Raw genomic sequence first — 110193 nt, forward strand, 5'->3', positions numbered from 1 at the left:
CCCGAGCGGATGGCCGAGACGTTGGTCACGACCACGCCCATGGCTTCCTGCAGCTGGACGATGGCGCGGTTGAAGTCCTCCTTCAGGCGCGCGGCCTTGGGAGCGACCTCGGCGGTGAAGCGGTGGGTCAGGTTGCCGCCGGCCATGGCCGCCAGGCCCTCSCCCAGGGCGGTGATGGCGACGCGGTCTTCCTCCGCCTCGCGGGCCTTCTCGGCCTCGTTGCGGGCGCGTTCGGCGTCGGCGGCGGCGCGGGCGGCGACGGCCTCGTTCTCCAGGCGCACCTTCTCGATGGCGGCGTCGCGGAAGGCGATGATCGCGCGGCCCATCTCGCCGAACTCGTCCTTGCGGGCGACGCAGGGCACTTCGAAGCTGGTGTCGCCGCCGATCAGGCGACGCATGTAGGCGATCATGTTGCCGACCGGGCCGTTGATGCCGCGGGTCAGCACCCATCCGGCGCCGAGGGCGATCAGGATGGCGGCGGCGAGGCCGATGAAGACCGCGATCATCGCCGCGGAGGCCGTGCTGGCCTGGGCTTCACGTGTGGCGTCCAGGCGCTTCATGGTGTCGGCCTTGATGGCCTCCAGCGGCTCCTCGACGGCGCCGATGTATTCGTCGGCGGCGCCCGACTGGCCGATCATGGCCACGGCCTGGTCCCGGGTGGCCGGGTTGGCGGCCAGGGCAGTGCCGGCCACAACGACCTTCTCGTGCCAGACGTCGATGGCGGCCTCGACCTGGTCGACGCGAGCCTGGTCCTCCTGCGGCGCGTCCTTGCGCAGCTCGTCCAGCGCCGCCTTGAAGTCGGTCTGGTGAGCCTTCAGGCGCTCCAGGTAGTAGGGGTCGTTGGAGACCAGGAAGCCGCGGTAGCTGTTCTCCTGGCGAGCGAGCTTGAGGTCGAGCGTGGCCAGGGTCCGCACGTCGCGGTTGGCCTCGCTGCGCGCCTCGCCGGCCTTATTGAGGGCGTCGAGCTTGTAGAAGACGACCCCGCCCATGGCGGCGATGGCCACGAGCACGGCGGCGAATGCGACGGCCAGCTTACGGCCGATGGGCATGTCAGAGAGCTTCACGGGCATTTCCTTTGCAGTCCGGGCCGCAGATCAGAACGAGAGGGAGAGGGAGCCGACGAGACGGCCTTCGTAGGCCTCGCCGTAGGAGTGGCCGTCGGTGTCGTACCAGCGCACGTCCAGCGCCACGCGATCGGTCAGCTTGTGCTTCACGCCCGCATTCCAGGCGACATATTCGGCGCCGCCGTCGGCGCTGCGGTCGGCGATCGCCGCCGAGGCCTTGGTCGCCTTGCTCAGCGCGACCGTGCCCTGGGCTTCGATCCACCAGGCCTCACGGGTCGCCCCGTTGCCGTCCGGCGTGTAGTTGACGCGCAGGCGGGTCGAGACCGGGCCGATCTTGCGTGAGGCGTCGGCCTGGTACTCCCAGTAGTTGGAATCGGTGCCGGGGCGCGCGCCGGGCAGGTCGCGGTTCTGGACCGAGAAATCGAAGTTGAAGCCGGCCGCCTCAGGGCGCCAGCCGGCGGTGACGATGACTTCGGCGTCCGCGCCGTTGGACAGCTTTGCGGTGGAGGCGAAGGCGCTAGCGTAGAAGCCGTTGGCCTCGACTTCGACCGTGCCGTTGACGCTGGGATCGCCGTTGCTCTTGCCGATGCCCTTGCCGACATATTCGGAAGCGACGCCGACCTGGCCGCTGAATTCCTGGGCGTTCGCGGCGGAGGCGATGGAGGCCGAAGCGAAGAGGGCGGCGGCGAGGAGGATGGCTTTCGCCGGGGAGAAGGTACGCATTCTGCGAGACTGAATCCGGGGGGTGGATGATGATCCCGAACGTCGGTCGCCGGCTGATATTATTTATGAATCCGGGACTACGTAGGATTACCTATCGAGCTAGGCCGCAACCCGGACGGGACGATCGGCCTCGGCCACGGCGGCCGTCGACGACCGGCTCCAGGCCACCGCCTCGACCAGACGCATCAGAGATTCACGGCAGAGGGGCTTGGCCAGCCAGCCGTGAATTTCGGCCTCGGCCATGACCGCGCGGGCCTCGGCCGTGGCGGCGGATATGGTGAAGATGAAGGCGTCGGCGACACGCGCGTGCTCCCTCAGCCGACGCACCACCTCGGCGCCGCCCATATCGGGAAGCTCGGCCTCGACCAGGATCAGATCCGGGGTCTGGCTGCCCAGCAGTTCGACGGCCGTCGCGCCGTCTTCGGCCAGGACAACGCTGTGTCCCGCCGTCCGGACCAGGGTCGCCACCACGGATCGTGTGGCGGCGCAGGCGTCTATCAGGAGGATGTTCAAGGGGAGGGTCATCGGCTTTCTGCTCGATGGCCATCCTCGAACCCGAAGTCCGAAAACAGGGTAATGCAACGGCTACGTACTAATTCTTAGGTAGAAATCCCTATCGGTCCATTCAGCGCCACAAATCGGCGTTACGGCGCGGCCGCCTCAAAAGAGGTTATCGCCGCTCCCAGCCGAAACCACGCTTTGCCGTTATCTTTCAAATCCTTGTCGCCCAGCATCACCGGAAGGGGATGGAGGGGCTATCTGATCGCAGTGCTGGCGGTCGGCTGCGCCCTGCTGGCCCGGCAGGCGCTGGAGCTGGTCGGACACTTCTACTACCTGCCCTTCATCCCTGCGGTGATGGCCACCGCCATGCTCGCCCGCCGCGGCGCGACCGCCGCGGCCGTCGCCCTGTCGATCGCCGCCAATGTCGCCCTGGTGCCGCGCGAGAGCCATGCCGACACCGTCGCCAACGCCCTGCTCTTCACCGTCGTCGCCTGGTTCGTCGCCGAAATGTGCTGGCGCCAGCGCGCCGCCGGGGCCCGGGCCCGGGCCCTGTCGCGCAGCCTGGCCCAGCGCAACCAGATGCTCGACGCCATCCTCGCATCCGCCCCCATCGTCACCGTCGACGCGACCGGCGGCGTCCGCTTCATGAGCGAGAGCGCCCGCCTCATCCTCGGCGCTCCGTCCGGGCGGGGCCCCGATGCGTCCGACCGACCGATGGCCGACTTCGTCCCCGGCTTCAACCTGGCGGAGGCCGGCGAGGACGGCGGCGACAGGATCTGGACCGGCCGGCGGCCCGATGGGACCAGCTATCCCCTGCGCATCCAGCTGGGCGTCATGCCGGACAATCCCGACGGCGACCACGCCACCCTCAGCCTCACCGACCTGACCCAGGCCCAGGCCGCCGACGCCCGGGCCCGCGAACTGCACACCCAACTGAACCGGGTCTGGCGTCTCAACTCGCTGGGCGAGATGGCCGCGTCCCTGGCGCATGAACTGAACCAGCCGCTCAGCGCCGCCGCCACCTATCTGCACGCCAGCCAATCGGAGATGGAGCGAGCCGGACTTATGGGCCAGAGCGTCGCCCGCTCGATCGACCTGGCCAAGTCCCAACTGCTGCGCGCCGGGGCCATCATCAAACGGATGCGCGAGCTGCTCGCCCACGAGAGCCGCAGCCTCGGCGTCGAGAGCGTCGGGGCCATGCTCGCCGACATGCACGGCGTCCTCGGCATGCTTCAGCGCGAGGGCAAGGTGATCATCGAGATCGACATCGATGAAGCGGACGACCACGTCCGCGCCGAACGCATCCAGTTCCAGCAAGCCGTCCTCAACCTCGTGCGCAACGCCGTCGAGGCCCTGAAAGGCCAGGCGGACGGCCGCGTTCGCATCACCGGCCGGCCCGTCTCCGACGACCTGTTCGAGATGTGCGTCGAGGACAGCGGCCCCGGCATCGACGCCGGCGAGCTCGACACCATCTTCCGCCCCCTGATGACGACAAAGGCGTCCGGCATGGGCCTCGGCCTGTCGGTGACGCGCACCATCGTCGAGAGCCACGGCGGAACTCTGAACGTCGCACGCAGCGAACTCGGCGGCGCGGCATTCTCCTTCTCTCTGATGCGCGAGGGAGCGCTCGAGGACGTATGAACGAACAGACCGTATTCGTGATCGACGACGACGACGCCGTCCGGGATTCCTTGCTGACCCTGCTGCGCGGCGAAGGCATCCGCGCGCGCGGCTTCACCAGCGGCGCCGACTTCTTCGCCCGTCTGCCCGATACGGAGTCGGCCTGCGTCGTCACCGACGTGCGGATGCCCGACATGGACGGCGCCGAAGTGGTCCGCCGCCTGGCCGAGGAGAAGGGTCATGCCTGGCCCGTCATCGTCCTGACCGGCCACGCCGAGGTGCCACTGGCGGTGCAGATGATGAAGGCCGGCGTGCTCGACTTCATCGAGAAGCCGTTCGACCCGCGGCGTCTGATGGAAACCATCATGGGCTGCCTCAACGCCCTCAGCGGTCGTCAGGCGGCCCAGGACGCCGCTCGGCGCACCGAAGACCGCCTCGCCGCCCTCACGCCGCGCGAAGCCCAGGTCTTCGAAGCCCTGGTCGAGGGCAAGTCCAACAAGCAGATCGCCCTGGACCTTGAGATCAGCCCCCGCACCGTCGAAATCTTCCGCGCCAAGGTCATGACCAAGATGCAGGCGGAAAGCCTGTCGGCCCTGGTGCGCATGGGACTGGCGCGACAGTAGACCCAGACCTCCGCACAGCAAAAAGCCCCGGCGAACCGGGGCTTCTTGGCGGAGAAAATGGTGGACGCGACAGGGATTGAACCTGTGACCCCTACGATGTCAACGTAGTGCTCTCCCGCTGAGCTACGCGTCCGCCGTGGCGGCCCTGGGGAAGCCCCGGGGCGGGAAGGCGCGGTCTATAACCCGGTGGGCTCGCCGACCGCAAGGGCGAAAAAGCATTGCGGCGAAAGCGCCACGTTTCGGCCGTTGCTTAGGCCGCCGCCACCATCCGTTCGACCTCGCCGACGAGATCGCGCAGGTGGACCGGCTTGGCCAGGACCTTGGCCTGGGGGCTGGCCGCAGCGGCGCTGAGGGCCACAGCGGCGAAGCCGGTGATGAACATGATGCGGATGCCGGGCTGGCGGGCTGCGGCCACGCGGGCCACTTCGATGCCGTCGGCGCCGGGCATGACGATGTCGGTCAGCAGCAGGTCCCACGGGCCCTGATCGAGCGAGTCGATGGCGTCGTCGCCGTTTTCACAGTCGACGACGGAGTGGCCGGCGCGTTCCAACGCCCGGGTCAGAAAGCCCCGTAGCGAGTGATCGTCCTCGGCAAGAAGAATGCGCGCCATATTCGGAAGTGTCCGCCCGTCCCGTGATTGGTCCTGACGCTACGCCCGCACTGGTAAACCCGCCATGAAAGTCCCCGGCCGCGCGAACCGTCGCCGGCGCACGACCTGTGGATCAACGCCCGAAACAGGGTAAGGCTTCACCATGGCCGAGGGCGTCGATCACAGGGAGGCGGAGACGGGACCGGCCTACCGGCGGGTGCGCCCCGCCCAGGCGGGACGCTTCGTTTTCGCGTCGCCGCATTCCGGCGACCTCTATCCCGACGACATGCAGGCCGCGCAAGGGTTGGCCGAGACCAGTCTGCGCAGCGCCGAGGACGCCCTCGTCGACCGGCTGATCGCCCCGGGAGCGAACCTGGGCGCCGTGTTGGTGCTGGGCCGGGCGGGCCGGGCCTATGTCGATCTCAATCGGGATCCGCGCGACCTCGACCCCCTGCTGATCGACGGACTGGACGGCCAGCCCGGCTCGGCGCGCAGCCAGGCCGGGTATGGCGTCATCCCCCGCCTGTGCGGCGACGGCCAGCCGCTCTACGACCGCCGCCTGCCGTTGGCCGAAGCGCAGGCCCGGATCGCGGCCCGCCACGCGCCGTATCACCGGGCCCTGGCGGAGGAGATGGAGGCCGCGCGCGCGCGGGCCGGCGAGGCGGTGCTGGTCGACTGGCATTCCATGCCGGCGCGGGCGACGCAGGGCGTCGGCGGGGCGCGCGGTCCGGACGTGGTGCTGGGCGACCGACACGGTTCGTCCTGCTCGGCGGAGCTGACGCGGCGGTTGCGGCGGTCGTTCGAGGCGCTGGGCTGGCGGGTGGCGCTGAACCGTCCGTACGCCGGCGGCTGGACCACCCAGTCATGGGGGCGACCGGAGGACGGCTTCCACGCCGTGCAGGTCGAACTGAACCGCGCCCTGTACCTGGATGAGGCGACCCTGCAGCCGGGCGCGGGCTGGTCGCGCTGCGCACGCGGCGTGGAACGGGTCATCGCCGACCTGCTGGCCGAGCCGGCCTGATCCCTCGGCCGGGACCAAAAAAAAGCCGCGCCCGAAGGCGCGGCATTTAAAGTCTTTAGGGAGGAAACGCCCAGGAAGGGCATGACGCCGCGAGGCGTCGAAGATCAAGCTAGTGTGCGGTGCACAACGCGTCAACAGGATATTTCGCACCTGCGTTCACGCCGTGTAACGGCACATCGCACCGGTCCGCCGTCGCCGTAACCGTTTTCAGAGGAAATTTTCGCCCCGCGGTGTGCGCGCCTGCACAAAAGCTTCACCGACCGGGGAGATGCGGCTCCAGCAACCGGCGCGCGCTGCGCACGGCGCGGGCCGCCGGCGAGGCCGCCTGACGCCAGACCAGCAGGCAGAAGGCGGCGATCACGCCCCCGGCCAGCCACAGCGGGCCGAACAGCCAGGCCCCGGCGGCAAGGGCGAAATAATACCCCCTCACCCCCTGGCTGAAGGCGCTGAGCGCCGGATTGAGCAGGCCGGCCGCGGCTTCGCCCAGCGCCACCCGGTCGGCCTCGACATGCAGCTCGGGCGCGGCGCCGATCAGGGCCAGGGCGTAGTTCATCTGCCGGATCGACCAGATGAAATCGAGCAGGCCGCGGGCCAGGCAGACCAGCACCAGCGCCAATTTGGCCTCCAGCAGCTTCATCGACACCGTCTCGGCGCCGACATCGGCGATGCCGCGGATCGCCTGCTCGCCGCCGAACAGGATGCTCGCCACGGCGGCGATCAGCAGCATGTTGGTCGAGGCGAAGAAGCCGCCGGAATTGATGGTGTGGCCCATCAGCTGGCTGTCGACCAGGCGGATCTCGCGATGAGCCATGGCCGTCATCCAGACCCGACGGACCACCAGCATGTCGTCGTTTATCGAGCCGCTGCGCTTGGCCAGCACCGCCAGCAGGGGGCCATAACCGAGCCAGCAGATGAAAAAGAGCGTCAGCGCAACGCCGTCGAGAATCGTCATGACCGCTCCCGTTTCAACAGCGGGAATCGTGGCCCCGACGGCCCCTAAGGGCAAGAGCCGCCTTGCTTCGGGCGCCGTGCGAGCCTATCACGCCGCCCTCCCCGTACCGCAGTGCACCATCAGAGCTCGTTATGAATATCGACGCCATCCCCGCCGGCCCGAACCCGCCCTGGGACGTCAACGTGGTCATCGAGATCCCGCAGGGCGGCCTGCCGGTGAAGTACGAGATGGACAAGGCCTCCGGCGCCCTGTTCGTCGACCGCTTCCTGCACACCGCCATGTACTATCCGGGCAACTACGGCTTCATCCCGCACACCCTGTCGGACGACGGCGACCCGTGCGACGTGATCGTGCTGAACCCGACGCCGGTGGTGCCGGGCTGCATCATCCGCTCGCGCCCGATCGGCGTGCTGAAGATGGAAGACGAGGCCGGCGGCGACGAGAAGATCCTCGCCGTGCCGGTCGACAAGCTGAATCCCTACTACACCGACATCGCCAGCTACCGGCAGCTGCCTGCCATCCTGGTCGAGCAGATCGAGCACTTCTTCACCCGCTACAAGGATCTGGAGAAGGGCAAGTCGGTCACGGTGAAGGGCTGGGGCGACGCCGGCGAGGCCGCCGAGCTGATCGCCGCGGGCATGCGCGCCCACCAGGAAAAGCTGAAGGCCAAGGCCGCCAACGCCGCCTGATTCAAGGTCGAAGCGCGGACCTGGCGAGGCCGGGTCCGCGACTTCAAGACTCCCTGCTTTACGCAGCGTCCGCCTAAGTCGATTTTCGACGGACGGACCGCCGAGCTTTCGCCTAATCGGCGGACATGCCTTCGGTCACGCTTCGCAACCATTTGATTGATCGGCTGTCTCCGGAAGACCGGGACGCGCTGATCACGGCTTCCACACCCTTCGAATTCGATCTCGGCCATGTCTTCGCCGAGGCCGGCGACACAGTCGCCTACGTCTATTTCGTCCAAAGCGGGATCATTTCCGCCGTCGCCGGGACCCAGGACGGACGCACCGTCGAGACGTTCATGATCGGCCGCGAGGGCGTGACCACACCCGTCGCCCTCGGCTTTCCGGTCCAGACCTATTCCCGCCTGGTCGGTCAGTCGGCCGGCGAGGCCCGACGCGTCGAGATCGGCAGGCTGCGCCAACTGTGCGACGAGCGCCCCGGCCTGCGGGCGGTGCTGGCGTTGTACGCAGCGGGCCTGCAGGGCGAATTGGAGCAATCGGGGGCCTGCAACGCCCTGCACCGCGCCGACCAGCGCTTCGCCAAATGGCTGTTGCGCTGCCACGATCGCCTCGACGGCGACACCCTGCAGCTGACCCAGGAATACCTCGCCAGCCTGCTCGGCGCGCAGCGGACCACGGTCAATGAGGCCGCCCAGGGCCTGCAGAAGTCCGGGGCCATCACCTATTCGCGCGGCAAGGTGACCATCGTCGACCGCGGCGCGCTCGAGCGGGCCGCCTGCGAATGTTACACGACCGGCCCGCGGCCGCAGTCGGCCTGAGGGCTCAGTCCCGCTGGACGCACATGGCCACGCCCATGCCGCCCCCGATGCACAGGGTGGCCAGGCCCCTCTTGGCGTCGCGGCGCTTCATCTCGTGCAGCAGGGTGGTCAGGATGCGCGCGCCCGAGGCCCCGATCGGGTGACCGATGGCGATGGCGCCGCCGTTGACGTTGACCTTCTCCGGGTCGAGGCCGAGCTCCTTGACCACGCAAAGCGACTGAGCGGCGAAGGCCTCGTTGGACTCGATCAGGTCGAGGTCGGCGACGGTCCAGCCCGCCTTCTCCAGCGCCTTCTTCGAGGCCGGGATCGGGCCCGTGCCCATCACCGACGGATCGACGCCGGCCGTGGCCGAGGAGACGATGCGGGCGAGCGGAGTCAGGCCGCGAGCCCGGGCTTCGTCGGCGCTCATCAGCACCAGGGCGGCCGCGCCGTCGTTGAGGCCCGAGGCGTTAGCGGCCGTGACCGAACCCTCCTTGGTGAAGGCCGGACGCAGCTTCTCCATGGCCTCGATCGTGGCGCCGTGGCGGATGTATTCGTCGGTATCGACGACCACGTCGCCCTTCTTCGAGGGGATGGTCACCGGCGCGATCTCGTCGACGAAGCGACCGGCTTTCTGGGCCGCCTCGGCCTTGTGCTGGCTGGCGACGGCGAAGGCGTCCTGGTCGGCGCGGCCGATCTGGAACTGCTCGGCGATATTCTCGGCCGTCTGGCCCATGTGATAGCCGTTGAAGGCGTCCCACAGGCCGTCCTTGATCATGGTGTCGGTCAGGCTGACGTCACCCATCTTGGAGCCGGTGCGCAACTGCTGGGCGTGCGGCGCCTGGCTCATGCTCTCCTGGCCGCCGGCCACCACGATCTTCGCATCGCCGAGGGCGATTTGCTGAGCGCCGATGGCCACGGCGCGCAGGCCCGAGCCACAGATCTGGTTGAGGCTCCAGGCGGCCGCCTCCTTGGGCACCCCGGCGCCGATGGCCGCCTGGCGGGCCGGGCCCTGGCCGGCGGCGGCCTGAAGCACATGGCCGAGGATGACTTCGTCGACATCGGCGGCGGCGACGCCGGCGCGCTCCAGTGCGGCCTTGATCGCCACTTCGCCCAGCTTGGACGCCGGCAGGGAAGACAGGGCGCCCAGGAACGACCCCACAGGGGTGCGGGCGGCGGAAACGATGACGACGTCGGTCATGGGAGAGGCTCGCGATCCAGGTCAGTCTCGGGGAGAGCCCGTACCTAATCCCCCCGACGGCTCGCCGCCAGCCTGTGTCCGTTGCGCCGCAGCATCGGGCATTCTTCGCCCAACCTTTGCCGTATCTGGAACGCTCACTGGCGCCGACCTGTTTTTCCCGGGAACGATAGCGGTGTCCGGGGTTTTTGGAGCCATGCTCGTGCGGATGAAGAAAGCGTTTGGTCGGATTTGCGTACCCGACGAGCTCGACATGGCCGAGCACTACCGAACCTTCGCTGAGAAACAGGCCGATTTGATCGTCCACGTCGTCGGCCTCACCCTGGCCGCCGTGGGCGGGGTCGTGCTGGCGGTGTTGGCGGCGATCTATTCGGGAGTCGGCGCCGTGGTCGCCACCGCCGTCTACGCCCTGTGCCTGGTGGCCATGCTGACCGTCTCGACCATCTACAACCAGATCCGCCCCTGCGCCGCGCGGCCGATCCTGCGCCGCATGGACGAGGCGGCCATCTTCCTGATGATCGCCGGCAGCTACACGCCCTTCACAACCCAGCGCTTCGAAGGCGCCTGGGCGCTCGGCTTCACCCTGCTGGTCTGGAGCGTGGGCCTGGCCGGGGTGGTCGCCAAGCTGTTCGCGCCCCGCATCTCGGACGCCTTCTGGGCCGGGGTCTATGTGCTGTTCGGCTGGCTGGCGGTGATCGCCCTGAAACCGATGATGGACACCGTCCACCCTGTGGCCCTGGGCCTGCTGGTCGCGGGCGGCCTGATCTACACGGCCGGGGTTCTGGTCTTCATCAGCCCGAAGGTGAAATTCCGCCGGGCGATCTGGCACGGATTCGTCGTTACTGGCGCGACTGTGCATTGGACGGCGGTGCTTGTGGGCGTCGTGCTGGCCCCCGCGGCGGTCGGCTAGACATCGCTGCGTGGGCAGCGCAGCATGGTCCCGCGTTGCAACAGGATCGGGGACCACGCGTGGCCGACAAGAAGCCCGGAGCCGGCGAGACCGTCGTCATCAAGAAGTACGCCAACCGGCGCCTCTACAATACCGCCACCTCGGCCTATGTGACCCTGGAGGACCTGGCCCGGATGGTGCGTGAGGGCACCGAGTTCGTGGTCTTCGACGCCAAGACCAATGAGGATCTCACCCGTCAGATCCTGACCCAGATCATCTTCGAGGAAGAGAGCCGCGGCGAGGCCCTGCTGCCGGTGCAGTTCCTGCGTCAGCTGATCGGCTTCTACGGCGGCCAGATGCAGGGTGTCCTGCCCAGCTATCTCGAGATGTCGCTCGACAATTTCTCGCGTCAGCAGGAGCAGATCCGCGGCCAGTTCTCCAAGGCCTTCGGGGCGGCGCCCGGCGCCGGCCTGATGGAGGAGGCGGTCAAGCGCAACATGGTCATGTTCGCCGAGGCGATGAAGATGTGGCCGGGCTTCTCGGCTCCCGGCGGCCTCGTCGCCGCCCAGGCCTCGCGTCCCGCCCCCGAGACCGCCCCGACGGCCGCCGATCCGCTGGCCGAAATGCGCCGCCAGATGGACGAGATGCGCGCCCAGCTCGACAAGCTGTCGCAGCCGCCGAAGGCCGGCTGAGAGCGATGACCGACGAGGTCGGCCCCGTCGGACCCGTCCAGCGCCGCGACGAACGGCGCGAAGGCGAGCGCCGCGCGGCCCAGCGCCGGACTCCGCCCGTCTCGACCTCTCGCGCCCTCGTACCGACCGAGTTCAAGGCCGAAGCTGCCGAGCCCCCGGCAAGACCTGCCCCCACCGCCGGCGCCGACGCCGCCGCGGCCGCCTTTGCGGCCCAGGTCATGGGCCAGACCGGCCAACGCCGCGGCCTGAAGGGCGGCCCGCCCGTCCTGGACGCGGCCCGCGCCACCTACCTCGGCACCGCCTATTCCGGCGCCGCCGAACGTCGTCCCAAACCGGGCAAGGCGACCGACACCGACGTCTAGGAAAGCGGCACGGTCCTTGCTGACGGAGGTCTCAAACGCCTCCGATCGGGACCGCCATGTTGAACCTCCTCGCCCGCACCGTCGACGTCACCGTCGTGGCCCTGATCTTCGTCGCGTTCAGCTGATCGGGCAGCTGACTTGCGCATGACGGCGCGCGCCGCTAAGCACGCCGCCGTCATCGGGGAGTAGCCGCCCGCGCCTATCAGCGGGGCCCGCGTCAACACACTTCCTCTCCCGGAGAGGATGGCGCGAGAAGGAGTCGGGTCCATCGGACCGGGCGCCACGGCAAGACCGCTGGCATTCACAGGGGATTTCCACGCGGGGCCCGGCTGTGAACGCCACAGGTCTGTCCGCCGAGGCCCCGCGCACGAAGACGTCTTGGAAGCCTTTCTGATTTCTGCCGGCCTCGTCTCCATCGCGGAGATCGGGGACAAGACCATGTTGCTGGCCATCGTCCTGGCCGCCGCCTGGCGCCGCCCCCTGCCCATCATCCTCGGCATCCTCGCCGCCACCCTGGCCAACCACGCCTTCGCCGCAGGGGCCGGCACGGTGCTGGGCCACTTCATGCATGGCGAGTGGGTGCGCTGGGTGGTCGGGATCGCCTTCCTCGGCTTCGCCGTCTGGGCCCTGATCCCCGACAAGTTCGACGAGGTGCCGGACGTCACCGAGAAGACCTTCGCCGGCGTCTTCTGGACCACCACCGCCGCCTTCTTCGTCATCGAGATGGGCGACAAGACCCAGGTCGCCACCGCCATGCTGGCCGCCCAGTTCCAGAACATCCTGCTGGTCGTCGCCGGCTCGACCCTGGGTATGATGATCGTGAACGTACCGGCCGTGCTGCTCGGCGAGGCGGCGGCCAAGCGGCTGCCGCTGAAGTGGATCAGGATGGCGGCGGCGGCGGGTTTCGCGGCGACGGGGCTGTGGGTGCTGCTGGCGGGGTAGGCGGTCGAGTTCACCTCCCCATGAGCGTAGGCGAATGGGGAGGACAGGCGCGGCACGCGCCAGGAGGGGGCGGCTCGGCGCTTGCCGATTAGCCTTCCCGTCGTTCCCTCACCACCGAGAGGATGAACTCCAGCACGCCCTCGATTTCATCCCGGACCTGCCAGGCCCGCAGCCGCACGACGCGGATGCCCTGGGTTCTGCCGAGCCACGCCGTCCGCCGCCGGTCGTGCGCCATCTGATCGGGGTTGTCATGAACTGCGCCGTCGACCTCGATCGCGAGCCGGGCGTCGGCGCAGTAGAAGTCGAGGATGTAAGGCCCGACCGGATGCTGCCGGCGAAACTTCAACCTATTCAGCCGGCCCGCGCGAAGTCGCTCCCAGAGGCGCACCTCAGGCGGGGACATGTCGCGGCGAAAGGCCTTGGCGCGGGTGCAGCTCAGACCATCTGGCATAACGTCAGTATTTCAGAGATCGCCCGGCGCCGTCGAGCCGCCCCCTCCTGATCGCTGCGCGGTCTGTCCTCCCCATTCGCCTACGCTCATGGGGAGGTGAAGCGAGATCTAAACCTCAAACACCCGATACGGCGTATCCCCCAAGGTCCGCAGCACCGGCAGGGCGACATTGTAGACCGGCACCCCCTTGTGCGTGCGGCCTTCGGGCGCGCCGCGGTGGGCGTGGCCGTGAACCACCAGGCTGACGTTGTCGTAGCGGTCGATGGTTTCGCCCAGGCGCGAGGAGCCCAGGAAGGCGTGGATCTCGGGCGGTTCGCCCATCACCGTGTCGACCACCGGCGAATAGTGAAGCACCACCACGCTGCGCTCGGTGCGCAGGGTGCGGATCGAGTTTTCGATGGCGTTGGCGTCTTCGATCGCCTCCTGCACGAAGGCCTTGATCGAGGCCTCGCCGAAGGGGCTGAGCATGTAACGGCCGAAGCCGCCGACGAACCCCTTGCCGCCGGCGAAGCCGACTCCCTCGATCTCATAGGCTTCGCCCGAGAGCATCTTCACGCCCGCCTCGCACAGCGCGTGGTGGACCGCTTCGGGGTGGCCGCACTCGTGCTCGTGGTTGCCCAGCACCCCGACGATCGGGATGCGGCAGTCGGCGATGTCCTCGAGCAGGATCTCGACCTCGCGGCGGGTGCCGTGGTTGGTCAGGTCCCCGCACAGGCACAGGACGTCGGCGTCCTCGTGCACAGCCTGGAACAGCTCCCGGTGCGGACGGACGTGGGCCTCGGCCACGTGCAGGTCGCCCACGGCGGCGACGCGCAACAGCTTCTTGGGTCCCGGTTCGAGCCCCGGTTGCGGCGTCTGCGGATCGGCGTGGTCGCCGCCGTTGGTCGGCGGCGCTTCAGTGGATGGGCTCATGGCGTTCCTCCAGCCCCTTGCCCACGATATCGCCGAAGCCCCATTCGGTGATGTCGGCGATATAGTCGCGCGGACTGAACAGTCGGCCGCGGCAGACCTTCACGCGCGGCGCCGGCAGGTCGACCTGGGCCAGCAGCCGCTGGGTCAGCTCGGTCATCAGCCAGGTCGGGACCTTGTCCCGCTCGGTCGGGTAGGCGAACCGGAAATTCAGCAGGTGCGACAGCAGCACCTCCCAGTAGAGGTCCATCTGATCGAGCAGGGATTTCCAGTCGATCGCCTCGGACTGCTTGAGGATGACGTGGTTCACGTCGGCGCCGTCGAAGCGGTAACGGTCCTGGATGAAGACCTTGGACAGGATCAGGGCGGTCGGCGGCGTGATCGCCACACTGTGCCCATAAACCTCGATCCGGTCCTCGCCGAACCAGCTGTCATTCACCGCGATGGTGCCGTTCGACATGGCGAAGATCACATCGAAGAAATAGTGATCGTCCTTCCAGACCTTGGCGATCCAGCGCTCATCCTCGACATCGGTGCGGTACCCGCGCGCCTGGAAGTAGGCGAGGATGCGCGGGTAGTCGCCCGGCTTGCAGAAGACGTCCAGGTCCTTCGTCGGACGCCGGATACCCGTGTAGGCGGTGACCGCATAGGTTCCCGAGAGCAGGAACGGGATTCCGCTCTCCTTCAGCAGGCCCAAGGCCTCGTCATAGAAGGCGACCGCTTCTTCCGGCGGATGAAAGCTGGGATCGGAGACTGTGTCCGACATGGTTCCGACCCTTGTTTGAGAGGGTGCTGAAACGGTCGCGGTTGCGGGGCGGTTCCTCCGCTCTCAGTCGGGCCGTGGTCCCGATTTGTTTACAGGTCTCGAGCTATGCTCAAATTTCAGTACTGGCCGGAGGGGACCGGTTGAAAGGTCGTTGGCGTCTGTTCAGGCATGACGCGGGTCGCACAGCCGGCCCGCCCGCCTGGGCCTATGTAGCTTTGTTTGTCGCCTGCCAGCTGCTCGGTCACTGGAGCGTGGCGACCTATGGCTCGGTCACCGTCTGGCTTTCCAACGGCGTGATGACCGCGGCCCTGCTGCAGCTGCACCGCCGCCAGGCCATTCCGGTCATCGCCGCCTGCTTCATCATCAACCTGGGCAGCAACGTCGTGCGCGGCGACCCGGGCGTCTTCCTCTGGCTGAACGCCCTGCTCAACCTGGTCGAGGCCTTCGTCGCCGCGGTGCTGGCGCGGCGCGTCTGCGGCGCGGCGCTGGACATGCGCCGCCCGAAGCGCCTGGCCAATTTCGCCCTGCTGGCGGCGGCGCCCGCCGTCGCCTTGTCGACGATCATCGCCCACGTCATCGCCTTCGCCCTCAGCCCGCGGCCGCCGGCCATGGTGCTGTTCCGGCTGCTCAACTACTTCACCATCGAGCAACTCGGCCTGTTGCTTATGACGCCGATCCTGCTGCTGCTGGCGCGGGGCCATCGCTTCCAAGGCACGGCCCAGGCCCGCCTGCCGGAGGCCATCGGCCTGATCCTTCTGATGCTCGGAGCGACCTTCATCGTCTTCTGGCAGAACGACGCCCCGCTCATGTTTGCGGCCGTTCTACCCATGGTCCTGATAGGCCTGCGCCTGTCTCCGACCTGGGCCGCCGCAGCCCTGCTGGGCATGGCCTTCGTCAGCGGCGCCGCGACGCTGCTGGGCCACGGGCCGGTGCATTTGACCCGGCTGCCGCCCGTACCCGAGCTGGTCGACGTTCCGCCCATGGTCCGTCGCCTCGGCGTCTACAACCTGTTCCTGCTGGCCATGGTCGCCACCGTCCTGCCGATGAGCACAGTGATGACCGAGCGCCGCCGCCTCGTGGCTCGCCTGCGCGCCCGCACCCTGGCCGCCCAGGAGGCGCGCCGCACCGCCGAGCACGCCGCCGCCGCTCGTTCGCGCTTCCTGGCCATGATGAGCCATGAGATGCGCACCCCGCTGAACGGCGTCGCCGGCTTCGCCGATCTGCTGGCCGCCCGACCCGGCCTGGACGCCGAGGCCGTTCGCCAGGCGCGACAGATCCGCGAATCCTCCGACGGCCTGCTGATGCTGGTCGAGGACATCCTCGATTTCGCGCGTGGCGACTGCATCGTCTCGCCAGAGCCGCTCGACCTGTCCGCGGTGGCCCGCGAGGCCGCCACGCCCAGCCGCGCCGCCGCCGACGCCCAGGGGCTGAGCCTGACCATCGACGATCGCCTGCCGTCACGCTCGCGCTTCGTCGCCGACCGCCGCGCCCTGCGCCAGGCCCTGCACCCGCTGATCGCCAATGCGGTGAAATTCACCAGCCGGGGCGGAGTCGACGTCCGCCTCGAGCGCGCCGCCGACGGCGTCGTCATCCGCGTCTCCGATACTGGTTGCGGCATCGACCCGTCACGCCACCCCGCCCTGTTCGAGGCCTTCTATCAGGGCGACGACTCCGTCAGCCGCAACCACGACGGAGCCGGACTGGGCCTGGCCCTGGCTGCGCGCCATGTTCGTCGCCTGGGCGGCCGGATCGAGGTGGAAAGCGCACCGGGCGAGGGCTCGACGTTCATCCTCAGCCTGCCCCTGCCCCGGACCGCCGACGCCGAGCCCGAGATTGTCCGCGAGGCCGTCGCCCTGGTCGAGGGCGACGATCAAGGCTTGGCCCGGACGCCCACCATCCTGGTCGTCGACGACCACCCGGTGAATCGCGAAGTCGCCCGCATCATGCTGCAGGCCTTCGGCCTGGAGGTGGTCGAAGCCGCCGACGGCAAGGAAGCGGTCGCCCTGGCGTCCGAGCAGGCCTTCGATCTGGTGTTGATGGACGTGCGCATGCCGCGCATGGACGGCTTGGAGGCGACGCGCCACATCCGGCGGCTGGCCGACGCCGCCGGTCGCGTGCCGATCGTGGCCATGACCGCCGACGCCATGCCCGAGGACGTCGCCCGCTGTCTCGCCGCCGGCATGAACGCTCACATGGCCAAGCCGATCAGCCAGGCGACCCTCTGCTCGGTGGTCTCGCGCGCCCTGTCCGGCGACCTGCCGGTCACGGCGGAGACGGCCGCCGCCTAGGCCTGACCGGTATCGGCGGATCAGGCTCCGGCAGGGCCGATCTCGCTCTAGCCGACGTAGTTCCCTTCGAAGGGAAAGCGCTCGGCCCAGAAAGCCTTCAGCTCCGGCAGGGCGTCGACGCGGCGCATCACCTGACCTATGCGCGGCGCGACCTCGTGGAAGCGCCGGCGGTGGGGATTGAACCGGCTGACCGTCGCTACATACAGGTCCAGCACCGTCGGCTCGTCACCCAGAAGAAAGCGGCCCGGCGTGATCTGGCTTTCCATCTTCGCCCAGCAGTCGGCGATGCGTTCCGAGGTCCGCCGGCCGATCTCCGCCTGGGCCTTCGGATCGTCGCCGGCCAGGCGCGACGGCGTGTCCCGGACCCAGTACATGGCGTAGATCGCCGCTGGCACGAAGGCCATCCAGCGCAGGAACTGCGCCCGAAGCGGATCGCCCGGTTCGGGGCCCAGAGCGGCTTCCGGGTGTCGCTCGGCCAGCCAGATGAGGATGGCGGCGCTTTCGGTCATCACCTCGCCGTCGGGCAGGACCAAGGCTGGGATCTGCCGCATCGGATTGACCTCCGCGACCTTGTCGCGCTCGGCCTCGCCTTCCCAGGTCGCAGCCTCGACGACGCGATAGGGGACGCCGATCAGGGTCAGGGCCGCCTCGACCGGGACCGAGCCCGATCCGGCGGCGCCGTAGACGGTGTAGGACATGACGGTCTCCACTGCTGGCGGGCCGACGCTATCGCACCCGCGTCCGCCCCGCGCCCAAGACCTGTCGCGCCCGCCATAGGCGGAGCTTGGGCTTGCCCACAGGCGCGTCCCCAGCCGATTGCGCCCCGCCTACCACATGTAGCGCTCCGCTGAAAAAGTGATCGCAATATAGCCGCATTTCGGCTTGGCGCCGGAGCCTCCCGGCCGCATGTTGGAAGCCACTTCCGGATTCGTCGACAGAGCTCCCAGATGAACGCGCACGCCCCGATCTCGCCGATCCTCGGAGCCTCCACTCCCGGGCTGCTGACGCCCTCGGCGGCCTACAAGCCGTTCCGGTACCCGTGGGCCTTCGACATGTGGAAGAAGCAGCAGCAAGTCCACTGGATGCCCGAGGAAGTGCCGCTGGGCGAGGACATGAAGGACTGGGCGGTCAATCTGACCGACAGCGAGCGCAACCTGCTGACGCAGATCTTCCGCTTCTTCACCCAGGCCGACATCGAGGTCCAGGACAACTACATGGAGCGCTACGGTCGGGTGTTCAAACCGACCGAGGTCAAGATGATGCTGGCGAGCTTCGCCAACATGGAGACCATCCACATCGCGGCCTACGCCCTGCTGCTCGAGACCATCGGCATGCCCGAGGCCGAGTTCGGCGCCTTCATGGAATACGAGGCCATGCGGGACAAGCACGACTACATGGGGCAGTTCGGGGTGGATTCGAACGCCGACATCTGCCGGACCCTGGCCATGTTCGGCGGCTTCGCCGAGGGACTTCAGCTGTTCGCCTCGTTCGCGATGCTGATGAATTTCCCGCGCCAGAACAAGATGAAGGGCATGGGCCAGATCGTCAGTTGGTCGGTGCGCGACGAGAGCCTGCACTGCGAGGGCATCATCAAGCTGTACCACGCCTTCAACAAGGAGACCGGCGCGGTCACCAAGGCTGTGGCCGACGACATCATCGACTGCTGCAAGACCGTGGTGACGATGGAGGACAAATTCATCGACCTGGCCTTCGAGCAGGGCCCGGTGAACGGCATGACCCCGGCCGACATCAAGGCCTACATCCGCTTCATCGCCGACTGGCGCCTGCGCCAGCTGCAGCTGCCCGAGGTCTACGGCATCAAGGAAAACCCGCTGCCCTGGCTGCAGTCGCTGCTGTCTGGCGTCGAGCACGCCAACTTCTTCGAGGCTCGGGCCACTGAATACTCCAAGGCCGCGACCAAGGGCTCCTGGCACGGCGCCGAAGGCGTCTGGGGCAGCTTCGACGCCCTGATGAAGAAGCGCAACGACGAGGCGGCCGGGGCCTGAGCCCCGACCGCGCCCGGTCGTCCTACTGGGCGGCCGGGGTCGCCGGCAGGGTCGCGTCGCACGAATAGGCGGCGCAGTATTCCGTGCGAATCCGCTCGGCCATCCCCTCGTAGACCGCCAGATCCGCGCCCGTCGCCGGGCCCTTATCCGGCGACAGCTGTTCGCCCATCATTTCGCGGTCGTGCTTGGTCATGGACATGACCATGGTGGTGACCAGGATGTCGAACCGGCGTTCAGGGCGAAGGGCGCGCTGCACCAGGGCGTCGACGGCCTTGCGACGCTCCGTCTCGTCGACCGAGATGGCGGCCTGGCCGGCGATGACGCCGCGCAGATAGGCGTTGTCGTAAGGCTGCATGCCCGGGCCGACCGACGGAGCGGGCGGCGCCGGCGGGGTGAAGTCGATCACGAACTCGAACGGCGCCGGGGCCGGCCGGCCGTCCATCAGCTGCGGTTTGACGGCGTATTCGTTGACCAGCCGACGCACGCCGTTTTCGAACTGCAGCCCGGCCGGAGCGACCGCCAGGGTCTCGCAGTTCTGGAGCTTGCCCTCCATCGTATACTCGCAGCGCACCTTCACCTTGCCGGGAATGCGCGCGAGGCGGGCGAAGGTCGGATAGGCGTCGGCCATGGCCTGGGCGCTCGGCTGCTTGTTCAAGGCCGCCGGGGTGATCTCCGGTCCGGAATCGCAGCCGGCGAGACCCGCCAGGGCGACGACGGCGAGCAGTGGCCCGGTGAACTTGTTCAACATTGGTAGTCCCCAAATCGCTCCGCTTCCCGGACGCCGCGTCCGCGCGTAGAGCCTCGCCATATCGCCCCGCCCGGCGTCGGGTGGCAAGCCGCCGGGACCACCGGCCCCCTGATGCGTTGGAGCCCGGTCATGTCCGCCACCCCCACGCCCTTCAATGTCGCCCTGGTTGGATTCGGCTACGCCGGCCGCACCTTTCACGCGCCGTTGATCGACGCCTGCCCTGGCCTGGTCCTGCACAGCATAGTCTCCAGCCGCCCGGACGAGGTCCGCGCCGCCTGGCCCGAGGCGCGCCCCGCGAGGTTCGAGGAGGCCCTGGGCGATCCGGCCATCGCCCTGGTCGTCCTGGCCACCCCGAACGCCCTGCACGCGCCCCAGGCCGTTGCAGCCCTGAACGCCGGCAAGGCGGTCGTCATCGACAAGCCCTTCGCCCTGTCCCTCGCCGAGGCGGAAGCGGTGGCCGCCGTCGCGCGGGACCGAGGCCGTCTGTTGTCCGTCTTCCACAACCGGCGCTGGGACGCCGACTTTCTGGCGCTGCAGGCGGAAATCGCCGCCGGGACGCTGGGGCCGATCCGCACCTTTGAAAGCCATTTCGACCGCTTCCGACCCGAGGTGCGCGATCGCTGGCGGGAGCGCGACGAGCCCGGCGGCGGCATCTGGAACGACCTCGGCCCGCACCTGATCGATCAGGCCCTGGTGCTGTTCGGCCGCCCTCTCGGCGTGACCTGCGACCTCGCCGTCCTGCGCGACGGCGGCCAGGCGACCGACTGGGCCCACGCCGTACTGCGCTACGTCGACAGGCGCGTGATCCTGCACGCCGACATGACCACGCCCGCGCCCGACCTGCGCTTCGCCGTCCACGGCGCGCGGGCCAGTTGGCTGAAGTCGGGTCTGGACGTGCAGGAGGACCAGCTGAAGGGCGGACGACCGGTCGGCGGAGAGGGCTGGGGCGTCGATCCCCTGCCCGCGACGATCGTCGAGGGCGAGACCGGCGCGCGCCGCCCGTCGCCGGGCCCTGCGGGCGACTACCGCGCCTTCTACGACGGCGTCGCCGCCGCTCTCGCCGGAACCGGCGCCAACCCAGTCCCGCCCGAGGAGGCGCTGGCGGTCATGGAGGTGCTGGAAGCCGGTCTGGAGAGCCATGACCGCGGCGCCGAGATCGTGCTCGAACCAGCCCCCTGAACCCTGCCGCCCCGCCTCTCCCCCGGCGCTACATGCGCGACATCGGGACCGCTATATTTCGCCAAGACATGCGCGACATTTCCGGCGTCGACATGCGCGACATTCGTCGAGACATGCACGACATCGACGACATCGTTCCGAGCGGGGTCAGGTCCCGGGCTGAACGTAGGGGATCCGGCCGAAGAAGCGGCGTTCGTCGCCGCGCGGATCGTCGGCCATCTGCGGCGGCAGGTCGAACAGCATCGTCTCGCGCCGCGCCAGGGAATAGGGCGTCCAGCGCGGCAGGCCGGCGTGGTTGGGGTCGCCGGTGCGGGCGAAGGCCAGCAGGGCGTCGCTCATCCGGTCGGCCATGGCCTGGGCGTCGGCGCCGACCGCGCCCGAGCCCTCGGCCCTGACATTGTCCAGCATCAGCGGGATGTCGGAGGTGTGGTAGGCGCCGGTGCGGCCGTTGGGCAGGCGGCTGGCCCAGTCCAGCTGATAGACCCAGGCGGGCGAGCCCTGCGCCGCCCGCGCCTCCGCCTCGATCACCGCCGCTCGCCAGGAACGCGCCGCCGTCGTGGCGCGGATCAACACTTGATCGGGGTTCATCTCCGGGTGTTCGCGGCGATACCAGCCGCCGACCTCCGCGGGATCGATGTCGATGCGCATCTGCGCCGGAGTCAGTCGCCCGGGCAGGGCCTCCCAGGTCAGACCGGCGTTGGCCGGGTCATTGCCGAGGAAGGCCAGGGTCTCTTCGCGAGTGTTGCCGATCATCATCGGGATGGCCGCCGACTGCGCCGGGGCGTCGGGCCAGAACGGGTGGCGCGGCAGGCTGCGCCCATCGAGCACCGGACCGAAATAGAGCGAGCCGCCGAGGATCGCGTCGGTCGCGCCCGCCGCCTCGAGCAGGCGCTCGACCGGCATGGTCCGCACCTCGTCCGCGCGCGACGGGGTGAGACCGAGGGCCGCCAGCCAGGCCTCGGCGCGCCTTGCTGCATTCAGCGGACCGGACGCGGTCACCTGCTGGCCGCTCATTGTCACAGCCCTGTGAAACAGGCCCGAAGCCATCGGCATGGCCATCAGGGTGGCGATCTTGGCTCCGCCGCCGGACTGGCCGACCAATGTCACATTGACGGGATCACCGCCGAAAGCAGCAATGTTGTCGCGCACCCACTCCAGCGACAGGATGAGGTCCAGCTGACCGAGGTTGCCGCTGTCCTCGAACCCGGCCGCAAGTCTCGCCAGCGAGGCATAGCCCAGCGGCCCGAGCCGATGATTGACCGTGACGACGACGACGTCGCCCCGGGCCGAGAGTCGCGCCCCGTCTGTCAGCGGGCTCGATCCCGAGCCGGTCGAATAGGCCCCGCCGTGAATGTAGACGACCACCGGCCGGCGCCCGATCTGAGCGGGCGTCCAGACGTTCAGCCTCAGGCAGTCCTCGGACTGATTGGGTTCGCCCCCGCGCTGCGGACAGGCCGGACCGAAGGCGTCCGCCTCGAGCACCCCGCTCCACGGCGCGGGCGGGAGCGGCGGCTGGAAGCGCCGCGGCCCGGTGTCGGCGCCGTAGGGAATTCCCAGAGCACGCAGGACGGGACTTCGGCCCTCCGCCTGGGCGCGCGCCACATCCCATTGAAGCCGGACGCGACCTGAGCGGGTCTCGACCACCACGGCCCCGTATTTCTCACGGGCTCGCACAAGCGTCGACGAGGCCACAGCCGCGGCCGCCGCCAGCGTCAATCCGCGCCGGGTCAGTGTTCCGCCTGCCACGCCATGTCCCCCAAGGTCCGCAGACTGCGTCGAGATCAGCCTTGCGGCGCGCCCGTCACGCAAACCCGGCCGGACCGCTGGCAGGCGGCGACCTGGGCTTCCCAAGCGGCCTTGTCGCGTTCGTACTGGGCCTTGGCGGCGTCGGCGGCGGCCTTGTTCGCTTCCCACTGGGCCTGTTCGGTGGCGAGGCGGGCGGTCTCTTCACGCCAGCGGGTGTTGCTGATTTCGAATGCGGCCTGGCTGGCGGCCTCGGTCTCGGCGGCGGCGTCGTTCCGCGACGCGATGCGCTGGTTCAGGCTGGCCGTGGCGGCGAGCTCGGCCGGGTCCTGCTCTTCGTCCGTACCCTGGGGCGCCGCCTGGGTCATCTCCGCGACGGCCGGAGTCGAAGCCGTGGCGTGACCGTGCGCGGTCTGGGGCGCGGCGCTCTGGGGCGTGGCGATCTGGGCGAAGGCCGTCGGCGCGAGGGCGAGAAACGATACGGCGGCGATCAGAGTCAGTCGGGACATGCAGGGCTCCAACGATAGATCCGCGAAGCTTCGCGGTAGAATGCGATCAGATAACGGCGGTTGAGTGCGACAACACAAATTCAGTTCGGCAGCCGCAGTTCGAAGGTCGTACCGCGCGGCCCGGTGTCGACCAGCGCCAGCGCCCCGCCATGGCTGGCGGCAAGTTCACGCGAGATGGTCAGGCCCAGCCCGGTCCCTTCGGAGGCCCGACCACTGACGAAGGGCTCGAACAGTTTTTCCGACAGTCGCGGCGGGATCCCGGGCCCGTCGTCGGAGATGCGGATCACTGCGTCTCCGTTTTCATGGTCGGCGACGACCTTCACCTGGCCGGGTCGGCCGGAGCGGGTGGCGTCGCCCTCGATCGCCTCACGGGCGTTGCGCATCAGATTGACCAGGATGCGGTGCAGTTGCTCAGGGTCGGCGTGGACCGTGAAGCGGGCCGGGATCGCCTTGGCCAGCCGCACCCCTTCCGGCGACAGGCCCGCATCCTCGGCCGCCGACTGCAGCGCCGGCGTCAGGGCGACGCGCACGCGCTGCGGCTCCGGCTCCTCGCTGCGGCCGTACTCCAGCACATTGCGCGACAGGGCGGCGGCGCGGCTCAGGGCCCGCTCCAGCCGCGGCAGCGCCTTGGCCACCTGCGGATCGGGCGAGTCCGCCAGACGCTCGGACGCAATCTGGGCCGAGGTCAGCATGTTGCGCAGGTCGTGGTTGATCTTGGCCACCGCCTCGCCGAGCGCCACCAGCCGGGCGCGCGAACGCAGCGACAGGCGCACTTCTTCCTGCATCCGCGCCAGTTCGCGCTCGACGCGGCCGATCTCGTCCTGGCGATGGCTGGGCGGATCGCCCTCGGCCTCGGGATCGGCGGCGAAACGCTCGATCGAGCGGGTCACCCGCCGCAGCGGCTGCAGCACCAGCAGGGCCAGGCCGCCGTACAGCAGGGCCCCGGCGACCAGCGACACCAACAGCGAGGTCAGCAGACTGTTGAGCAGGAAGGCCCTCAGCTCCAGCTTCAACGGCTCGGCCGGGGCCAGGACCTCGATGAAGTCGCCGGAGCGATAGCGCGGCCGCGCCTGCACCCGGATGGCGCGGTCGGGGTGGCCGACCAAGGTCCGCCACGGGTCGGCCAGACGGGCGATCGTACGCGCGCGGCGCATATCGATCAGGTCCGGCGTGCGGGGCAGGTTCGGGGCCTGCAGCAGCAGACGCCGCACGCCCTGGTCGCCGACCACCACCGCCTGCACGCCGCCGATGGCCAGCAGCTGTTCGGCGACGTCGTCCTCGACCGCCGAATACGGCAGGGCCTCGACCCCGACGGAGGCGAGCTCGGCCGACTGCAGCCGGTCCAGCAGCCAGCGCTCATGGAAGTTGGCGGCGCTGGGCGCGATGATCAGGATCTCGACCACCACGGCGAAGGCGAAGGTCAGCAGCAGCAGTCGCCAGGACAGGGCGTCGGGGGCGTGAAAACGCAGGCGTTCGCGCCACTCGGCAGGCAAGCGCAAGCGCCGCTTCGCCGCCTCCACCCATGTCGTCGCCGCGCTCATGGGCCACTTAACGCAAAGCTTGGGGAAATCGCTGCGTCACTCACGCGCCTTTCCGCCGATTCAGCGCCCCCTGCAGGGCCTTCATGGCGAACGGCAGGACCACGGCGAGGACGAAGACCCCCGTCATCGGAGCCCAGAACTGGCTGAACAGGGACTGCAGGTCCGGATCCGGGTCGGTCAGCAGCAGGTCGTTCAGCTGCGCGCCGATCCAGCAATAGATGATGTGGGCGGGCAGCAGGCCGATCACCGTGGCGATGGTGTAGGGCGCCAGGCGCACCGCCATCAGGCCCGCCGCGACATTGATCATGTGGAAGGGCACCACCACGGCCAGCCGCGAAGCGAGCACATACCAGAAGGTGTCCTTGTCGATGGCGACGCATACGGCCTGCATCAGGCCCTGATTGCGCTCCGCCCGGCGGCGCAGGGCCTCGCCCATGGCCGAGCGTGCCACGCCGTAGACAATGAGGGCTCCCAGGGTGGCGGCGATCGAGGTCGCCACGCCGCCGACCCACGGGCCGAACAGATAGCCGGCGGTCACCGTCACCAGGAAGACGCCCGGCACCACGCTTGCCGTCAGGAGGGTGAAGACCGCCATCAGGATCAGCAGACTGAGCAGATAGTTGTCGGCGGTGAAGGCGCGGAACTGCTCGCCATGGTCCTTGAGCGTGTCCAGGGACAGATACCGGTTCCAGCCCATGCCGAAGACCAGCGCGATCAGCCCCGCCATGACCATCAGGGGCAGGAAGCGTTTCAGCCGGTCCATCATCACTCCGTGGAAAGCTCCGTCGGCGTTGACTCCGCTGAGCCCTCCGCTTATACGCCCGCCCTCCTGCGGCGGACGTGTCCGTCGCCTCACCAGTAGTTTTTCAGGAGCCGACCGTGAAGCGGACCTATCAGCCGTCGCGACTCGTGCGCAAGCGCCGTCACGGCTTCCGTTCGCGGATGGCCACGACGAACGGGCAGAAGATCGTTGCGCGTCGCCGCGCCAAGGGCCGCAAGCGCCTGACGGCCTAACCCGTCCGGCCCTGCGCCAGCGCATGGCCGAACCGTTCAAAATCGAACGCCTGACCTCGCGGCCCCAGTTTCTGGCGGCCGCGAAAGGCGTTTCCGAGGCCCGCGGCGCGGTGGTCGTTCAGCGCCTCGATCGCAAGGACGACGACACCGCCGTCCGCCTCGGCTTCACCGCCACTCGGAAGATCGGCGGCGCGGTCGTGCGCAACCGCGCCAAGCGCCGTCTGCGCGAGGCCGCCCGCGCGCTTGCGCCGCAGTTCGCCCTACCGGGCAGCGACTATGTCTTCATCGCCCGGATGGGCACGGTGGACCGTCCCTGGGACCGTCTGCTTGACGATGTGAAATCGGCGCTTACAAGGCTCGCGACCCCGCGGCCGGCGCCCCAAGTCGCGCCCCGAGCCCCCAACGCGCCCGCCGGCCAGGATTCCTGACTCCATGCAGCCCCAAGACAACAGCCGCAACACCGTCATCTTCATGGTGATCGCGGCGATCTTCCTGATCGGCTACAGCTTCTTCGTGTGGCAGCCGCAGGAGCAGCGCCGCGCCGCTGAAGCCAAGCGGACCGTCGCGGAGCAGAAGCTGCAGACCGCCCCGGCCGCCCCGAGCGCCCCGGTCTTCACCACCGACCGCCGCGTCGCCCTCGCCGCCGGCGGAGCGCGCGTGCCGATCCGCACCGAGACCATGACCGGCTCGCTGTCGCTGAACGGCGGTCGCATCGACGACCTGTTCCTGACCCGCTACCGCGAGACCATCGACAAGGATTCGCCCGCGGTCGAGCTGTTCCGCCCCGAGGGCATGCGTCATGCCTACTTCGCCCAGTTCGGCTGGAGCGGCCAGAACGTGCCCGGCGGCGTGCCCGGCCCGAACACCCCGTGGCGCCTGACCCAGGGGGCCACCCTGACCCCGACCGCCCCGATCACCCTGGTCTGGGACAACGGCGCCGGCCTGCGCTTCACGCGCCGCATCAGCGTCGACGAACAGTATATGTTCACGGTCTCGGACACGGTGGCCAACCTCAGCACCCAGGCGATCACCATCGCGCCGGGCGCCATCGTCCAGCGCCAGGGCGTGCCGGATGACCTGGGCCGCAATCAGATCCTGCACGAAGGCGCCATCGGCACCTTCGGCGACGGCACGGCCTTCTCGACCCAGCAGCTGAAGTACAAGGCCTGGGCCAAGAAGGAGGTCCAGGAGCACGAGTCGACCGGCGGCTGGCTCGGCATCACCGACAAATACTGGATGGCCGCCCTGATCCCGGCCCAGGACGAGAAGATCCAGGCCGAGTTCCGTGTCCGCGACCAGGACCACTACGACATCCACTCGGCGACGATGATCGGCGAAGCCCGCACCATCCAGCCGAACACCCAGATCACCGAGACCCAGAGCCTGTTCGCCGGCGCCAAGCGCAACGAGATCCTGCGCGGCTACGAGCGCAGCCACGGCATCCCGCGCTTCATCTACGCCATCGACTGGGGCTTCCTGTTCTTCCTGACCCGACCGATCTTCATGGTCGTCGAGTTTTTCTACGGCATCCTGGGCAATTTCGGCCTGGCCATCCTGGCCCTGACCCTGACCGTCCGCCTGATCATGTTCCCGCTCGCCAACAAGAGCTACGAGAGCATGTCGAAGATGCGGAACCTCCAGCCCAAGATGGAGGATATCAAGAAGAAGCACCCGGAGGACCCGCAGAAGCAGCAGGTCGAGATCATGGCGCTGTACCAGCGCGAGAAGATCAATCCGCTCGCCGGCTGCCTGCCGCTGCTGCTCCAGATCCCGGTCTTCTACGCCGTCTACAAGATGCTGTTCGTGACCATCGAAATGCGTCACGCGCCCTTCTTCGGATGGATCCGCGACCTGTCCGCGCCGGACCCGACGACGATCTGGAACCTGTTCGGCCTGCTCCCCTGGGATCCGTCGTCGGTTCCGATGATCGGCGGCTACCTGACCGGCACCTTCGCCCTGAGCGTCCTGGCCATCTTCTACGGCCTGACCATGTGGCTGCAGATGGCGATGAGCCCGCAGGCGCCGGATCCGATGCAGCGCCGCCTGTTCCAGTTCATGCCGATCGTCTTCACCTTCATCATGGCCACCTTCCCGGCCGGCCTGCTGATCTACTGGGCCTGGTCGAACATCCTGACCATTTTCCAGCAGTACATCATCATGCACCGCTTCAAGGCCGAGAACCCGATCGACACCTTCCTGGCCCGGTTCCAGAAGGCGAAGGCGTAGTTGGACGAGTTCACCCCCGAGGACCTGGAATCGGCGCGTATCCTCTTCGCGCGCCCGGCCACCTTCATCATGGGCTGCGCCAAGATCGAGCAACTGCCTGAGCCGGACCTCCCGGAAATCGCCTTCGCCGGGCGTTCGAACGTCGGCAAGTCCAGCCTGATCAACGGGCTGGTGGGCATGCACAAGCTGGCCCGCGCCTCGAACGAGCCGGGTCGCACCCGCGAGGTCAATTTCTTCGACCTCGACGGCAAGATGCGACTGGTCGACCTGCCCGGCTACGGCTGGGCCAAGGCGTCCAAGTCGACGGTCAAGAAGTTCCAGGACCTCGGCCGCGACTACCTGCGCGGCCGGGTGACCCTGAAGCGGGTCTATCTGCTGATCGACGCCCGCCACGGGCTCAAGAAGGTCGATGACGAGGCGCTCGACGCGCTCGACCTGGCCGCCGTCAGCTATCAGATCATCCTGACCAAGGCTGACAAGCTGAAGAAGGGCGAGGGCGAGAAGGTCGCCGCCGCCACCCTCAAGGCCATCTCCAAGCGCCCCGCCGCCTTCCCGGCGGTGATCCTGACCTCGGCCGAGAAGGGCGAGGGCCTGCCGGAGCTGCGGGCGGAGATCATGCGGACGACGGGCGTCGAGCTTTAATCCCCGCGAAAGCGGGGACCCAGTCCTGTCCAGCTTGGCGCTTGCGTTTCAGGACGACTGGCCGCGTGATGCCTCCTCCAGCTTTCATGAGCGGGAGGGAAAAATTGCAGCGGCGCCTCGTCCAGACCGACGGCATCACCCAGTCCATCCTCGAGGCCGGTTCGGGCCCGCTCGTCCTGCTGATCCACGGCTTCCCCGAGCTCGGCGTCAGCTGGCGGGCGCAAGTGGAGGCGCTGGCGGCGGCGGGGTATCGCGCTGTTGCTCCGGACATGCGCGGCTACGGCGGGACCGACAGGCCCGACGCCCGAGAGGCCTACGGCATGCTCAACCTGGTCGGCGACATGGTCGATCTGGTCCGGGCCCTGGGCGAGACCTCGTGCGTGGTGGTCGGCCACGACTGGGGCGCGCCGGTGGCCTGGCACTGCGCCCTGCTGCGCCCCGACGTGTTCCGCGCCGTCATGGGGCTGTCGGTGCCGTTCCAGCCGCGCCGCCCCAAGGGTCCGCCGACGGCGGCCATGGCGGTGCTGGCCAAGCGCGGCGGCCTGGGCGAGTTCTACATGAACCGCTTCCAGTCGGACGACGCGCACCTGGAGTTCGACGCCGACCCGGCGACGGCCCTGCGCAAGATGTTCTACGCCTATGACGGGGCCACGCCTGAGGGGCGCCAGTCGACCGGCTTCATGCCCGAGGGCGTCAGCCTGACCGCCTCCATCGCCGACGACGCGAACCTGCCGCCGTGGCTGAGCGAGGCGCATTTCTCGGAGTACGTCGAGGCCTTCACACGCGGCGGCTTCCGGGCGCCGCTGGACTGGTACCGCAACCTCGACCGCAATTGGGCGCAGACGGCCTTCCTGCAGGACGCCCGCATCCGGACCCCCGGCGCCTTTGTGGTCGGCGAGCGCGACCCGGTCCGCCACTACGCCGGCGCGCACGAGGCCGGCCTGCGCGACTGGGTTCCCGACCTGCGCGTACAGGTGGTCATCCCCGGCGCCGGCCACTGGCTTCAACAGGAGCGCCCCGCGGAAGTGAACCGCCTCCTGCTCCACTTCCTGGGGACGCTCTAGGCCGCGCCCCTAGAGCCCCTCGGCCGCCCGGGCCGTGATCTCGAGACTATGCAGGCGTGGCTCCAGGTCGAAGATCATGCCGGTGACCATGACCTCGTCGACGCCGGTCAGGGCGATGAACTCCTTCAGCTTCGCGCGCACTGTCGCCTCGCCTCCGATGGCCGCATAGGTCAGCCGGCTCTCGACCGCGGCCAGCTGGCGGGCGTCGAGCACGGCGTTGATGTCGTCGACCGGCGCCTTCAGCCGCCCCGGCTTGCCGGTGACCACCGCCGCAAACGCCTGCTGCATGGAGGTCGACAGGTATTGCGCCTCGGCGTCGGTCTCTGCGGCGAACACGTTGAAGGCGGCCATGGCGTAGGGCTGGGCCAGCTGGGCGGAGGGCCGGAAGCCGGCGCGGTAGGTCTGCAGCGCTTGCAGCAGCAGTTCGGGTGCGAAATGGCTGGCGAAGGCGAAGGGCAGGCCCAAATGGGCCGCCAGCTCGGCGCTGAACAGGCTGGAGCCGAGCAGCCAGAGCGGCACCTTCGACCCGGCGCCCGGCCAGGCGGTGACCCTTTGGCCCTCGACCGGATCGGCCAGGAAAGCCTGCAACTCCATCACGTCGCGCGGAAACTGGTCGGCCGCCTCGAAATAGCGGCGCAGCGCGCGCGCCGTCTCGCCGTCGGTGCCCGGCGCCCGGCCCAGGCCCAGGTCGATGCGGCCGGGGAAGAGCGCCTCCAGGGTCCCGAACTGCTCGGCCACCACCAGGGGCGCGTGGTTGGGCAGCATGACCCCGCCCGAACCGACCCGGATGGTCTCGGTCGCGCCCGCCACGTGGGCCAGCGCGACCGCCGTAGCGGCGCTGGCGATGCCGGGCATGTTGTGGTGCTCGGCCATCCAGAAGCGGGTGAATCCCAGCCGCTCGGCGGCCTTGGCCAGTTCGGCGGATTCCAGCAGGGCGCGACGCATGTCGCCGCCCTCAACGACAGGCGACAGGTCGAGCACGGAAAAGAAGGTCATGTCGGTCTAGATCGGCGGGCCTAGGCCGAATTCAAGGATTCCACCTGATTGTCCGTCGTCCAAATAGGGCGGACATTGGTCGTCGGTACCTAGGAGATCGTCATGCCACGGTTTGCATCTGTCGGGCTCGCAATCGCCGCTGTCCTCGCCACCACCGTGCCGGTGGCTGCACAGCACGCGCGCCCGGCCTCCGTCACCGGCCCCCGTCCGCCGGCCATTCGCATCGACCAGCCGCAGGCCCGCGGCGGCGTCGGCTTCCGCAACGACTACGACAACTGGATCGCCACCTCGGACGGCAGCAACATTCCGCCGCAGACCCTCGAGCGGGTCGACCTGGCCAACCGGGTCAGCACCCTGATCGAGCTGGGTCGGTGTCGCGACGCGCGTCAGATGGCTAACGAGGCCGGCGAGCTGCAGATGGCCCTCAGTGTGCGGCAGCTGTGTCGTCCGGGAGCCCGGCCGCAGTACTGACGGGCCGCATACGGCGGGTTACAGTCGAGCTCGCCAAGAGGTTGCATAACGGCGCTTTATGACGGACACTTCGGTTTCACCGAGGAGAACGTCCATGAGCCGTCTCGCGTCCATCGCCCTGATCGCCGCCGTCGCCATCGCCATCCCCGCCACGGTCGGAGCCACCCCCCAGTCGGGCCCCACCCACAACACGAATGGGAACCCGATCTCCTACCCTTCGACGCGCGCGCCGCATGCCGGCATGCGCGGCGAATACGAAACCTTCATCGACGGGTCCACGGGATCGAACCTGGGCGCGCAATCGCTCGACCGCATCGATCGCGCCAACCGTATCAGCACCCTGATCGAACTGCGGCGCTGCGATGAGGCGCTCGCCCTGGCCCGCGACGCCGGCGACCGCCAGATGGCGCTGCGAACCCGCCAGATCTGCCGCCCCACCGGCGACGGCTTCTGATCCGTCGGCTCAGACCGGATGGGTCGGTTCCGGCTTGGCCGGAGCCTCGGCCGCCGGCGCCGGCTCCGGCGTCGACGGCACGTCCGGCAGGGGGATGAACTCGACGTCGTCCCCCATCGGCAGAGCCATGCGCCCGGCCTTCCAGTCCGCCTTGGCCGCGTCGATCCGCTCCTGGCTGGAGGCGACGAAATTCCACCAGATCAGGCGGGGCCCGACCGGCTCGCCGCCCAAGACCATCACGGTCGACGGCTTGATCGCCCGCACGGTCGGCTCGGCCGTCGGCTCCAGCACGATCATCTGGCCCTCGTGGAAGGTGCGGTCGCCGACCTCGATCTCGCCCTTGGCGACATAGAGGGCCCGCTCGCTGTAGCCGCCCGCGACCCCTTTGCCGGGGGGCGGCGCCGTGCGCACCCCCTCAGCCAGCTCCCAGTGGACGTAGAACAGCGGCGACGAGATCGACACGCCGGCTTTGGCTCCATAGGCCTCGCCGGCCACCAGCCGTGCGAACAGGCCGCCGTTTTCATAGGCCGGCTGATCCGCCTCGCCGTGGTGGTGGAAGGCCGGGTCGGCGTCCTCGGACTCGTTCGGCAGGGCCACCCAGGCCTGCATGCCGTGCATCGGCCCGCCCTGGCCGCGCTTCAGCGGGTCGGTCCGCTCGGAGTGGACGATGCCCTTGCCGGCGGTCATCCAGTTGACCTCGCCGGGGCGGATAGCCTGGGTCACGCCGGTGTTGTCCCGGTGCATGATTTCGCCCTCGAACAGATAGGTCAGGGTCGAAAGGCCGATGTGCGGGTGCGGGCGGACGTTGATCGCCTCTGCTCCGGCGGCGAACTCGGCCGGGCCCATCTGGTCAAGGAAGATGAAGGGCCCGACCATGCGGCGGGCGTGGAACGGCAGGATGCGGCCGACGTCAAAGCCTCCGAGATCCTTGCGGCGGGCGTCGATGACCATCTCGATCATGGCTGGGGCTCCAGGGGAATCAGGAATCGGCTGACGACGGCGGGCGCCGGCGTCTCGGAGGTGGGGCGACCCGCGCGGTCGAAATCGGTCCACTGGCTGCGCGAAACGAAGATCAGCTGGTCGCCGCCCTCGATGTATCCAGTGGTGGGTTCGCTGAGAGCGCCGCCCTCCAGCAGGGCTTCGCGCCGCGACACCTCGCTCCAGTCGGGCGCGAGGCGCAGGCGCAGAACCCGCGGCGTCTGGGTCCCGTTCTGGATGGCGATCAGGCCATCGGTCTCCCAGCCCATCAGGCCGTCGATGCCGCGCAGCTCGACCCCCTCGGGGCCGGCCAGGGGAGCGAACGCGCCGGTGCTGAAATCGCGCAAGGCCAGGCCCTCGGCCAGGTCGATACGGTGCAGGCCGGTCCCATAGTTGGCGAACACCAGCCAGCGGCCGTCCGGCGACACGACCATGCCCTGGGGCGAGCCGCGCTCAGGCAACTGGACCAGGGGCTGCAGGCGAGACTGGCCGGGCCGCAGCACGAGGATCTGCCGCGTTCCGCCGTCGGCGACGTAGACGGCCCCGTCGGGACCGAGGGCGATGTCGCCGAACACATGGCCCTCGCCGTCTGCGCCGAAGGTCCCGATCAGCTCGCCGCTGTTGATCTCGATCTGCAGCAGCTCGGCCGGCCGGTCTTCGCGGTCGTCGTTCGGCGAGGGGGAGGACGTCACCCAGATCGAGCTTCGGCCCATCTCGGAGACCAGCCCGAACATGGCCTGTCGGTCGGTCGGACCGAACGGAACCAGGGCGGCGTTCTCGGCGACGGTGAACAGGCCCGCGCGATGGACCGACGAGACGACCAGAATGCCGGAGGCGACCCGGCCGGCGGATTCGATCAGCCAGGGCTCGGCGGGGGTCGAGGCGACGGCGTCGAGCGACTGGGCGCAGACGGCAGGAGTCCAAGCGGTCGCGGCGCAGGCCAGCGTCGCCACTCCCGCCATCGTCGCCGTCCAGCCGTGCATGCGCGCCCTCCTAGGAGAGCGCCACTATCCGACGTGCGGGGTCACAATGCCAAGTGGCAGACTGGTCACATTCTTCACGCCTCGGGTGACGATGTGGCTCTCGCAGTCCGAAACGATGCCCAGGCTGAGCAGTTTCTCGCGCAGGAATTTGTCGAAGGCGTGCATGTCGGAGGTGATGATGCGCAGCACATAGTCCTCGCGACCGGTGATGGTGGCGCACTGCACCACCTCAGGCCAGTTGGCGACGGCGGCGTCGAAGATCTCGAGATTCTCGGTCGACGGCAGGCTCAGCTTGACGATGGCGTAGACCTCGAAGTCCAGGCCGAGCTTGGTGGCGTCCAGCAGGGTGACGCGCTTGCGGATGAGCCCGGTATCCTCCAGTCTCTTGATCCGGCGCCAGCACGGCGAGGCTGACAGGCCCACCCGATCGGCGACCTCCGCCACCGAGAGCCCGGCGTCCTGTTGCAGGATGTCGAGGATGCGGGCATCGACGGGATCGAGTTCGTCGGCCAAGGCGTTTCTCCTGTTCTTATTATTGCGCAATAAAATACCGCAAAAACCGCAAAGGCAAGGTCGAAATCGAGCGAGCCTTCGCACGCAGCCCGTGCTAGATCGCGGGCTGAGGAAACACGGTCGGAACAACCGAACGGCAGGACGGAATGAAGAAGCCCAACACGCAACCGTTGTCGCTGCGCGTGCCCGAGCCTTCGGGCCGTCCGGGCGACGCCCCGGACTTCAGCCATCTCCAATTCGACCCCGCCGGGTCGGTGGATCGCCCGGCCGTCTCGACGACGCCGTTCGAGATGCGCGACCACGCCTTCAAGCTGGTCCGGGTCCTCGATGACGACGGCAAGGCCGTCGGCCCGTGGAACCCGATGCTGGACGCCGAGACCCTGCGTCGCGGCCTCAAGGCGATGATCCTGACGCGCGCCTTCGACGACCGGATGCACCGCGCCCACCGCCAGGGAAAGACCAGCTTCTATATGAAGTGCACCGGCGAGGAGGCCATCGCGGTCGCCCAGGGCATGATCCTCAACCGCGAGGACATGGGCTTCCCGACTTATCGCCAGCAGGGTTTGCTGATCGCGCGCGGCTATCCGCTCGTCGAGATGATGAACCAGATCTATTCGAACGCCTCGGACCCGATCAAAGGCCGCCAGCTGCCGATCATGTACTCGTCCAAGGAGTACGGCTTCTTCACCATCTCGGGGAACCTCGGCACCCAGGTGCCCCAGGCCGTCGGCTGGGCCATGGCCAGCGCCTACAAGGGCGACGACAAGATCGCCATCAGCTGGATCGGCGACGGCGCCACGGCCGAAGGCGACTTCCACAACGCCCTGACCTTCGCCGCCGTCTACCGCGCCCCGGTGATCCTGAACGTCGTCAACAACCAGTGGGCCATCTCGTCCTTCATGGGCATCGCCGGCGGGCTCGAGACCACCTTCGCCTCCAAGGCCATCGGCTACGGCCTGCCGGCCCTGCGCGTCGACGGCAACGACTTCCTCGCCGTCTGGGCCGCGACCCAGTGGGCCGAGGAGCGCGCCCGCACCAACCAGGGCGCCACCGTCATCGAGCTGTTCACCTACCGCGGCGCCCCGCACTCGACCTCGGACGACCCGAGCCGCTATCGCCCCGGCGACGAGCACGAGAAGTGGCCGCTGGGCGATCCGATCGCCCGCCTGAAGCAGCACCTGATCGCCCTGGGCGAATGGTCCGACGAGCAGCAGACGGCCGCCGAGGCCGAGGCCGTCGAACAGGTCCGCGCCGCCGGCAAGGAGTCCGAGGCCATCGGCACCCTGGGCCAGTCGCGCCCGTCGGTGAAGACGATGTTCGAGGAGGTCTTCGCGACCGAGGACTGGCGCCTGGTCGAACAGCGCCGCGAAGTGGGGGTCTGATCATGAGCGAGCAAAGCACCTTCACCGACGCCGACCGCAACGACGGCATCGAGCCGGACGCCGTGGACGCCAAGCACCCGCCGAAGTCGGAAGCGCCGACCAACGGCGTGCAGCCGATGAACATGATCCAGGCGCTGAACTCGGCCATCGACGTCAAGATGTCCGAGGACCCGAACGTCCTGTCGTTCGGCGAGGACGCGGGCTATTTCGGCGGCGTCTTCCGGGTCACCGACCACCTGCAGAAGAAGCACGGCCTGACCCGCAGCTTCGACGCCCCGATCTCGGAGTGCGGCATCGTCGCCGCCGCCATCGGCATGGGCGCCTACGGCCTGCGCCCGGTCGTCGAGATCCAGTTCGCCGACTACATCTACCCGGCCTACGACCAGATCGTCTCGGAAGCGGCCAAGCTGCGCTACCGCTCGGGCGGCCAGTTCACCTCGCCGATCACGGTGCGCAGCCCCTACGGCGGCGGCATCTTCGGCGGCCAGACGCACAGCCAGTCGCCGGAAAGCCTGTTCACCCACATCGCCGGCCTGAAGGTCGTCATCCCGTCCAACCCCTATGACGCCAAGGGCCTGCTGACCGCGGCCATCGAGGACGACGACCCGGTCATCTTCTTCGAGCCCAAGCGCCTCTACAACGGCCCGTTCGACGGCTGGCACGAGAAGCCGGTGTCGCCCTGGAAGGCCCAGGAGCTGGCCCAGGTCCCGACCGGGAAATACGCCCTGCCGATCGGCAAGGCGCGCATCATGAAGGAAGGCGCCGACGTCACCATCCTGGCCTGGGGCACCATGGTCTGGGTGTCGCTGGCGGGCGCCGAGCACGCCGGTGTCGACGCCGAGGTCATCGACCTGCGCACCCTGGTGCCGCTCGACATCGAGGCCATCGAGGCCTCGGTGAAGAAGACCGGTCGCTGCGTCATCGTCCACGAGGCGCCCAAGACCTCGGGCTACGGCGCCGAGCTGAGCGCCCTGGTCCAGGAGCGCTGCTTCTATCATCTGGAGGCGCCGATCGCGCGCGTGACCGGCTGGGACACGCCCTATCCGCACGCCTTCGAGTGGGAATATTTCCCGGGGCCCGAGCGGGTCGCCACGGCCCTCAAGGCTGTCATGAGCGGGGGTCGCTGAGATGGGTCGTTTCGTCTTCAAACTGCCCGACGTGGGTGAAGGCACCGCCGAGGCCGAGCTCGTCGGCTGGCACGTCCAGGTCGGCGACGTCGTCGCCGAGGACCAGATCGTCGCCGACGTCATGACCGACAAGGCCACCGTCGAGATCACCGCCCCCGTCTCCGGCAAGGTCATCGCCATCCACGGCGAGCCCGGCCAGATGGTCCCCGTCCGCGGCCCCCTGGTCGAGTTCGAGGTCGAAGGCGCGGGCAATGCGTCCGACGCACCCGCCCCCACGCTCCAGGCTGCGCCCAAGGTCGACGCCGCCCCGGCTCCGGTCGAGACCCCCAAGGCCGTCCCGGCGCCCGCCGCGGCGGCTCCGGCCGCCGCCGGCGCCAACTACGTCTTCAAGCTCCCCGACGTCGGCGAAGGGACGGCCGAGGCCGAGCTCGTCGGCTGGCACGTCAAGGTCGGCGACGCCGTCTCCGAGGACCAGATCCTCGCCGACATCATGACCGACAAGGCCACCGTCGAGATCACCTCGCCGGTGTCCGGCGTCGTCGTCGCCCTGCATGGCGAGGCGGGCCAGCAGGTCCCCGTCGGCGGCCCCCTGGTCAGCTTCCAGGTCGAGGGCAAGGGCAATCAGGCCGCCCCCGCTTTTGTCGCTGCGCCCGCGTCCAAGACCGAGGCCGCCCCGGCGCCGGTCGCCAAGGCCTCCGCTCCGGCGCCCGCGCCGAAAGCCGCCGCCGCCGCCGCCAAGCCGCGCGCCCTCTCCGACCGCAACCAACGCCCCCTCGCCTCCCCGGCCGTGCGCAACCGCGCCCGCGACCTCGGGATCGAGCTGCAGTTCGTGCCCGGCTCCGGCCCGGCCGGCCGCATCGAGCACGCGGACCTGGACACCTATGTCGCCTCCGGCGGACGTGGATCGTCCGCAGGCGGATCGTCGGGCTCCTCGACCTACGCCCAGGCCGAAGGGACCACCGAGGTCCGCATCATCGGCCTGCGCCGCAAGATCGCGGAGAAGATGGCCGAGAGCGTCCGTCGCATCCCGCACATCACCTATGTGGAAGAGATCGACGTCACGGCGCTGGAGGAGCTGCGCGCTCACCTGAACGCCCAGAACAAGGGCTCGGACAAGCCCAAGCTCAACGTCCTGCCCTTCATCGCCCGCGCCATCGTCGTGGCCCTGCGCGACCAGCCGCAGATCAACGCCTGGTACGACGACGAGGCCGGCGTCCTGACCCAGCACGCCCCGGTCCACCTGGGCATCGCCGCCCAGACGCCGAACGGCCTGATGGTCCCGGTCGTCCGCCACGCCGAGGCCCGCGATCCCTACGACACGGCTGCCGAGATCGCCCGCGTCTCGTCAGCGGCCAAGTCCGGCAAGGCGTCGCGCGAGGAGCTCTCCGGCTCGACCATCACCATCACCTCGCTGGGCACCCTGGGCGGCATCACCCACACCCCCATCATCAACCACCCCGAGGTCGCCATCGTCGGCCCCAACAAGATCCAGGAACGGGTCGTGGTGAAGGACGGCCAGATGGTCGTGCGCAAGATGATGAACCTGTCCTCGTCCTTCGATCACCGCATCGTCGACGGGCATGACGCCGCCGTCTTCGTCCAGCGCATCAAGGGCCTGCTGGAGAACCCGGCGACGTTGTGGATGTGACCTTCACTTCCCTTCTCCCCTAGGGAGAAGGTGGCCCGAAGGGCCGGATGAGGGGTTACGGCGCCAAGACCTCCTGGCGCCGGTCCCCCACTCCCTCCCACCCGCTTCGCGGGCGGGCCCCTCCCTCTCCCGACGGGAGAGGGGACAGACCGTGAGCAAGACATGACCCAGACCCTGAAAACCAAAGTCCTGATCATCGGCGCCGGCACCGGCGGCTATGTCGCCGGCATCCGTTGCGGCCAGCTCGGCCTGGACACCGTGCTGGTGGACGGCGGCGACGGCCTGGGCGGCACCTGCCTGAACGTCGGCTGCATTCCGTCCAAGGCGATCATCCACGCCGCGGGCAAGTACGAGACCGTCGCCAAGGCGGCCGACGGAGGGACGCTGGGCATCACCACCGCCACGCCTGCCATCGACCTGTCGCAGACGGTCGCGTGGAAGGACGGCATCGTCAAAAAGCTGAACAACGGCGTCGCCGCCCTGCTCAAGAAGGCCAAGGTCAAGGTCATCAAGGGCTGGGCCGAGTTCTCCGACGCCAAGACCTGCACGGTGAAGACCGCCGACGGCGACATCGTCATCTCGGCCGAGCACGTCATCCTCGCCACCGGCTCGGAGCCGGTCGAGCTGCCGTTCCTGAAGTTCGGCGGCGACGTCATCTCCTCGACCGAGGCCCTGTCGCTGGACGCGGTCCCCGGCAAGCTGGTCGTGGTCGGCGGCGGCTATATCGGGCTGGAGCTCGGCATCGCCTTCCGCAAGCTCGGCGCCGAGGTGGCCATCGTCGAAATGGCCGATCGCCTGCTGCCGCTCTACGACAAGGCCCTGACCGATCCGGTCGCCAAATGGCTCGAGAAGCACGGCGTCGAACTGCACCTCGGCGCCAAGGCCGGGTCGTTCGAGAACGGGGCCCTGAACGTCACCGGCGCCGACGGCCAGGCCATGAAGATCAAGGCCGACAAGGTCCTCGTCACCGTCGGCCGCAAGCCGCGCACCCAGGGCTGGGGCCTGGAGAACATGGGCGTGGCCATGGCCGGTCCGTTCGTGAAGATCGACGACCGCTGCGCCACCTCGATGAAGAACGTCTGGGCCGTCGGCGACCTGACCGGCGAACCGATGTTGGCGCACAAGGGCTCGGCCCAGGGCGAGGTCGTGGCCGAGATTATCGCCGGCCATGACCGTCGCTTCGATCCCGTCACCATCGCCGCGGTCTGCTTCACCGAGCCCGAGATCGTCTCCGCCGGCCTCGGCCCGCAGGACGTCGCCGGCCGCGACGACGTCATCCAGGCGGTCTTCCCGCTGATGGCCATCGGCCGCGCCCTGGCCATCGAGGCCGGCGAGGACGGCGGCTTCGTGCGCGTCATCGCGTCGAAGACCGACCATCGCCTGCTCGGCGTCCAGGCCGTCGGCCAGCACGTCTCGGAGATGTCCAACAGCTTCGCCCAGATGCTGGAGATGGGCGCGGTGCTGGAAGACGTCGCCGGCGTCATCCACGTCCACCCGACCCTCGGCGAAGCCTTCCACGAGGCGACGCTGCGGGCGCTGGGGCATGCGATTCACATCTAGGGGCGAGGGGCGAGGGTCGAGGGTCGAGGGAGGAACGAGCCTGTGACGGCGCCCGCCGGGGCGCGATGGGGGCGGGCTTCGGCATCTTCTTACTCGCCCCTCGACCCTCAACCCTCGCCCCTGCCTTCCGTCGTCGAACCGTCATCATCCGACACGCCGGACCGTCACAAACCTCTGGTCTAAGCGCCTCACCTTGGCATTTGTCCGGAAACTGATGATGACCCGCATCCTTCTCGCCGCCGCCTCCGCCGCCGCCCTGCTGGGCCTCGGCGCCTGCGGCGACAACGCCGGCGCGCCCGGCTCCCAGGCCCCGCGCGCGGGCATCTACGCCGCCGGCTCCTCGACGGTCTTCCCCTTCGCCACCCGCGTAGCCGAGAATTTCGCCCGCACCGCCGGCGGCGCGGCGCCGCGCGTCGAGTCGCTGGGCACCGGCGGCGGCATCCAGCAGTTCTGCTCGGGCGTCGGCCCGTCGACCCCGGACATCGCCAACGCCTCGCGGCCGATGAAGAAGGCGGAGTTCGAGCTGTGCCAGAAGAACGGCGTCACCGACATCGTCGAGATCAAGATCGGCTATGACGGCATCGTCGTCGCCACGGCCCGCTCCGGCGGCAGCTTCAACCTGCGCCTGCAGGACCTCTACCTCGGGCTGGCCAAGGAGGTCCCGGGGGCCGGCGGCGCCTTCGTCGCCAACCCGGCCACGACCTGGAACCAGGTCAACCCGGCCCTGCCGAACCAGCGCATCCAGGTCTACGGCCCGCCGCCGACCTCGGGCACCCGCGACGCCTTCCTGGAGCTGGGCATGGCCCCCGGCGCCGCCCTGATCCCGGCGCTCAAGGCCCTCAAGGACAGCGACGGCGACCGCTTCGAGTCGCTGGCCCACACCCTGCGCGAGGACAACAGCTGGATCGACTCCGGCGAGAACGACAACGCCATCGTCCAGACCCTGACCCGCACCCCGGGCTCGTTGGGCGTGTTCGGCTTCTCCTTCCTCGAGCAGAACATGGACACGGTGAAGGCCGAGACCATCGACGGCGTCGCCCCCTCGGTCGACACCATCGCCGACGGCTCCTATCCGCTGGCCCGCAGCCTCTACATCTACGTCAAGAAGCAGCACGTGGGCGTGACCCCGGGCCTCGAGCAGTTCGTCATGGAGTTCATGTCGGACGCCTCGGCCGGCCGCGGCGGCTACCTGCAGGACCGCGGCCTGGTGCCGCTGCCCGCTGACCAGCTGACCGCCCAGCGCGCCATCGCCCAGAACCTGACCCTGATGACGGCGCCGGCGAAGTAAGGGACGAGGTTTTAGGTTCTAGGGACTAGGGTTCTGAATACGAAGAAGGCCCCGGAGCGATCCGGGGCCTTTTTCGTGCGTCGGTCATCGTCTCCTCCCCGTCGGCGTCGCCGATGGGGAGGGGGACCGCGAAGCGGTGGAGGGGCGAAAGGGCCGCACAGCTGTGAGGTGGAAAGCGCCCCTCCGTCACGGCGCGTATTCGCGCCGCGCCACCTCCCCATTCGCGAAGCGAACGGGGAGGAGACGAACAGGTCTTAAGCCGCCGCCTTCCGGCGCAGCCGCGCGATCCGGCGCAGCCGCCGCCAGAAGCGGCCGCGATCCGGCTCGGGATAGGGCTGCAGGTTCTCGACGAACTGCTCGGCGGAGGCGCGCCAGCTGAATTTCTCGGCATAGGCGCGGACCGCCTTGCGGTCGCATTTCAGCGCCTCGAGGCAGGCGGTCTTCAGGTCCTTGTCGATGGCCCCGGCGTTGGAGCCCGGGATGATGTCGATCGGGCCGTGGGCCGGATAGGCGGCCACCGGCGTGCCCGTGGCCATGGCCTCCAGGATCACCAGGCCGAAGGTGTCGGTCCAGCTCGGGAAGACGAAGACGTCGGCGTCCTTGAAGCAGCGCGCCAACTCCTCGCCGAAGCGGGCGCCGAGGAATTTGGCCTCAGGATATTTGAGCTCCAGCTCGGCCCGGGCCGGGCCGTCGCCGACGACGATCTTGGTGCCCGGCAGGTCCTGCTCGAGGAAGGATTCGATGTTCTTCTCGACCGCCACCCGGCCTACGTTCAGCCAGAACGGCCGCGGCCAGTTCTCGCCGCCCAGCTCGTCATAGATGCCCGGCAGGTCCGGGTTGAACTGTTCCGTGTCGACGCCGCGCGACCACGGCGAGACATTGCGGAAGCCGCGCTCCAGCAGTTCGTCGCGCAGGGTCGGGGTGGCGACCATCAGCCGTCCCGACGGCTTGTGGAACCACTTCATATAGGCGTAGCCGACCTGCACCGGGACGGGGAAGCGGGCCGAAATATATTCCGGGAATTTCGTATGATAGCTGGTCGTGAAGGGCAGCTTCCATTCCACGCAGATGCGCCGCGTGGCGATGCCGATGGGCCCCTCGGTGGCGATGTGCACGGCCTCGGGCTCGATCGCCCGCAGACGCTCGCGGATCTCTTCCTCGGCCCCCAGCGCCAGCCGGATCTCCGGATAGGTCGGGGCGGGAATGGTCTTGAACTGGCTCGGCTCGATGACCTCGACCTCGTGACCCATGGCGCGGCATTCCGCGATGGTCCGGGTCAGGGTGCGGACGACTCCGTTGACCTGGGGCTCCCAGGCGTCGGTTGCCAGAACGATGCGCATGTGGGCCGAAAGGCTCCGCCGTTGGTCGGGGAACCGATCTAGCGGTTTGCGAGTGAGTTGGCGAGATGCGCCTACAGCGGCAACGCCGTCGTCGCCTTCACCTCTTCGAGAACGGCATAGGTTCGCGTCTCGCGCACACCCGGCATCTTCACCAGCACATCCCCGAGGAAGGCGCGGTAGGCGTCCATGTCGCCGACGCGAGCCTTGATCAGATAGTCGAAGCCGCCGGCCACCATGTGGCACTCCAGCACCTCGGGCTGGCGGCGCACGGCCTCGGCGAAGGCCTCGAAGACGTCGCCCGTGGTGCGGTCCAGGTGGACCTCGACGAAGATCAGCAGGCCGCGCCCGACCTTGGCCGGGTCGATCAGGGCGGCGTAGCCGGTGATCACCCGCCGCTCGCGCAGCCGGCGGATGCGCTCGAAACAAGCGGCGGCGGACAGGTTGCAGCGCCGGGCCAGCTCGGCGTTCGACAGGCGGCCGTCCTCCTGCAGGGCGCGGAGCAGGCGGCGGTCGACGGCGTCCAGAGTTTCCATCGGTGAAGCCTCATTCTCACCGAACGATCTTCGGCGCTGCAGGGGATCATACGATACACATTCGGCAAGGTCCGCCATATATGCCCGGGGCAATCAGGATCGAACGCCCATGACGAACGCCTTCTCCCCATCGAGCGTCGCCCACTGGGACACGCTGGACGAAGGCAAGTTCGCCGACGAAACGGCCACGGTTCAGGGCCTGCTGGCCCGCATTCCCCTCGATTCCGCCGAGCGCGGCGCCGTCCTGGCCTCGGCCACCGACCTGGTCGAACGGGCCCGGGCCAGCGTCAAGAAACAGGGTGTGGTCGAGAGCTTCCTGCAGGAGTTTTCGCTCGGCACCCGCGAGGGTCTGGCGCTGATGTGCCTGGCCGAGGCCCTGCTGCGGACCCCGGACGAAGAGACCCGCGACAAGCTGATCGCCGAGAAGATCGGCTCAGCCGACTGGGCCTCGCACCTGGGCCAGTCCGACAGCCTGTTCGTCAACGCCTCGACCTGGGGCCTGATGCTGACCGGCAAGCTGGTCGACGTCGATGAGGAGGCCCGCACCGACCTGCCCGGCTTCCTCAAGCGCATCGTCGGCCGCCTGGGCGAACCGGTCATCCGCGAGGCCGTCGCCGCCGCCGTGCGCATCATGGGCGAGCAGTTCGTGGTCGGCCGCACCATCGAGGCGGCCCTCAAGCGCTCCAACAAGGAAGGCTGGCTCTGCTCGTTCGACATGCTCGGCGAGGGCGCCCGCACCGCCCACGACGCCGAGCGTTACGAGAAGATCTACGCCGACGCCATCGAGGCCGTCGGCAAGACGGCCAAGGGCCAGGGTCCCGAGGTCGGCCACGGCGTCTCGGTCAAGCTGTCGGCCCTGTCGCCGCGCTACGAGGCCACCCACGAGGCGCGCGTCTGGGACGAGCTCTATCCCCGCGTCCTGCGCCTCGCGAAGATCGCGGCCAAATACGACATCAACTTCACCATGGATGCCGAAGAGGCCGACCGCCTCGCCCTGTCGCTGAAGCTGCTGGACCGCCTGGCCCGCGAGCCGGACCTGGGCGAGTGGAAGGGCCTCGGCCTGGCCGTCCAGGCCTACCAGAAGCGCTGCCCCGAGGTGATCCGCCGCGTCGCCGACCTGGCCAGGGACTCGGGTCGCCGCCTGATGGTCCGCCTGGTCAAGGGCGCCTACTGGGACACCGAGGTCAAACGGGCCCAGGTCTTCGGCCGCACCGACTATCCGGTCTTCACCACCAAGGCCGCCACCGATCTCAACTACCTGGTCTGCGCCCGCCTGATGATCGAGGCCGCGCCGCACGTCTATTCGCAGTTCGCGACCCACAACGCCCACTCCCTGGCCGCCGTGCACAAGATGGCGACCGACCGCGGCGTGAAGATCGAGTTCCAGCGCCTGCACGGCATGGGCGAGGCCCTCTACGATTCCGCCAAGGCCGCCTTCGGCCCGGTGACGGTGCGCGCCTACGCCCCCGTCGGCGGCCATGAGGACCTGCTGCCCTACCTGGTCCGCCGCCTGCTCGAGAACGGCGCCAACTCCTCCTTCGTCCACGCCCTGCTGGACGAGCGCGTCCCGGCCGCCGCCGTCGCCGCCGACCCCATCTCCGCCGTCGAGGCCCACCCCGACCGCCACGCCAAGATCCCGACCCCGAAGGACATGTACATGGACCGCCAGAACTCGCTCGGCCGCGACTACTCCCAGGCCGCCGACCGCGAACGCCATGTGCTCGCGCTGGAGAAGGTCGACAGCGAGAAGCTGACCGCCGGCCCGATCATCGGCGGCAAGCTGCGCGCCGGGACCCACGCCCAGGACGTCACCAACCCCTTCGACACGACCCAGGTGCTGGGCCACGTCTCGGAAGCGACCGAGGCCGACATCGACGCGGCGATCGACGCCGCCGCCCGCGCCCAGGTCGCCTGGGACCGCAAGGGCGGCGCCGGCCGCGCTCCGGTGCTGCGCGCCATGGCCGACGCGCTGGAAGCCGACATGGACCGCCTGGTCGCCCTGCTGTCGCGGGAAGCCGGCAAGACCCTCAACGACGCCGTCGCCGAGATCCGCGAGGCGGCCGACTTCTGCCGCTACTACGCCATGCTGGCCGAGCGCGACTTCGGCGGCCGTTCGGAGCTCAAGGGCCCGGTCGGCGAGATCAATCAGCTGGTCCTGCACGGCCGCGGCGTCTTCGCCTGCATCAGCCCGTGGAACTTCCCCTTGGCCATCTTCACCGGCCAGATCGCCGCCGCCCTGGCCGCCGGCAACGCCGTCCTGGCCAAGCCCGCCGAACAGACCCCGCTGATCGCCGCCGAAGCCGTGCGCCTCTACTACAAGGCCGGCCTCGACGCCGACCTGCTGGCCCTCGTCCCCGGCCGAGGCGAGACCGTCGGCGCCCGCCTGGTCTCGCACCCGGGCATCGACGGCGTCGCCTTCACCGGCGGCACCGACACGGCCACCGCCATCAACAAGGCCCTGGCCGCCCGCCCGGGCGCCATCATCCCCTTCATCGCCGAGACCGGCGGCCTGAACGGCATGTTCGTCGACACCACCGCCCTCAAGGAGCAGGTCATCGACGACGTCATCCTGTCGGCCTTCGGCTCCTCGGGCCAGCGCTGCTCGGCCCTGCGCCTGCTCTACGTCCCCAACGACTCGGCGGACGCCCTGATCGAGGGCCTCAAGGGCGCCCTGGCCGCCCAGGTGGTGGGCGACCCCGCCGACCCGGCCACCGACATCGGCCCGGTCATCGACGCCGACGCCAAGGCCATGCTGGAGGCCCACCTGACCCGCCTCGGCGGCGACGCCAAGATCGTCGCCCGCGCCCAGCTGCCGGCCGGCGCCGAAAAGGGCCACCTGTTCGCCCCGACCATCGCCGAGATCCCGACCCCGGACTATCTTGAGCGCGAAGTCTTCGGCCCGATCCTGCACGTCTGCCGCTACGAGCCGTCCAAGCTCAAGGAGACGGCGGCCAAGCTGGCCCAGCGCGGCTACGGCCTGACCCTGGGCGTGCACAGCCGCATCGAGGCCTTCGCCGAGGAGGTCGTCCGCCTGGTCCCGGCCGGCAACGTCTACATCAACCGTTCGATCATCGGCGCGGTCGTCGGCGTCCAGCCCTTCGGCGGCGAGGGCCTCAGCGGCACCGGCCCCAAGGCCGGCGGCCCCTACAGCCTGATCCGCTACGCCTCCGAAAAGGCCATCAGCAACAACATCTCCGCCCAGGGCGGCGACCCGGCGCTGCTGAACCTGTAAGTCTGGGCTTTCCGGTCTCCAGGGAGGGTGGCGTCCTCGCCGCTCTCCCCTTTGTGAAGCGGCCCTCGGAACGGGGCAGTCTCCTCTCGGTTCAGGTCTCCCCAACCGAAGGAGACCCCGAATGCACACCGACAACGATCGCGCCGTGAAGGTCCTTAACAGCCTGATCGAGACGACGATGGACAGCGCCCACGGCTACCGCAGCGCCGCCGAGGGGGCGGACAATCCTGAGTTCAAGGCGATGTTCAGCGACCGCGCTGGCAAGCGGGAGGCGCTGTGCCGCCGCCTGCAGCAGGAGGTCCGGACCTTCGGCGGCGAGCCCGAGGACGATCAGTCGCTGCTGGGTCGGATCCACAACAAATTCGCCGAAATCCGCGGCGAGGTGATGGGTCGCGACGACAAGGGCGTCATCGACGAGGTCGAGCGCGGCGAGGACGTCATCAAGGCCAAGTTCGAAAAGGCGGCCCAGGACGCCGACCTGCCCGAACCGGCCCGCCAGTTGGTCACCGCCGCCTACGCCGAGGTCAAGGCGGACCACGACACGATCAGCCAACTCAAGCACCGCATGCACTGACGCCGGAACCGGCTCCGCCGATGCGGCGGGGCCGGTCTGGATCTTGCGCGTCGAACGCGCGGCAGCCCGTCGGTTCCGTCCACGCGCCGAATCGAGCGCGGCGCCGCTCTGACTTGAGCTGCTCTCGGAACCTCCGCGCTTCCTGACGCTTTTCGCAGCCGCTTCATTGGAAGGGCTGTAACCATGACCGACACGACCATCGCAGGCGTCCATCGCCCGCATACCCTCATCTCCTGGCAGGCGATCCTGATCGGCGCGCTCGTCGCCGCGGCGGTCGGCGCCATGCTGAACCTGCTCGGCGTCGCCCTCGGGGCGGCCTCGTTCAACCCGTATGACCTGGACTCCAACGACCTCGGCGACTTCTCGGCCGCGGCCGGGATGTGGATGGCCCTGGCCAACGCCATCGCCCTGTTCGTCGGCGCTGCCGTCGCCAGCCGCGCCGCCAAGCACTCGGATCATCACAAGGGCGGCCTGACCGGCGTCGGCGTCTGGGCCGTCGCCTTCATGATCGCCCTGGTCATCGCCTCGGCCAGCGCGGCCGGCGGCGCGGCCGCGGTCGCGGGCGGCGAAGCCGCTGATCCGACCGACTCGAGCATCATCGTCAGCGACACCGGCGCCCGCAGCCGCGTCATCGCCGGCGAGCTGGCCCCCATCGCCCCGGCCCCGGTCGTGCGCGAGGCGGCCGACGACGCCGCTGACGCCACCGCCACCCTGGCGCTGTGGGGCTTCCTGACCATGCTGATCGGCGCCGTCGCGGCGATCGCCGGCGGCCTGTACGGCGCGCGCGGCCATCGCTGGATGGCCAAGGCCGGCCTGGAGCAGCGCCACGAGGTGCGCGACCACGACCACGTCGGCGACGTCTACCACCCGGCCGCCGGCGAACCGGTCGCCGCCACCCCGCACAAGGTCTATCCGACCCCGCGGACCTGATCGACAAGGCGGGGCGCCCGTGCGGCGCCCCGCCGGCCGACTTAGCGAATAGGACGGCATCCCTGGCCAGCGTCTTCGAGCACTGACATCAGCGCCCCGGAGCGGGTCACCACGCGCCCGACCTTCATCGGTCGTTCACCGGGACTGAGGCGCAATGGGCCCATGTCCCGTTTCCAGTCCGCCGACGTCGTCGAGTGCATTGACGACACCCCCGTCCACCCCGAGTCCCGGGCCATGCCCCGGCTCGGCGAACGCTACACCGTCACCCGCACCCGCGCGGTCGGCGGCGGCTGGAGCGTACGACTGCTAGAGCTCCACCCCACCTGCCACCTGGGCGGCCCTTGCCGCTGCGGCGACTGCGGCTGGGACTCCTCGCGCTTCCGCAAATGCGAGCCGGACGAGGTGATCGGGCGGACGGCCGAGAAGGGCGTGGCCGAGCCGGTCTGAACCGACCCCGCTCCGCACGCGACCCTTCGCCCCTTGCGAACCTCCCGCCGGGGCGGACGTTCTCCCTGCCATGCCCCACCCCGTCCGTCCGCCGCTGACCCGCGAGCCCCTGGCCAAGCGCCTCGGCCGCCCCGTGCAGCGGGCCATCGCCGGGCGGGTCGTGGCCATGTTCAACGATCCCGCCAAGGGCGAGCGGCCGGTGGCGCGGCGGCCCGATGGACTATTCGGACCGCAATCGGTGGCCTGGCGGGTACACGGGGACGTCACCGGCATGCTGGTCGGCGGGGTCTCGGGTCTGCTGCTGCAGATGCTGCACGCGGCGGTGCTGGCCGGGGTCTGGGACCACTCCAATTTCCGCGCCGATATGCACGGCCGGCTGCGGCGCACCGCGCGCTTCATCGCCGTCACCACCTACGGCGGCCCGGACGAGGCCCAGGCGACCATCGACCGGGTGCGGCGCATCCATGAACAGGTCGTCGGCGTCCTGCCCGACGGGACGCCCTACCAGGCCGCCGATCCGAGCCTGCTGGCCTGGGTGCACGTCACCGAGGCGACCAGCTTCCTGGCCGGCTGGCGGCGCTACGCCGAGCCCGGCATGAGCCGCGCCGACCAGGACCGCTATTTCGCCGAGATGGCCGTCGTCGGCGAGGCGCTGGGGGCCGACCCCCTGCCCCGCACCCTGGCCGAGGCGCGGGCCCTGATCGAGGCGATGCGCGGCGAACTGCGCGTCGACGAGCGGACACGCGAGGTGGCCCGGCTGATCCTCGAACAGCCCTCGTCCTCCCCCGCAGCGGCGGCGGCGCGGCGCCTGACCCTGCAGGCCGGCATCGACCTGCTGCCCGCCTGGGCGCGGTGGATGCACGGGCTCGACAATCCGCTGGTCGCGCGGCCGCTGGTGCGGGCCGGGACCTTCGGCATGGCCGGCGCGGTCCGCTGGGCCTTCGAGACGCCGTATCGAGCCTAGGCGCCTGCACCGATTTCCCGCTCATCCCCGCGAAGGTGGGGATGAGCGGGTGATTTGAGCGCTAGCTTCTCGGCCAACCGCCGGCGCGGCTGAGCGCGCTCGGCGCCGGGCGGCCGATGCGCTCGCCGATCCAGCGGGCGGTCTCGATCAGGCCGTCGAGGTCGTAGCCGGTCTCGAAGCCGGCGCGCTCGAGCATGTAGACGAGGTCCTCGGTGGCGATGTTGCCGGTGGCGCCGGGGGCGAAGGGGCATCCGCCGATGCCGCCGACCGAGGCGTCCAGCACATCGACCCCGGCCTCGACGCCGGCATAGGCGTTGGCCAGGCCGGTGTTGCGGGTGTCGTGGAAATGCAGGCGCAGGACCGCCTCCGGCGCGGCCTTTCGGGCGGCTTCGACCTTGCGGGTGACGCTCCACGGATCGCCGACGCCGATGGTGTCGGCCAGGGCGATCTCCTCGACGCCGAGTTGGGCGATGCGGCCGACCAGATCGCTGACCTGATCCACCGAGACCTCGCCGTCGAAGGGGCAGCCCCAGACGCAGCTGAGTGTGGCGGACAGGGACGGCGTCGCGCCGGGCGCGCCCTCGGCGTTGGCCCGCCCGGCCAGGATGTCGGCCAGCATCTGGACCTGCTGCTCGACGTTCAGGCCCTGGTTCTTGAGGCCGAAGCCGTCGGTGGCGGACATGGCGATGTTGACCTCGTCCACCGCCGTCCCGAGCGCACGATCGTACCCCTTGCCGTTCAGCACGAGGCCGATGCGGCTGCGCCCGGCCTCGGCGGGAAGGGCGGCCATGACCTCCTCTGCGCCGGCCATCTGGGGCACGTATTTCGGGTGGACGAAGCTGACCGCCTCGATGCGCCGCGCGCCGGCGGCTTCGAGCCGGCGGACCAGGTCGACGCGGACGGCGGGCTCGAGGACCGTCTTCTCGTTCTGCAGCCCGTCGCGGGGACCGACCTCGACGATGGTGATGCGGCGGCTCACCGGGCGGGCTCCGACGGCTGCGCCGAGCCGGCGGGGGCGTAGATCGTCAGGCGCACGTCGTCGCCCTGCGAATAGTTGTGGCCCGTGACCACGCCGACCGAGCGGCCGGTGACGCCGAGCGCGGCCGAGGCCTCGCGGAAGGCGTCGGCGTCGCGATCCTCAACGATGACCGGGCGGCCCTCGGCAAGCGCCTGGGCGGCTTCCTGGGCATTGGCCAGCTCGGTTTCGCGGCCGGTCAGGAAGACGAAGCTGGGCTCATGGAAGCCGGTGATGGCCACGGGGCCGGGGCGGCCCTGGCGGGGATGCAGGTCGGCGTCGAGCAGGGCCTTCTCCAGCCGCGGAGCGATCGCCAGCGGGCGCAGCTGGCGCAGGGTGCCGGCCAGGGCGCCGTGGGCCACGACGCCCAGGCAGATGGCCGTCAGCACCGCGGTCACAGCCGCGCGGTGCAGCAGCAGGAAGGCCCCGATCAGGGCGGCCAGGACGGCGAAGACGATGGCGATCGCGCCCCAGGTCTGGGCCGTCGACTTGCCGTACTCGGTCAGCAGGACCACCACGAGGGCCGCCAGGGCGACGCCGACCAGGACCGACAGGATCGCGCCGAAGACACGCGAGAATTTGCCGATCGGCTGGGTCAGGGCCGCCGCGGCCAGGAGGGCGATCGCGCCGTAGGTCGGCAGGGTGTAGTGGGCCAGCTTGGTCGGCGTCAGCTCGAAGATCAGCCAGGCCGGGACCAGCCAGCAGACCAGGAAGCGCACCGCCGGCTCGGCCCGCCGGTGCCAGCCGGTCGACAGGGCGGCGGGCAGCATCAGGGTCGCCGGGAAGAACATCACCAGCAGACCCAGCAGGAAGTAGCCGGGAGGGGCGCCGTGGCTCTCGTGCCCGCCGGTCAGCTTGGGCGCCAGGTCGCCGCCGATGGCCTCGCGCCAGAAGCCGCCGTCGGTGGCGATTGTGATGGCGATGGCCCAGGGGCCGACGATCAAGGCGACCAGCGGCAGGCCCCAGCCCCAGCCCAGCCGGGCCATCCATTTGATGTCGCGATCCCAGATCGACAGCAGGATCATGGCGGGCGCCACGACGACCAGGCCGATCGGCCCCTTGATCAGGATCGACAGGCCCAGCCCGCCCCAGAACAGAAGCTTGTGCAGCCTCTGCGGCGCCTCGCCGGCCCTTGTCGCCAGATAGATTCGCGCCAGGGCGCACATGGCCAGGGTCACCGCCCCGCACAGCATGGCGTCGGTCTTGGCGATGCCCGCCTCGGTGGAGAGCAGGAAGGTTGCGCCCAGCATGGCCCCCGCCAGGAAGCCCGCCCTCTGGCCGAACATGGCGGCCCCCGCCCAGGCGCAGGCGGCAGCGGCCAGCATGGCCCCGAGGATGGAGGGGAGGCGATACGCCTGGATGTCCCGCGCCTCGACCTTGGATGTCGTCGCCACGGCGATGGCCTGCATCCAGTATATGCCGACCGGCTTCTTCCAGCGCGGCTCGTCCTGGTAGCGGATATCGACGTAGTCGCCGCTCTCCAGCATCTGCGACGTGGCCTGGGCGTAGCGGCTCTCGTCGCGGTCCAGCGGCGGGATCAGCGTCAGCACCGGCAGGCCGGCCAAAAGGGCGATCAGGGCCGCCAGCGCGGGACCCCGCCAGCCTGCGATGAATCGGTCGAGATCGGGGCGCGTCATGTTCATCTTCCTAACACGGCGTTTCGCGCCCCGTCATGCGGCCCTGTTATGCAGCTCAGGCGGGTCCCTCCCGCTGGCCTCCGAAACCGGCTAGGGCGACATCGGTCTTGATGGGCCGCGACCATCAAGACTCAAATTTCGCTCCAGTTTGAATCTGGACCATTTATTGGATTCAGGCCGATTCCGGCCTGAAGCAAAAATGGTCTAGACAGCCGGAATGATCGAAGCCGTTCCCGACATCTCCGTCGTCGTTCCTGTCCATGATGAAGAGGGCGCCGCCGGTCCCCTGGCCCGCGAGATCGCCGCCGCCTTCGCCGGCCGCAATTTCGAGATGGTGTTCGTCGACGACGCCTCGAAGGACGGCACCCTGGGTGAGCTGCGGACCCTGATGGCCGAGCTGCCGCAGCTGCGCGTGCTCAGCCACGGCTCCAACGCGGGCCAGAGCCGGGCGGTGCGCACCGGCGTTCTGGCGGCCCGCGCCCCGATCGTGGTCACCCTCGACGGCGACGGCCAGAACCCGCCCGCCGACGCGCCGCGCCTGGTCGACCTGCTCGCCGCCTCGCCCTCGACCGTCGGCCTGGTCGGCGGCGTCCGCGCCAAGCGCCAGGACACCGAGGCCAAGCGCTGGGCCTCGCGCTGGGCCAACCGCATCCGCAAGAAGCTGCTGAGCGACGACGCCGACGACACCGGCTGCGGCCTGAAGGCCTTCCGCCGCGAGATCTTCCTGCGGCTCCCCTACTTCGACCACATCCACCGCTACCTGCCGGCGCTGATGATCCGCGAGGGCTACGAGAACCGCTACCTCGACGTCGACCACCGCCACCGCGAAACCGGGCGGTCGAAGTACACCAACTGGGGCCGGCTGATGGCGTCGTTCTCGGACCTGGTGGGGGTGATGTGGCTGAAATCCCGCTCGCGCCGCCCGGGCGCCATCAGCGAGTTCTGACCCCGATTCCCCTCTCGCGCGAGCCAGCGTAGCGGTATGGAGCGAACTGCGGTATGCATGGTTAACAAGCGCGGCCGTTAGGGCCGGTTCGTTGGAGCTCCAGCCATGCTGATCGCCCTGCCGCTGCTGATGATCCCGGTGGTGTTCTACAACATCGTGGTGCTCTCCACCCTGTTCACGGGCGGGGACAGGCTGGCCGCCGCGGCCGGCGCCGACGCCATCCTGCGGGATCCGATGTTCTCGATCCCCATGGCTTCGGGGACCAGCTGGAACGTGGGCGTCGGCGACGTGATCCTGCTGCTGTCGCTGATCCTTCTCTTCTTCGAACTGCTGAAGTCGACCTCAAGCCAGAAGGTCGCGATCGTCAATCACGCCCTGTCGATGATCCTGTTCGTGATCTGCCTGGTCGAATTTCTGCTGATCAAGGGCTTCGCCACCTCGACCTTCTTCCTGATCGTGACCATGGTCATGCTCGACGTGCTGGCCGGCTTCATCGTCACCATCATCTCGGCCCGCAAGGACCTGGACTTCGGCGCGACCACCTGAAGAGGTTCTAGGGACAAGGTTCTAGGGCGCGCCGCCGGGTCCGGTGTCGCCGCCCCACGACCTGCCGCTTCCCTAAAACCTAGCCCCTAGAACCTAGCCCCTACGCCTCGTCGACCGGCAACGTATGCGGCTCCGCGGGCCGCGCAGCCTGGCGCCTCTGGATCGCGTAGGCGACCAGCCAGAGGGCCATGGCCCAGGCCGCACCCACGCTCCACCCGGCCAGGACATCGGTGGCCCAATGCGCCGCCAGATAGACCCGCGTCAGCCCGACCAGCAGGGCGAGGAGCAAAGCCACGCCCATGACGTAGGCCTTGAAACGCTTCTGCGGGAAGGCGCGGGTCAGCATGACCCCGATGCTCAGATAGAAGACCGCCGACAGCAGGCTGTGCCCCGACGGGAAGCTGGCGTTGATGGTCTCCACCGCCTGGTAGGCGGCGGGCGGTCGGTCGCGCTCGAACACCGCCTTCAGCCCCTCGCTGAGCACCACGCCGCCGGCCAGGGCCAGCACGAGCAGCAGGGCCGACAGCCGCTTTCTCTGCAGCAGCAGGAAGCCGACCACGATCAGGGCGAACAGGGTCAACACCGCCACCCCGCCCAGCGCCGTCAGGTCGAGCGCGGACTCCTCGAGCCACCACGGGCCCCACGGATCGCCCGGATCGACCGTCGAGGGGTGAGTCGCGAGCAGGACGGCCTGGTCGAAGGCCCGCCCGTCGGCCTCGGTCATGTCATCGGCCAGTTCGACGAAGGTCATCACGCCCAGGGCCACGATGAACAGGGCGCTGACCGCGGCGATCTCGGTTCGCGCGATGCGCAGGGCCCGGCGGCCGAAGGCGATGATCTGGTCAGAGGTCATCGGTCCGAAACGGTCACGCTTGCGGGACGTTCCGATCACGCGTTCGTGATCAGAATCCCAGCTCGGCCGTCATGCCCTCGTCGCGGCCTGTCCACAGGCTCATCCCCCGTCCTGAAGGCGATTCGCCCAGAAAGTGATCGTCAAGCCCGTTGACGGTTGGTTAGCCATCTGCGCCCCATATGTGGGCTTGGGGAACGGTTAGGCCACTAGATGATGTGGTCGAGCCGAGGCACAGATCTAAACTATCTTGTTCAGGGCAGTGACCATTATGGCTGGCGGCGAAGCGTTGAAGACGACGGAATTCCAGTCGGTTGCGACCACGGACGCCGCTGAGCGGCCCCATCTCAAGGTCGTGCCTTCCATCCAGATCGACCGGTCGCGCGACGAACTGCTGACCGACTTCGGCAAGAAGACGCTGGAGGACCGGTACCTGCTGGCCGGCGAGAGCTACCAGGACATGTTCGCCCGGGTGGCCACGGCCTTCTCGGACGACGCCGAGCACGCCCAGCGCGTCTACGACTACATGTCGAAGCTGTGGTTCATGCCGGCGACCCCGGTCCTGTCCAACGGCGGCGCCGATCGCGGCCTGCCGATCTCCTGCTTCCTGAACTCGGTCGGCGACTCGCTCGACGGCATCCAGTCGGTCTGGAACGAGAACGTCGCCCTGGCCTCGAACGGCGGCGGCATCGGCACCTACTGGGGCGGCGTCCGCTCGATCGGCGAGAAGGTCAAGGGCGCGGGCCAGACCTCGGGCATCATCCCCTTCATCCGCGTCATGGACTCGCTGACCCTGGCCATCTCGCAGGGCTCGCTGCGCCGCGGTTCGGCGGCCGTCTACCTCGACATCCACCACCCGGAGATCGAGGAGTTCCTCGAGATCCGCAAGCCGTCGGGCGACTTCAACCGCAAGTCCCTGAACCTGCACCACGGCATCTCGATCACCGACGCCTTCATGGAGGCGGTGCGCGACGGCAAGACCTTCGACCTGCTCTCCCCGAAGAACAAGGAGGTCATGAAGACGGTCGACGCGCGCGCCCTGTGGCAGAAGATCCTCGAGATCCGCCTGCAGACCGGCGAGCCCTATCTGATCTTCTCGGACACGGTGAACCGGCAGATGCCGCAGCACCAGAAGGACCTCGGCCTGTCGGTCAAGCAGTCCAACCTGTGCGCCGAGATCATGCTGCACACCGGCCGCGACCACCTGGGCGTCGACCGCACCGCGGTCTGCTGCCTGTCCTCGGTCAACGCCGAGACCTTCCTGGAATGGCGGGAAGAGCCGAAATTCATCGAGGACGTGATGCGCTTCCTCGACAACGTCCTCGAGGACTTCATCCGCCGCGCCCCGCCGGCGATGTCGCAGGCCGTCTACTCGGCCAAGCGCGAGCGCTCGGTCGGCCTGGGCCTGATGGGCTTCCACTCCTTCCTGCAGGGACAGGGCGTGGCCTTCGAAAGCGCCATGGCCAAGTCGTGGAACATGCGTCTGTTCAAGCACCTGCGCCGCGAGGCCGACAAGGCCAGCCGTCTGCTGGCTGAAGAGAAGGGCGCCTGCGAGGACGCCGCCGAGCGCGGCGTCATGGAGCGCTTCTCACACAAGCTGGCCATCGCCCCGACCGCCTCGATCTCGATCATCTGCGGCGGCACCTCGGCCGGCATCGAGCCGATCCCGGCCAACATCTACACTCACAAGACCCTGTCGGGCTCGTTCGCGGTCAAGAACCCCTACCTTCAGCGTCTGCTGGGCGAGAAGGGCATCGACACCGAGGCCGTCTGGTCCTCGATCCTCGAGCACGAAGGCTCGGTGCAGCACCTCGATCAGCTGACCGAGGACGAGAAGGGCGTGTTCAAGACCGCCTTCGAACTGGACCAGCGCTGGGTCGTCGAACTGTCGGCCGACCGCGCGCCGGAGATCTGCCAGGCCCAGTCGATCAACCTGTTCATCCCGGGCGACGTCGACAAGTGGGACCTGCACATGCTGCACTGGCGCGCCTGGGAGACCGGCGTGAAGTCGCTCTACTACCTGCGCTCCAAGTCGGTGCAGCGCGCCTCGTTCGCGGGCGCCGAGGACAAGGCCGAGGTCGAAGCCGACCCGAACCAGCCCGACCTCTTCGCCGCCGCCCGCACCGACTACGACGAGTGCCTGGCCTGTCAGTAGTCTGCGGTCCGCGCTGACCTGCGCCATCATTGGCGGCGGCTGAGTGGCTAGTGGCTAGTGGCTAGTGAGGGTGACCCGTAGATGATCCAGCTCAACCGCAGTCTGCGGGGAGCAGCTCGATGACTGCGCCGCCCAAGACGGCGGCCAGCCACTAATCACTAGCCACTAGCCACTCAGCCGCCGCCAGCGCCCGAACCCGGCCCTCAACTGAGCCGATCCGCCTTCCTCAGGCTCGGGAACAGCTTGGCCCAGACGCCGGTCGCGGCCAGGGCGCCGAAGCCGCCGAACACCGCCGCGCCGATCGGGCCGAGGATGCGCACGACCACGCCCGAGTAGGCCTCGCCCAGTTCGTTGGAGGCGCCGATGAACAGCATCGACACCGAGCTGACCCGGCCGCGCATGTGGTCGGGGGTGGCCAGCTGGATCAGGGTCTGGCGGATGTTGACGCTGATCATGTCCGCCGCGCCGCCGACCAGCAGGGCCAGGCCGGACAGCCAGACCGTCTTGGACAGGCCGAAGGTCAGGGTGCACAGGCCGAACACCGCCACCGCCGCGAACATCCAGCGGCCGCCGTTGCGGGTGATCGGGTAGCGGCTGAGGTAGACCGCCATGCCCAGGGCCCCGACCCCGAAGGAGGCGCGCAACAGGCCGAAGCCCTCAGGTCCCACATGCAGGATATCGCGCGCGAAGATCGGGGTCAGCAGTGCGACACCGGCCAACAGGACGACCACCAGGTCCAGCGAGATGGCCCCAAGCACGATCTTGGTCTTCCAGACATAGGCCAGGCCCTCCTTCACTGCCTCGAGCGGGGGCAGCTTGTTGTCCGGATTGCGCGGCTTGCCGCTGGTCCGGATCAGCAGGAAGCAACTGACGCCGAGCAGGAACAGCCCCATGGCCACGGCATAGGCCAGCGGGACGTTGATCCCGACGATGACGCCGCCCAGCGCCGGGCCCGCGATGGCGCCGGTCTGGAAGGCGATCGACTGGGCCGCGATGGCCGGCGGCAGGGCCTTGCGGCCGACCACCATGGGCAGGAAGGCCTGGCTGGCGGGGGCGAGGAAGGCGCGGGCCGCGCCGAACAGGGCGGCGACGGCCAGCAGGCCCCAGAGCGGCGGCGAGCCATGCAGGGCCATCGCCAGGAAGCCGGCGGCGCAGAAGGCCTCGACCACGATCGACAGGGCCACGGTGCGCTTGCGGTCGCGTCGGTCGGCCATGGCCCCGGCGGGCAGGGTGAAGGCCAGCAGCGGCAGGAACTGGCACAGGCCGACGAGGCCCAGATAGAGGCTGGCCTCCTGGATCGGGTGGTCGCGGCGGGCGATCTCATAGACCTGCCAGAGCAGGGCCGAGGACTGGATCTGGATGCCCAGCACCGCGACGACGCGGCCGAACCACAGCAGGCGGAAGTCGCGGAGCCCCCAGGGACTGGCGGGTCCGCCGTCGTCGGTCGGGGGCGGGGTCGGCGGGGTCGGCGACCCGGTGTCGAGGCTCTCAACGGTCACGTGCGGCGATCAACCTTCGGATAGGGCGTTCCATCGCGGTGGAAATAGCGGTCGCCGCCGACGGGCAGGACCATGTCGATGTCGGGATAGTCGGCCCCGTCGCCGCCGGGCGCGCGGGTCCCGACTTCCAGCAGAACGGCCTCGCTGTCGGATCGGTTCTCGATCTTGTGGCCGTTCGGCGCCCCGGCCTTGAAGCCCGCGCAATCGCCGGCGCGAAGGACCGTCTCGCCCTCGTCCTCGACCAGCACGACCTCGCCGGAAACCACCCAGACGAACTCGTCCTCCTTCACATGCCAGTGGCGCTGGCTCGACCACGCCCCGGCGGGCAGGCGCAGGAGGTTGACCCCGAACTGGTCCAGGCCGACGGCGTCGCCCAGCTTCCAGCGGCGGCGCGGCTTGCACGGCGCGGCGAATTCCTCGGGGTAGCCCGTGCCGTGGGCGGTCGGGGCGGCGTCGATGTCGATCTTCGGCATGGGGAGAAGCCTTCTCGCAATCGTCCGAAACCCGTAAAGCACAGCCTCATGAGCGCCGCATCACATCCCGTTATCGATCCTGTCGAACTGACCCGCGACCTGATCCGCATTCCCTCCGTCACCCCGGCCGACGAGGGGGCGATGGACGTGCTGGAGCGGACCCTGACCGAGCTCGGCTTCCACTGTCGGCGGCTGGCCTTCGGGGAGGTCGGCGGCGTGGGCGCCGATGCGCGGATCGAAAACCTGTACGCCCGGCGCGGGACGGCCTGGCCCAACCTCTGCTTCGCGGGACACACCGACGTGGTGCCGACCGGCGCGACCGAGGCCTGGTCCTCCGGTCCGTTCGCGGCCGAGGTCAAGGACGGCGTCCTCTACGGCCGCGGCGCGGTCGACATGAAGGGCGGCATCGCGGCCTGGGTCGCGGCGGTCTCGCACATCCTCGCCGAGGGCGACGTCCCCGGCTCCCTGTCCTTCCTGATCACCGGCGACGAGGAGGGCCCCGCCCTGCACGGCACCAAGAAGGTGGTCGAGGCCCTGATGGCCGAGGGCGAGGTGATCGACGCCTGCGTGGTCGGCGAGCCATCGTCGCAACACCGGCTGGGCGACATGATCAAGATCGGCCGCCGCGGCTCGCTCAACACCTGGATCACCGTCCACGGCAAGCAGGGCCACGTGGCCTATCCGGACCGCGCCGCCAATCCGGTGCCGGTGCTGGCCAGGCTGGCGGCCCGCCTGGCCGACCACCGGCTCGACGACGGCTATGAAGCCTTCCAGCCGTCGAACCTGGAGCTGACCACCCTGGACGTCGGCAATACGGCGACCAACCTGATCCCGGCCGAGGCGCGCGGGCGGCTGAACATCCGCTTCAATCCCTCGCACACCGGCGAAAGCCTGATGGCCTGGCTGAACGCCGAGGCCGGCAAGGCCCAGGCCGAAAGCGGCCTGCGCATCGAGCTGGAGCACCTGCATTCGGGCGACGCCTTCCTGACCCAGGCCGGCGTCTTCGTCGAGGCCGTGCAGGACGCGGTGGAGGCCCAGGCGGGCGTCCGGCCCGAGGCCTCGACCACCGGCGGCACCTCGGACGCCCGTTTCATCCGGGCCATGTGTCCGGTGCTGGAGCTGGGCCTGGTCGGCCAGACCATGCACCAGGTCGACGAGCGGGCGCCGGTGGCCGAGATCGAGGCGCTGGCGGACGTCTACCGCCGGGTCATCGCCACCTATTTCGAGCGGACGTCGGCCTAGAAGAGGACGTCGAGCGCCAGCAGCGCGCCGCCGAACATCGCCCCGAAAGCGAGCAGGAAGTGGAGCACTTCCTTCACGGGCCCGCCGCGACGGTGCAGCGTCGGCGGCGGCAGTTCAACTCCGAGCTTTCTCATCACGCGCTCCTGCTTACTCAGCGAGGATGCGGGAACGTCGTATAGCGAACCTTGCCAGGCGTGGTTTCGCGATTTTTACCAAGATCAGTGTGGCCGGCGATCTACGACCCGGTCCGGGGCGCCTGCTCCAGGAAGCGCAGCGCGCTCAGCACGTGCGCCTTCACCCCGAGCGGCAGGACCTTCTCGTTGACGTCGAACGAGGGCGAGTGGTTCGGGGCGGCGGTGGCCGGATCAACGCCGTCGGGGCTGCCGCCAAGGTGATAGAAGACGCCCGGCACCTCCTGCGACAGGTAGGAGAAGTCCTCGGCCACCGTGGTCGGCGGAGCGGCCGGATTGACGTTCCCCTCGCCCGCCGCCTCCTCCAGCACCGGGGCGAGCCAGGCCGAAAGCGCCTCGTTGTTGAACACCAGGGCGGCGTTCTGGCGGACCGAGAAGTCGGCGGTGGCGCCATAGGTCTCGGCGACGTTGTCGACCGCCGCTTCGGCGCGCCGCACGAGGTCGTCGCGCTGAGCGATGTCGAAGGTGCGCAGGGTCCCGGACAGGACCGACTTGTCCGGGATGATGTTGTAGCGAACCCCGGCGTCGAGCGTGGAGATGGTGAAGACTGTCGGGGTCGTCGTCGGGTCCAGCGTGCGCGCCGTCAGATTGTTAATGGTCTGGACCACATCGGCCGAGGCGGTGATGACGTCGACGCCCTTCCATGGCCAGGCGCCGTGGGTCTGGCGGCCGTGCAGGGTGATGTCGACCCGGTCCGAGGCGGCCATGAAGCCACGCGATCGATACCACAGAGTCCCCGGGCGGCCGGGCACCACATGCAGGCCGAAGATCGCGTCCGGACGCGGGTTGGCCAACGCGCCCTGCTCGATCATCAGGGCCGCGCCGCCCTTGGGTTCGCCGGGAGGGGCGCCCTCCTCGGCCGGCTGGAAGATGAAGACGATGGTGCCGGAGATCTCGTCCTTCATCCCGGCCAGCACCTCGGCGGCGCCCATGAGCATGGCGACGTGAGCGTCGTGGCCGCAGGCGTGGGCCACCGGCACGGTCTGGCCCATGTAGGTCCCGGTCGCGCTTGAGGCGAAAGGCAGACCGGTCGCCTCCTGCACCGGCAGGGCGTCCATGTCGGCGCGCAGCGCCACCACCGGGCCCGGACGGCCGCCGCGAAGGATGCCCACGACGCCGGTCTTGCCGACCTCGGTGCGCACCTCGAGGCCCAGCGACCTGAGGTGGTCGGCGACGACGCCGGCGGTGCGGACCTCGGCGAAGCCGAGCTCAGGGTTCTGATGCAGGTCGCGCCGCCAGGCCACGACCTTGGGCGTCACGGCGTCGACGGCGGCGGCGACCGCGGCCGGATCGGCCTGGGCCATCGCCGGGACGGCGGCGCCCGCGGACAGAACGGCGGCGAGCGCCGTGGCGGCGAACAGGCGGCGAATGGTCATGGCGATCCCCTGATGGAAGCGCCACCGTCGCGGAGGTCGCACGCTCTGGCAAGGGATTGGCGGGGAGCGGCCCAGGCGGTTCGCGCCGGATCATCCGCAAGCCGCGCATTGCGCCGACCTAAGCCGCTGGATTCTCGACGGACTCATTCCCGCCCAGCGTCATTTTCGCACCGCCGCGAACGCCCCTGCCATAATACGCTCGCGCCGCCCGGCCGGGTGACGGCGCATCCGGGTCTTTGACACGACGTCGCTCGCCGGCTCCGAGCGGTTTCAGACGATTCAGACGATTCAGACTCCGTTTTTTCGCGCGCCCCGGACGCTCCGGTTTCAGACGATTCAGACGTTTCAGACTCTGTTTTTCGGGCGCGCCGGGCGCTCCGGTTTCAGACGATTCAGACTCTGTGTTTCGTCGACTCGCACTCGCCGCGTGGAGCCGACAGGAGGCGGGTGACGCGGGCCGATGCCGGGGCTAGGCTCGGCTGGTGAACCTCAGATCGCCCGCCTTCGCCCTTCTGTTCGCGGTCAGCCTGATCGCGGCGGCCGGCAATATGGCGCTGCAGTCGGTGCTGCCGGCGATCGGGCGCGAGTTCGGGCTGCGGGACAGCCTCGTCGCGGGCGCCTTCGCCATCTCGGCCCTGATGTGGACCTTCACCTCGGTATTCTGGGCGCGGCTGTCCGACACTCTCGGGCGCAAGCGGGTCATCCTGATCGGCCTGTCCGGCTTCGTCGCCTCCATGACAGGCTTCGGCCTGGCCGCGACCTCCGGGCTGGAGCATTGGCTCGGCCCGGTCCTCGCCTTCACCCTGATGGCGGTGGCGCGCACCATCTACGGCGTGTTCGGCTCGGCGGCGCCGATCGCGTCCCAGGCCTATGTCGCCGACCGCACCACGCCGGAGCAACGCACCCAGGCCATGTCGCTGCTGGCCTCGGCGCAAGGGCTGGGCACAGTGATCGGCCCGGCGTTGGCGCCGTTTTTCGTCCTGCCGCTCGTGGGTCTGGCCGGGCCCATGTACGCCTTCGCCCTGTGCGCCGGCGTGGTCCTGCTGGTCGTCTGGCGCCGCCTGCCCAGCGGGGAGGTTGTGCGCATTCCCTCGCCCAGCGGTCATCGCGGCAAGAGCGAGAAGGGACTGTGGCGCGACCGGCGCGTCCGCGACTACCTGCTGTACGGTCTGTTGGTCACCGGGGCGCAGGCGATCAACATCTCGGTGCTCGGCTTCCACATCATCGACGAGATGGCGGCGACGGGCGTGGCGGCGCGCGATTCCCAGCCCTTCATCGGCATCGCCATGCTGGCCGGCGCCGCCGCGACGCTGATGGCCCAGTGGGGCCTGATCCCTCTGCTGAAACTGCAGCCCCGCGACCTGATGCGCTGGGGCGGCGGCCTGGCCCTGGCCGGCAATCTGATGAGCATCGCCTCACCCGGCTACTATGGCGTCGTGATCGGCTACGCCGTGGTGTCGATGGGCGTCGGTTTCGCACGGCCCGGCTTCACCGCCGGGTCGTCCCTGTCCGTCGAAGCGCATGAGCAAGGAGCGGTGGCGGGCCTGATGATGGCGCTTGCGGGGCTCAGCTTCCTGCTGCCGCCCGTCGTCGGCGTCCTGCTCTACGAGTGGGCGGAACCCGCCCCCTTCATCGCCAATGCGGCGCTGCTGGCCGGGGCGGCTGTGCTCTGCTTCGTCAGCCCGCAACTACGCGCCGGGCCGCCGGACCTGCCCGATCGCGATGAGACGCCCTCGCCCGAGACCCCGCCGGCGTCGCAGCCCGGACCAGAAGGCAACCGCTGACACAGCAACGCCTTTTCTCGGACGGAAAGCCGTGCCAGAGCGAAAGGCATGGAAACAGCCCGTATCGAAAAGCGTATCGGCATTCGCGCCTCGACCGACCGCATCTGGGAGGTGATCCACGACCTGGGCTTCTGGGATCGGTGGAACCCGGTCGAGAAGAGCGTCGAGGGCGCCATCGCATTCGGCGGCGAGATCGCCTTGACCGAGGCGATCGAGGGCCTGCCTGAGCGGCGGGTCGTGGCCAAGGTCGGCGAATGGCAGCCCTACGCCCAGCTGGTCTGGGCCGAAAACCGCGGCCTGTGGTTCCGCTCGATGCGCTATTTCGAGATCGAGCAACTGGAGCCGGGCAGCTGCATCGCGTCGAACGGCTTCATCTTCAGCGGCCTGCGCGGCGAGATGTTCTTCGACAAGCACCGCAAGCATCTGCGCCATGCGGCCGATGCGGTGGCCGAGGCCTGGAAGGCCGCGGCCGAAGGCTGATCAGCCCTTCATCGTATCCTGGATGGTGATGATCGCCGGCGTCAGGATGACGATGAACAGCACCGGCAGGAAGAACAGGATCATCGGCACGGTCAGCTTGGCCGGAAGCGCCGCCGCCTTCTTTTCGGCGGCTGACAGGCGCAGCTCGCGGTTTTCCTTGGCCATGGTCCGCAGGGCCGTCCCCAGCGGGGTGCCGTAGGTCTCGGCCTGCGTCATGGCGGTGGCCACCGACTTCACGCCCGGGTGGTTCGTCCGCTTGGCCAGGCCGTCGTAGGCCATGCGGCGATCAGGCAGATAGCTCAGCTCGGCCGAAAGCAGGGTCATCTCCTCGGCCAGGTCGATGGACGAGCCGCCGATCTCCTGGCTGACCTTCTGGATCGCCGCCTCGATCGACATGCCGGCCTCGACGCAGATCAGCAGCAGGTCCAGCGCGTCCGGGAAGGCCTGCATGATCGAGGTGCGGCGCTTGGAGATGCGGTTCTCGAGATAGATGTTCGGCGCATAGAAGCCGATCATCGTCGCCACCATGATGGCGACCACCCGCATCATCAGCGTCAGGCCGAAATCGTTGACGGCGAACAGGTAGACCGCCGTCGTCGCGAAGAAGACGAACGGCATCGAGAAGCGGAAGAAATAGAAGGTGGTCAGCGGCTTCGGGCCACGGAGGCCGGCCTGGGCCATCTTGTCGGCGACCTTGGGGTCCTCCAGAAGCTTGGTCAGGTTGAGGCGCTCGACGACGTCCTTCTTGAAGCCTTCGTCAGAGTGCCGCAGGTTCTGCGACCCTTGGGCGGCGATAGCCTGCCGGGAGCGGCGCTTGAGCTCCTCGCGCCGGTCGGCCACGGCCTTCATTCGGGTTTCGAGCTTGGCCCCGCTGCCGAACGAGCTGAGCAGGGTCACCAGGGTCGCGAACACCAGCGCGCCCACGCCCAGGCTGAGCAGGTTCTGCATGTCGGTGAAGAAGTCGATCATCGCGCGCGCCCGCCCCTAGAACTTGAACGAGATCATCTTCTTCATCACGAACACCCCGAAGCTCATCATCGCCACGGCGACGATGAGCATGAACTGGCCACGGGGGTCGGTGAAGAGCTTGGCCATGTAGGCCGGGGTCGTGATGCTGACGAGGATCATCACCACCGGCGGCAGGGAGCCGATGATGCCGGCGGAGGCGGTCGCCTCTGACGACAGCGCCTTGATCTTCTCGCTCATCATGCGGCGGGCGCGCAGCACGGTCGTGAGGTTGCCGAGAGCCTCGGCGAGGTTGCCGCCGGTCTTCTGCTGGATGCCGATGACGATGGCGAAGAACTTCAGCTCCGGCGTCGGCATGCGCTCGTACATCTTGTCCAGCGCCTGGGGCAGGGTCAGGCCCACGCCCATGCCCTCGACCAGCGTCTGGAACTCGGGGCCCAGCGGCGCCGGGCTCTCCTTGGCGATGATCTTGAAACAGTCGTGAACCGGCAGGCCAGACTTGATGCCGCGCACGATGACATCGACGGCGTCGGCGAAGTGGCTGGAGAACTGCTTGCGGCGCCGCGCGCCGAGGAAGCCGACGATCCAGCGCGGCAGGCCGAGGCCGAAGGCGACCGAGGCGCCCAGCGGGATCAGGATATTCAGGCGGAAGACCAGCGGCACGATGAAGGCGATGACGCCGAGCACGGCGCTCATGATCCAGAAGCTGCGCACGCTGGTGTTCAGGCCGGCCTGCTTGAGCTGGGCGGCCAGGCTGATGCGCGCCTTGCGCGACGCCCGCTCGGATTCCTGCAGCTGCATCAGGATCTGCTTGCGGCGGGCCTCGGGCGTGTTGGCTGCCGCGGCCTTCTTGGCGGCGGCGGCCGACTGCTTCGGCCCGCTGAAGGTCTGGGCGCGCTTGATCGCCGCCTCGCTGGAATCGCCGCCGCCGACGAAGGCCCAGCCGAGACCGCCGATGGTGATAAAAGCCAGGACCGCCGCGAGGATGGGAAGCATGGCGACTACTCCGCCGCGTCGAGGGCTTCGGCCAGCTCACGCTCGAGGCCGTAATAGCGGGCGCGATCCCAGAAACGCGGGCGCGCAATGCCGGTGGAGCGATGACGGCCGACGATCTTGCCGTTCTCGTCCTCGCCGGTGATCTCGTAGACGAACAGGTCCTGGGTGACGATGACGTCGCCTTCCAGACCGACCACCTCGGTGATGTGGGTGATGCGGCGCGAACCGTCGCGCAGACGGGCGGCCTGGACGATGACGTCGACCGAGCCGACGATCATCTCGCGGATGGTCTTCGAGGGCAGGCCGTAGCCGCCCATGGTGATCATCGACTCCATCCGGCTGATGGCTTCGCGCGGGCTGTTGGCGTGCAGCGTGCCCATCGAGCCGTCGTGGCCGGTGTTCATGGCCTGCAGCAGATCGAAGGCTTCCGGGCCGCGGACCTCGCCGACGATGATCCGCTCGGGACGCATCCGCAGACAGTTCTTCACCAGGTCGCGCATGGAGATCATGCCCTGGCCTTCGAGGTTCGGCGGACGCGTCTCCAGACGCACCACGTGCGGTTGCTGCAGCTGCAGTTCGGCGGCGTCTTCGCAGGTGATGACGCGCTCGGTCGGGTCGATGAAGGCGGTCAGGGTGTTCAGAAGCGTCGTCTTGCCCGAACCCGTGCCGCCCGAAATGACCAGGTTGCAGCGCGAGGCGCCGATGACGCCCAGAACGCGCGCGCCCTCGGGGCTGATGGAGGCGTACTCCACCAGGTTCTTCATCGTCAGCTTGTCTTTTTTGAACTTCCGGATCGTCAGCGTCGGGCCGTCGATGGCCAGCGGCGGAGCGATGACGTTGACGCGCGAACCGTCCGGCAGGCGGGCGTCGCAGATCGGGGAGCTTTCATCGACGCGGCGGCCGACCTGCGACACGATCCGCTGGCAGATGTTCATCAGCTGGGCGTTGTCGCGGAAGCGGACGTTGGTCAGCTGCACCTTGCCGCCGACTTCGATGAACACCCGGCCGGCGCCGTTGACCATGATGTCGGCGATGTCGTCGCGCGCCAGCAGCGGCTCCAACGGGCCATAGCCGAGGACGTCGTTGACGATGTCCTGGACCAGGTGCTCCTGCTCGGCCACCGACATGGAGACGTTCTTGATCGCCACCAGCTCGGCGACGATGTCGCGGATTTCCTCGGCCGCAGCCTTCGGATCGAGCCCGGCCAGCTGGGCCAGGTCGATGGTGTTCATCAGGGCGTTGAAGATCGTCGTCTTCGTCGCGTGGTAGTAGTCCGACTGCTCGCGGACGATCTCGGCGACCGCCTGGGCCTTTTTCAGCTGCTCGAAGCCGGGGGTCGACTTGGGCCCGGGAGCGTTCTTCGGCTTTGGCGGCTCGGCCGGCTGCGGCTTGGGTCGCGAGGCGAGCGCGTCGAGCCGGTCGGCGGCGTCCGACGCGCCCTTGGCGGCGTAGGACTCCGCCCGGCGCTCCTCGCGCGTCATCTCGGCGGTGTCGCCGCCGTAGGCGAAGGCCTGGGTCTGAACGCCCTGGTCAGGCTGCGGGAAGGGCTGGGGCGCGGGCGCAGGTCCGGGCTGAGGCCGCGGGGCCGCAGCTCCGGGGATGCCTGGCTGACCTGTGCGCTTCCCGAACACCCGTCAGCTCTTCTTCTTGAACAGGCCGGAGAACATCGACTTGCCGGCGGCCTTGGCGGGCTTGCCGCCGGGGCCGGCGATCATCGGCAGTTCGCGGCGAGAGACGATCTGGGCCAGCATCTGGAAGGCGTCGGCCGCCTTCGACTTGGCCCCGGAATCGAGGATCATCTGGCCGTTGTTGGCCGCCGCCCCGAAGACCTTGGGGTCGAACGGGATGATCAGGCTGGGGTGGACGCCCAGGGCGGCGCCGAACTCCTTGGCCGGGATTTCCGGACGGCCGGGCACGCCGACCTGGTTGAGCACCAGCCGCGGCGGGGCGTCGTTCGGACGGCCCTGGCGGATCAGGTCGATCATGTTCTTGGCGTTACGCAGCGAGGCCAGGTCCGGCGTGGCCACGACGACCACCTCGTCGGCCGAGATCAGCGTGTTGCGCATCCAGCTCGACCACATGTGCGGCAGGTCGAGGACGACGAAGGGCGCAGTGGAGCGGATCTGGCTGGTGACCTCCTCGAAGGCCTCCGGACTGATGTCCCAGTCGACGTCCAACGTGGCCGGGGCGGCGAACAGGCTCAGCTTGTCGGTGCAGCGGACCATCATGCGGTCGAGCAGCACAGGGTCGAGGCGGTCCGGCTGGGTCAGGGCATCGGCGACGCCGTTCAGCGGGTCCTGGTTGAAGTCGAGTCCGGCGGTGCCGAACGGCAGGTCGTAGTCGACGATGACCGTATTGGCGCCGATCCGCTCGGACATCGCATAGGCGGTGTTGTGCGCGACCGAGCTGGAGCCCGAACCGCCTCGGGCGCCGACGAAGGCGATCGAGCGGCCGACGAAGGGCTGGGCCGGGTCGGCGAACAGATTGCCGATGGCGCTGATCAGCTGCAGCGGCTGCAGCGGGGCGACCAAATATTCGCTGACCCCACGACGCATCAGCTCGCGGAACAGCAGGATGTCGTTGGTGGCGCCGATGACGACCACCTTGGTGCCGGCGTCGCAGACCTCGGCGAGTTGATCGACTTCCCACAGCAGGGTCTGCGGGTCCTTGAGGCATTCGACGATGATCAGCGGCGGGGTCGGCTCGTGCTGATAGGCCTCGACCGCGGCGGCGACGCCGCCGATGCGGATCTGGGTCGTGGCGCGCGACAGGCGGCGGTCCTGGCCGGCGCGCTCGGCGGCGGCCAGCGTGTCCTGGCGCTCGGCGAAGACGTGGATGGCGATGCGCGGCACCGACACCTCGGTCGCCTGGCCTCCAATGGCCGGGGGCGAGAAGGCGGCGGCGGCGCCGGCGACGAGTTCGCCGACCGGATTGAAGCCGGCCACGGTCGGAACCTGCTCGGCCGCGTTCGGATGCGGATAGGCGGCGGCCGGCGCGGGGACTGAGGCCGGTGCCGCAGCGGCGGCCGAGGCTCGGACCGGGGCCGGGATGGGGGCGGAGACGGGGGCTGGCGTGGTGAACTGAAGAGGCGGCCGACCGGCGGGATCCGCACCCTGGTCGTAGGCGGGGTCCGAACCGGCATAGGGCGGCTCGTAGCCGTAGTCGGGACCGGCCTCCGGGACCGGAGCGGCGGCGTAACCGGCCTGATAATCCAGCTGGTAGTCGGGCTGATAGCCGGCGGGTTCCGCGGGCCGATACTCAGGCTCGGGAGCGGCGGGACGTGCGGCGTAGGTCGCTGCAGGCTGGGCGCCCGCCATCGGACCGGCGGCGACATAGCCCATGTCGAGGTCGAACTCGTCCTCGAACTCGTCCACGGGGCGGGGGAAGGCGTTGGTCATGTCACCTATTCCACAGCCCGGGAAATGCGGCCATCGACCAGCTGCTCTTGAGCGGCGGCGGTGTTCTGGCCCTTACGGTAGTTGTCGAAGACCACGGCGGCGCGACCGGAGTCGGCCGGGCTCATGGTGCGCGGCGCGCCGATGTCGCGCGGATCGGCGATCTGGGCGGCCATGTTCGCCGTGATGGCGCAGCCGAGACCGAGCGAGCCCTGGTTCGAGAAGCGGTTGTCCATGGCGCGACGTTCGCGGCTGCAGTCGGTGACCACGGCCTGGACGGTGTCGAAGCCGGCGAGGACCGGCGCGCGGCCGTCCGGCGCGGCGTAGGAGGCGACCACCACGCGATCACCGGGCACGCCGGCTTCCATCAGGGCGTTGCGCACATCCCAGCTCTGGCGGGTCGCGACCGGATCGTCACCCGACGGGGCCTCGACGCGAACCATGCCGACGCCGCCGTTGCGATAGCGGGCGACCAGGGCGCGCAGGGCCGCATGCTGGGTGGCCGACAGGCCATCGTCGTGGACCGCCAGGGCGATCCGGTCGAGTCCGGGCTCGACCTGCAGCGAGTAGCGGGCCAGCGGGTTGATCGGCGGCGGGGTGTCGGTCGTCGTCGTCGTGCAGGCGCCGAGCAGGGCGGCGGCGGAACAAGCGAGGATCAGGGCGCGCATCACAGGGGGCCTCATTCGATCACATAGCCGACCGGGCCGGCCCAGCCGGCGCCGGGGGCGGCCGACTCGGCGTCGGGACGGGAGAAATGCTGGTTCAGCTGGCCGAACAGAATGGTCTGCGCGTCATTGGCGATCTGCAGGCCGTCGGCCGGGGTCTGCATGCGGTTCGGCGAGGTCGGCGAGACGATGTAGGCCTCGACGATGATCACCAGTTCGGTCTCGCCCGACAGATAGTCGCGCGAGCGGAACAAGGAGCCGAGGACCGGCAGGTCGCCGAGAGCCGGCAGCTGGTCGACGTTCTGGCGCGTGTCCTCGCGCAGCAGGCCGGCGATCATCAGCGAGCCGCCCGACGGCAGTTCGACGGTGTTTGACGCGCGGCGCACGTTCAGGCCGGGAATGACCAGCGCGGTGCTGCCCGGGGTCGTGCCGCCCAGGGTGAAGGCCCCGACCGAGGTCAGTTCCGACACTTCGGTCGACAGCTGCAGCGAGATGCGGCCCGGCGACAGGACGATCGGACGGACCGCGAGACGGACGCCGTAGGGCTTGAACTCGACCGTGACCTTGGTGCTGTCGCTGTCCGACTCCTGGCCGACGGGGACCGGGAATTCGCCGCCCGCCAGGAACTCGGCCGACTCACCGTTGGCGGTGGTGATGTTCGGCTCGGCCAGGATGCGGACCAGGCCGGCGCGCTCGAAGGCGCGCAGCGAGGTGTTGAGGTTGGAGCCGTCGCCGGCGGAATCCCGATAGTTGAGGATGCCGCCGCCGAGCTGATTGCCGGAGACCGCGAAGGTCGCGACCTGGGTCAGGCGCAGGCCGTCGCCGACGCTGGCGAGGAAGGCGTTGGCGTCGACGCCCAGCTGCTTCACGGCGCTGCGCTGGACTTCCACGATGCGGGCCTTGACCATCACCTGGTCCGAACCGGCGATGGTCATCATGTTGATGACCTTGTCCGGGCTGGCGACGAAAGCGCGGGCCACCTGGCTGGCGCGATCCGCCTCACCGGGGCTGTAGACGGTGCCGGTGAGGATGACGCTGTCGTTGACCGCCTCGGCGCGGATGTCGGCGCCCGGCATCACCCGGCTGAGCGTGTCCTGCAGGGCCGAGACGCCGGCGTCGACGCGGACCCGCAGCGACAGGATGGTGCGGCCGGCGCTGTCGAGCACGACGGCGTCGGTCTCGCCCGGCGCCAGACCGATGATGGTGATGCGGCGCGGCGAGTGCAGCATGGCCTCGGCCACGGTAGGGTTCGGCACGATCACGTCACGGGCGTCGGCCGGCAGGTCGACGGCCATGGACGAGCCGCGCGGCAGGCTGATCAGCTGCGCCTGCGAACCCATCGAAACGGCGGCGCGGGTCTGCGCCTGCACCGGGGAGATCGGCGACGTGGCGACGACCATCAGGCCGGCGAGTACGACGGCGCCGAGACGCTTCATCGAGCGCTTCATTGAACCACCACCACTTCAGGCTCGCCGCCGCGGAAGACGCGGACGGCGGAAGATTGACGCTGGGCCGAGCTGGCCGAGGTCGTCCGACCGGACGGACCAGCGGTGTCGGCGTAGGACCTCAGGCTGAGGCTCAGCTTGCCTTCGCTGGCCGCCAGGGCGAGCAGCTCGGCGTCGGTCGGGCGAACCTCGAGAGTCGCGGTGGCGCCGTCGGCGGTCTGGGCGTCGTCGGCGGCGCGGGTCGCGCTGCCGATGGCCAGGACCTTGATGTTGCTGAGCACGGTGCCCGAGGCGAATTTCGGTCGGTCGGCGGTGTCGGCGCCGGCGTTGCTGAGGTTGGTCTCGCGGGTCAGGACCACGTCCACGCGGTCGCCCGGGAGGATGAACCCGCCGGCCAGCGTCTCGGCCTCGACCTTGATCGCCATGGCGCGCATGCCGGGCTCCAGGTAGGCGGCCAGGAAGCCGCCGTCGCCGGCGCGGACGATCTTGCGGCCGACGATGGGTTCACCCGCGAGGATCGGCTCGCGCACGACCGAGCCGACGTAGTCGGCCTTGGCGCCGCCGGTGGCGAGCTCGGTCGCGGCGCGGGTCACGGAGGCCACGGCGCCCTCAGGTTTCTTCTTGCCTTCTTCTTCGGCCTCGGCGGGCTCGCCGCGGGCCGGGATCGGCACGGTTCCGTCCGTGATGAAGGCCGGGTTGACCTCGTCGACCGGCCATTCCTTCCAGTCGAGGTCGGCTTCGGTGAGGCGCTGGCCGGGTTGAAGATCCTTGGCGGCGACCAACACCTTGGCCATCGGCTTGGCCGGTTCAGCGGCGGCCGCGGCGGCGGCGGGCTGCTTCGAGGGCGATCCCATGGCGCGCACGACAAGGGCCAGGCCGATGGCGGCCACGGCGGCGACGCAGATCACGATGATACGGGCAGGCTTCATCCGCGCTCTCCGGCAGAGCCGGGCCGGATCCGCGACTACGGTCCTTCGCCCCCCTACCGTTAACGACCATGCCGGTTCCGGGTTAACGTGGACCTAAGTGGAACGTCTCGTTTCGGAACAGTCTGAGGCCGCTCGGGTGAAACCCTCAGGCCCCCGCCAGCCAGGCTGCGACGAGGGGCGAGGCCGGGAAGGCGGTCAGGGCGCCGCCGGCGATGGCCACGCCGTACGGGATGCGATTCTTCGGCGTCATCAGGGTCGAGGCCCAACCCGGCATGGCGGCCAGATAGGGCTGGGTGCGGGCCCGCGCGATCAGGATGACCAGGGCGAAGGCGCCGCCGATCACCGCGGTCCAGAGCACGAACATGCCGGCGGACAGACCGAACCAAAGGCTGACCGCGGCGATCAGCTTGGCGTCGCCGCCGCCCATCTGCCCCAGGGCGAACAGGCCGATGGTGATCGCCAGGGCCAGGATCCCGATCCCTGCGTGGACGGCCACGGCGAGCGGCGTCAGCCCGATCAACAGCGCCGCCGGGAAGAAGGCGACGACGAGGGCGGCCGAGATCCAGTTGCGGATCTTCATCGAGGTCAGGTCCTGGAGCCCGGCGACGATGACCAGGGCGGGAAGGACGGCGAGGGCGATGAGTTGCACGACTTGCATGGCGGCACCCTGCCTCGTCGATGCTTAAGGCGAGGTTGCCCGTAGACGACGGGCGCAGGACAAAAGGAAAGGGGCCGGAGCGTTTCCGCTCCGGCCCCCGGCCTTCGGTTCAAGACGGTGTCGCGGCTTAAGCGCCGGCGATAGCGCCCGAAACTTCGAGGAAGGCGGCTTCAATGTTGGTGCCCAGCGCGGTGACGGCCGCGATGATGACAACGGCGATGAGGGCGGCGATCAGGCCATACTCGATGGCGGTGGCGCCCGACTCGTCCGAAACGAACTTCGAAATGAACTTGGTCATGGTCTTGCTTCCCTAGCAGGAGAGGTTTGCGAGCTACTGGTCTATGGGGGGAGCCGGTAGCCCGCTTGACCCCCAAACGCACTGTGGTTATCGCCCGGATGGGTTAAGACCATGTCGCCGGGCGTGGTTACCGGGAGATTTACTTCGAATTGGCGCATGTTTTCGCCTTAAGTGCTGCTTTTGTTGCCTTCTACACTGCGACCATCGGTATTCCGTGCTCGGTTTCAAACTTTATTGAGGATTCACGAGTCAGGTTCGCGTCACGCTTCGCGCGCGCTCGCCATATGGACCTGACGCCATGATCCGCACCTCCCGTCTGCTCACCGCCATCGCCCTCGCCGCGACCGTCGCCGGTCCGGGTCTGGCCGTCGCCCAGTCGGCGCGGCTGAACGTCGAAATCGATCAGGCCCAGCGCGTCCAGATGCAGGGGCAGGCCAGCTCTGTGATCGTCGGCAATCCCAAGATCGCGGATGTCACGGTCGTCGACGCCAACACGCTCTACATCACCGGCAGGGGCTACGGCGTGACCGAGGTCGTCGCCGTCGACGCGGTCGGCCGCACGGTGTTCCAGAGCCAGGTGGTGGTCAGCGCCGGCGCCGGCTCCGGCCAGGTGCGCGTGTGGCGCGGCGCCCAGTCGACCGAAATGGCGTGCGGGTCGTCCTGCTCGCCGTCGGTGCGGCCCACCGAATCCGGCGCAGAGTAAGCGCCGTGGCCGGGCGTGTTTCCTGGCCGGGCGCGGGTGCGCGCCGCCGCCTGCGGCGCTTCGCAGGCGATCAGGACGGGTCGACCTTGGTCGAGTTCGCCTTTGTCATCTTTCCCTTCTTCTTCATGGTCTTCGCCATCCTTGAGGTGGCGCTGATCTTCACCGTCAATTCGGTGCTGGAGAACGCGACCATTGAAACCGGCCGCCTGGTGCGCACCGGACAGGCTCGCGCGGCCGACATGGGCGCGGTCGAGTTCGAGAACAGCCTGTGCTCGCGCATGAGCATCTTCGCCGGCGAGTGCCCCGATCGTGTCAGCATCGATGTCCGCGTGATTCCGCAGTTCAAGGCGGTGCCGCCGGACCCGACCTCGGGCGGCGCCTTCGACCCGAGCGGCCTGAGCTACGCCAACGGCCTGCCGGGCGACCTGATCCTGGTGCGAGTCTGGTACAAACACCCGCTGGTCACCGCCTTCATGTCCCCGGCCCTGTCGCGAATGTCAGACGGCACGGCCCTGCTGACCTCCACCACCGCCTTCCGCAACGAGCCGCCATAGATGACCAGACCCAGCCTGTTCAGGCGCCTGGCGCGCGATGAAGGCGGCATTTCCGCCGTCGAATTCGCTGTCGTCGCGCCGGTGCTGATCTTCTTCTACATGGGCATGAACGAGTTCTGCCAAGGCTTCATGGCCCAGAAGCGGATGAGCCATGTGACGTCCATGGTCGCGGACCTGGTGGCGCAGGAGAAGTCGGTGACGCCGGCCAACATCGGCGACATCTTCGACATCGGGGGGCTGATCATGAAGCCCTTCCCGGACAGCACCCTGCACCTGCGGGTCACCAGCGTCACCCAGACGGCGGGGGTGGCCAAGGTCGACTGGAGTTGGGGCGAGGGCATGACCCCCCGGCAGAAGGGCGGCGCCATAACCATACCCACCGGCCTGATCTCAGACGGCCAAAGCCTGATCATCTCGGAATCGACCTACGACTACGACTCGCCCTCGGACTATCTGATGCCCGGGCTGACGCGGTTTTCGCGCTCCTACTATCTACGGCCGCGCCACGTCGACACGGTCGGCTGCGCCACCTGCTAGGCGGCCTCCGCTAGCCGGAGAGCGCCTCACGCAGGGCGCGGATCTTGGCGTCCGTCTCCTCCAGCTCGGCCTGCGGGTCGCTGTCCGCCACGATGCCGGCGCCGGCCAGGGCGCGGAACCGCCAGCGGCCGTCCGAGCGCTCGAACGAGGCCGTGCGGATCAGCACCGAAGCGGTCAGCTCGCCCCCCTCCCCGACGTGAAACAGGCTGCCGCACCAGGGCCCGCGCGGCGGCTCGTGGCGGGCGATGACCTTCATCGCCTGGTGCTTGGGCGCGCCGGTGATCGAGCCCGGCGGGAAGGTCGCCTCCAGCAAGTCGGCCACGCCGGCCCCTTCCCTCGCAGTCGCCGTCACGGTTGAGACCAGGTGGTGAACGGTCGGATGGGACTCGACCTGAAAGAGACGCTCGGCCACCACCGTGCCAGGCTCGGCCACACGGGCCAGGTCGTTGCGCATCAGATCGACGATCATCAGGTTCTCGGCCCGGTCCTTGGCGCTGGCGGCCAGTTCGGCGGCGAGCGCGGCGTCCCGGGCGGGGTCGACGCCGCGCGATCGGGTCCCCTTGATCGGCCGGGTCTCGATGCGCCGGCCATCGGGCTGGAAGGTCAGGAACAGTTCCGGCGAATTGGACACCAGGGCACGTTCACCCAGCCTCCAGAAAGCGCCGTAGGCGGCGGCGCGGCCGGCGAGGCGCAGCATGACGTCGAAGGGATCGGCCGCTTCGCGCAGCTCGCCCGACCAGGCGCGGGCGATATTGGCCTGGAACAGCTCGCCGGCGGCGATGCGAGCGACGACGTCGGCGACAGCGGCCGTATAGGCTTCGGGCGGCGCTTCAGCCTCCAGCTCAAGAGCCGGCGGCGGCGGGACGACAGGCTCGCGCGCGCCGGCCAGCCAGGCCTCGGCGTGGTCGGCGGCTGCGCGGGCCCCGGCAGGGTCGGCGCCCCGCCCGATCACGCTGACCGTCCGGGCCTGGTGGTCGAACGCCAGCATGGCGGGATAGCGCGCCAGCATCAGATCGGGCCAGACGCGCGGCCGCGGCCCGGTCGCGGCGCGGGCCCCGGCGTCATAGGCGAGCAGTCCGACCACGCCGGCCGCCAGCGCCGGATGCCTGAGCGGGGCGAGGCCGTCTTCCCCGATCGCACCGGAGCCGACCCAGTCGGGATCCGCCGCCACGAAGGAGCGCCGCCCCAGCTCGCCGCCGTCGGACAGCAGGGCCAGGGCGCCGTCGCGATCCTGCAGACCTGCCGCGACCGCCAGCGGCTCGCGCCAGGGCCGGACCCGCCGCTCGACCGCCTGGAAGGGAGTGATCACGTCGACAACCGCTCGCCGATCCGGTCGCGCAGGGCGGCGTCGACGCCGAGCGCCTGCTCCAGATAGGCCTCCACCGAGCCGTGGCGGGCGACGATCTCGGACAGGGCGGTCTCGAGGAAGACCGGCTCGACGCCGAGGAAGGCCACCACCGCCCCGTGCGACGCCTTGCGGCCCGTCATGGTTTCCAGCTGGCGCGCGATGCTCGGGGCGCGGCGCTCCAGGTCGACCGCGGCGTTGGTCAGCAGATAGTCCTCGACCATGTCGTCGCGATGCACGCCCAGCAGGCTGTGGGTCAGGGCGGCCAGCATTCCGGTGCGGTCCTTGCCCGCCGCGCAGTGGATCAGCACCGGCCCGTCCGCCTCGCCCAGAGCCCGGAAATAGCGGCCAAACAGATCCAGGTGCGCGGGTTCGAACGGCAGGGCGCGGTAGACGCCGGTCATGAAGCGACGGCCCGACTCCTCGGTCAGGTCGGCGTTTTTGAGGAAGGTGATGTGCGGGGCCTCTCCGCCGTCGTCATGGCCGCTCTCGATGACCTGGGCGGCGAAGCCGGCGGGACGGCGCGACGGCTGGTCGCGACGCTCGCTCGGGCGGCGCAGGTCGACCACCGCGGCCAGGCCCAGCCCGCCCAACCGCTCCAGGTCGGCCTCAGAGGCGCGGGCGTGATGGGCCGAGCGGTACAGCCGACCGGGGACCACGCGCCGGCCGGCGGCCGAGGCGTAGTCCCCGTAGTCGCGGAAATTATCGAGGGCGTCGAACTGCTGGATGCGGCCGGTCATGCCGCCTCTCTAGCCGAGGCGAGCGCCGGGGTCAGCCCGCCCCGATCAGCCGGCCTTTCCGACCAATCCCTGCATGGCGTCGAGGTAGGCCACGAAGGCGCGGCGGCCCTGGGGCGTCATGGCCGCTTCGGTCAGGGGCTTGCGCCCCTCGAACCGCTTGTTGACGCTGACGAAGCCGGCGTCCTCCAGCTTGCGCAGGTGGACCGAGAGGTTGCCGTCGGTGGTCTGAAGCCGCGCCTTCAGGGTGTTGAAGTCGGCGCTCTCCGCCCCCGACAGCACCGCCATGATGCCCAGGCGTACGCGACCGTGGATGACCTCGTCGATGCGGTTGATGTCGAAGTCGTCGGCCATGGTCAGGCCTGCTTCGCGGCGCGCATCAGGAGGTAGCCCGGCAGAGCCATGAGCAGGAACAGCGCTACGGCATAGGCGAGATACTGCTCGGACTGGCCGGCGAACAGGGCCAGCAGCGGAGCGGCGCCGAAGCTGGCGAGCGACAGGGTCCACAGCATGCGCGAGCGCTGCATGGCCGCGTTCACGGCCCAGCCGACCCCATAGAAGACCATGATGATCGACGGGATCAGGGCGAACATGGCGTTCAGCGCGGCCTCGTCGGCCAGGCGCCAGCCCAGCACGGCCATGGCGAGGAACATGGCGAAGATGCCCCAGCCCATGCCGCTCCAGGCGATGCCGGCGGCGCGGTTGGCGGTCGTGCTGACGCCGGCGTTTCGACGCAGGCGGGGAATGGTCACGGCCAGGATGATCCAGTAGCCGACGGTGGCTACGACCCAGCCGATCCAGAGCTGGTTCTCGGCGAGCGGCAGGACGCCCGCGACCACGGCCCAGTGAAACAGGCTGGCCAGCCCGTAGAGCAGTCCGCCGAACATCAGCAGCGAGTTGCCCTGCATCGGGGCCTGGGCGCCCTCCTCGGCGAGCCGGCGCATCCAGGCAATGTCGGCGGCGGTGTCTTCGACCTTGTCGATCATGAGGGTCTCTCCTTTCAGAGTCGGCGGCCGAGGGCCAGCCACAGTCCGGGCAAAAGGGCGATGAGAGCCAGGGTCAGGGCCTGGAACACATACTGGTCCGGCGTGCCGGCGGTGAGGAGTTGCAGGGCCGAACCGGCGAAGGCGATCAGGGCGATGACGCCGGTGTTGGGTCGGCCCGTGCGCCCCAGGGCGACCAACCAGGCCATGCCGTAGAGACCGAGGGTGGCGACGGAGGTCAGCCGCATCAGCGCCCAGTCGCCCGTCGCCGCCGAGACGGCGGCCAGCAGCAGGGCCGCCCCGACCATGGCGCCGACACCAAGCCGCGACCAGCCGGCGACCCGGCGGGCCGCCTCCCCACCCAGACGGCGCAGGCGGAACAGGCCGCTGAAAAACACGCCGACGGCGACCGGCCAGCTCAGCGCCAGGGCGGCCGGGTGCAGGCCCAGCGCGCCCGACTGCACGCCCCACTGGAACAGGTTGGCGGCGCCGAAGCAGACGCCGGCCAGAAGCAGGACCCGGCCCGCACAGACGGCGACGTCGGCCTGCGGGCGGTCGGTTTCATAAGCGAGGGCGACGGTGGTCATGGTTGGGCTCTCCTTGAGCGTCGTTATGAGCCAAGGACTTTATGTTGTAAAGTTCTTTCTACGAACTTGCGGACCCGCCGATCTCCTTGATTGACCGGCCGCCTTTCGCCTAAGCGAACGAAGACTCCACTCGGCCGACGCTAACGAGCTCCGCAAGATTGGGCGGGTCGCAGGCCACCCCGACCCACAGATCGTCGAAGTCGCCGATGAAGTCGGAGCCGCCCGTGCCGATCCAGAATTGCCCGCCGCTTGTCTCGTGCCGGACCGCCACGACGTTCCGTTCCGGGTCATCTGACAGGGCGAAGGATTCGGCGGCCGTCAGGACGGCGCTTTGCAGGTCACCCCAGGGCGGCTCAAGGGACATCTGGATGCGATCCAGCGCGTGCGGCTGCCAGGCCCTCTGCTCGATTGTCGCCAGCGTGTAGCGGTCGCCCTTCCAGTTCCAGGTCAAGTCGATGGCGGCCGCACCTTCAAAGCGAAGGTGCACCGCACCCGAAAACGAGAAGGACGGTGTGGCAAGCTCGGAAACCAGGTGCGACGTGTCGGCCGTGATCGGCATCCACACGAGGCTCACAAGTGCCTTACCCAGTCGAGGACGATAGAGTTCAGCCCAGTTCATCATGCGTCGCGCCCTCTCAACCCGTCCGGATCACCCCACCCTCGACCCTGACCGGCCAAGGCGTCAGCCGAGCGCCCGCACACGGCCCGCCGGTGCATTCGCCGGTCAGGGGCTCGAAAACCGCCCCGTGCCAACCGCACAGGATCAGCGAGCCGTCCGGCGTCAGGTACTGGTCCAGCTCGATGGCCAGGGGGAAGCCCTGATGCGGGCAACGGTCGACGAAGCCCGCGAACTGACCGTCCTTGTGCACCACGAAGCCGTGGAAGAAGGCCTCGCCGATCTGCAGCACGAAGGCGCGCGAGCCGGGGTCGGCGATGTCGGCCGCGGCGCACAGGGCCACGCCCGCGGGGGTGGACCAGACGCGTTTCCGCTCGGTCTGGGGGATGTCGGTCATGCGGGCGAGTTTACTCGCGCTCGGCCTTGAGCGGACGGGACAGCAGGCTGTCGATGACGCCCTGGACCGTGCATTCGCCGTTCAGCAGGGCGGCGACGGCCAGCGAGATCGGCATGTCGACGCCGGTCTTCTGGGCCAGTTCACGCACGGCGGGGGCGGACTCGTAGCCTTCCGCGACCGAACGCTTGCCGGCCAGGGCCTGCTCCACCGTCTGCCCCTGACCGAGGGCCAGGCCGAGGCTCATGTTGCGCGACTGCGGGCTGGAGCAGGTGAGCACCAGATCGCCCAGGCCGCACAGGCCGGCGACGGTCTCGGCCTGGCCGCCGAGGGCGACGCCCATGCGGGTCATCTCGGCGAAGCCGCGGGTGATCAGGGCGGCGTGGGCGCTACGCCCCAGGCCGCGGCCTTCGGCCATGCCGCAGGCGATCGCCAGGACGTTCTTGATCGCCCCGCCGACCTCGGCGCCGACGAGATCGGTGGCCAGGTAGGGGCGGAAGGCGGGGGCCGACAGGGTCTCCATCAGGGCCTCGCCGAGCGCCTCGTCGGCGCAGGCCAGGGTGACGGCGCTGGGCAGGCCGCGCGCCACCTCGGCGGCGAAGCTGGGGCCCGACAGGACGGCCGCGGGCGCGGCCGGAATGGTCTCGGCCAGGACGTCGGTCATCAGCTTCAGCGAGCCGCGCTCGATGCCCTTGGAGCAGAGGATGATCGGCACGCCGGCGCGGTGATGCGGAGCGAAGGCCGCCAGCGTCGAGCGCATGTGCTGCGCCGGCGGCACCGCCAGGATCAGGTCGCAGCCGGCCAGGTCGGCCAGGTCGGTGGTGACCTGCACATGGTCGTCCAGGGTGACGCCAGGCAGGAAGGCTTCGTTGACGCGCCGTTCCCGGATGCTCTCGACCACGTCAGCCTCGCGCGCCTGAAGCAGGACATCCAGCCCGGCCCAGCCCGCGACCTGCGCCAGGGCCGTGCCCCAGGCGCCGCCGCCGATCACCCCTGCGGTGCGAAATTCCATGCGCGTTTCCTAAGCCTTGGCGCCCTTGCGGCCCGGCTTGTGTGCCGGGTCGGCGAGCGCGCTTTTTTCGTCCAGCGGCCAGCGAGGCCGCGCCGCGGCATCGATGTCCGAGGTCCAACCCTTCTGCAACCGCTCGGCTCCCGCCAGGGCGATCATCGCCGCATTATCCGTGCAGTAGGCCATAGGCGGGGCCAGGAAGGCGAATCCGTTCTTCTCGGCCGTCGCTTCGAGGGTCGCTCGGATGGTCCGGTTGGCCGCCACCCCGCCAGCCACCACCAGCAGGCGATGATCGTGACGCTCGGCATAGTCCCTCATGGCCCGGTCCGACCGCTCGCTGAGCTGGCGGGCGATGGCCTTCTGCACGGCGTCGGCGAGGTCGGCCTTGTCCTGCTCGGTCTCGCAGGCCTGCGCCAGGCGCGAGGCGGCCGTCTTCAGGCCCGAGAAGGAGAAATCGCAGTCCTTGCGGCCGAGCAGGGCGCGCGGCAGGTCGTAGCGCGAGCCGTCGCCCGTCGCCGCCAGCTTCTCCAGCGCCGGCCCGCCCGGGTAGCCGAGGCCCAGGGCCTTGGCGATCTTGTCGAAGGCCTCGCCGGCGGCGTCGTCGATGGTGGTGCCGAGCCGGGTCATGTCGCCGACCCCGCGAACCTCCAGCAGCTGGCAGTGGCCGCCGGAAACCAGGAGCAGCAGGAAGGGATAGGCCACGCGCGCGCCCAGCCGGGCCGAGACCGCATGGCCCTCCAGATGGTTCACCGCCATGAGCGGCAGGTCGCGCGCCAGCGCCACGGCCTTGCCGAAGCTGAGGCCCACCATGACCCCGCCGACCAGGCCCGGTCCCGCCGTCGCGGCGACGCCGTCGAGGGCGTCATAGCCCAGCCCGGCCTCGGCCATGGCCCGGCGGGTGACGCCGTCGATCATCTCCACATGGCTGCGCGCCGCGATTTCCGGAACGACGCCGCCATAGGCCGCATGGTCGTCGATCTGGCTGTGCACCACCGACGACAGCACGGTCGCCTCGCCGTCGGCCGTCAGCCGCACCACCGAGGCGGCGGTTTCGTCGCAGCTGGTTTCAAGGCCGAGCACGGTGAGGCCAGCGGCTTCGGTTGCCCGGCTCCCTTCCCTGCTATAGTCGGCGGCATTGTCCATGGGGCCGAGGTAGCGGCCCCGTCTTCGCGGCGCAACGACTCATGGCCCCACTTGTCCGCATCGGCACGCGCCGCTCCAAACTGGCTCTGACCCAGTCGGGCATGATGCAGCGCGCCATCGGCCGGGCCCTGGGCGTCGCCGAGGCCGACATCCCTGAAGCCGTGCCCCTGGTCGAGATCGTCACCACCGGCGACCGGGTGCAGGACCGTCGCCTGATGGAGATCGGCGGCAAGGCGCTGTTCACCAAGGAGATCGAGGAAGCCCTGCTGGAAGGCCGCGTCGACGTCGCCGTGCATTCGATGAAGGACGTCCCGGCCGAACAGCCGCACGGCCTGTGCATCGCCGCCGTCCCGCCGCGCGAGGACGCCCGCGACGCCTTCGTCAGCGAAGCCTTCGCCAACTTCGCCGACCTGCCCGCCGGAGCCCGGCTCGGCACCGCGTCGCTGCGGCGCCAGGCCCAGGCCCTGGCCCTGCGCCCGGACCTGCAGATCGAGATGCTGCGCGGCAATGTCGACACCCGGCTGCGCAAGCTGGCCGACGGGGAGTTCGACGCCATCCTGCTGGCCGTTTCTGGCCTGAACCGCCTCGGCTTCGACGGCGTGATCCGCGAGCGGCTGTCGCTCAACGACTTCCTGCCCGCCCCGGGCCAGGGCGCCCTGGCGCTGCAGACCCGGGCCGACGACCGCTTCGCCGCCTGGGTCGGCGCGCTCAATGATCCCGACACCGCCCTGTGCGTCGAGGCCGAGCGCGGGGCGATGACGGCGCTGGAGGGCTCGTGCCGCACCGCCATCGGGGCGCACGCCCTGATCGCCGAAGGCCGGCTGCGCCTGACCGCCGAGCAGCTGGACCCCAACGGCTCGGTGCGCTGGCGGCGGTCGGGCGAGATCGACGTCGGAGCGGGCGCCGACGAGGCCCGGGCCCTCGGCTTGCGCATCGGCGCCGAGGTCCACGCCGAGGTCGGCCAGACGGAGACGGTTGCGTGAGCCCGATCCGCCGGGTCTGGGTCACTCGAACCCAGCCGGGCGCCGCCCGCACGGCCCTGCGCCTTGCCGATATGGGCTTTGAACCCGTCGTCGCCCCCGTGCTGGCGGTGCGGCCAATCCCCCAGCCGCCGCCGGACCTGACCGGTTTCAAGACCCTGGCCTTCACCAGCCCGAACGGGGTGGCGGCCTTCACCGCCCTGACCGGCGACCGTGACCTGCCGGTGTTCACGGTCGGCGACGCCACGGCCGAGCGGGCGCGCCAGGCGGGATTCTCGGACGTGACCTCGGCCAACGGGGCCCTGTCGGATCTGGCCTGGCTGCTGGCGGGCTCGGCCACCGGGCCGGTGCTGGCCCCGGGCCCGCGCGAGCCCGCGGGCGACCTCGACGCCCTGCTCAGCGGCGCCGTCGAGATCATGCCCCTGCCCGTCTACGAGGCCGTGGAGACCGGCGCGGCCCCGCCGCAGGACTTCGACGCCGTGCTGCTGCACTCGCCGCGCGCCGCCTGGGCCGCCTCCGGCCTGCTGGGGCCGAACGGCGGTGAAGGCCGGGTCGCTGTGGCCATCTCGCCCAACGCCGCCACCGCCCTGGGGGGCGCCGCCTTCGACCAGATCCGCATCGCCGGCGCCCCAACGGACGCCGCCGTGCTTCAGGCGCTTGGCAAGCCCGCCCCTCGCGTATAAAGAGCCCTCCTCGCGCGGGCCCTGAGCCCGGCGCCAGAGGCCGCTTTAGCTCAGCTGGTAGAGCATCGCATTCGTAATGCGGGGGTCAGGTGTTCGAGTCACCTAAGCGGCACCACTTTTCTCTTTGTTTTCAGTAGGTTGTGTCCAGTCGGGGTTGGGCGCGGGATAGCGCCCGACCCCGTGGAAGCAATGTGGAAGCATAGAGGCCCGAAGGCCGTTATCCACAGGTATCAGGCTGCGGCTGCCTGAGCGGTGTTCATGAACGAGTTTCGGTCCATGAAGTCCAACAGGTCGCTAAGCCGATACCGGACCAGTCGCCCTAGCTTCACGAAGCGGGGCCCACGGTTCGACAGCCGCCAGTCCTCAAGCGTCCGATGCGAGACTCCGAGTTTGCGGGCGGCTTCCTTGTTGGTCAGCACGATGCGAGCGTCCGCGCTGTCGCGGCTGCTCGAGGCAACGTAGGTCATGTGTAGGTCTCTCGGGACGGAACTCACGTCCCCGGCGCGCCGATGGCGGGCCTAGCGGCGAACCGCTGATTTGTTGGTCGGCCTAAGCCGACGCAGGCCGTATCTCGCCGATTTAGGGCGGGATTTCGACGGTGCAACAACCTTCCGCAATTTGCGGCGGACACTTGGGCGAAGTTCGCATTGGGGTGAAAGGACCTCCCGCGTTCAGAGGCCGAACTAGGACGCTCCGGTCGTTGTGAGAGTGACGGCTCGCCTATAGGGTGAACAGCAGGGGGAGCACTGAATGGCTGAACAGACCATCTGGGGGATTCACGCGGGTAAGACCGGGGACGCGGAGTCGCTGTTCACCCATCAGAACTGCGTTGCCGTCGGTTGGCCTGCTATGGGCGATCTTTCAGGGCTCAAACTCACTCGCGAAGCCTTCAAGGCCCGATACTCCGAAATCTTCCCCACCAAGAGCGCCGGGCATGTTCCGGTCGCGGCGGGCCAGCTGTTTCGCTTCGTCCAAGAGATTAAGCCGGGGGACTTGGTCGTGTTTCCTGCCAAGCTCGACCGGACCGTGAGAATCGGACGCGTGACGGGCGGGTATATTCATCGCCCCGATGCTTCGAAGGCTTATCCGAACCAGCGATCTGTGGAGTGGCTGAAGTCTTTTCCCCGGACCAAGTTCAGCCAAGGCGCGCTTTATGAGATCGGGTCCGCCCTCTCGCTATTTCAGGTCAAGAACTTCGCAGACGAGTTTCGTGCCGCGCTGACTGGCGAGGCCTTCGTCGCTCCGGTGAGCGAGGACGAAGCGGTCGCAGCAGTAGTGATGGAGAGCGAGCAGAGCACGGAGGATTTCGTGCTGAAGCGTCTCGCCCACGAGTTCAAAGGGCATGCGCTCGAACACTTTGTCGCGCACCTCCTCGAAGCAATGGGGTTCCGCGCTCGGGTTACCAAGAAGTCGGGCGACGGCGGCGTGGACATCATCGCCCACAAGGACGCGCTCGGTCTGGAGCCACCCATCATCAAGGTGCAGGTGAAGAGCACGGAGGGCTCCATCGGAGAACCCGAGGTCAAGCAGCTCAAGGGCAATCTGTCGGGCGGTGAAAAGGGATTGCTGGTGACGCTGGGCACCATCAGCCCGAAGGCTGAGTTGTTCGCCCGCACGGTTCCGGACATTCGTCTGATCGACGGCGAGAACCTCGTGAAGCTCATTCTGGAGCACTACGAACAGTTCGATAGCCGCTACCGCGCAGCGGTTCCGTTGAAGCGCGTATATCTCCCCGCCCCGCCCGAGGGTGAGGGCGCCTGACCCCATGATCGGCACCAGAACTCTCGCGGATTTGGACGGAGGCCAGCCTTGAAGGCGAAGGAGGCGTCCGCTCGCATCAAGATCAATCGGCTCTTGGAGGCGTCCGGTTGGCGCTTCTTTGACGATGATAGCGGCCCGGCCAACATCGTCCTGGAGCCGAACACCAAGATCACCGAAAAGCAGATCGATGGGCTCGGGGAGGACTTCGAGACCGTCAAGAACGGCTACATCGACTTCCTTTTGCTTGATCGCGGTGGTCGGCCCCTAATCGTTCTGGAGGCCAAGTCCGAGGACAAGAACCCTCTGTCCGCCAAGGAGCAGGCTCGCCGGTACGCACGCGAGCAGGATGCTCGGTTCGTCATCCTCTCCAACGGCAACGTCCACTACCTCTGGGATTTGAAGCAGGGCAATCCGAGCCTCATCACCAAATTCCCCAGTCCCGACGACATCAAGGACCACGAGGCCTTTCAGCCTGATGCTGACAGGCTCGCGAATGAGGTCGTCGATAAGGACTACATCGCCCTCACGCAGATGCCGGCTTATGCCAGCGAGGCGGGCTGGAAGAACGAGGAAGAGCGGCCCTCATTCCTCGACAAAAACAAGCTCCGGTTCCTGCGGGAGTATCAGAAGCGCGCCGTCCAATCCGTCCAGCGAGCGGCGAAGAAGGGCGCGGCTCGCTTCCTCTTCGAAATGGCGACCGGCACCGGAAAGACGCTGACATCGGCTGCGCTCATCAAGCTGTTCCTGAAGACGGGCAACGCCAGGCGGGTCCTGTTCCTCGTAGACCGGATCGAGTTGGAGATTCAGGCTGACAAGGCGTTCAAGGCGCTTCTGAAGAACGACTTCACCAGCGTCATCTACAAGGCGCAGAAGGATGATTGGCGGAAGGCAGACATCGTCGTCACCACCGTCCAGTCGCTCCTGTTCAACGACAAGTTCCGCCGCGCCTTCGCCCCGACTGACTTCGATCTGGTCATTTCGGACGAAGCGCACCGTTCCATCGGCGGCAATGCGCGCGCCGTGTTCGAGTATTTCGTTGGCTACAAGCTGGGCCTGACCGCGACCCCCAAGGACTATCTCAAACTGTCCAAGGGCGCGGCGCGGGACCCCCGCGAGACTGAGCGCCGGATGATGCTCGATACCTACCGCATCTTCGGCTGTGAGAGTGGGGAGCCCACGTTCCGCTACTCCTTGCTCGACGGGGTCCGCGACGGGTTCCTCATCAATCCCTACGTCGTTGATGCCCGCACGGAGATCACGACCCAGCTTCTTTCCAACGAGGGGTTCGTCGTCGAGACCACCGACGAGAACGGCGTCGAGGTGAAGGAGGCGTTCGGTGGTCGGGACTTCGAGAAGAGGTTCTTCGCAGAAGCTACCAACGAGGTCTTCTGCCAGACCTTCCTGAAGCACGGCCTGCGCGACCCGGTCACCGGGGAGTTCGGCAAGGCGATCGTCTTCGCGGTCAGCCAGAACCATGCGGCGAAGCTGACCCAGATTCTGAATGTCATGGCCGCTGTGATGTGGCCCGGCAAATATCAGTCGGACTTCGCTTCCCAGGTCACCAGCGAGGTCATGAACGCGCAGAACATGACCGTGCAGTTCGCCAACAACAATCTCGGCGGGCGCAGCCCGTTTGACGAGAGCTATGTCACGAGCAAGACGCGGGTCTGCGTAACCGTGGGGATGATGACCACGGGCTACGACTGCCCGGACATCCTCAATCTCGCGCTCATGCGCCCGATCTTCAGCCCTTCTGAGTTTGTGCAGATGAAGGGGCGTGGCACGCGCAAGCATCGGTTCGCCGACGAGATGCGCGATCCAGCTCGCAAGGCCGAGTTGGCCGATGTCGAAAAGACCCAGTTCCGGCTGTTCGACTTCTTCGCGAACTGTGAGTTCTTCGAGGAACGCTTCAACTACGATGGGGAGCTGAAGCTTCCCAAGCCGTCGGCCCAGCCGCTCCTGAGTCATGTCGAGTCTCCGGGGCGGACGTTCGATGGCTTCGAGACGCCGCAGCCCGATGCCATCGCTCTCCAGACCGAGCAGCAGATCGGTGCGGAGGGAATGCGGGTCGACCGCGAGTTCTTCCAGAAGTTCGAAAGCGCGATCCGGGAGGACGCCGCTCTGGCTGAAATGGTCGAGCAGCAGAACTGGGAGGCGGCGGTGCGCCATATCGTGGAGGACGTGTTCGACAAGCCGAACGAGTTCTTCAGCCTCGAAAAGCTGCGCCGGGCCGCAGGACTGGACCGCCGCCTGAGCGTGCGCGAGCTGATCGAGAAGGCCTTCGGCCATATTCCCAAGCTCAGGACCCGGGCGGAACTGATAGACGACGAGTTTCAGAAGTTCCTGCTGGACCAGAAGCCGGAGCAGGCCGACCGCATTGCCCAGATGCGCTACTACTTTGCGGCCTATCTGACCGACGCCAACGTGCGCCGCATAATCGACGAAGGCAGTGTCGCCGATCTGAACGTCAACCCGGTCTTCAGCATGGCCGACCTGAAGGCCGTGCCCAAGGAATGGGTCCGGGGCATCCCCGAATATGTGAAGGACTACGTGTCCTTGAACCCCTTCCTCCCCTAGAAGCGCACGATGCTCGATTCAGATACCAAGCGCCGCATCAACACCTGCCGAGACATCCTTGTCGGCAAGGTCCCCGACCCCAAGAGCCAGGTCGAACAGATCACCATCGCCCTGATCTACAAGTTCATGGACGACATGGATCTGGAGGCGGAAGAGCTAGGCTTCGACCGGAAATTCTTCACCGGCGAGTTCGAACGCTATCGCTGGTCAAAGCTCGTCGCGCCCGGTGTCGGCGGGCAGGAAATGTTGAACATGTATGCCGAGGCTCTGACCAAGATGGTCGAGAACCCGGACTTGCCGGAGCTGTTCCGCAGCATCTTCCGCAACGCCTATCTGCCCTATCGCGACCCGGAAACTCTCCGGAGCTTCCTCCGCGAGATCAACGGCTTCACCTATGACCACAGCGAACGGCTGGGTGATGCCTTCGAATATCTGCTGTCCGTGCTCGGCAGCCAGGGCGACGCCGGCCAGTTCCGGACACCGCGCCACATCATCGATTTCATGGTTGAGATCATCGATCCGCATAAGAACGAGGTGATCCTCGACCCTGCGTGCGGCACGGCGGGCTTCCTAATTTCGGCCTACAAACACATCCTGAAGCAGAACACGACCGGGGTCGTGAATGGCAACGGCACCGATCTCGGAGTTGACGCGGCAGAGCAGGCCTTGGAAAGCCCCAAGCGTTACAAGGGCGACCTGCTCTCCCCCGAAGAACGAGGACGTCTCGCCCGAAACATCAAAGGCTATGACATCTCTCCCGACATGGTCCGCCTAAGTCGCGTCAACATGTTCCTCCACGATTTCAAGGAGCCTTTAGTCGAGGAATACGACACCCTGACGAGCGATGATAAGTGGGGCGAAACGGCTGATGTCATTCTCGCTAATCCCCCCTTCATGTCGCCAAAGGGTGGGATCATCCCCCACAATCGCTTTCAGGTGCCGTCGAAGCGCAGTGAAGTCCTTTTCGTGGACTACATAGCTGAGCACCTGACGCCGAACGGGCGCGCCGCCGTTGTTGTGCCGGAAGGGATCATCTTCCAAAGCCAGAGCGCCTATGTCGCGCTTCGGAAAAGGCTGGTGGAAAACCACCTCGCCGCCGTCATCTCGCTACCCGCCGGCGTGTTCAACCCATACTCGGGTGTAAAGACGTCCATCCTCATCTTTGATCGGGCAGTCGCCAAGGCCTGTAAACATATCGCCTTCTTCAAGGTGGAGAATGACGGCTTCGCACTAGGCACTCAGAGAAAGGCGGTGAAGGGATCACAACTGGCCCAGGTGAAGGCCGCGCTTGCAGAATGGCTGCATGCCGCGCGCGCGGGTGGCGGCACCGATCTGGATGTCGGCTTGGGATTCTCGGTCTCACGGAAGGCAATCACTGACGGTGGAGACTACAATCTAAGCGCCGAAAGACACCGGCCAACTGAAGAAGCGAAGTCACGTTGGCCGATCGTCAAAATCGGCGAAGTCTGCGAAATTTCTCGAGGCGCATCTCCTCGACCGATCCATGACTTTATCACTGATGCGTCAGACGGCGTGAACTGGGTGAAGATCGGTGACGCCCCCTTGGGAGCAAAGTTCATTACTGCAACCAAAGAAAAGGTTACGCCCGCTGGCGCTGCCAAGTCGCGCTACGTTCAGCCTGGGGACTTTATTCTTTCGAACTCCATGAGCTTCGGACGCCCATACATAATGGCTACCGACGGCTGCATTCACGATGGATGGTTGTTGCTGCGGCTCAAAGATCGTTCATTACTAGATCAGGATTACTTGTACCATGTTCTCGGCTCTTCCGTTGTCTACGAGCAGTTCGTTAGGCAAGCGACAGGTGGCGTGGTCAACAACCTGAACAGCGGGATTGTCGCTGCTGTAGAAATTCCCCTTCCGCCGCTTGAGATGCAGCAGGAAATTGTGGCGGAGATTGATTGTTACCAGCGGGTAATCGACGGCGCTCGCGCCGTTATCGACAGTTACCGACCCCTCATACCGGCTAATCCTGAGTGGCCGGAGGTGCCAATTGGAGAGGTCTGCGCAATGGGCGGAAAGATAACCACCGACATAGATCTTTCGAAGCCTTATTTCGGTGCGGACAGCTTAGAGGCAAACACCGGGCGGCTCCTCAAGGTCGAGAGCGCTGAGGAACAGCGAGTGAACGGTCCAGTTTACCAGTTCAACGGCAAGCGGCTGCTCTATAGTAAAATCCGCCCCTATCTGAACAAGCTGACCGTTATCGATATTGACGCCTACTGCAGTTCGGACATGTACCCGCTCGCAATCAATGAGGCAGTCGCCGACATCACGTTCATTGAAAAGACGCTCTTGTCGGAGCGGTTTCAAAGCTCAATCCGTGGCTTCTACGAACGAGCCAGTATCCCAAAAATCAACCGTGACCAACTGTTCAGCACGAAGATCGCGCTTCCACCTCTTGAGGTCCAACGGGCTATCGTGGCCGAAATCGAGGCCGAGCAAGCCTTGGTAACTGGCAACCGCGATTTGATCGCCCGTTTCGAGAGAAAGGTCGACGCCGCCATTGCCCGGGTCTGGGGTGAAGCGAGCGAGCAGGAGGCGGCATGATCGAAGAGGCCGGCCAGCTGGAAGGGTTCCTTCCGCTGTCGTACCGAACGCCGAAGGAGGGCGATTATGTCCGCTTTCTCTGGCAGGCATTCGAAACGAACGTAGAGCACGGCAAATATCAGTTCGCCTTCCTCGCCTACCATATGCTCGTGATGAGCTTCGTCTACTTCAACATCTGGCAGATCAAGCAGATCAAGCCGGAGGAGTTCGCGACCGCCTTGATCGGCTTCGGCAAGGACATGGAGAGGAGCCTCCTCGAAGCGACCAGCCCCTTCACCTTCCATGTCGTGAACGAGAGCCATGTGATGCGCTTCCTGAAGCTCATCCAGTGCGACAACGGCAAGATCGGCGCCTACACGAAGCTGGTGAAGGACCGGAACGAGACCGCCCATTCCAACGGCAATATCTTCTTCAGCACCGAGGCCGAGCTCGTCATCAAGGTCCGCGAGATCATCCGCGCCGTCACCGAAATCCAGGGGCACAGCGAGAGCATTATCATGGAGGGCTACAGGCGCTTCCTTCTCGACTCCGCCGACCCGGAAGTCAGGGAGCACGCCGAGGTCGCAGATCAGGTCCGCGAGGTCCTTATCCACGGCAGCTACATGTCCCTCATCGATCTCGACTTCTGCGCCCAGTTTGATGTCGCCGCCTTGGCAGACAATGCGCATTTCGAGGAAATCGAAGCCCTCCACGCCGAAGTGCGGAGGCGGGTCGATGGCGACGATGCATTCGCTGCCTGACCGCCGGAAACACTAAACGACAGGGCGTGATAGCCCTGACCCAATTCCAAAGAAGGTCTAACGGAGCGAGCTTGTGGCAACGCTATTTCAGGGGCTCGGCTTCAACGTCCACGGTTACGACTATGGTCGGAGCCTGATGGTTCTCGAAGACACCCTGGCCGAGGCGGAGCGCGGGCTTTCTGACAAGCGTGAGCGAATTGTCGCTGAAGCCGCTGAGTACGAGGCGGGCGGGAAGAGAATCGGCGAATGGGCTGACGACGGGCGGAAGATTTGGGACCAGTCTGATGCCTACAGCTTTGATCTGGAACTCATCGACGAGGGTCTCGCCAACATCCGCAAAGCCTTCGTGATCGCGCTATATCATTCGTGGGAGCGGATGGTCGGTCAGTGGGCCGAAGTCGGAGCCAGGGCCGATCACGCGGAGCTACGGGGAGGGGTCGAGAAAAAAGGGGTCACCCCGCACGCGCGGCTGAACGCGGTCAGAGACCTGAACAACGCCCTCAAGCACAACAGCCGCCAGTATGGCGCCGATCTGCTGGACTCATGGCCCGAACTAACGCCTGAAGGGTTTGCCCTGCCCGACGGCTACCGGAATGGAAACGGGTCGGTGGACTGGTTCTCCGTCATCACCATCGACGACAAGCAGATGCGCGAGATTATCTCCGCCCTCAGAGCTTCCGGGCCGGAAGCGTTCCCCCGCACGGCGGAACCGGTCGTGCAGGAGACGGGGCAGGCCTAATCGCCACGCCGGTTCTAGTTCACGAGATAGCCGACGGATTCCAGGCGGCGCTTCGCGGCCTCCACCACCTCGGGTGCAAACTCATCAGGATGCCGAATGACAATGGCCTCCCCGGAGAGGTCAAGCATTTCACGATCCTGGAGCATCTGGAAGCCCTCCGTCACCTGATTGCTGGTCGCCCAGCCCGCAAGTGTCGCGACCACGCCGTCCTTGAGCGCCTTGGGCCGCGTCCGTCCAAGTCGCGTTGTCTTGCCCCTCTCTTCGGTCAGGACATATTCGAAGGCCTGCACCATGCTCCAGAAGTCATGGTCAATGCTGCCCGGCTCGCATTCCGGGTGCAGCGAGATCAGCCGTCTGAAAGCCGCCTCTTCGACTTTGGGATATCCGAGGCGCTTTGCGTTCTGGATCAGTCTCTCCAGCCCCTTCTTGTCGTCGGTCCCGTTCACGTAGGCCAAGGCGGTTTCTTCGCGTGTCATGGTGATCGTTCCTGTCGGTTGAAGTTGGGGTTCAGGCGAGGGGCTGTTTCTCGCGATCGGGGCCGCCCTCTTTCTCCCATGCGCCGTAGCGGTAGGTTGCGGCGCCGTAGGAAATGCCCATCGCCTCGGATACCGCGTAACGGGTCTTCCCCGCATCGAAGAGCCGGTAGCAGACCTCCACACCCCGGGGGGTGAGTTTGCCGTCGGGCAGCTTGTTGCGGGCGTCTTTCGGATCGGGCGTGGCCTGACTGGTTTGGACGAGGGCCTTAAGACGATCCAGCTGCGTCTGAATGCTGGCGATCAGCGCGATGGCCGGCGCGGGGTCGTATTGGGTCATGAAGCTGCTCCTTGGGTAGAGGTGTGCCTATATAGGCTACCCTCTACCCAAGACGCAAGGCGTATGTGTAGATATTTACCTAACGTGACTCGCGGACAGGGCATGAAGGTCGCGGAGCGACCAAAGTCCCGTGGGGCGCGGCGTGTGTCTCAACTGGCTACTTCGAGCCTGCTGCCTTCTTCCTCACCGTTCCGCTGGAGGTCGGGCCGCCGGGGCGAGGGGGTCTCGGGGCATCGTGCGGGTCTTCGACATGCATATCGGGTCCAGAGGGGCGGCGACGGCGCGTTTTCCACGACTGGCCGATGACCCCATCGACTTCCTCAATAACGCAGCGTCCAAACTCACTCGCTTCGTCGAACACGCCGCTTTCCGGCGTCGCGTCCAGACGCCATTCCGAGCTGAGATAAGCGGCCCGGTCACGCCCGATAGATCCTTCGATGAAACCTCTCGCGAACCAGAGCGCGTCATGATCAGACGGGGCCGTAAAAGGCTGCGGCATTGGAACGCCGAAAGTGATGATGGATAGAACGTATTGCTTCATTGTCGAACTCCTGTTGTCCGACGTTGATAGTTTTTCGATCCGTCTTTGAACAATGGGAAATATATCTTCGCGATAATCTGTCGCGTATTACATTTACTGTGATTATTTATTTAGGCACACTTGAACATTGGGGGTCGGATCGCGAATCCAGCCTCCAATGCTCTAGCGTGCTCTTCACTGGTGATCAGCCAGTTCCCGTGCCCATTTCGGCTTTTACCCATGTCGGGCCGGGGCTGTGCGCGGTGGGGCCACGCTTCTCCCGTATGTCGTCAGACGGCTATGGACACGGCCACCACCGACAAACCCTGCGCCCCGTCGTACGCCGGGGCCGACCGCAGGGGTTTCGTCAAAATCTTGAGTCGTTGGTCAGAGTTTCAGAAGTTCGAGGTGCGTGATGATGTCCGCTGTGATGCTTTGCTTGACCACGTAGTGGGCAGCTCGCCTCCAGTCGCTTGAAAGAGGTTGGAGGTCGAAAGTCGGGGTCGCGTCTCGACGCCTGATGAGAGGCCTTGTCGGGCGAGCCAGGATGGAAACTTCGGTCGGAAAGAGGAACTGGCGCATTTCCGCCGGGAGGCCCGCTGGATAAGTCAGCGCCTTCAGGCCGCCCGCTCCCTCGGTGCAGTCCCGCCCGAAGCGCGACCTGAGAAAGCCGCGATAGCGGGGTTCTTCATCGGGCCGCAGACGGACGAAATAGTGAAGGTGGGGATCGAGCGATCCTGCCCGGTCGTAGCGTTCTGCCACACCAACCAAAAACGGCAGGTGATCGGCCTTGAGGGTGGAGCGGTTGGGTAGATGAGAGCGGTCGTACCCGTAGGTGCGGAGGACCACCGCCAAGGGCTTCAGCAACTCGCGGTGGAGATCGATTTTCGACCGCCCGACTAGGCCCAACTTCAACGTTCCAAAGTGTGTGACCCCATTTGTCTCTGCGAGGTCATAGAGAGCGTCGGCGATTGCGGCACGTCGATATTTTGAGGGCAAGAGGGGTCAGTCCGGGGCGCGTCTCGCGTTGTTTTCTGGAGCGCATATTGTAGCGCGAGCTGCGTTAAATCGTAAGCGAGAACGCCCTTATAGGGAGCCGTTCCGAACGCGGCGGACTACGGAGAAGCGTTGATTGTCTCGCCCACTACCGATGACCAACGTCACTTCCGATCCCGGACCGTCGCCGGCCATTAGGATTTGTCAGGTTGACCATTCAGGTTCGCAATCTGGTCAGCTTCACCAATCCCTTGCCATGACAGGGTTTGGGCCGGACGCGCCGGATCAAGGTGCATCTGTATAAGGGCTAACCAAACAGCTGGAGCCGATTATTGTTAGGTTTCATCAGGTAGATTTCGACCCGCGAATATAAGGCCCCAAACCTTATACCCCCGAATGAACAGGGCCCCCCGGTCCATTAAGCGGTCGAAATCTCTAAGACTTCCGATTTCAGCGGCCCGCTCGCATCAGTTCTGTTGCCCTCGTGATGCCGTCCTTCTGGACCGTGTGGAAGAGCGAGGCATACCCGAGGGTGGTCGAAGCTTGCGTGTGTCCGAGGCTCTTTCCGACGGTCATCAGGTCGGACCCGGTGGACAGCATGAAGCTGGCGTTCGTGCGCCGCAGATCGTGTCGCCGGTGGTGTCCAATGTCCGCGCTTTCGAGAATGCACTGCCAAGGCCGCTTTAGATCAACACGCGGCTTGGTCCCGTCCCTTCCGGGAAACAGGAAAGGCGTGTCCGGACGTTCTGATCGCATCCGGTGCAGCATTTCCACGGTCGCTGGCGCGAGCGGGAGGCGGTGAACAATCTTGGTCTTGGTGTGGCTCGACGGCTTTACCCAGAAACCTTGATCTAGGTCGAACTGGTCCCACGTCGCTTTTGTCACTTCCCGAAGCCGCGCGCCGGTGAACAGGAGGAGTCTGACGCCGTCGGCTGCGTGTTGATCGCGATAGCTGTCACAGGCGTCGAGAAGCGCGGTGACTTGGGCAGGAGAGAGGTAGTTCCACCGGCGGTCCTCCTGGAACTTCTCCACCCCTCGGCACGGGTTGTCGCTTCGCCATTCATTCTGGATGGCAAGCGTGAACATCCGACTCAGCACGGCGCGGAGCTTGTTCGCTTGGTAACGGCTGACCTTTTCGCGAGTGTCATTGTGAATGCACCGGATGTCGCCGACCGTGATCTCGATGACTTTCCGTCGTCCAAAGCGAGGCAGGGCGTAGCGGTCCAGCAGGCGGCGCGCGTCGCTGATCGTCTGTGCCTTCAGGCCCCGCTGCGGCCCATAGACCTCGCAGTAGTGAGTTGCGAGTTCGGATAGCGTGACCGCTTCCCGCGACCCTTTCCTGTCTCGGCTCGGGTTGCCTCCTTGATCGACAGAAACTCGATATGCTCGGGCGATCTTGCGGGCCTGCTCCACGCTCATCGCCGGATACCGACCGACGGTGAGGCGGCCTTGTTCCGAGCGGCTAGATCGGAACTGAAATACAAAGCTGCGACTTCCAGCGGGGGTCACGCGCAGGCCGAAGCCCGGCACCTCCGCGTCCCAAACAACGGAGTCGTTGGCGGCGTTATCAATGAGGGTCTTGGTCAGTCGTTGGCTGGTTCTACGGGGCAAGTCGATCTCCTTTCCTCAGGAGCTACGGCGGGCCTTTCGTGGAAGCAATATGGAAGCAAGCGAACCCGTTTTCGGCAGTTGTGCCCCGTAGGTCGTCGTGCGATCAGCCGCTACCGAACTGTATTTTCGTACCTTTCCGTCTGCCCCCGTCGAACCCCGTATATTTGACGCGGCATTCGTAATGCGGGGGTCAGGTGTTCGAGTCACCTAAGCGGCACCACTCTTTTCCTCAGTTCAGTTGAACACCGCATGGTACGCCCGGCGCGGGCCCGGAGGGGTCTGGGTCGGGATGAGGTGCACCGACAGCGGCGGGCCGTCGCCGCGGGCGCGCATGACGTAGTGGCCCTCGCTGAGCAGGGCGTCCCAGGGCGTCGAGAAGGTCAGGATGAAGGGCTCGGCGGCGCCGAGGCCGTTCGGTTTCAGCCGGTCGGCCGAGTCGAGGCGGACCGCGATCGGCTGGGGGGTGGCGTCGACCAGCCAGGGATGGCCGACCTGGGACTCGAAGTCGGCCAGCGTCAGCTTCCGCGCGATGACATCCATGATTTCGTCCCCGTCCATGCGACCGCCCCATGGTGCATGTCCCGGCGACGTGCGCAATCTGCGGTCATGAAGCCGAGCCGTATCGACCCCGCCGAGATCGACCTACGCCCCGAGACGCCCGCCGACGCCGATGCCGTCGCCCGGATCGTCCGCGAACATTTGAGCGAGGCGCTCGCCGGCTTGCCGCCCGAGATGCGCGACGGGCCGCTGCTGGACATCCAGGTGCGCGGTCGCGAGGCCGGGCTGACCGCCTTCCCGGACCTGTTCCGGCGCGTCGCGGTCGTGGGCGGCCAGGTGGCGGGCCTGCTGCTGCTGGATCCCCGGCCCGAGACCCTGCACGTCGTCGAGATCGCCGTGGCCGGCGTCTGGCGGCGGCGCGGCCTGGCCTCAGCCCTGCTGGCTCGGGTCGTCGACGAAGCCCGAGCGACGGGGCGGCCGGCGACGGCGTCCATATTCCCCGGCAACGCCGCCTCCCTGGCCCTGTTCGGAGCGGTCGGGTTCCAGCTTGAGACGAGCCCGGACGCCGCCCAGGTCCGTGCACGGATAGGTTAACCGAACGTTGTTCTACATTCTTGTGGTGACGGTCGGCCGAACAGGCTAGGCAGTATGCGCGCGACATCCCGTCGCCATTGAAAGCCAACCTACGGAGACGTCGATGGCGGAGCCCTTTATCGGTACGATCCAAGCTTACGGTTTCAACTTCGCGCCCCGCGGCTGGGCGACATGCCAGGGCCAGGTCCTGGCGATCGCGCAGAACTCCGCGCTGTTCTCGCTGCTCGGCACGACCTACGGCGGCAACGGCCAGACCACCTTCCAACTGCCCAATCTGGGCGGCCGGGTCCCCAACGGGCAGGGCCAGTCTCCGGGCCTCAGCCCGTACAGCATGGGCCAGATTTCGGGGACCGAGACGGTCACCCTGACCACCCAGCAGATGCCGGCCCACAACCACTCCCTGAACGCCTCGACCACGGTCGGCGCCACCTCTGCGCCGGCGGCAGGCAATGTCCTCGGCTGCCCGACCGGCCAGGACGAGACGTCGCTCAACCCGGTGGCGGTGACCATCTACGCCCCGGCTCCGGCCACGCCGACGATCGCCTTGGCGCCCGCGTCGATCGGCGCGAACGGCGGCAACCAGCCCTTCTCGATCATGCAGCCGTACCTGACCATCAACTGGTCAATCGCTCTGGAAGGCATCTTCCCGAGCCGCAACTGACGCACGGCCCGCGGAGGCTCCGGATCGCCTCGTTCGACGAGGGTCGATCTGGACGCCTCCGCCGGATCGTCCTAGCTAGGATCGCCTGTATCGGAGCGATCGATGTCGCCAAGTCTCAGCGCGCGTCAGGAACAATGCCTGCGTCTGACCGCCTTCCTGACCGACAAGGAGATCGCCGTCCGGCTGGGCCTGTCCGAGGCCACCGTCAAGAAGCACGTGCACGAGGCCTGTCGCCGTCTGGGCGTCAACCGCCGCAAGGCCGCCCTCGCCCTCCTGGAACGAAACGTACCAGAGTCTACGAAAGACCCCATTGGCTCGGGTGAAACCCTGACTTCTGATCCCGTCCTCGACAGGGAGTCAGACCATGGCATCAGACAGTACGCCGCTTCCCCACTGGACCTGGGAGGACCTGGAGGCGGCGCTGGACGCGTTCAGTCCGGCGGGGGAGGGCGATCCGGTGCGAGCGCACCTGATGCGGGGCCTGGCGGACGACGCGAAGCTGGCGACGCCCCGGGAGTTGCTGCGCCAGGTGCTGAGCGCGGGCTGGGTGATGGCCCAGGTCGGCGCCCGCCACCCCACCGGCGGTTCGGCTATGTCGCTCCGCCCCGCGGCTGGGCCCTCCGTCTCCTGATCCTCGCCGTCGCCGTCGTCCTCGGCGCCGTAATGGTGAAGGCTGTGGCCGACATGGTCGCCGACTTCACCAGCCAGGCCCAGGTCATCGACCGACACACCGTCGCCCAGCCGGCGACTCAAGGCTGAGTCGCCGCGGGCTGCGACCCATTCAATCAATCCCGTCGCCGGGGCGGAGCCGTCCATGACGCCCTTCTCGATCTTCCTGCTCGTTCTGAGCCTGGCGGTCTTCCTGATCGCCTGGCTGAAAGGCGGACACGCCGAGCGAAAGGGCGTGCTGATCTGCATCCTCGCCTACCTGTCGTCCTACGCCGGCCGGGGGCTGAGGATCGACGATCTCCAAATCGGAGACGCGATCGCGGATCTGATCGTCACCGGGGCCTTCGCCTGGCTGGCCCTGCGGAGCAACCGCTGGTGGCCGTTCGCGGCCACCGCCTCGATGATCCTCATGTTGGTGGTCCACGCCTCTATGGTTCTGGTGCCCGAGTTGACCGTGCGAGGCGACATGGCGGCGCGGATGGGGCTCAGCGTGGTGCTGGTGCTGTCGATCTTCGGCGGCGTCGTCGAGCGATGGCTGGCGGGCGAACGCCCCGTCAGCGAGACCGCTACATGGACGCGTCGTCGCCCAGCGACTTGAACATATAAACATATCTTTATATGTCTGTCGGACATTGCCTCTCGAGGAGTCCGCCTTGGCCCGTTCGTCCTTCCTGTTCACTTCCGAAAGCGTTTCCGAAGGACACCCGGACAAGGTCGCCGACCGCATCTCAGACACAGTCGTCGACGCCTTCCTGGCCCAGGATCCGGAGGCGCGCGTCGCCTGCGAAACCCTGGTGACCACCAACCGCATCATCCTCGCGGGCGAGGTGCGCGCCACCAAGCCGGGGAACACCAAGGAAGAGAACGAGGCCTTCACCCAGGCGATCATCGACAGCCTTGAGCCCTTGGTCCGCGCTGCGGTGAAGGACATCGGCTACGAGCAAGACGGCTTCCACTGGGCCAAGGCCAATTACGAATGCTGGCTGCACGCCCAGTCGGCGGACATCGCCGTCGGGGTCGACGCCACCAACGAGAAGGACGAGGGCGCGGGCGACCAGGGCATCATGTTCGGCTACGCCTCGAACGAGACGCCGGAGCTGATGCCGGCCACCCTTCAGTACAGCCACAACATCCTGAAGGCCTTGGCCGAAGCTCGCCATTCGGGTCGCGAGCCCAACCTGGAGCCGGACGCCAAGAGCCAGGTCACCCTGCGCTACGAGAACGGCAAGCCGGTGGCGGCCACCGCCATCGTCGTCTCCACCCAGCACAAGCCGGGCCTGACCCAGGCGGACGTCGCCGCCATCGTCAAACCGATCGTCCAGTCGGTCCTGCCGGCCGCGCTGATCACCGACCAGACCGTCTGGCACATCAACCCGACGGGCGTGTTCGAGATCGGCGGCCCGGACGGCGACTCCGGCCTGACCGGGCGCAAGATCATCGTCGACACCTACGGCGGCGCGGCCCCGCACGGCGGCGGCGCCTTCTCGGGCAAGGATCCGACCAAGGTCGACCGTTCGGCCGCCTACGCCTGCCGCTACCTGGCCAAGAACGTGGTCGCCGCCGGCCTGGCCGAGCGCTGCACCATCCAGCTCAGCTACGCCATCGGCGTCGCCGAGCCGCTCAGCGTCCACGTCGACCTGCACCGCACCGGCAAGATCGACGAGCATGTGCTGGAAGCCGAACTGCCCAAGCTGATCGGCGGCGCCAGCCCGCGCGCCATCCGCCAGCACCTCGGCCTCAACCGGCCCATCTACGCCCGCACCGCCGCCTACGGCCACTTCGGCCGCGAGCCGGACGCGGACGGCGGCTTCGGCTGGGAGAAGACCGACCTGGCCGAGAAGTTGCAGGCGCTGCTCTAGGGTTCGTCGTCGAGTTCGGGTTCACCGGTCTCCGGCGAGCCCTTCGGCGCCTCGTCCTTGGCTTCGGCCACGTGGCGCTGGGGCGGATCGAGCACGGCCCCGAAGCCGAACAGCATGGCCGCCACCATCTGGAACCCGCCCTTGCGGCGCGAGGCCGCACGGCCGCGCCCGCCGGCCGTCGCCAGCGTCGCCCAGATCACCAGTCCGATCAGCGCCAGGCCCGCGGCCCAGCCGATGATGTCCGCCATGCGCCGACCCTCCTCCCCGCAGATGGGGAACCGGCTCCGCTTGTGAAGGACTCGCGCCTTTCGCGCGACCGCCTATAAGGCGCGCCATGTCCTCCCCCTCCGACACCTCGTCCGCCCCGACCTGGGGCCCCCTCCGCTCGTTCGGCCGCATCAAGTCGCGCACGCTGAAGCCGCGCCAGGCGGCCCTGTTCGACACCCTGCTGCCGACCATCGCGGTGCCCGCCCCCGCCGCCGGCCCGATCGACCCGCAGGCCCTGATGCCGGGCGCCGAGGAAGTCTGGCTCGAGATCGGCTTCGGCGGCGGCGAACACCTGGCCGCACAGGCCTCGCGCCATCCGACCGCCCTGATGATCGGCTGCGAGCCCTTCCTGAACGGCGTAGGATCGGCGCTGCGCCATATCGACGAGCAGCAGCTGAAGAACGTGCGCCTGCACGCCGGCGACGGCCGCGATGTGATGAACGCCCTGCCCGCCGGCTCGCTGGACCGGGTGATGATCCTCTTTCCCGACCCCTGGCAGAAGGCCCGCCACAACAAGCGCCGCCTGATCCAGGACGAGAGCTGCGCCGAGATCGTCCGCCTGCTGAAGCCGGGCGGCCGGCTGCGCTTCGTCACCGACTGGAAGGACTACGCCGACTGGGCCCTGGAGCGGTTCGAGCGCACCCCGGGCCTGGCCTGGATCGCCGAGCGCGCCGACGACTGGCGCACGGCGCCGGCCGACCACGTGGTCACCCGCTACGAGGAAAAGAAGCTGGGCGACACCCCGCCGATCTTCCTGGAGTTCACCCGCGTTTGACGCGGCGGCCGGAGGCCCGGCGCAGGGCGAGGAAGCCGATCAGAGCGACCATCGCCGACTTCACCGCGGCTCCGATCAGGAAGGGCGTCACGCCGTGCTCGATGGCGGCCTCGACGCCGATCTTCGTCGCCAGCCAGCCCGCGCCCAGGGCGAGGATCAGCAGGTGCAGGCCGAACAATCCGGCCGTGAGGGCGACAAGGCCCTTCGTCCGTTGCGCCAGCAGGCCGGCGAGCGCGGCGGCGATCGGGAAGGCGACCAGATAGCCCGCCGTCGGGCCGCTGAACGACGCAAGCCCTCCGGCGCCGTCCGACAGCACCGGAAGACCCGCCGCGGCCATGGCCAGATAGATCAGCGCGGCGCCGCCGCCCCAGACCGGCCCCAGCAGCACCCCGCCCATCAGGATGGCGAAGGTCTGCAGCGTCATCGGCACCGGAGCCATGGGCACGGCGACCTGGGCGCAAAGCGCGGTCAGCAGGGCGAAGGCGACCGCCGGGAACAGGCCGGCAGCCTTCACAGCTCCCCCGCCGCGAAGGCTTTCAGAAACTCGTACTGCTCGTCGGTCTCAGGCACCGGCCGACCGCGGGCGCGGCCGACGCGGAGGATGGCTTCGTCGGGATTCATGCCGCCGCAGATCAGGGCGCTGATGGCCATGGACGGGGCCCGCCCCAGGCCGGCGCGGCAGTGGATGACCAGCGACTGACCGGATCGCAACCGCTTGTCGATGGCGGCGGCGGCGCGGCGGTAGTGCCCGACGTTCGGGGGCACGCCATGGTCCGGGATCGGGAAGTTGTAGAAGCCCAGGCCGTGCCGATGGGCGGCCTCGCGCTCCCCACCCAGTCCGAGCATCTCGGCCTCGGCGGTCTCGAGCATGCTGACCACCTGGTCGACCATGCCGTGCGCCAGGGCCGACATTTCCCCGTCCAGGTGATCGCCGCCGTCGGGACGTCGCGAAACGCCCAGGCGGCCGGGGTGATCGAGCGGGATCCAGTGGACGTTCATCGAAGCCGTTTCTGGAGCGCGCCGCAGCGGTTGGCAATGAGGGGCTGACAAACCTGTTCGGCGGGTCTATATGCCGCCTCACATCGTTAGACCGGCGTCCGACGGCGCCGTTTGAAGCGGCGGCCCGGACGGCCAGCCGCTTTTGTTTTGTCTGGGACTACCCTTGAAGGCCAAGACCGCCGAAGACCGCGCTCTGCTGGAGCTGATCGAACCCGTGGCCGAGAGCCTGGGCCTCGACATCGTGCGCGTGCGTCTGATGGGCGGCACCCAGCGTCGTCGACTCCAGATCATGGCCGAGCGTCCCGAGGACCACGACATCGCCGTCGAGGAATGCGCCCGCCTGAGCCGGGCCGTCTCGGAAGTGTTCGACGCCGCCGACCCGATCGCCGGCGAATATCTGCTGGAAGTCTCGTCGCCGGGCGTCGACCGCCCGCTGACGCGCCTGTCCGACTTCGACCTGTTCGAGGGCTACGAGGCGCGGCTGGAGACCGACCGCATGATCGAGGGCCGCAAGCGCTTCAAAGGCGTGGTGGCCGGAATCGACGGCGACAGCGTGGCGATGGATCTGGAAGGGGAGGAGGACACCGCCCTCATCCCGTTCGAATGGCTGGTCGACGCCAAGCTGGTGCTGACCGACGAACTGATGAAGGCGGGCGCCGAGAAGCGCGCCGCCCGTAACGACAACAACTCTGTTGAGACCGAGGACTAATCATGGCTGTCGCTGGCGTTTCCGCGAACCGTCTTGAGCTGCTGCAGATCGCCGACGCGGTCGCGCGCGAGAAGAATATCGACAAGGAGATCGTCGTCGAGGCGATCGAGGAAGCGATCCAGAAGGGCGCCAAGTCGCGCTACGGCGCGCATCACGACATCCGCGCCAAGATCGACATCAAGTCGGGCGAACTGGCTCTGACCCGTCACGTGACCATCGTCGAGGACGACTGGCAGCCGGAAGACGAACTGGAAGAGTTCAACGACAGCGCCATGGTGCGCCTCAAGGACGCGATGAAGCGCGATCCGGAGGCCGTCGTCGGCAAGGAATACATCGAGCACCTGCCGCCGTTCGAGTTCGGCCGGGTGCAGACCCAGATGGCTCGCCAGGTCGTCATGGGCAAGGTTCGCGACGCCGAGCGCGCCAACCAGTACGAAGAGTTCAAGGACCGCGTCGGCGAGATCGTCAACGGCACCGTCAAGCGTGTCGAATACGGCAACACCATCGTCGACCTGGGCCGTGGCGAAGGCATCATGCGCCGCAACGACTCGATCCCGCGCGAAGTGTTCAACATCGGCGACCGGATCCGCACCTACATCTACGACGTGCGCCCCGAGGCGAAGGGCCCGCAGGTCATGCTGTCGCGCTCGCACCCGGGCTTCATGGCCAAGCTGTTCGCGCAGGAAGTTCCGGAAGTCTACGACGGCGTGATCGAGATCCGCGCCGCCGCCCGCGACGCCGGCTCGCGCGCCAAGATGGCCGTGCTGTCGAATGACTCCTCGATCGACCCGGTCGGCGCCTGTGTCGGCATGCGCGGCTCGCGCGTGCAGGCGGTCGTCGCCGAACTGCAGGGCGAGAAGATCGACATCATCCAGTGGAACCAGGACGAGCCGACCTTCATCGTCAACGCCCTGGCCCCGGCCGAAGTGTCCAAGGTCGTGCTCGACGAAGAAGCCGACCGCGTTGAAGTCGTGGTGCCGGACGAGCAGCTGTCGCTGGCCATCGGCCGCCGCGGCCAGAACGTCCGCCTCGCCTCGCAGCTGACCGGCTGGCAGATCGACATCATCACCGAGTCGCAGGACTCGGAGCGCCGCCAGAAGGAATTCACCGAGCGCACCGCCCTGTTCCAGGAAGCCCTGGACGTCGACGAAGTCATCGCCCAGCTGCTGGTCACCGAAGGCTTCGCCACGGTGGAAGACCTGGCCTTCGTCGAGCCCTACGAAATCTCGGACATCGAAGGCTTCGATGAAGAGACCGCCGAGGAGCTGCAGGCCCGCGCCCGCGACTTCCTCGACCGTCAGGCCGCCGAGCAGGACGGCAAGCGCAAGGCGCTGGGCGTCGAGGACGGCGTTCTCGAGGTTCCGGGCGTCACCCTGCCGATCGCCGTCGCCCTCGGCGAAGGCGGCGTGAAGACCGTCGAAGACCTGGCCGACCTGGCCACCGACGAAATCCGCGGCGGCTACGAAGTCCGCGGCGGCGAGCGGGTGAAGGTCCCGGGCGTGCTGGAAAGCTTCAGCCTGAGCCAGGAAGACGCCGAGATGCTGATCCTCCAGGCCCGTGTGGCCGCCGGCTGGATCGACGCCTCGGAGCTGCCGCAGCCTGAGCCGGAGCCGGAGTACGAAGAAGAGTTCGCGGAGGGCGAATACGACGCCGAGTCCGTGTTCTCGGGCGCCGCTTCGGAAGGCGAGGCCGTCGAAGAGGCCGCGCCGGAAGGCGACGACGCGGAGGTCTTCGCCGAAGACTCCGACGAATCCCAAGACGCGTGATGGGAGCCCCGACCGTCCATGAGTCTGCGCGAAGCGACGATCGATAGGGAACGCCGCGACCTGGTCACCCACCAGGTCATGGACGAATCTCGCCTGATCCGCTTCGTCGCCGCTCCGGACGGCACGGTCGCCCCCGACCTGGCGCGCAAGCTGCCCGGCCGCGGCCTCTGGGTCGCGGCCGACCGCGCCTCGATCGAGGCGGCGGTGAAAAAGAATCTGTTCTCGCGCGCCGCCAAGGCGCCGCTGAAACCGGCCGCTGACCTGGCGGACCTGGTCGAGACCCTGCTGGTGCGCCGCTGCCTCGAACAGTTGGGACTTGCCCGGCGCGAAGGCGTTCTTATCTCAGGCTACGAAAAATCGGCCGCCGCGATCCGATCCGGCCGGGCCGTATGGCTGATCGAGGCGGCGGACGGGTCCGCCGACGGGCGGGGCAAGCTTCTGGCGCTGGCCAGACATCAGTCTCCCGAGCCTAAAGTCTGCGGCGCTTTCAGCGCGGACGATTTGAGTTTGGCCCTCGGGCTGGAAAATGCGATACACGCCGTCCTGCTTGAGGGCGGGCGGGCCGATCGCTGGACCTTCGAGGTCGAACGACTGGCGGGATTTCGACCGCTTCAGCCCACCGGGTGGGCCCTGAAGGCGGCTGAGGACCCGGACAAGGATTTGAGCGGGCGGGGTTCCGCTCCCTGAGGGGGGCGGGCGCCGCACGACTTTTTGTGTTTGGACGAGACGGTGGCGGACTTCCCGCCATCCCGAGTAAAGCGACCGGATGACTGACGAAAACGACAAGACCAACGACGGCCAGCAAAACCCGAACGGGACGCCCTCCCAGTCGGGTCCGCGCGCGCCGCTGAGCCTGAAGCCTCGGCAGGCGGGATCGGTTTCGACCGGCACCGTTCGCCAGAGCTTCAGCCACGGCCGCACCAAGACCGTGGTGGTCGAAACCAAGCGCCGCGTCGGCGCCGGACCGGGCCATCAGCGCCCGCAAGGCTTCGATGTCGCGCGTCCGCGCACCGACACGCCGGCCGCCCAGGCGCCGCGCCCGGCCGGCGGACCGCGCGACACCGGCAACCTGTCGGCCTCCGAGCAGGAAGCCCGTCGCCGCGCCATCGAACTGGCCACAGCCCAGAACGTAGAGCGTGAAGCCGCCGCCGCCGCCGAACGCGCCCGCAAGGACGCCGCCGCTCGCGAACAGGCCGCCGCCGCCGAGCAGGCCGCCAACGCCGCCCAGGCAGAGGCCGCCGCCGCTCGCGCAGCCGCCGAGGCCGCCCGCAACGAGGCCGCCAAGCTGGCCGCCGCCGCGCCGCCGAAGCCGGCTCCGAAGGCCGCCGCTCCGGCCGCCCCGGCGGCTCCGACCCCGGCGCCCGCGCCGACCGAGGCCGCCGCTCCGGCCCCGACGCCTGCTCCGGCCGCCCCCGCGGCGCCGGCTCGTCCGGCTGCTCCGGCGCGTCCGACGGTCAATTTCGGCCAGCGCACGCCCAAGCCCGGCAATCCGGCCCGCGCCCCGGCTGAACGCCCCGCCTTCGGCGGCCGCTCGGCTCGTGAAACCGCCATGGGCGGCGGCGAGCGCAGCTATTCGGATCGTCCGCAGCCGGCCGCCGGCCGCCCGCAAGGCGCAGCCGGTCGTCCGCAAGGCGGCGCCGGCCGTCCGGCCGAGCCGGTCCGCTATTCGGCCCTGACCCCGCGTCCGGCTCCCGGCGCCGCCCGTCCGGGCGGTCCGCGCACCGGCCCCGGCGGCCGTCCGGCCCCCAACGCCCCGCCGGCCACCCCTGAGGTCGCCCGCCCCGCGCGCGCCGGCTTCGGCCGTCCCGCCGGCAGCAAGGCCGAGGAAGATCGCGACAAGCGTTTCAGCGACGCCGGTCCGGGCAAGGCCGTCAGCCGCACCCGCGGCGAGCCGAAGCGCCGTGAAGGCCGACTGACCATCCAGGCCGTGGCCGGTGGCGACGAGGACGCCGCCGAGCGCATGCGCTCGCTGGCCTCGGTTCGCCGGGCTCGTGAACGCGAAAAGGAAAAGCGCAAGGGCGGCTCGACCGACGCGCCCAACCGTCCGCGCGAAGTGGTCATCCCCGACACCATCACGGTCGGTGAACTGGCCAACCGGATGGCCGTCCGCGGCGTCGACATCATCAAATTCCTGATGCGTCAGGGCATGATGATGAAGATCAACGACGTCATCGATTCCGACACCGCCGAACTGGTCGCCGAAGAGTACGGCATGGCCGTGCGCCGCGTGTCCGAGTCCGACGTTGAAACCGGCTTCCTGTCTGACGCCGACGCGGCCGACTCCGAGGCGACGACGCCGCGTGCGCCAGTCGTGGCTATCATGGGCCACGTCGACCACGGCAAGACCTCGCTGCTCGACGCCCTGCGCACCACGGACGTGGCGGGCGGCGAAGCAGGCGGCATCACCCAGCACATCGGCGCCTATCAGGTTCGCCTGGAAAACGGCCAGCGGGTCACCTTCCTGGACACCCCGGGCCACGCCGCCTTCTCGGCGATGCGGGCGCGCGGCGCCAACGTCACCGACATCGTGGTGCTGGTCGTGGCCGCCGACGACGGCGTCATGCCGCAGACCATAGAGGCCATCCAGCACGCCCGGGCGGCCAATGCGCCGCTGATCGTGGCGGTCAACAAGATCGACAAGCCGGGCGCCGACTCGACCAAGGTGGTCAACGAGCTGCTGCAGTACGAAGTCATCGCTGAAAGCCTCGGCGGCGAAACCCAGATCATCGAGGTGTCGGCCAAGAACCGCACCAACCTCGAAGGCCTGATCGACGCCATCCTGGTGCAGGCCGAGGTCATGGACCTCAAGGCCGATCCGGATCGCTCGGCTGAAGGCGTGGTCATCGAGGCCAAGCTCGACAAGGGCCGCGGCCCGGTCGCGACCATCCTGGTCAAGCGCGGCACGCTGAAGCGCGGCGACATCGTCGTGGCCGGCTCCGCCTGGGGCAAGGTCCGCGCCCTGCTCAACGAGCGCAACGAACAGCTGACCGAAGCCGGTCCCTCCGTCCCCGTCGAGATCCTCGGCCTGGACGAGGCGCCGTCGCCGGGCGAGCCGCTCGCCGTGGTCGAGAGCGAGGCCCGCGCCCGCGAACTGACCGAGTACCGCGCCCGCGTGAAGCGCGAAAAGGCCACCGGCGGCATCAACCAGGTCTCGCTGGCCGACATGATGTCCAAGCTGGGCGCCAAGAAGATCTCGGAACTGCCCGTGGTCATCAAGGCGGACGTGCAGGGTTCGGCCGAAGCCATCGTCGGCTCGCTCGACAAGATGGGCAACGACGAGGTCCGCGCCCGCACCGTCATGTCGGGCGCCGGCGGCATCACCGAGAGCGACGTGCAGTTGGCCAAGTCGGCCGGCGCGCCGATCCTCGGCTTCAACGTCCGCGCCTCGAAACAGGCCCGCGACCTCGCCGACCGCGAGGGCGTGGAGATCCGCTACTACTCGATCATCTACGACCTGCTCGACGACATGAAGGGCGTGCTCTCGGGCATGCTGGCGCCGCTGCAGCGCGAAACCTTCCTGGGCAACGCCCAGGTGCTCCAGGTCTTCGACATCTCGAAGACCGGCAAGATCGCCGGTTGCCGCGTGTCCGAAGGCGTGGTGCGCAAGGGCGCCAAGGTCCGCATCATCCGCGACGACGTGGTGGTGCTGGAGCTGGGCACGCTCACGACGCTCAAGCGCTTCAAGGACGAGGTCAACGAGGTCCCGTCGGGCCAGGAGTGCGGCATGCACTTCCAGGGCTTCCAGGACATCAAGGCCGGCGACTACATCGAGTGCTTCACGGTCGAAGAGATCAAGCGGACCCTCGACTAGGTCCGGGTCGATACGAAAACAGAAGGGCGGCGTCTTCGGGCGCCGCCTTTTTGCCTTACGGGTTGAGGATCACAGTTCCATGCGTCGTTTCCTGATCGCCTCCCTCGCCTTCGCCTCCATCGCCGGCCCGGCCGCCGCCGAGACCCGCTACCTGGCGTTCGACGCCTCGGACCGGATCACCCAGGCGATGACCCGCGGCATCACCCTGGAAGCCGACCGCGGCCTGTTCGGCTCGATCAGCGTGCGCCGGATCATCTCGACCTCGCAGCGCGGTTCGGCCGAAATCCGCCGCGGCGGCCCGAGCGAGGTCCGCGGCGTCCTGCCCGAAGGCGCCACCGAAACCTCGATCTACACCGTTCCCGGGGAAGGCGACGGACGCGGCCTGTCGCGCGCCCTGTGTCCGACCGCCGACGAGGTGTGGCTGGTGCTGGGTCGGGTGCGCCTGGGTCGTCCGCTGACCGCTCATGCCGTGGGTCGCTGGTCTGACGGAACCTACCGCCACTGCGTCCAGCTGTCCTACGACTGGCGCGGCGAATGGTCGGCGCCGCCCGTCGGGGGTCCCGGCGAGGATGGCGGCGCCCCAATCGCGCGATAGTCGTTCACCGACTCCGAACACCCCGCTACGGTTGCGGCATGCCCGCAGCCACCGCCTCCAATCAGACAGCGCTCAGGCGCCTGGCCGGCGCCCTCGGCGTGCTGTGCCTGGTGTTGTTCCTGCTGGCCATCGAGCAGCGGCACACGGTCGCCGCCTGGGCGGCGCTGCGCGAAGGGGTCGGCCAGTTGCGGGCCCGCGCTCTGGACGAACCCCCGCCGCTTCCCGCCGCGCCCGCGCCTAACCACATCGTCCTGACCGGTGAATACGCCCCGGCCGACGAGGCGGCGCGGACCGCGACCGGCGCGCTGACCTTCACAGGCGCCCAACTGCGCTTCGAGAGTGGCGAAAGCCTGCGCACCCGCCCGCTGCGCATCGCGCTGGCGGGCGAGCCCTGGGCGGCGGGCCACAGCTACGCCGGCCACCTGCTCCTTCCCCAGGACTCTCAGGTCGAGCTGCGCGAAGTCACCGCCTCCACCGCCGATCGACTGTGCGACGGCGCCCCGGTGAACGCCGCGGCCCTGCTGCACCTGGGGCCGACGGTCACGCTGATGTTGTTCCGCGGCCAGCCCGAATCGCACGCATCCTCCGACATCCTCTGCGGCGTCTGGAGCTACTCCGCCCGATGAAACGCTTTCGGATCCGCCTGCCTTTCGGCGCCTGGCTCGCAGTCGCCGCGGCCTTCGGCTGGCTCCTGGCCGTGCTGACCTGGACCGCCCCCGGCGACCCGGCGCTATGGCGGGCTTCGCCGGACGTCGAAGGCTTCGACGTCCACCTGCTCGACAACGGCTTCCACACCGACCTGGCGGTGCCCCGCGACGCCCTGGAGTTCCGCCCCGGCCCCCTGGCCGACGCGGTCCGGAGCCTGCCGCCCGGCGACTGGATTCTGATCGGTTGGGGCGACGCCAAATTCTACGTTGACCAGAGTCCGATCTCCGACCGCCTCCTGGACGGCGCCCGCGCCTTCTTCCGGCCCGGCAACGCCTCGGTGATCATGCTCGATCCGGCCCAGAAGAACCCCATCGACCTGTTCGCCGACGAGGGCCGCCGCTCGTTCCGGATGTCCCCCGAAGGCTTCGAACGCATGGCCGCCCACATCGAAGCGTCGCTGGACCTCTCCACCGGAGCCCCTCGCGTCGCCGCCGCGCGCCCGAACGACGACGCCCGCTTCTTCGCCAGCCATGAGCATTTCTGGATCGGGCGCCTGTGCAACCACTGGACAGCCGACGTGCTTAACGCCGGCGGCCTGCCGGTCCGACCGTTCCGCTCCATCGTCTCATCCGAGCTGCTCGCCGCCATCGACCGCGACGCCGCGCCCGAGACCCGCGCTTTCCAGGCCGCCTGGGGTCGCTCGCCCCCCTTCCGGGACGCGCCGGAAGAGATCTGCGCCAGGGACTGCTTCTTGTGGGAGCCGGGCGCTCTCATCCCCATCGAAGGCGACCGCCTCGCCCTCGTCTCCACCGGCCGCGGCCTGTGGAGCGAGACTTCGCCCGGGGCGCTCGCCATCCATTATGTGGAGCGAACGCGAACCGGGTTTCGCCGCCTTGCCGCCCCACCGTTGAAGCTCAAGTCGGGCTGGCTGGGCAAGCCGCCCGCGTGGACCGTGCGCCGGGACCTGATGGCCTCGCCGACCCTCGTCGCCGAAGGCGAATATCAGAGCCGCGGCTATCAATGGGCCTGGGC

Annotated in this window: 114 protein-coding genes, 2 tRNA genes, 1 pseudogene and 1 riboswitch (1 of these 118 only partly in view); of the genes and pseudogenes, 60 read left to right on the forward strand and 57 right to left on the reverse strand. The window is 68.2% G+C overall.

Annotated elements, in window-relative coordinates; all coding sequences use genetic code 11:
• The 3 genes from ASC65_RS10695 to ASC65_RS10705 all read right to left on the reverse strand — a co-directional run.
• Positions 1–1064, reverse strand: a 1064-nt coding sequence (locus tag ASC65_RS10695) for a methyl-accepting chemotaxis protein (protein WP_162245671.1), incomplete at its 3' end; no start/stop codon positions are given.
• 30 nt (positions 1065–1094) lie between these two features.
• A complete protein-coding gene (locus tag ASC65_RS10700) occupies positions 1095–1787 on the reverse strand; it encodes a TorF family putative porin (protein ID WP_056452742.1) in 693 nt (230 codons plus the stop codon).
• A 99-nt stretch (positions 1788–1886) separates the two neighbouring features.
• Positions 1887–2312, reverse strand: a complete 426-nt coding sequence (locus ASC65_RS10705) for a response regulator (protein WP_056452745.1) — start codon at positions 2310–2312, stop codon at positions 1887–1889.
• A gap of 195 nt (positions 2313–2507) precedes the next feature.
• On the opposite strand from ASC65_RS10705, the gene ASC65_RS10710 reads away from it, so the two are divergent.
• Entirely contained in the window at positions 2508–3929 is a 1422-nt protein-coding gene (locus ASC65_RS10710; protein ID WP_156459632.1) for a sensor histidine kinase, read from the forward strand.
• Positions 3926–4531, forward strand: coding sequence for a response regulator transcription factor (locus ASC65_RS10715; RefSeq protein WP_056452751.1), 606 nt, complete (start codon positions 3926–3928; stop codon positions 4529–4531). Before ASC65_RS10710 ends, ASC65_RS10715 begins: the two co-directional genes overlap by 4 nt.
• A gap of 58 nt (positions 4532–4589) precedes the next feature.
• Here ASC65_RS10715 and ASC65_RS10720 read toward each other — a convergent pair.
• Together ASC65_RS10720 and cpdR are read right to left on the reverse strand one after the other, a co-directional pair.
• Positions 4590–4664 (reverse strand) — tRNA-Val (locus ASC65_RS10720).
• 117 nt (positions 4665–4781) lie between these two features.
• Positions 4782–5141: a cell cycle two-component system response regulator CpdR gene (gene cpdR, locus ASC65_RS10725; RefSeq protein WP_056452754.1), complete on the reverse strand. Its 360-nt coding sequence runs from the start codon at positions 5139–5141 to the stop codon at positions 4782–4784.
• Between the two features lie 142 nt (positions 5142–5283).
• Between cpdR and ASC65_RS10730 the strand changes: the two genes are divergently transcribed.
• Positions 5284–6141 (forward strand): N-formylglutamate amidohydrolase, encoded by an 858-nt coding sequence (locus ASC65_RS10730; RefSeq protein WP_056452757.1) that lies wholly within the window; start codon positions 5284–5286, stop codon positions 6139–6141.
• Between the two features lie 253 nt (positions 6142–6394).
• Here ASC65_RS10730 and ASC65_RS10735 read toward each other — a convergent pair whose 3' ends face one another.
• On the reverse strand, positions 6395–7093 hold the full coding sequence (locus ASC65_RS10735) for a DUF599 domain-containing protein (RefSeq protein ID WP_056452759.1): 699 nt from the start codon (positions 7091–7093) through the stop codon (positions 6395–6397).
• A gap of 131 nt (positions 7094–7224) precedes the next feature.
• Here ASC65_RS10735 and ppa point away from each other — a divergent pair, with 131 nt between their 5' ends.
• Positions 7225–7782 (forward strand): inorganic diphosphatase, encoded by a 558-nt coding sequence (gene ppa / locus ASC65_RS10740; protein ID WP_056452762.1) that lies wholly within the window; start codon positions 7225–7227, stop codon positions 7780–7782.
• Between the two features lie 152 nt (positions 7783–7934).
• Positions 7935–8597, forward strand: coding sequence for a Crp/Fnr family transcriptional regulator (locus ASC65_RS10745; protein WP_162245672.1), 663 nt, complete (start codon positions 7935–7937; stop codon positions 8595–8597).
• A 4-nt stretch (positions 8598–8601) separates the two neighbouring features.
• Here ASC65_RS10745 and ASC65_RS10750 read toward each other — a convergent pair whose 3' ends face one another.
• Positions 8602–9777 carry an acetyl-CoA C-acetyltransferase gene (locus tag ASC65_RS10750; RefSeq protein WP_056452768.1) on the reverse strand — a complete coding sequence of 392 codons (1176 nt, stop codon included), beginning with the start codon at positions 9775–9777 and terminating at the stop codon, positions 8602–8604.
• 205 nt (positions 9778–9982) lie between these two features.
• On the opposite strand from ASC65_RS10750, the gene trhA reads away from it, so the two are divergent.
• The 4 genes from trhA (at position 9983) to ASC65_RS10770 (ending at position 12659) form a co-directional block, all read left to right on the forward strand.
• Positions 9983–10684, forward strand: coding sequence for a PAQR family membrane homeostasis protein TrhA (trhA, locus tag ASC65_RS10755; RefSeq protein WP_442854126.1), 702 nt, complete (start codon positions 9983–9985; stop codon positions 10682–10684).
• A gap of 59 nt (positions 10685–10743) precedes the next feature.
• Positions 10744–11355, forward strand: coding sequence for a polyhydroxyalkanoate synthesis repressor PhaR (gene phaR, locus ASC65_RS10760; protein ID WP_082526005.1), 612 nt, complete (start codon positions 10744–10746; stop codon positions 11353–11355).
• A gap of 5 nt (positions 11356–11360) precedes the next feature.
• Positions 11361–11717 carry a hypothetical protein gene (locus ASC65_RS10765; RefSeq protein ID WP_056452777.1) on the forward strand — a complete coding sequence of 119 codons (357 nt, stop codon included), beginning with the start codon at positions 11361–11363 and terminating at the stop codon, positions 11715–11717.
• A 168-nt stretch (positions 11718–11885) separates the two neighbouring features.
• Positions 11886–12033, forward strand: a riboswitch (yybP-ykoY riboswitch).
• Positions 12034–12095: 62 nt separating this feature from the next.
• Positions 12096–12659, forward strand: coding sequence for a TMEM165/GDT1 family protein (locus ASC65_RS10770; protein WP_056452780.1), 564 nt, complete (start codon positions 12096–12098; stop codon positions 12657–12659).
• A gap of 88 nt (positions 12660–12747) precedes the next feature.
• On the opposite strand, the gene ASC65_RS10775 is transcribed toward ASC65_RS10770, so the two are convergent.
• The 3 genes from ASC65_RS10775 to ASC65_RS10785 all read right to left on the reverse strand — a co-directional run bounded on the left by ASC65_RS10775 (position 12748) and on the right by ASC65_RS10785 (position 14785).
• Entirely contained in the window at positions 12748–13110 is a 363-nt protein-coding gene (locus ASC65_RS10775; protein WP_056452783.1) for an endonuclease domain-containing protein, read from the reverse strand.
• A gap of 108 nt (positions 13111–13218) precedes the next feature.
• A complete protein-coding gene (locus tag ASC65_RS10780) occupies positions 13219–14022 on the reverse strand; it encodes a metallophosphoesterase family protein (protein WP_082526007.1) in 804 nt (267 codons plus the stop codon).
• On the reverse strand, positions 14006–14785 hold the full coding sequence (locus tag ASC65_RS10785) for a hypothetical protein (protein ID WP_056452786.1): 780 nt from the start codon (positions 14783–14785) through the stop codon (positions 14006–14008). The genes ASC65_RS10780 and ASC65_RS10785 overlap by 17 nt, the downstream gene beginning before the upstream one ends.
• Positions 14786–15000: 215 nt before the next feature.
• On the opposite strand from ASC65_RS10785, the gene ASC65_RS10790 reads away from it, so the two are divergent.
• A complete protein-coding gene (locus tag ASC65_RS10790; protein ID WP_200939829.1) occupies positions 15001–17073 on the forward strand; it encodes a response regulator in 2073 nt (690 codons plus the stop codon).
• 47 nt (positions 17074–17120) lie between these two features.
• Here ASC65_RS10790 and ASC65_RS10795 read toward each other — a convergent pair whose 3' ends face one another.
• Positions 17121–17771: a glutathione S-transferase family protein gene (locus ASC65_RS10795; RefSeq protein WP_056452789.1), complete on the reverse strand. Its 651-nt coding sequence runs from the start codon at positions 17769–17771 to the stop codon at positions 17121–17123.
• A gap of 249 nt (positions 17772–18020) precedes the next feature.
• Here ASC65_RS10795 and ASC65_RS10800 point away from each other — a divergent pair, with 249 nt between their 5' ends.
• Positions 18021–19079: a ribonucleotide-diphosphate reductase subunit beta gene (locus tag ASC65_RS10800; RefSeq protein ID WP_056452792.1), complete on the forward strand. Its 1059-nt coding sequence runs from the start codon at positions 18021–18023 to the stop codon at positions 19077–19079.
• A 22-nt stretch (positions 19080–19101) separates the two neighbouring features.
• Here ASC65_RS10800 and ASC65_RS10805 read toward each other — a convergent pair whose 3' ends face one another.
• Positions 19102–19827 (reverse strand): energy transducer TonB, encoded by a 726-nt coding sequence (locus tag ASC65_RS10805; protein ID WP_056452795.1) that lies wholly within the window; start codon positions 19825–19827, stop codon positions 19102–19104.
• 129 nt (positions 19828–19956) lie between these two features.
• Between ASC65_RS10805 and ASC65_RS10810 the strand changes: the two genes are divergently transcribed.
• Positions 19957–21006 (forward strand): oxidoreductase, encoded by a 1050-nt coding sequence (locus tag ASC65_RS10810; RefSeq protein WP_056452798.1) that lies wholly within the window; start codon positions 19957–19959, stop codon positions 21004–21006.
• 147 nt (positions 21007–21153) lie between these two features.
• Here ASC65_RS10810 and ASC65_RS10815 read toward each other — a convergent pair whose 3' ends face one another.
• The 4 genes from ASC65_RS10815 to ASC65_RS10830 all read right to left on the reverse strand — a co-directional run bounded on the left by ASC65_RS10815 (position 21154) and on the right by ASC65_RS10830 (position 25562).
• Positions 21154–22752, reverse strand: a complete 1599-nt coding sequence (locus tag ASC65_RS10815) for a carboxylesterase/lipase family protein (protein WP_156459634.1) — start codon at positions 22750–22752, stop codon at positions 21154–21156.
• A 35-nt stretch (positions 22753–22787) separates the two neighbouring features.
• On the reverse strand, positions 22788–23258 hold the full coding sequence (locus ASC65_RS10820) for a hypothetical protein (protein ID WP_056452801.1): 471 nt from the start codon (positions 23256–23258) through the stop codon (positions 22788–22790).
• 80 nt (positions 23259–23338) lie between these two features.
• Entirely contained in the window at positions 23339–24757 is a 1419-nt protein-coding gene (locus ASC65_RS10825) for a sensor histidine kinase (protein ID WP_235561481.1), read from the reverse strand.
• A gap of 82 nt (positions 24758–24839) precedes the next feature.
• A complete protein-coding gene (locus ASC65_RS10830; RefSeq protein ID WP_056453499.1) occupies positions 24840–25562 on the reverse strand; it encodes a TVP38/TMEM64 family protein in 723 nt (240 codons plus the stop codon).
• A gap of 116 nt (positions 25563–25678) precedes the next feature.
• Between ASC65_RS10830 and rpmH the strand changes: the two genes are divergently transcribed.
• The 5 genes from rpmH to ASC65_RS10855 all read left to right on the forward strand — a co-directional run bounded on the left by rpmH (position 25679) and on the right by ASC65_RS10855 (position 29745).
• A complete protein-coding gene (rpmH, locus tag ASC65_RS10835) occupies positions 25679–25813 on the forward strand; it encodes a 50S ribosomal protein L34 (protein WP_056452807.1) in 135 nt (44 codons plus the stop codon).
• A 23-nt stretch (positions 25814–25836) separates the two neighbouring features.
• Entirely contained in the window at positions 25837–26241 is a 405-nt protein-coding gene (rnpA, locus tag ASC65_RS10840) for a ribonuclease P protein component (protein ID WP_056452810.1), read from the forward strand.
• Between the two features lie 4 nt (positions 26242–26245).
• Positions 26246–28039 (forward strand): membrane protein insertase YidC, encoded by a 1794-nt coding sequence (yidC, locus tag ASC65_RS10845; RefSeq protein ID WP_056452818.1) that lies wholly within the window; start codon positions 26246–26248, stop codon positions 28037–28039.
• Complete coding sequence (gene yihA, locus ASC65_RS10850; protein ID WP_056452820.1) at positions 28040–28681, forward strand: ribosome biogenesis GTP-binding protein YihA/YsxC; 642 nt, start codon at positions 28040–28042, stop codon at positions 28679–28681. It abuts the gene before it with no gap.
• Between the two features lie 104 nt (positions 28682–28785).
• Positions 28786–29745, forward strand: coding sequence for an alpha/beta fold hydrolase (locus ASC65_RS10855; RefSeq protein WP_056452823.1), 960 nt, complete (start codon positions 28786–28788; stop codon positions 29743–29745).
• A gap of 9 nt (positions 29746–29754) precedes the next feature.
• Here ASC65_RS10855 and ASC65_RS10860 read toward each other — a convergent pair whose 3' ends face one another.
• Positions 29755–30741: an LLM class flavin-dependent oxidoreductase gene (locus ASC65_RS10860; RefSeq protein WP_056452826.1), complete on the reverse strand. Its 987-nt coding sequence runs from the start codon at positions 30739–30741 to the stop codon at positions 29755–29757.
• Between the two features lie 102 nt (positions 30742–30843).
• Here ASC65_RS10860 and ASC65_RS10865 point away from each other — a divergent pair, with 102 nt between their 5' ends.
• A complete protein-coding gene (locus tag ASC65_RS10865; protein ID WP_056452829.1) occupies positions 30844–31212 on the forward strand; it encodes a hypothetical protein in 369 nt (122 codons plus the stop codon).
• A 94-nt stretch (positions 31213–31306) separates the two neighbouring features.
• Positions 31307–31666: a hypothetical protein gene (locus ASC65_RS10870; RefSeq protein ID WP_056452832.1), complete on the forward strand. Its 360-nt coding sequence runs from the start codon at positions 31307–31309 to the stop codon at positions 31664–31666.
• A 9-nt stretch (positions 31667–31675) separates the two neighbouring features.
• Here the strand turns inward: ASC65_RS10870 and ASC65_RS10875 are convergent, their stop codons facing one another.
• Genes ASC65_RS10875 through ASC65_RS10885 form a run of 3 tightly spaced genes read right to left on the reverse strand, consistent with a single transcriptional unit; the run spans position 31676 to position 34140 of the window.
• Positions 31676–32626, reverse strand: coding sequence for a pirin family protein (locus tag ASC65_RS10875; RefSeq protein ID WP_056452835.1), 951 nt, complete (start codon positions 32624–32626; stop codon positions 31676–31678).
• Complete coding sequence (locus ASC65_RS10880) at positions 32623–33627, reverse strand: YncE family protein (RefSeq protein ID WP_056452838.1); 1005 nt, start codon at positions 33625–33627, stop codon at positions 32623–32625. The genes ASC65_RS10875 and ASC65_RS10880 overlap by 4 nt, the downstream gene beginning before the upstream one ends.
• Positions 33628–33651: 24 nt before the next feature.
• A complete protein-coding gene (locus tag ASC65_RS10885; RefSeq protein WP_056452841.1) occupies positions 33652–34140 on the reverse strand; it encodes an Lrp/AsnC family transcriptional regulator in 489 nt (162 codons plus the stop codon).
• Between the two features lie 146 nt (positions 34141–34286).
• Here ASC65_RS10885 and ASC65_RS10890 point away from each other — a divergent pair, with 146 nt between their 5' ends.
• The 5 genes from ASC65_RS10890 (at position 34287) to ASC65_RS10910 (ending at position 41145) form a co-directional block, all read left to right on the forward strand.
• Positions 34287–35522 (forward strand): 3-methyl-2-oxobutanoate dehydrogenase (2-methylpropanoyl-transferring) subunit alpha, encoded by a 1236-nt coding sequence (locus tag ASC65_RS10890; protein ID WP_056452844.1) that lies wholly within the window; start codon positions 34287–34289, stop codon positions 35520–35522.
• Between the two features lie 2 nt (positions 35523–35524).
• Positions 35525–36649 carry an alpha-ketoacid dehydrogenase subunit beta gene (locus ASC65_RS10895; protein WP_200939830.1) on the forward strand — a complete coding sequence of 375 codons (1125 nt, stop codon included), beginning with the start codon at positions 35525–35527 and terminating at the stop codon, positions 36647–36649.
• 1 nt (position 36650) lies between these two features.
• Positions 36651–38297 (forward strand): 2-oxo acid dehydrogenase subunit E2, encoded by a 1647-nt coding sequence (locus ASC65_RS10900; RefSeq protein WP_056452847.1) that lies wholly within the window; start codon positions 36651–36653, stop codon positions 38295–38297.
• Between the two features lie 162 nt (positions 38298–38459).
• Entirely contained in the window at positions 38460–39857 is a 1398-nt protein-coding gene (gene lpdA, locus ASC65_RS10905) for a dihydrolipoyl dehydrogenase (RefSeq protein ID WP_056452850.1), read from the forward strand.
• A gap of 217 nt (positions 39858–40074) precedes the next feature.
• Complete coding sequence (locus ASC65_RS10910) at positions 40075–41145, forward strand: substrate-binding domain-containing protein (RefSeq protein WP_056453505.1); 1071 nt, start codon at positions 40075–40077, stop codon at positions 41143–41145.
• A gap of 254 nt (positions 41146–41399) precedes the next feature.
• On the opposite strand, the gene ASC65_RS10915 is transcribed toward ASC65_RS10910, so the two are convergent.
• Both ASC65_RS10915 and ASC65_RS10920 read right to left on the reverse strand, forming a co-directional pair.
• A complete protein-coding gene (locus ASC65_RS10915; RefSeq protein ID WP_056452853.1) occupies positions 41400–42485 on the reverse strand; it encodes a glycosyltransferase family 4 protein in 1086 nt (361 codons plus the stop codon).
• A 71-nt stretch (positions 42486–42556) separates the two neighbouring features.
• Entirely contained in the window at positions 42557–43018 is a 462-nt protein-coding gene (locus ASC65_RS10920; RefSeq protein WP_056452856.1) for an Lrp/AsnC ligand binding domain-containing protein, read from the reverse strand.
• 109 nt (positions 43019–43127) lie between these two features.
• On the opposite strand from ASC65_RS10920, the gene putA reads away from it, so the two are divergent.
• From putA to ASC65_RS10945, 5 genes are all read left to right on the forward strand, one after another.
• Positions 43128–46250, forward strand: a complete 3123-nt coding sequence (gene putA, locus ASC65_RS10925; protein WP_056452859.1) for a bifunctional proline dehydrogenase/L-glutamate gamma-semialdehyde dehydrogenase PutA — start codon at positions 43128–43130, stop codon at positions 46248–46250.
• Positions 46251–46371: 121 nt separating this feature from the next.
• On the forward strand, positions 46372–46824 hold the full coding sequence (locus ASC65_RS10930; RefSeq protein WP_056452862.1) for a PA2169 family four-helix-bundle protein: 453 nt from the start codon (positions 46372–46374) through the stop codon (positions 46822–46824).
• A 183-nt stretch (positions 46825–47007) separates the two neighbouring features.
• Positions 47008–47754 carry a hypothetical protein gene (locus ASC65_RS10935; protein ID WP_056452864.1) on the forward strand — a complete coding sequence of 249 codons (747 nt, stop codon included), beginning with the start codon at positions 47008–47010 and terminating at the stop codon, positions 47752–47754.
• Between the two features lie 162 nt (positions 47755–47916).
• Positions 47917–48201: a hypothetical protein gene (locus ASC65_RS10940; RefSeq protein WP_056452867.1), complete on the forward strand. Its 285-nt coding sequence runs from the start codon at positions 47917–47919 to the stop codon at positions 48199–48201.
• 70 nt (positions 48202–48271) lie between these two features.
• Entirely contained in the window at positions 48272–49165 is an 894-nt protein-coding gene (locus ASC65_RS10945; protein ID WP_056452870.1) for an oxygenase MpaB family protein, read from the forward strand.
• Positions 49166–49226: 61 nt separating this feature from the next.
• Here the strand turns inward: ASC65_RS10945 and ASC65_RS10950 are convergent, their stop codons facing one another.
• Together ASC65_RS10950 and ASC65_RS10955 are read right to left on the reverse strand one after the other, a co-directional pair.
• Positions 49227–50144: a hydroxymethylglutaryl-CoA lyase gene (locus ASC65_RS10950; protein WP_056452873.1), complete on the reverse strand. Its 918-nt coding sequence runs from the start codon at positions 50142–50144 to the stop codon at positions 49227–49229.
• A complete protein-coding gene (locus ASC65_RS10955) occupies positions 50141–51817 on the reverse strand; it encodes an ArnT family glycosyltransferase (protein ID WP_056452876.1) in 1677 nt (558 codons plus the stop codon). The genes ASC65_RS10950 and ASC65_RS10955 overlap by 4 nt, the downstream gene beginning before the upstream one ends.
• A gap of 217 nt (positions 51818–52034) precedes the next feature.
• Between ASC65_RS10955 and ASC65_RS10960 the strand changes: the two genes are divergently transcribed.
• The gene (locus ASC65_RS10960) at positions 52035–52763 is read left to right on the forward strand and encodes a glycosyltransferase family 2 protein (protein WP_056452879.1); all 729 of its coding nucleotides are present in this window, start codon (positions 52035–52037) and stop codon (positions 52761–52763) included.
• A gap of 105 nt (positions 52764–52868) precedes the next feature.
• Positions 52869–53309, forward strand: coding sequence for a hypothetical protein (locus ASC65_RS10965; protein ID WP_056452882.1), 441 nt, complete (start codon positions 52869–52871; stop codon positions 53307–53309).
• Positions 53310–53409: 100 nt separating this feature from the next.
• Here ASC65_RS10965 and ASC65_RS10970 read toward each other — a convergent pair whose 3' ends face one another.
• On the reverse strand, positions 53410–54162 hold the full coding sequence (locus ASC65_RS10970) for a phosphatase PAP2 family protein (protein ID WP_056452885.1): 753 nt from the start codon (positions 54160–54162) through the stop codon (positions 53410–53412).
• A 268-nt stretch (positions 54163–54430) separates the two neighbouring features.
• On the opposite strand from ASC65_RS10970, the gene ASC65_RS10975 reads away from it, so the two are divergent.
• Positions 54431–56314, forward strand: coding sequence for a ribonucleoside-diphosphate reductase subunit alpha (locus tag ASC65_RS10975; protein WP_056452888.1), 1884 nt, complete (start codon positions 54431–54433; stop codon positions 56312–56314).
• Positions 56315–56517: 203 nt separating this feature from the next.
• On the opposite strand, the gene ASC65_RS10980 is transcribed toward ASC65_RS10975, so the two are convergent.
• Positions 56518–57813, reverse strand: a complete 1296-nt coding sequence (locus tag ASC65_RS10980; protein WP_082526008.1) for an MFS transporter — start codon at positions 57811–57813, stop codon at positions 56518–56520.
• Positions 57810–58286 carry a cupin domain-containing protein gene (locus ASC65_RS10985; protein WP_056452890.1) on the reverse strand — a complete coding sequence of 159 codons (477 nt, stop codon included), beginning with the start codon at positions 58284–58286 and terminating at the stop codon, positions 57810–57812. Before ASC65_RS10985 ends, ASC65_RS10980 begins: the two co-directional genes overlap by 4 nt.
• Before the next feature lie 48 nt (positions 58287–58334).
• Between ASC65_RS10985 and dapE the strand changes: the two genes are divergently transcribed.
• Entirely contained in the window at positions 58335–59528 is a 1194-nt protein-coding gene (dapE, locus tag ASC65_RS10990; protein ID WP_056452893.1) for a succinyl-diaminopimelate desuccinylase, read from the forward strand.
• On the opposite strand, the gene ASC65_RS17160 is transcribed toward dapE, so the two are convergent.
• Together ASC65_RS17160 and ASC65_RS10995 are read right to left on the reverse strand one after the other, a co-directional pair.
• Positions 59525–59662, reverse strand: coding sequence for a hypothetical protein (locus ASC65_RS17160; protein ID WP_156459635.1), 138 nt, complete (start codon positions 59660–59662; stop codon positions 59525–59527). The genes dapE and ASC65_RS17160 overlap by 4 nt on opposite strands.
• A 101-nt stretch (positions 59663–59763) precedes the next feature.
• A complete protein-coding gene (locus tag ASC65_RS10995; protein ID WP_056452897.1) occupies positions 59764–61095 on the reverse strand; it encodes an amidohydrolase in 1332 nt (443 codons plus the stop codon).
• 482 nt (positions 61096–61577) lie between these two features.
• Here ASC65_RS10995 and ASC65_RS11000 point away from each other — a divergent pair, with 482 nt between their 5' ends.
• Together ASC65_RS11000 and ASC65_RS11005 are read left to right on the forward strand one after the other, a co-directional pair.
• Positions 61578–62879, forward strand: coding sequence for an MFS transporter (locus ASC65_RS11000; protein ID WP_056452900.1), 1302 nt, complete (start codon positions 61578–61580; stop codon positions 62877–62879).
• A 48-nt stretch (positions 62880–62927) separates the two neighbouring features.
• The gene (locus ASC65_RS11005; RefSeq protein ID WP_056452903.1) at positions 62928–63359 is read left to right on the forward strand and encodes a polyketide cyclase; all 432 of its coding nucleotides are present in this window, start codon (positions 62928–62930) and stop codon (positions 63357–63359) included.
• On the opposite strand, the gene ASC65_RS11010 is transcribed toward ASC65_RS11005, so the two are convergent.
• The 9 genes from ASC65_RS11010 to ASC65_RS16760 form a co-directional block, all read right to left on the reverse strand.
• Positions 63360–64328 carry a type II secretion system F family protein gene (locus ASC65_RS11010; protein WP_056452907.1) on the reverse strand — a complete coding sequence of 323 codons (969 nt, stop codon included), beginning with the start codon at positions 64326–64328 and terminating at the stop codon, positions 63360–63362.
• Between the two features lie 15 nt (positions 64329–64343).
• Entirely contained in the window at positions 64344–65321 is a 978-nt protein-coding gene (locus tag ASC65_RS11015; RefSeq protein ID WP_056452911.1) for a type II secretion system F family protein, read from the reverse strand.
• A 5-nt stretch (positions 65322–65326) separates the two neighbouring features.
• Positions 65327–66802 carry a CpaF family protein gene (locus tag ASC65_RS11020; protein ID WP_056453511.1) on the reverse strand — a complete coding sequence of 492 codons (1476 nt, stop codon included), beginning with the start codon at positions 66800–66802 and terminating at the stop codon, positions 65327–65329.
• Positions 66803–66955: 153 nt separating this feature from the next.
• Positions 66956–68719, reverse strand: a complete 1764-nt coding sequence (locus ASC65_RS11025; protein ID WP_327019506.1) for an AAA family ATPase — start codon at positions 68717–68719, stop codon at positions 66956–66958.
• A 5-nt stretch (positions 68720–68724) separates the two neighbouring features.
• Positions 68725–69384 carry a CpaD family pilus assembly protein gene (locus tag ASC65_RS11030; protein WP_156459638.1) on the reverse strand — a complete coding sequence of 220 codons (660 nt, stop codon included), beginning with the start codon at positions 69382–69384 and terminating at the stop codon, positions 68725–68727.
• 11 nt (positions 69385–69395) lie between these two features.
• A complete protein-coding gene (locus ASC65_RS11035) occupies positions 69396–70817 on the reverse strand; it encodes a type II and III secretion system protein family protein (RefSeq protein ID WP_235561482.1) in 1422 nt (473 codons plus the stop codon).
• Positions 70818–70825: 8 nt separating this feature from the next.
• Positions 70826–71755: a Flp pilus assembly protein CpaB gene (gene cpaB / locus ASC65_RS11040; RefSeq protein WP_056452920.1), complete on the reverse strand. Its 930-nt coding sequence runs from the start codon at positions 71753–71755 to the stop codon at positions 70826–70828.
• A gap of 145 nt (positions 71756–71900) precedes the next feature.
• Positions 71901–72413 (reverse strand): A24 family peptidase, encoded by a 513-nt coding sequence (locus ASC65_RS11045; RefSeq protein ID WP_056452923.1) that lies wholly within the window; start codon positions 72411–72413, stop codon positions 71901–71903.
• A 127-nt stretch (positions 72414–72540) separates the two neighbouring features.
• Positions 72541–72711 (reverse strand): Flp family type IVb pilin, encoded by a 171-nt coding sequence (locus ASC65_RS16760; protein WP_082526010.1) that lies wholly within the window; start codon positions 72709–72711, stop codon positions 72541–72543.
• A gap of 298 nt (positions 72712–73009) precedes the next feature.
• Here ASC65_RS16760 and ASC65_RS11050 point away from each other — a divergent pair, with 298 nt between their 5' ends.
• Genes ASC65_RS11050 through ASC65_RS11060 form a run of 3 tightly spaced genes read left to right on the forward strand, consistent with a single transcriptional unit; the run spans position 73010 to position 74505 of the window.
• A complete protein-coding gene (locus tag ASC65_RS11050) occupies positions 73010–73414 on the forward strand; it encodes a pilus assembly protein N-terminal domain-containing protein (protein WP_056452925.1) in 405 nt (134 codons plus the stop codon).
• Positions 73415–73419: 5 nt separating this feature from the next.
• A complete protein-coding gene (locus ASC65_RS11055) occupies positions 73420–73968 on the forward strand; it encodes a TadE/TadG family type IV pilus assembly protein (RefSeq protein ID WP_235561483.1) in 549 nt (182 codons plus the stop codon).
• The gene (locus ASC65_RS11060) at positions 73969–74505 is read left to right on the forward strand and encodes a TadE/TadG family type IV pilus assembly protein (RefSeq protein ID WP_056452928.1); all 537 of its coding nucleotides are present in this window, start codon (positions 73969–73971) and stop codon (positions 74503–74505) included. It begins immediately after the preceding gene.
• Between the two features lie 10 nt (positions 74506–74515).
• Here the strand turns inward: ASC65_RS11060 and ASC65_RS11065 are convergent, their stop codons facing one another.
• The 9 genes from ASC65_RS11065 to tsaD form a co-directional block, all read right to left on the reverse strand.
• A complete protein-coding gene (locus ASC65_RS11065; RefSeq protein ID WP_235561484.1) occupies positions 74516–75814 on the reverse strand; it encodes an anthranilate synthase component I family protein in 1299 nt (432 codons plus the stop codon).
• A complete protein-coding gene (locus tag ASC65_RS11070) occupies positions 75811–76590 on the reverse strand; it encodes a tyrosine-protein phosphatase (RefSeq protein WP_056452930.1) in 780 nt (259 codons plus the stop codon). The genes ASC65_RS11065 and ASC65_RS11070 overlap by 4 nt, the downstream gene beginning before the upstream one ends.
• 45 nt (positions 76591–76635) lie before the next feature.
• Positions 76636–76941 carry a winged helix-turn-helix domain-containing protein gene (locus ASC65_RS11075; protein ID WP_056452933.1) on the reverse strand — a complete coding sequence of 102 codons (306 nt, stop codon included), beginning with the start codon at positions 76939–76941 and terminating at the stop codon, positions 76636–76638.
• Between the two features lie 2 nt (positions 76942–76943).
• Positions 76944–77573, reverse strand: a complete 630-nt coding sequence (locus tag ASC65_RS11080; RefSeq protein WP_056452936.1) for a hypothetical protein — start codon at positions 77571–77573, stop codon at positions 76944–76946.
• Positions 77574–77587: 14 nt separating this feature from the next.
• Positions 77588–78157 (reverse strand): hypothetical protein, encoded by a 570-nt coding sequence (locus ASC65_RS11085; protein WP_056452939.1) that lies wholly within the window; start codon positions 78155–78157, stop codon positions 77588–77590.
• A 109-nt stretch (positions 78158–78266) separates the two neighbouring features.
• A complete protein-coding gene (locus ASC65_RS11090) occupies positions 78267–78779 on the reverse strand; it encodes a hypothetical protein (RefSeq protein ID WP_056452942.1) in 513 nt (170 codons plus the stop codon).
• Positions 78780–78792: 13 nt separating this feature from the next.
• On the reverse strand, positions 78793–79170 hold the full coding sequence (locus tag ASC65_RS11095) for a Rieske (2Fe-2S) protein (RefSeq protein ID WP_056452945.1): 378 nt from the start codon (positions 79168–79170) through the stop codon (positions 78793–78795).
• Positions 79171–79180: 10 nt separating this feature from the next.
• Positions 79181–80179 carry an NAD(P)H-dependent glycerol-3-phosphate dehydrogenase gene (locus ASC65_RS11100; protein WP_056452948.1) on the reverse strand — a complete coding sequence of 333 codons (999 nt, stop codon included), beginning with the start codon at positions 80177–80179 and terminating at the stop codon, positions 79181–79183.
• Positions 80180–80188: 9 nt separating this feature from the next.
• Positions 80189–81319, reverse strand: a complete 1131-nt coding sequence (tsaD, locus tag ASC65_RS11105; RefSeq protein ID WP_056452951.1) for a tRNA (adenosine(37)-N6)-threonylcarbamoyltransferase complex transferase subunit TsaD — start codon at positions 81317–81319, stop codon at positions 80189–80191.
• Between the two features lie 41 nt (positions 81320–81360).
• Between tsaD and hemC the strand changes: the two genes are divergently transcribed.
• The 3 genes from hemC to ASC65_RS11120 all read left to right on the forward strand — a co-directional run bounded on the left by hemC (position 81361) and on the right by ASC65_RS11120 (position 83097).
• Positions 81361–82302: a hydroxymethylbilane synthase gene (hemC, locus tag ASC65_RS11110; RefSeq protein WP_056452954.1), complete on the forward strand. Its 942-nt coding sequence runs from the start codon at positions 81361–81363 to the stop codon at positions 82300–82302.
• Positions 82299–82982: a uroporphyrinogen-III synthase gene (locus ASC65_RS11115; RefSeq protein WP_056452957.1), complete on the forward strand. Its 684-nt coding sequence runs from the start codon at positions 82299–82301 to the stop codon at positions 82980–82982. The genes hemC and ASC65_RS11115 overlap by 4 nt, the downstream gene beginning before the upstream one ends.
• A 39-nt stretch (positions 82983–83021) precedes the next feature.
• Positions 83022–83097: transfer RNA gene (locus tag ASC65_RS11120), tRNA-Thr, on the forward strand.
• A gap of 115 nt (positions 83098–83212) precedes the next feature.
• Here ASC65_RS11120 and ASC65_RS11125 read toward each other — a convergent pair.
• Positions 83213–83449, reverse strand: a complete 237-nt coding sequence (locus ASC65_RS11125) for a helix-turn-helix domain-containing protein (RefSeq protein ID WP_056452960.1) — start codon at positions 83447–83449, stop codon at positions 83213–83215.
• Positions 83450–83732: 283 nt separating this feature from the next.
• Here ASC65_RS11125 and ASC65_RS11130 point away from each other — a divergent pair, with 283 nt between their 5' ends.
• The 5 genes from ASC65_RS11130 to ASC65_RS11150 all read left to right on the forward strand — a co-directional run bounded on the left by ASC65_RS11130 (position 83733) and on the right by ASC65_RS11150 (position 91370).
• Complete coding sequence (locus tag ASC65_RS11130) at positions 83733–84743, forward strand: restriction endonuclease (RefSeq protein ID WP_056452963.1); 1011 nt, start codon at positions 83733–83735, stop codon at positions 84741–84743.
• Between the two features lie 48 nt (positions 84744–84791).
• On the forward strand, positions 84792–87320 hold the full coding sequence (locus ASC65_RS11135; protein ID WP_056452966.1) for a DEAD/DEAH box helicase family protein: 2529 nt from the start codon (positions 84792–84794) through the stop codon (positions 87318–87320).
• Positions 87321–87329: 9 nt separating this feature from the next.
• Entirely contained in the window at positions 87330–89891 is a 2562-nt protein-coding gene (locus tag ASC65_RS11140) for an N-6 DNA methylase (protein WP_056452969.1), read from the forward strand.
• Entirely contained in the window at positions 89888–90631 is a 744-nt protein-coding gene (locus ASC65_RS11145; RefSeq protein WP_056452972.1) for a hypothetical protein, read from the forward strand. Before ASC65_RS11140 ends, ASC65_RS11145 begins: the two co-directional genes overlap by 4 nt.
• Before the next feature lie 136 nt (positions 90632–90767).
• A complete protein-coding gene (locus ASC65_RS11150; RefSeq protein ID WP_156459639.1) occupies positions 90768–91370 on the forward strand; it encodes a hypothetical protein in 603 nt (200 codons plus the stop codon).
• Positions 91371–91384: 14 nt separating this feature from the next.
• On the opposite strand, the gene ASC65_RS11155 is transcribed toward ASC65_RS11150, so the two are convergent.
• The 6 genes from ASC65_RS11155 to ASC65_RS17355 all read right to left on the reverse strand — a co-directional run bounded on the left by ASC65_RS11155 (position 91385) and on the right by ASC65_RS17355 (position 95868).
• Entirely contained in the window at positions 91385–91846 is a 462-nt protein-coding gene (locus tag ASC65_RS11155) for a hypothetical protein (protein ID WP_056452978.1), read from the reverse strand.
• 31 nt (positions 91847–91877) lie between these two features.
• Positions 91878–92183: a hypothetical protein gene (locus ASC65_RS11160; protein WP_056452981.1), complete on the reverse strand. Its 306-nt coding sequence runs from the start codon at positions 92181–92183 to the stop codon at positions 91878–91880.
• 157 nt (positions 92184–92340) lie between these two features.
• On the reverse strand, positions 92341–92724 hold the full coding sequence (locus tag ASC65_RS17165; RefSeq protein ID WP_156459640.1) for a hypothetical protein: 384 nt from the start codon (positions 92722–92724) through the stop codon (positions 92341–92343).
• 366 nt (positions 92725–93090) lie between these two features.
• The gene (locus ASC65_RS11165) at positions 93091–93558 is read right to left on the reverse strand and encodes a hypothetical protein (RefSeq protein WP_156459641.1); all 468 of its coding nucleotides are present in this window, start codon (positions 93556–93558) and stop codon (positions 93091–93093) included.
• 591 nt (positions 93559–94149) lie between these two features.
• Entirely contained in the window at positions 94150–95310 is a 1161-nt protein-coding gene (locus ASC65_RS11170; RefSeq protein ID WP_082526011.1) for a tyrosine-type recombinase/integrase, read from the reverse strand.
• 234 nt (positions 95311–95544) lie between these two features.
• Entirely contained in the window at positions 95545–95868 is a 324-nt protein-coding gene (locus ASC65_RS17355; RefSeq protein WP_056452990.1) for a DUF6916 family protein, read from the reverse strand.
• Between the two features lie 48 nt (positions 95869–95916).
• Here ASC65_RS17355 and ASC65_RS17360 point away from each other — a divergent pair, with 48 nt between their 5' ends.
• The 6 genes and pseudogenes from ASC65_RS17360 (at position 95917) to metK (ending at position 99591) form a co-directional block, all read left to right on the forward strand.
• Positions 95917–96402: a GNAT family N-acetyltransferase gene (locus tag ASC65_RS17360; RefSeq protein WP_056452993.1), complete on the forward strand. Its 486-nt coding sequence runs from the start codon at positions 95917–95919 to the stop codon at positions 96400–96402.
• A 103-nt stretch (positions 96403–96505) separates the two neighbouring features.
• Positions 96506–97063: a phage tail protein gene (locus ASC65_RS11185; protein WP_056452996.1), complete on the forward strand. Its 558-nt coding sequence runs from the start codon at positions 96506–96508 to the stop codon at positions 97061–97063.
• Positions 97064–97165: 102 nt separating this feature from the next.
• Positions 97166–97315, forward strand: a pseudogene (locus ASC65_RS17830) (helix-turn-helix domain-containing protein); the annotation flags it as partial.
• A 112-nt stretch (positions 97316–97427) separates the two neighbouring features.
• Entirely contained in the window at positions 97428–97694 is a 267-nt protein-coding gene (locus ASC65_RS17595; RefSeq protein ID WP_056452999.1) for a hypothetical protein, read from the forward strand.
• A gap of 183 nt (positions 97695–97877) precedes the next feature.
• Complete coding sequence (locus ASC65_RS11195) at positions 97878–98330, forward strand: hypothetical protein (protein WP_056453002.1); 453 nt, start codon at positions 97878–97880, stop codon at positions 98328–98330.
• 55 nt (positions 98331–98385) lie between these two features.
• Positions 98386–99591, forward strand: a complete 1206-nt coding sequence (gene metK, locus ASC65_RS11200; protein ID WP_056453005.1) for a methionine adenosyltransferase — start codon at positions 98386–98388, stop codon at positions 99589–99591.
• Here the strand turns inward: metK and ASC65_RS11205 are convergent.
• Positions 99588–99839: a hypothetical protein gene (locus ASC65_RS11205; protein WP_056453008.1), complete on the reverse strand. Its 252-nt coding sequence runs from the start codon at positions 99837–99839 to the stop codon at positions 99588–99590. The two genes, metK and ASC65_RS11205, sit on opposite strands and share 4 nt — an antisense overlap.
• A gap of 86 nt (positions 99840–99925) precedes the next feature.
• On the opposite strand from ASC65_RS11205, the gene trmB reads away from it, so the two are divergent.
• The gene (gene trmB, locus ASC65_RS11210; RefSeq protein ID WP_056453011.1) at positions 99926–100633 is read left to right on the forward strand and encodes a tRNA (guanosine(46)-N7)-methyltransferase TrmB; all 708 of its coding nucleotides are present in this window, start codon (positions 99926–99928) and stop codon (positions 100631–100633) included.
• On the opposite strand, the gene ASC65_RS11215 is transcribed toward trmB, so the two are convergent.
• Complete coding sequence (locus ASC65_RS11215) at positions 100620–101147, reverse strand: biotin transporter BioY (RefSeq protein WP_056453014.1); 528 nt, start codon at positions 101145–101147, stop codon at positions 100620–100622. The genes trmB and ASC65_RS11215 overlap by 14 nt on opposite strands.
• Positions 101144–101632, reverse strand: coding sequence for a protein-tyrosine phosphatase family protein (locus ASC65_RS11220; protein ID WP_056453017.1), 489 nt, complete (start codon positions 101630–101632; stop codon positions 101144–101146). Before ASC65_RS11220 ends, ASC65_RS11215 begins: the two co-directional genes overlap by 4 nt.
• A 163-nt stretch (positions 101633–101795) precedes the next feature.
• Between ASC65_RS11220 and rimP the strand changes: the two genes are divergently transcribed.
• From rimP to ASC65_RS16770, 7 genes are all read left to right on the forward strand, one after another.
• Entirely contained in the window at positions 101796–102341 is a 546-nt protein-coding gene (gene rimP, locus ASC65_RS11225) for a ribosome maturation factor RimP (RefSeq protein ID WP_056453020.1), read from the forward strand.
• 2 nt (positions 102342–102343) lie between these two features.
• A complete protein-coding gene (nusA, locus tag ASC65_RS11230) occupies positions 102344–104107 on the forward strand; it encodes a transcription termination factor NusA (RefSeq protein WP_056453023.1) in 1764 nt (587 codons plus the stop codon).
• A gap of 18 nt (positions 104108–104125) precedes the next feature.
• Positions 104126–104794: an RNA-binding protein gene (locus ASC65_RS11235; protein WP_056453026.1), complete on the forward strand. Its 669-nt coding sequence runs from the start codon at positions 104126–104128 to the stop codon at positions 104792–104794.
• Between the two features lie 79 nt (positions 104795–104873).
• Positions 104874–107918, forward strand: a complete 3045-nt coding sequence (gene infB / locus ASC65_RS11240) for a translation initiation factor IF-2 (RefSeq protein ID WP_056453029.1) — start codon at positions 104874–104876, stop codon at positions 107916–107918.
• Positions 107919–107997: 79 nt separating this feature from the next.
• Positions 107998–108513, forward strand: coding sequence for a hypothetical protein (locus ASC65_RS11245; RefSeq protein ID WP_056453032.1), 516 nt, complete (start codon positions 107998–108000; stop codon positions 108511–108513).
• A 38-nt stretch (positions 108514–108551) separates the two neighbouring features.
• Positions 108552–109139 (forward strand): hypothetical protein, encoded by a 588-nt coding sequence (locus ASC65_RS11250; RefSeq protein ID WP_056453035.1) that lies wholly within the window; start codon positions 108552–108554, stop codon positions 109137–109139.
• A protein-coding gene (locus ASC65_RS16770) for a DUF2459 domain-containing protein (protein ID WP_082526014.1) crosses the window boundary here: on the forward strand, positions 109136–110193 show its 5' portion. 250 nt of this gene lie beyond the right edge of the window; only the first 1058 of its 1308 coding nucleotides appear in the window; it begins with the start codon at positions 109136–109138; its stop codon lies beyond the right edge, outside the window. Before ASC65_RS11250 ends, ASC65_RS16770 begins: the two co-directional genes overlap by 4 nt.

This window comes from Brevundimonas sp. Root1279, assembly GCF_001425945.1.
In the GTDB taxonomy this organism is placed as follows: domain Bacteria; phylum Pseudomonadota; class Alphaproteobacteria; order Caulobacterales; family Caulobacteraceae; genus Brevundimonas.

What these genes read in the sequence shown, in the direction of transcription:
- ASC65_RS11125 (WP_056452960.1), bottom strand. Translation starts at nt 83,449, where the DNA reads ATGACCTACGTTGCCTCGAGCAGCCGCGACAGCGCGGACGCTCGCATC.
- ASC65_RS11080 (WP_056452936.1), bottom strand. Translation starts at nt 77,573, where the DNA reads ATGATCGACAAGGTCGAAGACACCGCCGCCGACATTGCCTGGATGCGC.
- ASC65_RS11150 (WP_156459639.1), top strand. Translation starts at nt 90,768, where the DNA reads ATGGTTCTCGAAGACACCCTGGCCGAGGCGGAGCGCGGGCTTTCTGAC.
- ASC65_RS11025 (WP_327019506.1), bottom strand. Translation starts at nt 68,719, where the DNA reads ATGACCAACGCCTTCCCCCGCCCCGTGGACGAGTTCGAGGACGAGTTC.
- ASC65_RS10880 (WP_056452838.1), bottom strand. Translation starts at nt 33,627, where the DNA reads ATGCACGGCTGGACGGCGACGATGGCGGGAGTGGCGACGCTGGCCTGC.
- ASC65_RS10920 (WP_056452856.1), bottom strand. Translation starts at nt 43,018, where the DNA reads ATGGAAACTCTGGACGCCGTCGACCGCCGCCTGCTCCGCGCCCTGCAG.
- rnpA (WP_056452810.1), top strand. Translation starts at nt 25,837, where the DNA reads ATGGCCGAACCGTTCAAAATCGAACGCCTGACCTCGCGGCCCCAGTTT.
- ASC65_RS11045 (WP_056452923.1), bottom strand. Translation starts at nt 72,413, where the DNA reads ATGCAAGTCGTGCAACTCATCGCCCTCGCCGTCCTTCCCGCCCTGGTC.
- ASC65_RS11060 (WP_056452928.1), top strand. Translation starts at nt 73,969, where the DNA reads ATGACCAGACCCAGCCTGTTCAGGCGCCTGGCGCGCGATGAAGGCGGC.
- ppa (WP_056452762.1), top strand. Translation starts at nt 7,225, where the DNA reads ATGAATATCGACGCCATCCCCGCCGGCCCGAACCCGCCCTGGGACGTC.
- ASC65_RS10975 (WP_056452888.1), top strand. Translation starts at nt 54,431, where the DNA reads ATGGCTGGCGGCGAAGCGTTGAAGACGACGGAATTCCAGTCGGTTGCG.
- yidC (WP_056452818.1), top strand. Translation starts at nt 26,246, where the DNA reads ATGCAGCCCCAAGACAACAGCCGCAACACCGTCATCTTCATGGTGATC.
- ASC65_RS10995 (WP_056452897.1), bottom strand. Translation starts at nt 61,095, where the DNA reads ATGACCATTCGCCGCCTGTTCGCCGCCACGGCGCTCGCCGCCGTTCTG.
- ASC65_RS10820 (WP_056452801.1), bottom strand. Translation starts at nt 23,258, where the DNA reads ATGTCCCGACTGACTCTGATCGCCGCCGTATCGTTTCTCGCCCTCGCG.
- ASC65_RS10715 (WP_056452751.1), top strand. Translation starts at nt 3,926, where the DNA reads ATGAACGAACAGACCGTATTCGTGATCGACGACGACGACGCCGTCCGG.
- ASC65_RS11220 (WP_056453017.1), bottom strand. Translation starts at nt 101,632, where the DNA reads ATGAACGTCCACTGGATCCCGCTCGATCACCCCGGCCGCCTGGGCGTT.
- ASC65_RS10735 (WP_056452759.1), bottom strand. Translation starts at nt 7,093, where the DNA reads ATGACGATTCTCGACGGCGTTGCGCTGACGCTCTTTTTCATCTGCTGG.
- ASC65_RS11030 (WP_156459638.1), bottom strand. Translation starts at nt 69,384, where the DNA reads ATGCGCGCCCTGATCCTCGCTTGTTCCGCCGCCGCCCTGCTCGGCGCC.
- ASC65_RS17595 (WP_056452999.1), top strand. Translation starts at nt 97,428, where the DNA reads ATGGCATCAGACAGTACGCCGCTTCCCCACTGGACCTGGGAGGACCTG.
- ASC65_RS11130 (WP_056452963.1), top strand. Translation starts at nt 83,733, where the DNA reads ATGGCTGAACAGACCATCTGGGGGATTCACGCGGGTAAGACCGGGGAC.
- ASC65_RS11100 (WP_056452948.1), bottom strand. Translation starts at nt 80,179, where the DNA reads ATGGAATTTCGCACCGCAGGGGTGATCGGCGGCGGCGCCTGGGGCACG.
- ASC65_RS10960 (WP_056452879.1), top strand. Translation starts at nt 52,035, where the DNA reads ATGATCGAAGCCGTTCCCGACATCTCCGTCGTCGTTCCTGTCCATGAT.
- ASC65_RS10785 (WP_056452786.1), bottom strand. Translation starts at nt 14,785, where the DNA reads ATGTCGGACACAGTCTCCGATCCCAGCTTTCATCCGCCGGAAGAAGCG.
- ASC65_RS10945 (WP_056452870.1), top strand. Translation starts at nt 48,272, where the DNA reads ATGCCCCACCCCGTCCGTCCGCCGCTGACCCGCGAGCCCCTGGCCAAG.
- ASC65_RS10775 (WP_056452783.1), bottom strand. Translation starts at nt 13,110, where the DNA reads ATGCCAGATGGTCTGAGCTGCACCCGCGCCAAGGCCTTTCGCCGCGAC.
- ASC65_RS10780 (WP_082526007.1), bottom strand. Translation starts at nt 14,022, where the DNA reads ATGAGCCCATCCACTGAAGCGCCGCCGACCAACGGCGGCGACCACGCC.
- ASC65_RS10970 (WP_056452885.1), bottom strand. Translation starts at nt 54,162, where the DNA reads ATGACCTCTGACCAGATCATCGCCTTCGGCCGCCGGGCCCTGCGCATC.
- ASC65_RS10800 (WP_056452792.1), top strand. Translation starts at nt 18,021, where the DNA reads ATGAACGCGCACGCCCCGATCTCGCCGATCCTCGGAGCCTCCACTCCC.
- ASC65_RS11145 (WP_056452972.1), top strand. Translation starts at nt 89,888, where the DNA reads ATGATCGAAGAGGCCGGCCAGCTGGAAGGGTTCCTTCCGCTGTCGTAC.
- putA (WP_056452859.1), top strand. Translation starts at nt 43,128, where the DNA reads ATGACGAACGCCTTCTCCCCATCGAGCGTCGCCCACTGGGACACGCTG.
- ASC65_RS17355 (WP_056452990.1), bottom strand. Translation starts at nt 95,868, where the DNA reads ATGGACGGGGACGAAATCATGGATGTCATCGCGCGGAAGCTGACGCTG.
- tsaD (WP_056452951.1), bottom strand. Translation starts at nt 81,319, where the DNA reads ATGGACAATGCCGCCGACTATAGCAGGGAAGGGAGCCGGGCAACCGAA.
- nusA (WP_056453023.1), top strand. Translation starts at nt 102,344, where the DNA reads ATGGCTGTCGCTGGCGTTTCCGCGAACCGTCTTGAGCTGCTGCAGATC.
- ASC65_RS11035 (WP_235561482.1), bottom strand. Translation starts at nt 70,817, where the DNA reads ATGAAGCGTCTCGGCGCCGTCGTACTCGCCGGCCTGATGGTCGTCGCC.
- ASC65_RS11010 (WP_056452907.1), bottom strand. Translation starts at nt 64,328, where the DNA reads ATGATCGACTTCTTCACCGACATGCAGAACCTGCTCAGCCTGGGCGTG.
- ASC65_RS17165 (WP_156459640.1), bottom strand. Translation starts at nt 92,724, where the DNA reads ATGAAGCAATACGTTCTATCCATCATCACTTTCGGCGTTCCAATGCCG.
- ASC65_RS10750 (WP_056452768.1), bottom strand. Translation starts at nt 9,777, where the DNA reads ATGACCGACGTCGTCATCGTTTCCGCCGCCCGCACCCCTGTGGGGTCG.
- dapE (WP_056452893.1), top strand. Translation starts at nt 58,335, where the DNA reads ATGAGCGCCGCATCACATCCCGTTATCGATCCTGTCGAACTGACCCGC.
- lpdA (WP_056452850.1), top strand. Translation starts at nt 38,460, where the DNA reads ATGACCCAGACCCTGAAAACCAAAGTCCTGATCATCGGCGCCGGCACC.
- trhA (WP_442854126.1), top strand. Translation starts at nt 9,983, where the DNA reads ATGAAGAAAGCGTTTGGTCGGATTTGCGTACCCGACGAGCTCGACATG.
- ASC65_RS10810 (WP_056452798.1), top strand. Translation starts at nt 19,957, where the DNA reads ATGTCCGCCACCCCCACGCCCTTCAATGTCGCCCTGGTTGGATTCGGC.
- ASC65_RS10700 (WP_056452742.1), bottom strand. Translation starts at nt 1,787, where the DNA reads ATGCGTACCTTCTCCCCGGCGAAAGCCATCCTCCTCGCCGCCGCCCTC.
- ASC65_RS10765 (WP_056452777.1), top strand. Translation starts at nt 11,361, where the DNA reads ATGACCGACGAGGTCGGCCCCGTCGGACCCGTCCAGCGCCGCGACGAA.
- ASC65_RS10795 (WP_056452789.1), bottom strand. Translation starts at nt 17,771, where the DNA reads ATGTCCTACACCGTCTACGGCGCCGCCGGATCGGGCTCGGTCCCGGTC.
- ASC65_RS11070 (WP_056452930.1), bottom strand. Translation starts at nt 76,590, where the DNA reads ATGACCGGCCGCATCCAGCAGTTCGACGCCCTCGATAATTTCCGCGAC.
- ASC65_RS10915 (WP_056452853.1), bottom strand. Translation starts at nt 42,485, where the DNA reads ATGCGCATCGTTCTGGCAACCGACGCCTGGGAGCCCCAGGTCAACGGA.
- ASC65_RS11155 (WP_056452978.1), bottom strand. Translation starts at nt 91,846, where the DNA reads ATGACACGCGAAGAAACCGCCTTGGCCTACGTGAACGGGACCGACGAC.
- ASC65_RS10940 (WP_056452867.1), top strand. Translation starts at nt 47,917, where the DNA reads ATGTCCCGTTTCCAGTCCGCCGACGTCGTCGAGTGCATTGACGACACC.
- ASC65_RS11090 (WP_056452942.1), bottom strand. Translation starts at nt 78,779, where the DNA reads ATGATGAACTGGGCTGAACTCTATCGTCCTCGACTGGGTAAGGCACTT.
- ASC65_RS10985 (WP_056452890.1), bottom strand. Translation starts at nt 58,286, where the DNA reads ATGCCGAAGATCGACATCGACGCCGCCCCGACCGCCCACGGCACGGGC.
- ASC65_RS11015 (WP_056452911.1), bottom strand. Translation starts at nt 65,321, where the DNA reads ATGCTTCCCATCCTCGCGGCGGTCCTGGCTTTTATCACCATCGGCGGT.
- ASC65_RS10705 (WP_056452745.1), bottom strand. Translation starts at nt 2,312, where the DNA reads ATGACCCTCCCCTTGAACATCCTCCTGATAGACGCCTGCGCCGCCACA.
- ASC65_RS10910 (WP_056453505.1), top strand. Translation starts at nt 40,075, where the DNA reads ATGACCCGCATCCTTCTCGCCGCCGCCTCCGCCGCCGCCCTGCTGGGC.
- ASC65_RS11095 (WP_056452945.1), bottom strand. Translation starts at nt 79,170, where the DNA reads ATGACCGACATCCCCCAGACCGAGCGGAAACGCGTCTGGTCCACCCCC.
- ASC65_RS10965 (WP_056452882.1), top strand. Translation starts at nt 52,869, where the DNA reads ATGCTGATCGCCCTGCCGCTGCTGATGATCCCGGTGGTGTTCTACAAC.
- ASC65_RS16760 (WP_082526010.1), bottom strand. Translation starts at nt 72,711, where the DNA reads ATGACCAAGTTCATTTCGAAGTTCGTTTCGGACGAGTCGGGCGCCACC.
- ASC65_RS10935 (WP_056452864.1), top strand. Translation starts at nt 47,008, where the DNA reads ATGACCGACACGACCATCGCAGGCGTCCATCGCCCGCATACCCTCATC.
- ASC65_RS11005 (WP_056452903.1), top strand. Translation starts at nt 62,928, where the DNA reads ATGGAAACAGCCCGTATCGAAAAGCGTATCGGCATTCGCGCCTCGACC.
- ASC65_RS17360 (WP_056452993.1), top strand. Translation starts at nt 95,917, where the DNA reads ATGAAGCCGAGCCGTATCGACCCCGCCGAGATCGACCTACGCCCCGAG.
- ASC65_RS11020 (WP_056453511.1), bottom strand. Translation starts at nt 66,802, where the DNA reads ATGACGCGCGAGGAGCGCCGGGCGGAGTCCTACGCCGCCAAGGGCGCG.
- ASC65_RS11050 (WP_056452925.1), top strand. Translation starts at nt 73,010, where the DNA reads ATGATCCGCACCTCCCGTCTGCTCACCGCCATCGCCCTCGCCGCGACC.
- ASC65_RS11085 (WP_056452939.1), bottom strand. Translation starts at nt 78,157, where the DNA reads ATGACCACCGTCGCCCTCGCTTATGAAACCGACCGCCCGCAGGCCGAC.
- ASC65_RS11245 (WP_056453032.1), top strand. Translation starts at nt 107,998, where the DNA reads ATGCGTCGTTTCCTGATCGCCTCCCTCGCCTTCGCCTCCATCGCCGGC.
- ASC65_RS11250 (WP_056453035.1), top strand. Translation starts at nt 108,552, where the DNA reads ATGCCCGCAGCCACCGCCTCCAATCAGACAGCGCTCAGGCGCCTGGCC.
- infB (WP_056453029.1), top strand. Translation starts at nt 104,874, where the DNA reads ATGACTGACGAAAACGACAAGACCAACGACGGCCAGCAAAACCCGAAC.
- trmB (WP_056453011.1), top strand. Translation starts at nt 99,926, where the DNA reads ATGTCCTCCCCCTCCGACACCTCGTCCGCCCCGACCTGGGGCCCCCTC.
- ASC65_RS10895 (WP_200939830.1), top strand. Translation starts at nt 35,525, where the DNA reads ATGAGCGAGCAAAGCACCTTCACCGACGCCGACCGCAACGACGGCATC.
- ASC65_RS10870 (WP_056452832.1), top strand. Translation starts at nt 31,307, where the DNA reads ATGAGCCGTCTCGCGTCCATCGCCCTGATCGCCGCCGTCGCCATCGCC.
- ASC65_RS10805 (WP_056452795.1), bottom strand. Translation starts at nt 19,827, where the DNA reads ATGTTGAACAAGTTCACCGGGCCACTGCTCGCCGTCGTCGCCCTGGCG.
- ASC65_RS11185 (WP_056452996.1), top strand. Translation starts at nt 96,506, where the DNA reads ATGGCGGAGCCCTTTATCGGTACGATCCAAGCTTACGGTTTCAACTTC.
- ASC65_RS17160 (WP_156459635.1), bottom strand. Translation starts at nt 59,662, where the DNA reads ATGAGAAAGCTCGGAGTTGAACTGCCGCCGCCGACGCTGCACCGTCGC.
- hemC (WP_056452954.1), top strand. Translation starts at nt 81,361, where the DNA reads ATGGCCCCACTTGTCCGCATCGGCACGCGCCGCTCCAAACTGGCTCTG.
- cpdR (WP_056452754.1), bottom strand. Translation starts at nt 5,141, where the DNA reads ATGGCGCGCATTCTTCTTGCCGAGGACGATCACTCGCTACGGGGCTTT.
- ASC65_RS10865 (WP_056452829.1), top strand. Translation starts at nt 30,844, where the DNA reads ATGCCACGGTTTGCATCTGTCGGGCTCGCAATCGCCGCTGTCCTCGCC.
- ASC65_RS10930 (WP_056452862.1), top strand. Translation starts at nt 46,372, where the DNA reads ATGCACACCGACAACGATCGCGCCGTGAAGGTCCTTAACAGCCTGATC.
- ASC65_RS10860 (WP_056452826.1), bottom strand. Translation starts at nt 30,741, where the DNA reads ATGACCTTCTTTTCCGTGCTCGACCTGTCGCCTGTCGTTGAGGGCGGC.
- ASC65_RS10875 (WP_056452835.1), bottom strand. Translation starts at nt 32,626, where the DNA reads ATGATCGAGATGGTCATCGACGCCCGCCGCAAGGATCTCGGAGGCTTT.
- ASC65_RS10955 (WP_056452876.1), bottom strand. Translation starts at nt 51,817, where the DNA reads ATGACGCGCCCCGATCTCGACCGATTCATCGCAGGCTGGCGGGGTCCC.
- ASC65_RS11160 (WP_056452981.1), bottom strand. Translation starts at nt 92,183, where the DNA reads ATGACCCAATACGACCCCGCGCCGGCCATCGCGCTGATCGCCAGCATT.
- ASC65_RS11140 (WP_056452969.1), top strand. Translation starts at nt 87,330, where the DNA reads ATGCTCGATTCAGATACCAAGCGCCGCATCAACACCTGCCGAGACATC.
- ASC65_RS11195 (WP_056453002.1), top strand. Translation starts at nt 97,878, where the DNA reads ATGACGCCCTTCTCGATCTTCCTGCTCGTTCTGAGCCTGGCGGTCTTC.
- ASC65_RS10900 (WP_056452847.1), top strand. Translation starts at nt 36,651, where the DNA reads ATGGGTCGTTTCGTCTTCAAACTGCCCGACGTGGGTGAAGGCACCGCC.
- ASC65_RS10830 (WP_056453499.1), bottom strand. Translation starts at nt 25,562, where the DNA reads ATGGACCGGCTGAAACGCTTCCTGCCCCTGATGGTCATGGCGGGGCTG.
- ASC65_RS10730 (WP_056452757.1), top strand. Translation starts at nt 5,284, where the DNA reads ATGGCCGAGGGCGTCGATCACAGGGAGGCGGAGACGGGACCGGCCTAC.
- ASC65_RS11235 (WP_056453026.1), top strand. Translation starts at nt 104,126, where the DNA reads ATGAGTCTGCGCGAAGCGACGATCGATAGGGAACGCCGCGACCTGGTC.
- cpaB (WP_056452920.1), bottom strand. Translation starts at nt 71,755, where the DNA reads ATGAAGCCTGCCCGTATCATCGTGATCTGCGTCGCCGCCGTGGCCGCC.
- ASC65_RS11075 (WP_056452933.1), bottom strand. Translation starts at nt 76,941, where the DNA reads ATGGCCGACGACTTCGACATCAACCGCATCGACGAGGTCATCCACGGT.
- ASC65_RS11205 (WP_056453008.1), bottom strand. Translation starts at nt 99,839, where the DNA reads ATGGCGGACATCATCGGCTGGGCCGCGGGCCTGGCGCTGATCGGACTG.
- ASC65_RS10890 (WP_056452844.1), top strand. Translation starts at nt 34,287, where the DNA reads ATGAAGAAGCCCAACACGCAACCGTTGTCGCTGCGCGTGCCCGAGCCT.